We start from the raw sequence: 115,343 nt of genomic DNA, 5'->3' as shown, positions 1-115,343 counted from the left end.
TATCGGCGATGTGTGAACTGGTTTCAGAGGCAGGGGGTATTCCGCTTATAGGGGACGGAGCCGGAGTTACAAGGCCTGATTCCACTACCACTGCGGAAGCATTCAGGGTATCGGGTATTGAAGCTGCCGCCTCGAGTTTCGGTGCGGAACTCATCAATTTTGAGACTTTGGGTTTTGTCGAGGTTGATGTACCTGGGGCCAGGCAGTTTTCACGCCTTTATATATCAAAGGCTGTGCTTGAGGCGGATGTGATAATTTCTCTTCCAAAGCTCAAGACCCATGAGCTCACACTCTATACAGGAGCAGTCAAAAACTTTTTTGGCACTGTGCCCAGGAAAATCCGAAAGCAGGCGCATTTCCTGGAAGACCGTGAACTTTTCGGGGAGGCGGTTGTAGATATCTACTCTATTGTCAAACCTCAGCTTGCAGTTATGGACGGAGTGGTAGGAATGGAAGGGGATGGCCCGGCTGGAGGCACTCCTGCATATGTGGGAGTGGTCATGGCAAGTTATGACTGTGCGGCCCTGGATATGGTGGCATCGGAACTAATCGGTTTTGACCCAATGCAGGTCCCGACAAACAAAGCCGCACTTGAGAGGGGATTTGGTGCCAGGCATCCGGAACTTTTAGGAACTCCGCTGGAGGAGGTAAAGGTCAGTTTCAAAAAGCCAACCGGTGGAATCACCACCCTAATACCGCCGTTTCTCCGAAAGACTCTCAGGAGGTATTTCACAGTAAAGCCCTTCATCAACACTTCAAAATGCACACTTTGCAAAGCATGTATTTTGAACTGTTCGGCAAATGCCATTGAGGAAGTGAGAGATGCACTCAGGATCAACGATGAAAAATGTATCCAGTGTTATTGTTGCCGCGAACTGTGTCCTAACGATGCGGTAGAAATCAAAAAATCACTGCTCGTAAAAATTGTAAACAGGGGGTAAAAACCAGTAGAACGTTTGTCCCAAAATAAATGGTGCTGTCACTTTGATAGACATAATAGAGAAGGGTACAGGAAATATGTATTTATTGGTGGAAGAGTAATTGTAAGTGAGACATGTGATTTTCACCGTAAGATGGGGGGACTACCGTGATATCTGACAGGGATAAAATAACTTATAGTGAAGTAGCTGATTATTATCAGAGTAATAAAATCCTGTTTGGGATGAAATATTTCAAAAATTGGGTTTTGGAAAGACTTGCCTCATGTCTTCCAGTCCCTTCTTGGAGAGCGAAATTTCATAAAATGAGAGGCGTAAATATAGGTAAAAATGTATACATCGGGTATGATGTGATTTTTGATAGGATTCACCCTGAATTAATCACTATAGGAGATTATGCCGAAATTGGGGATCGCTGTATACTGTCTGCCCACACAAGAGGCAGTTTAACCACTAGAGATGCTTATCCAAGAAGCATGGCCCCCATAAAAATCGGGGGCGGTGTTGGTGTAAATCCAGGATGTATAATCACGCAAGGGGTTGAAATCGGGGAAAATTCTATAATCGGAATTGGATCAGTGGTTAGTCGTGATATCTCTCCGAATAGTCTTGCTCTGGGATTCCCGGCTCGAGTTGTAAAAAAGCTGGATGTTGAGTCCTGGGGAGGAATTCATGAAAACCATCAGCAAAATGAAGAGTCCCAAATCCATCAGAATAAATCTAATGAATCTGTTTCTCAAGACACGGACAGTAACTCCCCCTCACGACCGGATGTTACTGGTAGAATTAAGACCCGGCTTTGACAGTTGTCACCCTTTTTATCCGCGAGTGTAGCGACAGATTATCAATTGATTAACAGTAACTTTAGATTAATATCCCTAACTTTTTCATGAATTTGGTTATTCTCTTTTGATGTAATATTCTCCGGCTTTTGCCAGGCAAACCCAGTTTACAGTTTTCAAAAATATTTTTGGAATTTCATACAATTATTCCAATCCGGATTTACAAAAGGAATGAATTATTTAATGACGGAATTCTTCTTTTTCTTTTTCTGCTAAATGATTTTATCCACCAGAGTTATTTGGCCACATTTTGTGCCCGCCTGAAAAAATACAAAGTTTCAAATTCTGCGAAACTCGGGATAGGGATCACTTTTCGGATCTGAATCTGAACTCAAAACCAAAACGATTCAATGCAAACAATGCCATCATAATTATTGTGTAAATAAAGAAAACAGACACAAAAGATGCTATCAAGTAATGGACTAAATTAACTTCTAAAAAACCCACACCCATATACGAGAACACACTGATTGGTTGATTGTATATCGGATAAAAATAAACCACGCCGCCTTCATCAATATCGTCTAGCAACAGGTGTGAAAGGAACGCAGCCTCGGCAAAAAGGCTCATATATACGGCCTTCCCAAAATTCCGATATACTATATATCCGATAAACGCTCCAGATAGGATTGCAGAAAAACTGAATAATAATGAATGTGTCGGGATCGGGCCGATCCAGCAGTGTTCAAGAGTTCCATTTATTAGGAAGTTATAAACGACTATGCTATCCGGGAACAGTGAACATAAACCACCCACAAATAGTAGTAATAGGATCTGTTTGATGCCCCTCGGGGAAAGTTCCTTGCGGAAGAGTTCCCCCACAGTAACATAGACTGCTACTGCGCAGATACAGAACACAAAGAATAGAACATGTGCAACTGGATAAGGCATAATTAGAATATTTTATTAAAGGTATATAGGGATGTCTTGTCCTCTTAAAAATATTACATTAGAATATTGGATGAAATTTGAAAGCCATCGGAATGACGTTTCTGGTCTGATGACATCGAAGAATAAGAGTATCATAGAGGACTAGAACAGTTCTGTAGAGTAGAGCGCCGTCAGATAAGGGGAAATGATGTGTTGAGAGCACATATTATGATGGCAATAAGAGTATTTCTAAGGTTTGAAATGCAAAGAATAAGAACTTGAAGTAATGATTTGAAACAAAGTAGAGATAAGAAATGCTGTAACTCAATTTATTAGATATCGAAAATATGCCCTGGCATACGAATGGCAAAAATTAAAAAGTTGTCTGCTTTGCAGGCAACTGCGGAAGTCATAATAAGTTTCGTGCCACTAGATCTTAAATTAGAGGGTCCATACCTGTAATAAACAATTTTATTCCATCAATCCAGGTTTCATTTACTATCTCCAGCTGTCATCACTTCATCCAAATTTTTTATTTTTTTGCAGGGAATTCCAAATGCTATCGAGTTTGGGGGGATATCTGAAATCACTTCATCTAAATTTTTTATTTTTTTGCAGGGAATTCCAAATGCTATCGAGTTTGGGGGGATATCTGAATTAACAAGCGACTTCGCTCCAATAACTACGTTGTTTCCAATAGTTATATTTGGTAGAATAACGCTATCAACTCCAACAAAAACATTATTTCCAATTTTTACCTTTCCTCTCTCATTTGAACCCCATAATTTTAATGGCCCACCCTGATATGCTTGAGTATGGCAGAGTATTATGCAATCTCGAGTAATATAGCAATTTTCACCAATTTCGATAAGATTCTTCTCAGATTTATCTATATAGACCTTTGGTGAAATATAGGTATATTTTCCAATGTTAATCCCGATTAATCTGTAGTAAAAAAGCCTTAATGAATTAAGAGCATTTGATATTATTTTTCGAATTTTTATTTGCACCACCCTCTCAATTTTGAAAATTATTTCCCCGGCTTTGTAGAAATCCCAACTAATTTTTTAGTGAGAATTTTATAAAAATTGGAACTATACGAGGTCCTCATTTTTTGTCCCCACAAAAAATGAAGGAGTATTCTATATGATCAAATATGTATATTAAATTTGTTAAGATCAGTTTGAAGACAGGTCGGTCTTCCAGACTGAACCTTTATTCCTGCAAATATTCCAAAGGAGTTTATACCCAACATCAGCTTTTACTTCTTGTTTTATTGAAGGGCTATATAAGTACGGACCATCGTAACTTTGTAAAGCTTATTGCCATCATGAATGGCACATATGCAAAGAAGTGATAGAGATGATTTGCGTTAATTGAGGATTTCTACAGAGCCAAAATTCGGAATTTAGATCCTCAAACATTTATATGATATAATTTTAATTTATCATTACTTATCTTTTAGATTTCAAAGGTCAATCCAATGTTCAATCTAAAATTCAGCAAAACGATGAAAGATGTACAGTGGTCGTTCATCAGTCTTGCGACAGCCTCTTTTGCACATCTGCTGCTTAGAATTGTATTAGGGAAGGAACTGGGACCCTCGGGACTCGGCTTATACACCCTGGTCTTTACGATCTACATGTTCGGCATGCAGTATGCAGCATTCGGAATTAGTACAGCTTTGATCAAATACGTTGCTGAATATAATGATGACCTGCCTCAGATCACGAGTTTTGTTTCCTCTGGAATCGTTGGGTCTATTGTAACCGGATCTTTTATGAGTGTACTGATGTACCTGCTATCGGGATTTATTTCGATTCAGTTCTTCCACAACCCTGAAATGGTTGATCTTCTGAAGATCACGGCGTTATGCTTTCCCTTCATAGCCATGCAGAAAGCAGTCATTGGTACTCTAAATGGTCTGCGTAAGATGAAACGGTATGCCGTTGTGAACATCGCTCAGCATGGATCAGTTATGATTGTGTCAATCGTTCTGGTGATGCTTCTGAACATGGGTGTTAAGGGTGCAGTAATCGGTTTGGTTGCACCGACAATTGTGGTAGGGCTGCTATCGTTGACCTTCATCAGAGAGTACTTTACTTCTGAACAGGCAATCCTGCGCACAGTCTTAAATAAAGTCTTATGGTTCGGGCTCTATATCGTCCTCGCAGACTCCATAGCGATGCTTAATGTACAGATCGACAGCCTTATGGTGGGGCATTTTATGAATGAAACTGAGGTAGGGTACTATGCTGTTGCGGTACTTTTTATAGAAGGATTAAGGCTAATTCCCGACTCAGTCCAAAAAGTAATAACCCCTGCTATAGCAAATTTCCATGGGAAAAACGATTATCTCAATATAAACAAACTGATAAAAATTACTGTACTAAGAGTTTTCGTGATTACCTTATTTGCTTCTCTATCAATTTTATTGCTAGGTCAATTTTTGATCGAGATGTTATTTAGAGAAGATTTTCTATCGGCATACGAGCCCCTATTAATTCTATTAGTTGGAAGCTTGATATATGGTCCCATTTCTTCTATTAATGGTACCCTGCCAGGTATAGGAAAAGTGAATGTCATGTTTAAAATATCGTTAATATGTGCACTGATGAACGTGGTGCTTAATATCATCCTGATACCTAAATACGGAATAACAGGAGCGGCAATTGCCACATCCACCTCTTTAATATTCACAGCGTTAGTAAGAGTATACTTCATAAAACTATATATACCAAAACTTCCATACATTGCATAAAGTAATAGTCCAAAATGGAACCTGTTACACCTGACATATCGTGTTTCCTTTATTGGGGGAAGGGAAAAATTATCATAGAGAGGTTGAACGTTCTTGAGATTAATTACACGAAGTGGCGGCTTTCTAATGTGTAAATAATTGAACTTCGAACTCGTTGCAAAACAACCTCTGCATATTTCCGATTGAACATCTTGATTTACAAGATCAAGGCCTCCAATTGAAGTTACAATGAATAATAAGTTGCACAGGTTATTTCGTAGCGGGCACTTAATATCTTAGATTTCCTTTGTGGGGGAGGAAAAATACCATAGAGAGATCAAACATTCTCGAGAGTAATTATGATTGCCTACTAATTTGGAAGCAATTACACTAATATCTCATATTTCCTTTGTGGGGGAGGAAAAACACCATAGAGATTAGACATTCTCAAAAGTCTCAGCTCTTTTATAAAAAATAATGAGTTGGGCTGAAGATGCCTTATTTCATCAAATTCCATTAGTTGGGCGATTCCGGCATTGAAGCTACCTGGAAAGTAAGTGTTACCGAGAAAACCGGTTCTAACACACCGGGTTTTGAAACTGAGTTGGTCAATTAACTAAAATTGAAATTGTGACTATGATTCAGATGTGAACTGTATGGCCAGATTGAATAACTTCACACTAATCAGTAAAACTTTTCTCTACCTGCTCCCTATTTTAGGAGTTGCAGGAGTAACGATTCCGTTAATTCTTGGACAGAGTAATCTTTCTCTTTTGGGAACCTATCTTGCAGTCCCTATGATTCTGGCACCAATAATCCACATAAAACTAAAAGGAAACGAAACCAGCTTTGAGACATTTAATCCTAAATTATTTTCATCTTTTGTCAGTATTTATTTTATTTTCTTTTTTATTTCAATAAGCCTGCTCCAGGTATTTGATGTTAGACCATTTGCCTATTATCTGGTCATTGCAGTCATGTACGGTTTAGTATTACTGGAAATACTAATGTTTGAAGTGTCAGAAAAAAAAGTGCCCATTATCCTGCTTCAAATGGTGATCCTAACTGTAAATATAATTTGGGGAGTGACTCTAAATTATGATTTCTTCATTGGAAGAACAGATCCGATTGGCCATTTGAAACTTATAGAAAGTGTAATAAATGCCGCATTTGTAACTGAAATATTCGATGTATACAAACCGTTTCCTCTGTGGCATATTTTATGCGCATTTATGCAAAATGTCCTTGGAATCTCATTATCTGCTCAAAAAATAATGTTCGTAACAAATGGAGTAATCTATTCTTTTGTACCTGTAGTCTCATACCTTGTTTCAATAAAAATATTTAAAGATAGTAAAATCGCATTGTTATCAGCGCTATTTGTTTCTATTTACCCTGAAGTTATACTTTATGGGATGCAATCGATTCCAAGGAGCGTTGTGTCATTTTTAGAGATTATGCTAATATTAGTCTTACTGGACCCGCAAAATCCGGCAAAAGTATTCGCAGCTATCATCCTTGTCTTTTCGTTGATTGCGTTTCACACGGCTTCAATGCCATTTGTATTATCGATCCTGTTTGCGATTTATTTTCTGGAAAAAATATATAATAAGGAGAATGATGAATCTCTTCTATCATTCAAGTTTATAATTTTAGCAATATGCATGACGTTAGTTTACTGGTTATATTACGGAATAATATTGTTTGAGACTTTAGTGTACAACATCACGAGGTCTGCACCTTCCGGAGTACTAACAGAATCTGTATTTTATACACCATTAAGTGAGTTGTTTAATTATTTACAATATACTCCACTGTTACTTTTTGTAATAATTGGTTTCTTTTCAACGTTGCAATCAAAGAGGGCATCCACTTTTGGAAAAATATTCTGCATGATAGGACTCTTTACAGTGGCTATCACCTTCCCTGGCCCAACTCTGCTTTTCAATAAGCTTGCCAGTAATTTTAATCTTGCAAGGTTTGGAGAATATACTTTTTTGTTTATCGGATTAACCGGTTCAATTGGATTTTATGAAATGTACTCGAAATCCAAAAAATATTTAAAAATTCTTGCAGTAATACTGTTTATATCAATGACATTCCTAACCGTGTCAAATGACTTTACTGCATCAGATAATCCTTTAGTTAAAAGACCATTTTATACGTATTATTTAACCAATGAAGAAGAGACAAGTTTCGAACATATCGCTTCTGTCACTGAAGGATATGTGATGGCTGATTATGTGACTTCTCGTTATTATTCCTTTTCCGAATACAAAGATAAAAGCCATATTATAGAGGTAGGCAGTACAAACAAGAAAATATTAAGGGATGAACCGGATGACATCTTTTTGATTAGAGAATCCGAGTTAGAAAAAAGACCTTTGAAATTATATGCAGCACCTGGTGAAGAATTTGTATCTGGAACTACATGGGAAGGCAATTTAGTTTATTATTACAAGGAAGGCACATTATGGGACGATTTAATAATGTATAACAAAATTTACGATTCAAAAAGTGTTACAGGATTTAACCATGGTCCCTGAGTAATTGGATTTTCCGGAACCTGCAGGACATACCATCATGTCCCTGGATTGTAACTTACGTATCCCATCCTCTGCAGAGCATTGCACCATTAAGGAATCGATAAAATTCAAAAGTGTGCTTATTGGATGCAAGTTTCTGGGATCGATGTGAATTTACCCGGTATTTGCTTCAGCCAAATACCCGAAACTTTCTGCGGGGATGGGTAATAACTCTAAAATCGTTAAATCCCACTTCCCACAGCTGTCTATTTAATTTCCACAATTTTTTAGCTGTCGTTTTTCTGGGAACTTCCCAGGCCATTCAAACATATGTTTTCAAAATGTCCCATATATTTCGACCTCATGCCTTCATTGGCAGCTTCCAACTTCAATTTCCCGAAGATTCAGTTGAGATAATAATTGTGAATTTTTGAGCAATCACCTAAAAAAGATAGCAAGAGAAAGGTTATTTTTAAAAGAACATGTCGGACAAGTCAGTTAAATGATGAATTTGATTATAGATTACATTTTTTTGATTACCTTGACATTGTCAGATTAACCTCTTTTTCCAGATCATACTTTCATATTTCATCCAATTTCCCCTACAATTTAAAAAATTAATATTCTTTATCTATTCTCAAACTCAGCTTTCAAAGAAACGCGATTTTCCCCTTGATTTTCCACAAAAATCAATAGCAAGAGAACGTGTTCAAAAAATGCGTTTGTAGAGCCTAAGTATCTAATTCACTTTAAAAAGTCTATTGATATTGTTTTTTTCAAAAAGTATTTATATATGTAATGCCTAAATAAACTATATGGTTTTTTTAAAACAGAAATTAATCAACGGTAAATCATACTGGTATATTGTTAAAACTGGTAGAGTTAATGGAAAAGTGAAAACTATTTTTCAGGTCTATCTGGGCAACGCAGAAAAGATACTTGAGATGAAAAACCTGTGTGAATCATTGCCCTATATTAAACTTAGATCCTTTGAATACGGCAAAGTTGCCGCACTTCTTCATGTGAATGAAGAATTTGGATTTGTTGATATCGTAAACAGTCACACTGAAAAAAAGTCAATAGATGGTTTGAGTGTAGGGGAATATCTTTTACTTGATATTATAGGAAAAAGTCATGGAGTTCTAAGTGAAAACGGTATCGAAGAATGGTTCAATAAATCCACCTTAGCTTTTATGTGGAACTTTCCACACAGATTAAGTTGTCAGAATTTCTTGAATCAAATGAGCTACATCGATTCTGACACAATGAAAAAAATCGAGGACGATCTGTGCCAAGTTCTTGTAAAAAAGGGGTTGACTCCCTCTGTACTATTTGTGGATGAATCAAACTGGTTTACCTATGCTACCAATCATGATGAAAAAAGTGAACTTCTTCATAAAGGGTATAACAAAAAGCATCGTAAAGACAAAAATCAGGTGTCTGTAGCACTGGCTGCAAATGATTATAACATCCCTTTTATTCACGAAACATATCCTGGAAATGTTCATGATTCAGAGGAATTTTCAGGCCTAATAGACAAAATAATAACTCGTCTGTCTGAGTTGAATATTTGTTCGGAAGACCTTTGTTCTTGTTTTTGATAAAGGAAACAACTCTAAGGACAACATTGAGAAGGTAACTTCAAAGATGAATTTTGTAGGGGCTGTAAAAGCAAATCAGGCCGAAGAGCTGCTTGATATTCCCCTCTCCAAATTTAAACATTTATATGAGACTTCAAAAGACAATAAAATTTATGGATTTCGGACAACGCACCAGTTTTACGGGACCGAGTTTACAACCGTGATAACCTACAACGAAGGAACTTACAAACTTCAAAAAAGAACTTATGAATCAAATAAATCAAAAATAATTGAGAATTTGGAGGATCTACAGAAGAGACTGGAAAGCAACAGAGGAAAAGCAAGAAACAGAAGCAGCGTGGAAAAAGAGGTTGCTGACATAATTATCAAAAAGTACAGGACTGAAGTGAAATATGAAATAACTGATGTTCCGGAAGGTAAGAAAAAGCCCCAGTTAAAGTTCTGGATTGATGAGGAAAATGAAAACAAGTGTGAAAAATCATTTGGAAAAAATCTACTGTTTACAGATAAACATCAGTGGCATACCAAAAAAATTGTGCAGACATACAACAACAAAGGCGCTATAGAGGATGATTTTAAGCTATTGAACGATCACTTGCTTGTCCCTGTAGGACCTGTTTATCACCATAAAGACGAAAATATTAGAGTTCATGTGTTTCTGTCCATAATTGGCTTACTTTTCTACAGATATTTAGCCTGGGAAACCAAAAGATATGGATTATCTATGAGGAAACTCATTGAAAATTTGTCGGAAATAAGGCTGGCGGTTGTCCAGGAAAAAAAATCAAATGAAAGTAAAATAATTATGGAGGAGATGAGCACAAAGCAAGCATCATTATTCTCTTTCTTGAACCTGGGAAAATACCTGCCATCTCAATAAAAACGCTATCATTAGGATCATTCATTTCTTAGGCCTACACAAATATAGTCGCTTGATGACGGAAAATCATGCATCTTTGAAAGTCAAGTCAAATTCTATCTCTCTTAATTGAGAACCTTATCTTCTACAAATTTTCACCCATTTCCACCAAAATTATATACTTACCAGTATCGGGAACAAGAATTCAGCCCATTTCAATCAAATCTCAAATATTATGATCCTTTTAACCTGCTTAACCTTGCCCTAACTCTCATCTCATTATCCTGATTTATTTTCATGGCAAGTTGTGTAGCATTCATCACTTTCAGAGGATTATGAAACTTCATGATTTCAATGACAGCAGGAATTGAAACTTGATTGTGCAACTTTCTGAATTTCATCTGGTATGAGATCAAAATAAGCATTGCAAGCATTACCATCGCCATATGATGATGCCATGCATTCCAGCTTCTAACCATGTATTCATCCATTCCACAATTCTGTTTTGCGTCCTGAAACGCTCTCTCTACCCAGTATCTTGAACTCTGCATTTCTGCAAGCTTTTCAAGTGAAGTATTCTCTGCTGCATTGCAAAGTGAGTGTTTTACTTCCCCTGTTTTTGCATCTTTACTTATGAGAAGCCATAACGGCTTTTCACAAGGAAGCTCATTCTGCCTTCTCCAGACTTGTAAAGCTTTAAAATAGACTTTTTTGTGCCCTCTTTCCGTTTTTCTAACTTTGATCAGTTTCCATTTATCTCGTAAACTGGAAAGTGAACTCACTTTTATAGGTGAAATATTCAACACTTTAGGTATAGTAGGAAGTCTTCCCCTTGATCCTTTTTTCTCAGGGATTCCAACAACTGGTTCTTCAAGATAAACCTGAGTATTAGAAGCTATATCCGCAACAAAGGTTATACTTCTGTTTTCAAGTTCAGTCAGTAACGTTGGATTTTCTCCATAAAACCCATCCATTGTGACATAGGAAAAAGGGATTTCCTCATTTATTGCGTTATCAATCATTTCCAGTCCAAGTTCATACTTGGTCTGGAACCTTATCTTTTCAGGAGGTATTTTCGCCTTCAAACAACGTTCTTTATCCTCTACCCAGTTTTCAGGCAGATATAACCTGAAATCGATCAATGTTCTCTTGCCTCCTTTAAAATAAGCAAGAAAGACACCAACCTGACAATTGTCTACCTTTCCCAGGTTGCCGCAATACTGGCGTGAGACTCCAACAGAACTGTTTCCCGATTTTTTCATACCTGATTCGTCAAGTATAATAACACCATTTGGACCTATAGTTTCAATGGCTTTTGTTCGAACCGATCTGAGAAGGTTTTTATGAGGCCATGGAGAGTTTGAGAGAAAGTGGCTTAAAGCTTGGTTGTCAGACCTTTTGGAGCTATAAATTGCCATCTTTCTCAGATTTCTCCTGCTTGGCAGGAGAATCAAGCCTTTAAGGTAATCAATGCATTTCGAAATGCAAGAACGAGTTTTTGTTTGAAAACAAGAATCGAAATGCATATCAAAAAAGAGTTTTTCTACAGAAATCCGATTTGACAGGATAAAATCAGAAGTTATCTCATTAATGACAACGAATCTATAGTTTCAATGTTATAGATTTCGCTGGAAAATCCAAGGGAATGTGACAAAGTCAAGTTACTTAAGATGAATAAAATCCTATTCATAGGTCATTGGCTAAGAAATTTAAGCTACTGAATTGACCAATATTTAACACGATTTATTCACCCCATAAATGAGGTCGAATTCGAAAAAGAATACATACCATCACTAAAGACCTTCAAAAAACCGTTAAATACTTACTCTAAGTCCTGAAATAAAAGCCATGACAGCACCATAAACGCTGTTATGGCCCACAATCACATAATCTGACAGCCGTCGACTACAATGACTTCTCCACTAACATACTCCCCGAGATCCGAGCTCAAAAATAATACCACCTTTGCAACATCTTCGGGAATACCGACACGTCCGAGAGCGATATTGGAAATCATTTTTTCCCTGAGAGCAGGTTTGAGATCTTTGAGAAGGTCAGTTTCAATGAAACCGGGTGCGATGGCATTGACAGTTATGCCATACCTGCCCAGTTCCTTTGCTGCGGATTTTGTAAATCCGACAACTGCAGCCTTGCTTGCAGAATATACTGTCTGCCCGACATTCCCGTGGAGTCCTATGGTGGAAGATAAATTGATAATCCTGCCGGCACCCTGCTTCTTCATCAGGTTTGATGCGTACCTGGCACACAGGAACGTCCCCTTCAGGTTAGTGGCGATGGTACGGTCGAAGAGTTCCGTATTGCTCAGCATCAGAAGGTTATTTTGCATGATCCCCGCATTGTTTACCAGCACATCGAGACTGGAATGTTTCTCCCGAATAGCCCGAAACATGTCCCTTACCTCGGCTTCGGATGAGACATCGGCCTTGAGCAACGAAGCCTGGAGCCCTTTCCCACGAATCAGGTCCACAAGTTCAACTGCATTTTCCTCACTCCGGTTGTAGTTTATGATCACATGTGCATGGTTCTCTGCTGCCAGCAAGGCTGTAGCTCTTCCAATCCCCCTACTTGCACCTGTTACCAGCACCACTTTGCCTGTAAGCATTTTTCCTCCTGTACCTACCTCGTGTACTTAACCAGCCGGAGAGCGGCCCATGAAGCAACCAGCCGGGGAAAAGCTGCGGCTTAACTATCCAGAGAGTAGATAGGTGCGGCGGCCCGCACATATTCGGTAGTACCTTTTATTCTAGCAATGTGCCTTTGAGCTTTGAGTATGGTCTCTTCGGACAGTCCGGTGTTCTTCTCAATTACTTCTACGGGCATTTGATGTTCCTGACCATACAGTAATTGATCCATTACATGAATGGGCATGCGCCAGTAGAAGTCCTCATCAGAGGTGTAGTGGCTCCAGGTGTCAGCACTTGGCGGCCTCCGTATAATCTCTTCGTTGACATTAAGATATTTTGCCAGAGAGTAGACCTGGGTCTTATAGCAATCCGCCAGAGGTTCAATATCCACACCTCCGTCCCCGTATTTCACGAACTGGCCGAGGACCATCTCGGTCTTGTTGGTCGTGCCGCAAACGAGATAGTTCATCTTCTCAGCGTACATATACTGGACTATCATTCTGGACCTCTGTTTGACGTTCTGAAGTCCGATAAGTTCCAGATAATCACTTGCCTTCAACCTGTATTTTCCAACTGTCTCCCCGTCTTTTATCAACTGTATATACGGGACGTTCAACAATCCCTGGTTCAGGAAATCAGGCAGTACCAGGGATGTTTTGTGGACCTGAGGGTCATATTCCGGGCAGGTCTTCTTTATGATTATGTCCTTCCTCCCATAGATATCAAGGGATTCCAGTATATGGGAGATAGGTACCTCTTCATAAGCCACACCTAGGCTTTCACAGATTTCTGCCCCGAGGGTTTTACTCGAAGGAGCCGATTCCCTTTCAGGAAGAAGCAGACAGTAAACGTTCTCCTTTCCAAGTTCCCGGACGGAAAGCGTAAGAGCTACAGCGGAATCGACTCCTCCCGAAACTCCTATTACCACCCCCTTTTTCTTAAAACCGGCAACCTGGTCTTTGATAAAGCCCCTGAGCTCCATTGCAAGCTTTTCAATGTTCCCGTTAAGTTTGTCCATTATTTGTATGTCCATTAATTGCGAATCTATCATTTGCATGATATTGCCCCCCATAATGGTCAGATGATTGACATTTGATCGTTAACGTTTAATTGACATTATATTACAAACTTTGATATAATATTACAGACTTTGACGCAACATTGTGAATTAAGAAATTTTACATGTGGGGATTGAGGAAATAGCTACCACTGATTTTGAGGAAATAGCATTAATTATGGAATGCTCTTAACTCAACCGGAAGGAGCTGTATTTTAAGCAACCTGTGTCAAGGTTTTGAACAGCAACGAATAGATACCGAGATCAAATATCAGATATCAAATATCAGATATCAAATATCAAATATCAGATATCAAATATCAAGTAACAGGTTTCGAGAGTCATTCACCCGTAATTTAGTTTCTTTGCAGCTTCCTCTATCAGTGGTTGTGATAGCTCCTGGTGAAGTTTTTCCAGGCCTTCTTCCCTTGACATATCCCCACTTCGGACAATTCCTGCTATATCAAAGGCATACGGGTGGATCCCGTATTTTTCCAGATGGTTATAACAGGCAAAAGAATTCAATGTACAGTTGGTTGAATTGCTGTCATTGAGATCCGGAGGGTTCCACCCGATCTTCACCAGGGACTCCAGAATCTTACCTTCGTTATAATCCCACAGACACAGAGGATGAAGCATCCTCGGTCCCTCCTTGCCCATATTTTCAATAACCTCGTTTTTAATCAGGAACCTCTCATCCCTATCATCAATGTCAATTTTTTGAAGTTGTTTTTCAAAAATGTTCCTGGACCACCGTATAAAATTAGCCTTCAGGGGGATTATGGGATTAGGAGACTGCCCCGGTGTGAAGGCAAACATAATGAAAGGTGCATCCTGAACAATAGCCTCTTCTATCAACTTCTGCTTGATGATACTAATACAGGTGTTGCATATGTCGCTGGCCCTGTATTTGGCTAACTTGGGGAATGCATCGCGGGATTCCGCGGCTTTCCGGAAAGTTTCGTACAGGACCTCATCTTCCATTGTTAGTTTAAAATAATCAGATCCTGTGAGCTTACACATCTTTTTCGCATTTTCTACCGCGTTGTCAGATATGAAACCATTATCGAACTGGACAGCCAGGACTTTCAGGAAAGGATATTCTTTTTTGAGTTTGTGAAGTGTGTATGAAGAGTCCTTGCCCCCGGAAAGTGCAAAAACCACATCATACTTACCCCTGCCTCCGTATTCCTTGAAGAGTTCTTCCATTTTTGCCAGATATTCCCTCTTGTCCTGCGCAGAAAGAGGGACATACGTCTCACAAAAATGACAGAGCCCACTTTCCTCATTGATATCTATGCCTGGCATATCCGAGTCCAGAACACACTTTTTACACACTATTCTTGACATTTTGGTACTCCCCTATAATTGACCGATTGGATATCTTCCCATTCTCGCTTAATGGGAGATGGTCGATGAAAAGTATCTCCCTGGGACACAGGTACCCGGGCAAATTCTTCCGGCAGAATGAAAAAAGAGCATCAACTTCTGTCCCTTCCTTCGGGATGATCATGAGGCTGATCGCAGTCCCCATAAGCTCGTGGGAAACCGGTACGACAAAAACCCTGGAAACCTCAGTGTTATTCTCTATGTGTTTTTCAATTTCCCTCGGATTCACGCGGTGATCGCCTATTTTAATGAGGTCGTCCTTGCGGCCAAGCAGCCTGAAATAACCATTGGGTAATTTCTGTGCAAGGTCTCCCGTGTGCATCCACCCATTTATGAGCTTATTCTCAGTGGCGATCTCGTCGTCCAGGTAACCTAATAGAATATTCTCACCCCTGGCAACCAGTTCCCCCCTTATGTTCGGCCCTACCGACCTGTTTTCATCATCGAATACGTCAAGCATAACGCCGGGAATCGGCTTGCCTATCGTATCAACGAACTCGTCCACGTCCTCTGGTGGCAGGTATGCCAGGCGTGCTGTAGCTTCAGTCTGGCCATACATCGGCAGAATCACCGTACAGGGACTCAACTCGTTTATCTCTTTCACGGTTAATGCGTCCATTCCTCCACCTGCGGATGCGGCAGTCCTGACATTTTCAAATGCCTTTTTGAACCTCTCTGGATAGCGGAGGAGGATCCGATAAGTACTTGGCACTCCGTAGAATACGGATACCCCTGATTCAACCAAGCTGAATGTAGATTCCATAAAATTCATGCTTCCGATTCTGACAGCCCCCCCGGCCATCAGGTGGGAATCGATTATGGAATTACCAAAAGCGTGGTGTGGAGATATTACCAGTGCGCCCTTATCACCGGAACTTATGCTGAGAACCTCGATTATCGATTCTGCATTTGCTACCAGATTTCGATCACTTAACATGACCCCTTTTGGAGTGCCTGTCGTGCCAGACGTGTACAGCACCAGCCTCAGTTCCGGATTGTTGGCCTCATTTACTATATTTTTACGCAGGGTCTTTACTGAAGTGTCATTTGAAACAACAACAACCGTTCCAAAACGCCCAAAAAAGTCCTCACCATATCTAGAGTACTGTGCCTCTGTTGCAATTATATTATTGACGTGGGCATTATCAAGAATTTGCTCCAGACTGAATTTCGGGAATTCGATCGGAAGAGGTATTGCAATGTTGGCTGACCGGTATACTGCCATGAGAATCTTTATGTATTGTATGCCTGACTCTGCCAGGATTGCAAACCTGCAATGCCCGAAGTCCCCCATAGACGAAGCAATAGTATCTATATCTTCATCGAGACAGTTGTAGGAGATGGATTTTTTGCCTTCTTCCAGAGCTATTTGCTGAGGAGTTCTTCTGGCATATTCCGCGATATAAGCATCGATCCTCATATCTCTCACTTCACCAGTTTGACAATCAGGTTAGTGATCCCCTGCAGTGAGTCAAAATTTTCCGGCGTCAGCATATCTTCGGGAACTTCTATGGCATATTTTTCACAGATATAGTCCATCAATTCAAGCAGTCCAATCGAATCCATGATGCCGTTCTGGGTGAGAGAATCGTTATCATTCAAGCCAATGCTCGTGTCCATAAAAGAATTGTCTTTCAGATAATCAAGTATATCATTCTTTATATGTTCCATTCGACCTTAGCCCCCCTAATTTCGTATAGTGGATAAAACAACATGAGTAGTATACACTTTAGTGCATCATTGTGTTAATATCCCCGTAAATATTTGAGTAATCCCCATTAGTATTTACGTATTATCAATTATTTATATTGTTTCTCATATAAATTATTTACATTGTCACCCTTATCATTTGTTATATTGTTCCCCATATCAATTATCCCACTTTATCCAGGTGTCTTCTCAATTTTCACCATTGTTCCTAATATCGTTTTCTCTGAAAACTGCCCTGGTTTTCAAACGTGTGTTTTTGAAATCTCCCACACTTTTCGCCCTCGTGCCTTCATTAAAAGCTTCCAACTTTCATTTCCCGAAGGTTCTTGAGATAATAATTGTGGATTTTAGAGCAATAATCCAAAAACGATAGCTAAAAAATGTTATTTTCTAGAGAACATGTCGGGTAAGTCGGAATTATTTATATTATCCCCTATTTCTTAGTCACATCACCCATTATATTGTTCCCCGTATCTTAGCCACGTCACCCATTATATTGTTCCCCGTATCTTAGTCACGTCACCCATTATATTGTTCCCCGTATCTTAGCCACGTCACCCATTATATTGTTCCCCGTATCTTAGTCACGTCACCCATTATATTGTTCCCCGTATCTTAGCCATATCACCCATTATATTGCCCCCATGTCTTAGTCACGTCACCCATTATATTGTTCACCATGTCTTAACAGTGCCACTTATTTTCTTGTCCCCCCATGGCACATAACCATGTTAATTATTATATTGTTCACCTTTTTCATTTAGCAACAGTCTCTATCACAACTTCTTATCAAAAGCTGGAAGGATAAACATCGACCCAGGTGAGACTTCTCCTGATAAACTTATACCCCTATCCCCCAAATATTGAATATGTCATGTTTCAATAATCTCAGACATGAAAAACTGCACTCCAGAACAGTTCGCCATGATAGTAGAATTTTTATCAATTATTTGAGATGCTAAATTCAAACTATTTTTTATAATTTCTGCCTGTGAGGAAAGGTATGTATAGCCAGACATCAGCAAGTGCTATATAACCCCATAAAATAAAAAAATATTGAAATAAAATTTCATAATAAAGATGAGAAACAATGTTTCTTGGAAAGTTTAAAGACCGCCTTTTAGAAAGGATTCTGCATAGAACCCCCACCAAACTCAGGGAATAAGAAAGAAAAAGATTACTCTGGAAATTCAATAAGTATTGTTTTAGTATGTGATTTGAACACACCATTATCAACATGAATAGAGTACGAACATGAATAGGGCATAGGGAGGAGGCTCCAAAAATTGCAGTTCTAAGTTTTAGAACCAGTTCTCATAGAGAAGTTAAGTTCTCATAGAGAGTTAAGTTTCATGGAAAGGCTATTTTCTCGAGGAGGCTTATATTGATAGTATGCCAGCCTTCAGAAGTAATGAGGGAAAGTATGTATTCGTTGTCTATAATATAGCTTGAATAACTGACATTATTAAGATCCAATTCCCTATAAAAAGTAGAAAAAATACTTTTATTCGAAAACTTGCAATACGCTTCTTTCAGGGTCCAGGTCGTTAAGAGATCGAGACAATTTACGGATTTATCGGTTTGAAAAGTTTTTTTATTCAGGTATTTAGAAATGTTCGCAAGAGACCGCTTTTTTTTAACCTCAATATCAACCCCAAGCTCAAACTTTGAGACTGCAAGAACGACAATATTTTCAGTATATGAGATACAGACATGTAATTCTTCATGGTTGCTTACATGGACCTTTCCGCATTTATCCTTATAAGTAGCCATGTCGGAGACGGAATGTCCTTTAAGAATTCTGCACAGAATATATTTCAGGACCATTCTGGAAATAATGTACCTTTTCCTGAAATACCCGGTTTTTAATCTCTCCAGGCCTTCCATTTCCATATCGTCAAGGCATTCCGTACTCAATGTGCCGTAATCTTCCAGGTCAACCAGAAAGATAAGAATATCATTCTGTTCCCATAAGCAGGGCATATTTGCCGGGAGAGTATGGTCCGGAGTGATCGGAGATACTTCCGGAACAACCTGAGATTCTGCCTTTAAGCTTTCAGTTTGCATGCCTGTTCACGAGATATCCGTTACAAAATATCAGTTACAACCCCTATAAAAAAAGTACCTGCAACTCAATGAATTAACCTGCGCCTCAGGTAAATTGCAGATATTATTACCGCTATGATTAAACCTATAAACTCGGTAATGAAACAGGGACAAAGAGACGGAACATAACCGATCGTGGCCATATTCAGAAAGTAATCCAGACCCCCTCCGTAACAGCATACCTTAGGAAATTCCCAGCCAAAAGCCGGCCAGAATAAGGTATGAGGCTTATCCCACATACGGTCTTCAAGCAGGTGGAAAAAACATGCTCCAGATATCAGGAACAAACCTGTGTCCCTGCTCTTCCCATAGCGATAGTAACCCAGTAATGCGATAAAAAGACAAAACACAAGCGTATGCCCGACAATTCGCCCATTTGCGAGAATCTCGGCAAAAATTACCCTGCCGACCATTTTGTCGAGAATGTCTGGCAGCAGGGCTCCGAAAGCTATGTAACGGTAATCAAGCCTGCCTCTGAGTGCCGGAAGAATACGCTCAAGCATGAAGAAAATTCCAATCGTAAAAACGATGTGCCCGAAAATTAACATTGCAGACCCACTGACCCCATATATATAAACAAAGTTTCTCCCACAAAAACTTATACCCAGCCCAACTTTTTTAATTTTTGAGCGGCGCCTGCACCTTAAAAACGGTCAATTACACCTAACCGGGGGAATAATTCAGGAAACTGCTCAGAAAAGTCTGACCCCATGAAGAACTGTATGTGCCAAATTTGTGTTTTCACACTTTAATAAGAAGTAATGGTTAAAAATAAGTAAATAGTTTTGGAAACCAAGTTTCTGAAGAATGTTTCTTAAAAAGTCATGACGACCGGGTATAAGTTTGAAATATTGAATAACATTTTTACCAATCGTGCTGCCGGGTGAGAGAAATAAGAACGGAATTAATGCTTTTTTAGATTTAAAATTACTTTATACCCTTATTTAGTTCTTGAGAGAAACATATCAAAATTAACCTGTGACCCGGATGCCCTATAACTTCCAGAGAACTTGAAGTTTCTTATTTTTAATTTTGACAACAAAGACCGATTTTATACTTTAATGTAACCAATCCTCAAAAAGTAATCCTAAAATATATAAACGATAAAGATATAGGGTATTCGATTCTCACTGCCCTGAAAAGCAGGTCGCATACCTTTATAGCTAAGAATCAAATAGTAACATATAATATAATCCAGTACCAATAATAATTCAAATTATCATTAACTGAGGTGTCAGAAACTGCAGACTACGGAAGAAAGGGTAAGAGCGAGATTGATTAAGTATCTCGGCAGGGACGAGAGCGGGATACGCAAGGTTGTGCTCAATCTCTTCCTGACCGGAGACAAGTTCACCACCGGTGAAGTTTATGAGTTCCTTGACAGCGGGGAATTCGAGGTAAGCTACCGGGGGGTGTCGGCCATGGTCGGGCTAATGAACACGAGATTAGGAATCCTGAGCATTAACGTTACAGGAGACCACAACGTTTACTCCCTGAAAAACACTTACAAAACTATCGTCGGCTCCGTGCTTGAAAACTACTGAGCCGCACTTGATTACTTTCCTTTTACCGGGGTTTATTGCCCCTTATTGTCATTCTTTTTTGTATGAATTTCTTTGAGCTTCTTATTTTATTCTGCCAGAGTTCTGCTCGGATTCAAAAAAGTCATAATTAGTTTGTCTTTCAAAAGAAGGAATTTAAAGGAGAAGTTTAAAGGGAGTTTAAAAGAAATAGAAAAGGAATTAAAAAAGCAGTTCAAATAAAGTGTTTCGAATTTCGATGCAGAATTTGGGAGAATGGCACTGCTTATTTTTGCAGAGAACCCCTGCCAAAAGAAATTATAAATACCTTGAATAAAAGAAAGTATCAGAGTACATAATGAGATAAAATCTATACAGATTTTCCAGCTTTATATATTAGGGGGAAAACGCATAAGAAGCTTAAAAATGAGATCAATAAGTTCCGGCTTCAAGGTGGGGCTCAGATTTTTGAAAAACCGGACCTTCAGTGTATTTTACCGGGAATACGAGCGGAGGCTCGCAAAAGAAATTCATCACTCGGAGATCCCCGCACATATCGCGGTGATCATGGATGGGAACCGCAGGTTTGCGGGAAAGCTCGGGAAGGCAAAAAGTTACGGGCACTTCATAGGGGCAGAGACCACTGAGCAGGTGATTGAGTGGTGCCATGAAATAGGGGTGCGGCAGCTTACACTTTATGCATTTTCCACAGAGAATTTCCACCGTCCCGGGGAGGAGGTGGACGGGCTCTTTAACCTCATAGACCGGAAGTTCTTGAAGCTTTATAAAGACCCCCGGACCCATGAAAAGGAAATGCGGGTCAGGGTTATAGGAGACAGGAGCAAACTGCCTGATTTCCTGAACGAGACAATTGACAGGATCGAAAAGGCGACCGAACACTACGACAGGTTTTACCTTAACGTAGCCATTGCCTACGGCGGGAGACAGGACATTATCCAGGCCGTGAGGGAAATCGCATGCCGGGTTTCAAGGGGAGAGCTCTCCCTTGAGGACGTGAGCGAAAACCTGATTTCAAACCACCTTTATCCGTCTCCCGGGCTGGCAGTCCCAAACGTAGACCTTATCATCAGGACGGGGGGGGACGAGCGGGTTTCCAATTTCCTGCCCTGGCAGGCTAACGGAAGCGAATGTGCGGCATATTTCTGCGCTCCGTACTGGCCCGAGTTCCGGAAAATCGACCTCCTTCGTTCTATTCGGATCTACCAGGTGAGGAGAGCCGAAAAGAAGCGGGAAAACTCGGTACGGGCTTTAAAAATAGTAAAGATGTTCGACGCCGGAAAATACGAAGAAAAATTAGAAGAGTTCGGAAACCTCAGGCCGATTAAAAGGCAGGGATTTTCCTGAAGGGGAGTCTTTGAAAAATTCCATAAGGACTCATAAGATCCCCTGGACATAAAGACACTGTTTGAAACACTGCCGGACCCTGGCTTGAACGACGATCTAAACCGTGGCTTGAACGACGATCTAAACAGTAGCTTGAACAGCTACCGGATCCATTTCCAGAAACTGTAAATACCATTGTCAGAGGCAGCTGAAAGCGAAGGTTCATATTATTCAGGCACATAGTTATATTTATATATCGCAATTTAACGGGGAAAATATTTTATGGGAGAAACGGGAAATTTGAAAAAAATCAAGGGAAAGGAGACACCTCTTCCGGAACATCCCGGACTTCCGGGGAGTTGAAAAGATATGAAATACAGGGATTTTGTCCGCTCCCTGTTAGGTCCTTTTTCAAAAGTCCCTCCGCTTCCCTTTAAAGAACATGCCAGAAAGGGGGTACTTGCAGCCGGGAAATTGAAAGAAGGAGTGGAAGCATACTGTTCAGGGAACATGGAGCTTGTGGAACTTAAAAGTTCCGAGGCTGACCTGATAGAGACAGAAGCCGATGCCATAAAGCATGAGATCCGGAAAAGTCTTCCGTCTTCCATGCTACTGCCGGTAGACGCAAAAGACCTTCTCTTTTTTTTAAACCAGCAGGACGAAATCCTGAACAGTGCCCAGAGTGCCGCTTACTGGCTGACTCTCCGGGCCGATTCCCTCCCTGAAGACATGAAAACGGGTTTCCTTAGGCTTTCAGGAGCTACTCTTGAGACTGTTAGGGTCTACGAAGAGCTTGTTTCCAGTTTCTACGAAATCTTCAAAAATCCGGATAAAAATAAAATCAGGCAAACCCTGGCTCTTGTCCCCCAGGTAGAAAAACTGGAACATGAGGTGGACCTTATAGAGAGTGAACTTTTGAAAAAGATCTTCGCAAACGAAAAGATCTTTGGAGGATCCGGGATCTGCCACCTGACTTTTCTCGTGGAGAAAATCGGCGATGTTGCGGACAGAGCCGCAATAGCCGCTGACAGCCTGAGGACAATGCTTTTCAGGCGGTAAAACTCCAAAAGCCGGGAATAATAAGTCTGAACCCTAAAAATACCTGCGAAACCATTGAAATGTCACTAAACCCCCTGAAATACCGATATATTGATATTCAGGGGATTACTATCTAAAATGGGGATTTTATAATCGAATTTTTTTCAGGCATTAATTGAGATCTTAGGCTTTGGGACAGAGAGTAATCGGGATAGAGGTCAAACATAATTAACAAAATAATTTCATTTAACATGACCTCATTTAACAAAACAATTCCATTTAAAATATGATTTCAGTTGACAACAGAATTTCATTAAAAAAATGAGTTCAGTTGACAATATAATATCATTAGCGGCCAGTATTCATGAGACTATTCGGGGTCAGTACTCATAATCATTCATAACCATTATCCAAAAACCTAATAGTATAAACCTTGGACATCCAGAAATAGAAGACTGGATCGAATCATCTGTGTGAAATTGGGGGGAGTTGGAACGGACATTATCTTTAAACAGTTGAATCCACATTCCTGCAAGATCCACCTGCAGTGGATCAGGGAATCGGGGGATGAAGCGCTTGTGGATCCGGGGCGGGAGTGCTTTCAAAATTATATGAAACTGCCACGAAAAAGGGAGCTGAGAACGGTTCCCCTGATCCTTGCCGGGGAAGGTATTGGGAAGTTAAAAGTCCTGAAAGGCAGGATACTTGCCCGAGGGGGAACAGGAGCCTGATAAAAAGGGGGAATTGCAATGGGAAAAGAAAAGAAAGAACATCCAAACCGCCTTATCCATGAAAAGAGTCCTTATCTCCTTCAACATGCCTATAACCCTGTGGACTGGTATCCCTGGGGAGAAGAGGCTTTTGAAAAGGCGAGGAAGGAAAACAAACCTATCTTCCTTTCTATCGGCTACTCCACCTGCCACTGGTGCCACGTGATGGCGCACGAGTCTTTCGAGGACGAGGAAATTGCAAAACTCATGAACGAGGCCTTTGTCTCCATAAAAGTAGACAGGGAAGAGCGCCCTGACATTGATAACACATATATGACAGTCTGCCAGATTATTCTCGGGAGAGGCGGCTGGCCCCTGAACATAATCATGACCCCGGACAAAAAGCCCTTTTTCGCAGGAACTTATATCCCGAATAAAACCCGCTTCAGCCAGACCGGGATGCTGGAACTGATGCCACGGATCAGGGAAATCTGGGAACGCCAGCACGAAGAAGTGCTTGACTCGGCAGAAAAAATAACCTCAACCATCCAGGAAATGATTACGGACTCGGCAGGAGAAGGCCTGGGGGAAATGATACTGCAGGAAGCCTACGAAGAACTAATGGGATCCTTTGATAGGGATTTCGGAGGATTCGAAAAGGCACCGAAATTCCCCGCCCCCCACAAGATTTTCTTTCTGCTCCGCCACTGGAGACGCAGCGGGGACCCGGAAGCTCTCCACATGGTGGAACACACCCTCCACTACATGCAGAAGGGAGGGATCCACGACCATCTGGGCTCGGGCTTTCACCGCTACTCTACGGATAACATGTGGATGGTGCCACATTTTGAAAAGATGCTCTACGACCAGGCCCTCCTGGCGGCTGCTTATACGGAGACCTATCAGGTTACCGGAAAAGAGCTGTACAGGGAAACGGCCGAAGGAATCCTTGACTACGTACTCAGGGACCTGACCTCTCCCGAAGGCGGCTTTTACTGCGGAGAAGATGCAGACGTGGACGGGGAGGAAGGGAAATGCTACCTCTGGACCCTGGAAGAAATCCGGGAAATCCTTGACCCTGAGGAAGCCGACCTGATCATAAAGATGTTCAACCTGAAAGAGGAAGGCAACTTTGAAGAAGAAATCCGGGGAAGGAAAAACGGGACTAATATCTTTTACCTTGTCCAATCCACTGACACCCTGGCAAGCAGACTCGAGGTTCCGAAGCCGGACATCGAAGCCCGGGTCAAAAAGGCTAAAGAAAAGCTCTATGACGCCCGCAGCAAACGCAAGAGTCCGGGCCTGGACGACAAGATCCTGACCGACTGGAACGGGCTGATGATCGCGGCCCTTGCAAAAGGTTTCCAGACATTCGGAGAAAAAAAGTACCTGGAAGCTGCCGAAAAGGCAGCGGACTTCATCCTGAATACCTTCTACAGCCCCGGCCAGAGGCTGCTCCACCGCTACAGGGACGGAGTTGCCGGGATTGTCGGGACAGCCGACGATTATGCATTCCTTATCCACGGACTCCTCGAACTCTACGAAGCTGGGTTTGAGCTCAAGTACCTGAAAGCCGCAATCTCCCTTAACAGGGAGCTCCTGGAACACTTCTGGGACCCGGCACATGGGGGCCTTTTCTTCACAGCAGACGACAGTGAAGCCCTGATCTTCAGGAAAAAGGAGTTCATGGACGCGGCGATCCCTTCCGGGAATTCCGTGGAGATGCTAAACCTCCTGCGCCTTGCCCGCATTACTGCAGAGCCGGAACTTGAAGACACCGCAGAAAGCCTGAAAAAGGCCTTTTCAAACCAGCTCCGTAAGATCCCTTCGGGCTATACTCAGTTCCTTTCCGCCCTTGAATTCGAAGCTGGCCCCACATACGAGGTAATAATCGCCGGAAAACCGGAAGCATCAGACACAAGAAATATGCTCGAGGAAGTCCGGACCTACTTTATCCCGAACAAAGTGCTGGTCTTCAGGCCCGAAGAAGAAGGAAAAGAACCTGAGATAATAAAACTGGCTGCATATACGAAAGTCCAGGTCCCTATCCGGGGAAAAGCCACGGCATATGTCTGCAAGAACCACGAATGCCAGCTCCCGACAACAGAGATCAATGAGATGCTGAAACTGCTGAATGTATAATAATACAATTAAAACTACGACTAAAACTACGACTAAAACTACGACTAAAACTACGACTAAAACTACGACTAAAACTACAATTAAACCTATAACTAAGAATAGAGCTACAAGCAGTTTTGTAACAACCAGTTCTGTAACAACCAGTTCTGTAACAACAAATTCCGTATGCAAAAATAAATAGGGAGATATGGAAAATGAAAGAATTTACACCCGAAGAGCTTTCCGAATACAATGGAAAAGACGGGAAAATGTACGTTGCCTACGAGGGGAAGGTCTACGACGTTTCGGATAGTTACCTCTGGGAAGACGGAAACCACCAGGGTCTCCACGATGCCGGACAGGACCTCTCGGAGAGCATGAACGACGAAGCACCCCACGGCCCGGAGGTCTTTGAAGACTATCCTGTTGTGGGAACCCTGAAGGAGTAATCGGGATTCAGGAAAGAGGGCGAAAAGACCTTCAATCGGACAGGCATGCGTGAGAAACGGCATTCTGGGAAGAAATGACACAGAAACGAAATTGAAAGACAGTTTGAAGAAAAGGAGTATTGGGTATGAAAGATGAAATTGCATCCCTTCTTCCTCACGAACTGGAAGTGAGGGGTGGGGAAACCCTGGTAGAAAGTAAAGGGCTTGAAAAAACCAGGCTCCTCGAAGAACTGAGAGAACTCTTTGAATCCCAGCCCCTTGCAGTCCTTGCGACCCAGGGAGAAGGAACACCCTATGTCAGCCTTGTAGCCTTTGCTTCGGATGAGAAGCTGAAATACCTGCTTTTTTCAACCACGAAGGCAACCCGTAAATACGCCAACCTCTCGACAAACCCTTCGGTATCTCTGCTTATTGATAACCGGAAAAACATACTTGAGGATTTCCGAGATTCCATGGCTGTGACCGTTCTGGGGAAGATTGAGCCTGTGGAGGACTTCGAACTCAAGATCATGGAAAATATCTACCTCATGAAACACCCGTATCTGGTGGATTTCCTGCACTCACCCACAAATGCATTCCTGAAAATCAATGTCGAAAAATACATAGTGGTAAGCCACTTTCAGCACGTTGTGGAAGTTAAGGTATAAGTTATTCAGGAATGCATCCGGGATACATTTTTTAATCGGTGGCAGGGAATAATTTCGAATTTATCGTTTCGAATTTATCGAAAAGTTCCCGGCGAATCCGAATAAAAGGGGGGCTAAACTATGGGAAAGTGGCTTATTCCTATCGAGGAGATCCGGGAAATCTGGGAAACGACAGGAAAAAATGCCGAAAAAAAACAAGTTGAAAAGACCGGGAACCTTTGCGGGGGTAAAGCTTCAGCCCTCGGTTTTTTGAAGAAAGAGGGAAGAAAAGAAGGTATAAATGTCCCTTGGGGCGCCTGCATAGGCACTGCAGCTTACAACGAGTACGTTGACAGGACAGGCCTTCGGGGCAGGATCCTTCTCGAACTGAACCGCAAGCCCTTTGAGGAAATGCGCTGGGAGGAACTCTGGGACCTCTCGGAAAAAATCAAGCACATGTTTGCCCGGACCCCGTTTCCCCTGGGGATGGAAAAGGAACTTGAAGAAAAGATTGCCGGGTATTTCGGGGAAAAAGCGGTTGCAGTCAGGTCCTCAGCCCCGGGGGAAGATTCCGCAAAAACCTCTTTTGCAGGGATCCACGCCTCATACGTGAACGTACGGGGAGCAGAGGCCGTACTCCGACATCTGCGCCTGGTCTGGGCCTCCCTCTGGTCGGATTCAGCCCTGCTTTACAGGAAAGAGATGGGGCTGGACATTTTTAAAAGCGCAATGGCAGTGTTAATTCAGGAAATCGTGGAAGGCAGGGTTTCCGGCGTGGCCTTCGGGATGAACCCGGAAGACGCATCAGAAGCCCTTGTTGAAGCCGTTTACGGGCTGAACAAAGGTCTTGTGGATGGAACGGTTGAGCCGGACCGCTGGGTCCTCGAAAGGAAATCCGGAAACATAAAAAAACACTACCATGTGGAGAGGGAATGGGGGGTTTTCGGAACCGTAGAGGGCACCGAGCTCCGGGAACTCCCCGAAAACCTGAAAGAAAGCTCACCCCTCACCCAGGAAGAAGTCACGCGAGTCTTCAACCTGACCCTCAAAGTGGAAGCTCTATTCGGAAGCAGAGAAGGTAGAAGAAAACCTCAAGACGTGGAATGGACCATTCGCGACAATACCCTTTATACACTCCAATCCAGGCCTATCACCACCCTCGTAGGGGAAGACCGGGAAGAAAAGAGGCTCTGGTACCTGAGCCTGCGGCGCAGTTTCGGGAACCTGAAAGAACTTCGGGAAACCATCGAAGAAAAGCATATCCCTGCAATGCAGGCCGAAGCCCGGGAACTGGAAAAAGAAAAGCTTTCAGGGCTCACGGAAAGCACCCTTGCAGAGGAAATCAAAAGAAGGGCAGGAATCTACCGGAAATGGCATGACATCTACTGGGATGAGTTTATCCCCTTTGCTCACGGGACCCGGCTCTTCGGGCAGGTCTACAATGAAACCGTGAACCCGAAAGACCCCTATGAGTTTGCAGACCTCCTCTCGGGTACCGGCATGCTGAGCCTTGAGCGCAACCGAAAACTCGAGGAAATGGCCGGGAAGCTGAGGAAAGCCCCGGATCTTCTCCAAAAAGCAAAAAAGCTCACCCCGGACCCCGGGCTCGGGAAAGAACTTGATGCCTTTATTTCAGAGTACGGAGGAAGCTATTCGGAAAGTTCCACCGCAAGAGAAGGCCTTGTCAGGCTGCTGGTCGAAATGGCTTCCAGACCTCCATTGTCTCAAGCTCCTGCATCTCCTGAAAAAACAGAAGAACCGGACCGAATCAGGAAGCTGAAAGATAACTTTTTTTCCCGGTTCGAAGGCGAAAAAAAACAGTTTGCTGCCGAACTCCTGGACCTGGGGCGTGCAAGTTACCGCCTGCGGGACGATGACAATATTTACCTCGGGAAAATCGAAGCCGAACTTAGAAGAGCTCTCCTTGAAGGGGAAAAAAGGCTTAAAAAAAGAGGATTGGAAGAAGCAGAACTTCCTGAAATTGAGAAGATTCCAAATCTGGAACCCATAATAGAAGAAATAACAGAAAAAATGATAAAAACCCTCAAAGATCCCAAATACCCCCTTGAATGGAAAAAAGCCCCGGGAAAACCAGAAAAAACCGAAGAAAAGCTGAAGCCAAGACAGCTCCTTGGAAACCCCTCGGGTCCCGGGACAGCCCAGGGCTCTGCCCGGGTCATCCTGCAGGAGTCCGACCTCTATGACATCAAGGCAGGAGAAGTTCTTGTCTGCGATGCCGTGGATCCCAACATGACCTTTATCGTCCCCCTCTGCTCCGCAATTGTGGAGAGAAGAGGAGGGATGCTGATCCACGGAGCAATAATTGCCCGGGAGTACGGCATCCCCTGCGTAACAGGCGTCCCGGATGCGACAAAACTCATAAAAAACGGGGACTACCTGGCAGTTGACGGGTACCTGGGAATCGTCACGGTGCTGGAGAGGAGAGGCTGGTAAAGGGGAAAATTAACAGAAACTGATGAACAAAAAATGAGCAAAAAACTAACAAATGATAAGATGAATAAAAAGAGGGAGTGGGGAAGAAAAGCCCATCCAGAATCCGGAACAACCTGAATGACGTATTCAGATGGGGTTGTCTTCAGAACCGTTTACTCCCGGGACTGCATCACCTCAGAACAGCCCGAAATTTTCGATATAACATCATCGAAAGCACCCCCACGTCCCGCATGATAAGGCGAGGAAAAACTCGAGAAAAACCTTAAAAGAACCCGGATCGGAGTTCTCAGCTAAATAGAATTCACAGCTAAATAAACTCAGAAATTCGGCGCAGAGTGGATCGAGCTTTATTTATGAAAAAGGGGAGCAGTGGAGGATTGAGGCCCTGTTAGTTTTTCATTTCAATTTTTACGGAAAAAGCCGGTCGTGCGGGCACGACCGGTGAGAGCACGTAGCCCCAAAAAGCCAAAGGATACAAACGCTTGCACAGCAATCCCCGACAACCGGTCCCTCCAGGCCCGGCACTAAGTATAACTGCGATAAGTTCCATTTCCTTCTCCATGCTCATAGGACTTACAGGCACTCCGGGCACGGGAAAAACTTCCGTTGGCAAACTCCTGGAAAAACGCAGGGGATGGAAAGTCATCTACCTCAATGACCTGATTAAAGAAGAAAAACTCTATTCTGAAGTCGATGAAAAAAGGGACGCTGTTATTGCGGATATGGAGCTTGTCAGGGTGCGCCTGGAAGGGATCCTTGGAACTGAAGAAAACGAAAAGGACGAAGGTCACAAAAAGAATAAAGGCCACAATAACGAAGAAATATTCATCCTTGAAAGCCACCTCGCCCACCATATCGCAGATACCGTGATCGTGCTGAGGGCATATCCCCCCGAGCTGAAAAAAAGGCTTGAGAAGCGCGGCTATTCCGAGGAGAAAATAAACGAGAATGCCGAAGCCGAAGCTATTGACCTGATCCTTGTTGAAGCCGACGAATGGTGTGAAAAGGTATATGAAGTGAACACCACCGGCAGGACGGCGGAAGAAACCGCAGGGGATGTGGAAAAAATCATAGATTACCTGGCGGGCGGAAAAGAGGAAGAGCTGGATGAATTCAGGCCCGGGTCCCTGGACTGGATAAACTCTGTTCCCTGAAAAGAGAGTTCCAGCCAAAAACCTGTTTTGGGCAATAAAACTGTTCCAGCCAAAAACCTGTTCCAGCCAAAAACCTGTTCCAGGCAAAAACCTGAAAAGAAGAGTTTTAGGGAAGAAAAACAATTACAAAGAAGAGTTATTGTCGCTTTTTGCCACATTCCGAAGACGGGTTACCCCATCGATTTCCTCGATTACATCGGAAACGGGTTTCGGGACCAGGTGTTTCCACTCATCTCCGGCAATCATCAGTTTCCGGATCTCGGTGCCCGAAAATGTATCCCGGACGTAAAGAGGGGACTCCTTGACGCAAAAACCGGCTTCCCTGAAAAGCTGAATTACAAGAGGGTTGTTCGAGTACACCACGTCAAAGCGAGGGGTCCTGGCCGCAACGTGGTGGACCCAGATTGAATTATACCTTACATCTTCGATGGGGAGAATGTAATGCCGGATGCTGAGGTCTTCCAGGGCATTGTGGAGCATAAGCACCCGTTCCCCTGCTGTGAAAGGGTCGTTGGGATCATGGCTTTTCTGAGCACTTCCGATCCCTATGACCAGTTCGTCCACTTCCTCTGCTATCCGTGTGATCACTTTATGGTGCCCGAAATGATACGGCTGAAATCGTCCGATGTAAAAGGCTCGCATCATCCCGGATCTCCTTTCTGAATTTGTATGGATTTTTTGTTCTGGCCAGCCTGTTTTCCGGTCTGTCTCTACATTCAGTGTAAGAACTTTCGGTGTCAGACCGTTTCGTTGCGGATGCCGGTCTCAAAACTGAATTTTTCGCAGACTTCCAGGAAATGCTCGGCGTTGCCCTTGCGCTTCATGCCAATGAGCTTTTCGACAAGATCCAGGCCAGGCTTCGGGTCTTCGTTGATTTCAAATTCATCGCGAACCATGTTGAAGTACTTCTCACCTGTTTCACTCCGGATGAAGACCGAGTTCCAGCCGTCAGGAGCACCAACCGAACCTACGGAAATGTCGGCAAAGACCGAGGTGTAGTCACAGCAGTTGTGACAGGGGTTCCTGGCAAACTTTGCAATTTCCTTGATGGCCACGGAATGGACTTCTTCGTCTTTTGTGTAGACCCAGAACTTACCTTTGGTGAATTCCATCTTTACGATGTCTTCGGTTTTGACCTGCAGAATCTCGGGGACGATCTTTTCGAGCATCACATCATGGTGGAAACTTTCCATACAGAGCAGCCCGATGATGAGCACGATCTTTTCGTTAACATTTTCCCGGATCAAACTTGCCGCATGGGTCTGGCAGGGCACACCTACTATTGCAATCCGGTTGTATTTCTCAAAAGCTTCCCTGAGAACCGTAAGTACGGGGTCCGAGGTATACTTGGTCCCTCTGGTCTTGTCCACGTCTTCAGCACTTGTAATCAGGACCACTTCAGGTTCCCAGTTCTCATTTCTGGCAATCCCGACAGCACAGTCGATTTCACCTTTCCTGAAGAGAGCCTTCAGCAAGGCAGTGGATACTCCACCGTCCTGGCTTCCTACGGAATCTTTGGCTTTTGCGCCAAAGAAACTACGCACGTTTGCAAGTTCATCGTCGATGAAACCGTCAACTACGGGACAGACCCTGCCGCAGGTAAAGCAGCCTTCACAAACCTGGTATCCAGCCCCTTTTTCATACAGGGACAGGTCGTTCGGATCTCGAATTTCTGCCGCCTTCTTCACGGTAACAGCCCCGATAGGACATACGGCTTCGCATGCCCCACAGGCTGCGCAAACGTCATTTTCAATGACTTCTGCAATTTTTGGTGGCAATTAGTTACCTCCAATGCCTTGATATTCCTGCCCTTACGGGCAGGAGGTTTTTCAAAGTGATATAAAACGTTTTTCAAAATGTTATTAAAAGATGTAATGGAAAAAATTACATCTTTGCAATGATTTCTTTCCCTATAAGCTTTATTGCCTTTTCCTTGTTAGGACCTATCGGGGAACCGGCAACGACCTGGGTTACGCCAATGGCTTCAAGGTCCCGGATCCTCTGCATGCAGTCCTCAGGAGTTCCGCAGATAGCAAAAGCTTCGACCATCTGGTCGGTGACAAGGCCGCCCATGAGGGCTCCGAAGTCTCCCTTGGCAATGGCTTCACCGATCTGGCCCTTGGCTTCGACAGGGATGCCGTGGCGTTCAAGGACAAGGTCAGGGGAACCGGCAACGATGAATGCAACTACTACTTTTGCAGCGCTGACAGCCTTTGCAGGGTCCTTGTCAATGGAGAAACAAGCGTATGCGGTCACATCAACTTCAGCGGGGTCGCGGCCTGTCTTTGCGGCACCCTTCTTGATTTGCTCAACGGCAACTTCAAAGTCCTTGGGGTGGGAAGCATTGATCAGGACACCGTCAGCCACTTCACCGGCGAGCTCGAGCATCTTGGGACCCTGGGCACCCATGTAAATGGGGATGTTTCCGGTCTTGAATGCAAGCTTTGCGCCGCCGAACTTGACTACATCTCCGTCCATGGAGACCTTCTCACCTGCGAAGAAACCCCTGAGGGCCTGAATGGCTTCCCTGGTGGTTGCGAGGGGCTTGACCCACTCGACACCCATTGCGTCGAAGGTTGCCTTGTCCCCAGGACCGAGACCCAGGATAGCCCTGCCGCCGGAAATTTCGTTAACTGCACCGATGCTGGATGCTGTGATTGCAGGGTTCCTGGTGTAGGAGTTGGTAACTCCGGAACCGATCTTGATGCTGTTGGTGTTCAGAGCAAGCACGGCAAGAGTGGTATAAACATCACGGTTGTTGTAGTGGTCAGTGATCCAGACATTGTCGAATCCCTGTTCTTCTGCAAGCTTTGCGTAAGTTGCGATCTTTAAAACTGGATCGCTCGGCACAAATTCGATTCCGAACTTCATCTTTGATTACTCCTTAATTGTTGTTAATTAGCTAAAATGGCTGCGTTTCCATTTAACCGAACATAAAATATCTTTAAAATTATAATTAATATTTAGTATAATAGATATTAATTATAATTCTTTGGGCTAGAATTCACATAACTGTATTTAAGAATCTATATATATTTAACTGTATTAAAGGAATAATATACAAAGTTGGTTATAAAAAATATATAACTTAACAATTTCCCATAACGAAAACTCTTCAACAGACCCTGCTTAAAAAAAGATTGACGGCCTTTAAAAACCTTTGCCAGAGCAGAACTTTTCGATAAAGGGAAAGGTAAATACCCTCAGGATAAAGCCTTAAAAACATCAAAATTCCAAAAAAAAGATAATTTCCGGCGGGAAAAACTTATATCTGAGAATAAAAAGGAAACAAAAAATTCAACTTTAAAATTCCTGAAAAGAAAATAACTGGTAAGGAGACTTTCCCACAACTCCCAAAAAAATCCCTACAATTAAATACGAAGACAGATTAATTGTATATGGTTTATTTACTCGCGAACGGGCACAGGGGACAGGAAATGGGGCAAGGGAAAATACCTGCTGGAATGCCTCCGGGGAAATAAACTCAGGGGAAATAAAAGATGAAGGGGGTGAAAGGACCATGGCTGTTTCGGCTGTAGGGGAAAAATACCGCTGTGAAATCTGCGGTAACGAAGTGGTCGTTACAAAAGCTGGAGGCGGAACTCTCGTCTGCTGCGGGCAGGACATGACCCGTGTGGAAGAAGAGTGAACTTCCCGTAAGCAATTAAATCCGTCCGGAAAATTAGAGGTATGAGCGCCCGCATAGATTAGTGTCTCCATAAGAATCATTCGCTAAAGGAAGTATCTTGAAGTAAAAATTATTTTGAGACACTTTTGACACTATTATGTGGGAATTGTTCTTGAATCGTTCATAACGATAAATTCCCTTTAAAATATGGGTCTAATTGAAAATAGATCCATCTAAAGATTGGTCGGAATGAAAATAGATCCGTCTAAAGATTGGCCGGATTGAAAAACAGATCCATCTAAAGATTGGTTGGATTGAAAAACAGATCCATTAGACAGTTTAAATCCATAAGTATCTGAAATTAGAAAGAACTTTTTAATCAGGGGAAAAGCGATGAGATGCTATGAATGCGCCAAAGCAGGCAAGTACACGGACGCCGTTGCGATCTGTATCGTGTGTGGGAGAGGGGTTTGCAAAGAACACCTGATCCATGAGGAAACCCCGGCGTGGGAAGGGGACTATCCGATCGAGTTGAAACCGGACCTTGAAAATATCAAGCGGATTGTTTGCATTCCCTGCCATGAAGCGCTGAAGGAAAACTGCATGTTTGACGAGGTTTGTTAAGGTACCATCGAGAAGGTACCGGGTAAATGAGGGTGATTCGATGCTGAAGTGCTATGACTGTGCCGAAGAAGGGAAAGATACCGAAGCTGTAAGTGTCTGCATCGTATGCGGGAAAGGCATATGTATGGACCACGTCAAGGAACTGGATGTGCCCATGAAAGGGGGAGGATACCCGCTGGCCCACAAGATGCTTAAAAAAGACCTTCCCAGAATGCTTTGTCAGGAATGTGTAGATACGATTCTCGGGCCCGGGTTCTGCGTATAACCGGAGGGAGACGGATCCCAGAGAGAACCTGAGGAAGAATGAAAAGCCTGGGGGGTATACCACCGGAGAACGTATATATTGATTAAATAAATAGTAATTAATAATTTTAAATTTAATACTTAAAATCGAGTGGAGGTAAGTATAATGCCAGAAGAAGCAGAAAAGTTAATTGAAGAGATGGGGGAAAAGATAGGCTTTACCCCGGGAATTCTGGAAACCTTGAAAGAGATTGATCCCAGGTTCGTGCACAAATACGGAGTTTGTAACAAGAAACTCCTGTCCGACGGTGCCCTCCCGGCAAAGGTGAAGAGCCTGATGGCCCTTGCGGTTGTGGCTTCCAAACAGTGCGAAGCCTGTACCATGGCTCAGATGAGAAATGCCCTCAATAACGGAGCCACCAAAGAAGAGATCATGGAAACCATGGACGTCATCTTCATAACTTCGGGAGCTCCCGCAATCTCAGCATGCAGGGAAGCTCTAAAGCTGTTAAAATAAAGGGAAAAGCTCGATAGAAGTGAACGTGGTGACGAGAGAGATCCCACTCCCTATGAAAGAAAGGCACTATGTCGGGTGAGTCGGACTCTACCGCCAGGGCAAACAGGTAGGAAGAGCAGAACTATCCACGGCCCAGGATGAATGCGGACATTGATTTGGATATAAAGGGGAAAATAATGGGAAGATTGATCCGCAGAAATCAAAAAGTAGCGCTCTTCGCAAGAGTAGCGCTCTTCGCAAGAATCGGCCAGGAAAGCAAGAAGCAAGCAGTTTCCTGTAACTGTAACGCTTATGCTGTTGGTCACGGCAAGTTTTGAAGCGGGGGTCTGCTTCAGGGGACATTTGTTTACAGGGCGCATATAAAAAATCCCTTGAGAAACGGAGGGTATAGAAGACACCAGTGGATAGTGGAAACTGTCCACACACGGACCTTCCGGACTTTGCATCCACCCATAGGTTTCAGGCCACGTTTACGAAACCAGGCTTGCTTAACATCCCGGACTTTCGGGACGTTATATACACCAATGGATTCCCCTATATCCACTCCAAAAAATAATTGAGGGTGGGAGTGGAAACTGAAGGAGGAGAGTGAAAAAATCGAATTCTCAAGATAAAAAAATAGAAAATAAAAAATAAAATGGAGAAAAAAACCATGGCCGAAATTGCAGCTGAAGAGAAAGTAAACAAACCGGTTGACCCTGAAAACCTGACCGAAGGCGAAAAGAAACACTTACCTATTATCGAAGCTCCCGAAACCGTGATTGCAGGAGAGCCCTTCAAGGTCACTGTGACCGTAGGCAGCATCCCGCATGTGATGGAGGAAAAACACTTCATCGAATGGGTTGAGCTTTATCTGCGCAACAAGCTCGTGGGGCGCAAAGAACTGTCGCCTTCCGATGAGAATGCTCGGGCCACTTTCAGGGTAGAAGCTGATGAGGCCCTGATCGCCATCAAAGAAATTGAAACCTGCACTATACACGGAGTGAACATCTGCGGAGAGTGCGGAGAAAAGTCCGTGATAACGAACCTGTACGCCCGGGAACACTGCAACATCCACGGGCTCTGGGAGGCAGCCAGGAAAATAGAGGTCATGTCTGGAGAAGAAGGCAAAGGCAGGAAGTGTTCCTGGAAAGCCTGAAAAACCTGAAAAAACTTAAAGGAAACTATGCAGGGGGAATGACGGTGGAAAAGCCGGGACTTCTAATTACCATTTTATTTACCTTTTTTTTTATTGCAGGACTCGCAGGGACACTCCCCGCGGCTGCAGAGCAGAGCGAACCGGGGGATTTTGTATCGGGCCAGTTTACGAGGTCCGGGCTCTGTTCCAATTGCCACGGCAACTCTTTCGGAGAATGGGATGGGTCCATGCACTCAAACTCCGATGAGGATTTCTTTTACCAGGCAATGCTGCAGGAATACGGCGCTACTGCAGAAGCAGAAGGGCTCCCTGAAGGATTTTGTTCCCGCTGCCACACTCCCATCGGGGTGGTTTCGGAAGAAATCCCGCCCCTTGACGGTTCGGGCCTGAGCGAGGTCGCAAAAGAAGGAGTCCAGTGTGATTTCTGTCACGCTGTCGCTGAAAGCGAAGGGATAGGAAACGCTCCCTACGTGCTCGACCCCGGGGACGTGAAATGGGGCCGCAGGACAGACGCCCAGTCCCCTGCCCATGAAGTCGAAGCCCACGAATTCTACACGCAATCCGAATACTGCGGGATGTGCCACAATATCTACCACCCTGCCAACAACCTGACCCTTGCAGCCACCTACACGGAGTGGAAAGAAAGCCCGTACGCGGAAGAAGGAGTCCAGTGCCAGGACTGCCACATGACACCCGGGATTGTCGAATATGAAGCGAATCCGGGAAAAGCTACCTCGAGCGGCCCGGAAAGGGAGCATGTTTATACCCACTACTTTGTGGGGGGTAACGCCTTCGTAACAGATGCCCTCGGAGAAGGCAGGCATGAAAAACGGGCAATAGAATACCTGCAGCATGCCGCAGCCCTGGACGTAAAAGCCCCGGAAGCAGCTGAAGCCGGGGAAACCGTGGACATTGAAGTGGAGATAAAAAACATCGGGGCAGGGCATAAAATCCCAAGTGGAGTCACTGAAGACAGGGAAATCTGGCTGGAACTTACCGCAACAGACGCAGAAGGGAAGGAGCTTTACCATTCCGGAGCCCTGGACGAAGCAGGAGAAATAGACCCGGAAGCAACAGTCTACCATACGGTCTTTGCGAATTCCGAAGGGCAACCCACCTTAAAAGTCTGGGAAGCAGAAAGCATCCTTTACGATAACAGAATTCCCCCGAAAGCCTCGGTGCTGGAAAACCATTCCTTTGTGATGCCCGAAGGAGTCACACCTCCAATCACCATAAAATCGGTCCTGCACTACCGCTCAGCTTCCCAGGAACATATCGACGAGCTCTTCGGGGAAGGCACCTATACCGTACCGGTAATAGATATGGCAACTTACCCTGAAACCGAGACTTCAAGTCCTGGAATTCCGGAAATAGGGGCAGCAGGAATGCTGGCAATCGTTTTCCTTGCAGTAACTTACAGGAAATTAAAAGGGTGAATGGAAAAGAGAAAACGGATATAATGAAAAAAATAACCCGGATATGTAAGAAAACGGAAGAGAAGAGAGAAAAGAGAAAAAACTCAGAGCATACCCTAATATGTATTACAATGTATATAATTATTAGTAGAAAATGCAGGTGAGGGACATGGCCGAAACTGAATCCGAAAGCATAAAAATTCTGGGGATCTCCGGGAGTCCCAGAAAAATGGCGACTGATTATGTGGTCCAGGAAGCCTTGCGGATTGCAAGGGAGAAATACAACGCGGAAACCGATTATTTTTCTGCGAAAGGAAAAAAGCTGAATTTTTGCATTCACTGTGATTTTTGTGTCAGGAAAAGAGAGGGCTGTGTCCACAAGGACGACATCTCGGCCGAACTGTATGAAAAAATGATGTGGGCTGATGCCTGGATCATCGGGACCCCCGTCTACCAGGGGACCATCAGTGCCCAGACAAAGACAATCATGGACCGGGTAAGGGCCGTGGTTGCAAAAGACCCGAAAGCCTTCCTGAATAAGGTAGGAATGGGGATTGCCGATGGAGGGGACCGGATAGGAGGCCAGGAACCTGCACTCCAGACCATCCACAACTTCTACATAATAAACGAAATGATTCCGGTAGGTGGAGGTTCATTCGGAGCCAATTTAGGAGCTACATTCTGGTCTCAGGACAAAGGGCCAGAGGGAGTTTCCGAAGATTCTGAGGGGATGCGGAGCCTTCGAAAAACCATGAAAAAATTCATCCAAACTGCACAGCTGGTGAAAAAGGCCGGACCCTCAGAAAAACCCAAACAGCCTGAAAAAGAAGGGAAATAAAAGGAATAAAAAAGGGGTAAGGGAAAAAAGGCAAATGGGGTAAAAAGGCAAAAGGGGTAAAAAGGGAAAAAGGGACAAAAAGGGAAAGGGGGCAAAAAGGGAAAGGGGACAAAAAGGGGAGACCGGATTAAAGCCAGAAATCCTGATCCGGACATACCTGAAAACCGGCGCCTCTTTAATAAATACCTGATTTTGAATTTAAATTCAAGCTGATAAAAAATTTAACATACTTAGCCGATCAAAAATACAATCGAAATTAATGAAACTATATTTGAGGAGTGATTTGTATGGTGGAAGTGGTAGCTAAAAAGATCAAGAGAATCGCATGGGCTATAACTGGCTCGGGGGACCAGATGATAGAGACCTACAACACGATGGTAGATCTCAAAAAGCGGACAGGGGTCGAAACAATGGTTTTCCTATCCAGGGAGGGAGAGACCGTAATGAAATGGTATCACCTCTGGGACAAAATCCAGAAGGACTTCCCCAATTTCAAGACGGATGCGGGACCCAACTCACCATTCATTGCAGGCCCGCTCCAGATGGGGTATTACGACTTCCTCCTGGTAGCCCCGGCAACTGCCAACACGGTTGCAAAGATCGTCCACGGGATTGCTGATACCCTGGTAACGAATGCGGTGTCCCAGACTGCAAAAGGCTCGACTCCCATCTATATCCTGCCCGTTGACCAGAAGAGGGGCACTGTAAAGACTTCCGCACCCACAGGCCGGACTTTTGAACTCACAATGAGAGAGGTAGATGTTAGCAACTCGGAAAAACTGGCCCGGATGGAAAACATCACCCTGCTCAAAAGTCCTTATGACATCTATGACCTCCTGGGGATGGAAAAACCGGAAGTTTAAAGGAACTGACAGGGGATCGGAAGCCGGAAGAAAAGTTGAACCAAAAACACCGTATAAAGGGGGTAAAATAACTGTGAAATACGCATTCCAGGAAGTCGTTGATGAAGTGAGCAAGCTCAAAGACCTTGATGAAGCCATAGCCCTTGCAGCAGAAAGGGAAAAAGAAGCCAGAACCTTTTACATGGAGAAAGCAGCCACCACAGATAGTATCCAGTTAAAGGACCTCTATAAGTATCTGGCAGATGAGGAAGCAAAACACCTGCATTACCTGGAAGAATACAGGGATACAAAAAAGCTCCCTGAGATTGAGATCCAAATTCCAAGCGGCCAGTCCTTTACCCCGGAGTTTGAGGAAACTGAAACCGGTTATGGCCACATGGAGCTGGGAGCAATCGGAATCGTTATCGCAGCAATGAGGCATGAGCGGAAAAGCGAGTACTTCTACATGGAACTGGCAAAACTGAGCGAGGACGAGACGCGGAAAAAGTTTTTCGAGATGCTGGCCGGGTACGAGAGCATCCATTATGACCTTCTTGACAGCTATCTCGAATCTATCACTGATTTCAGGATGCAGACCTGAAAAAAAGCCTCAGAAAAAATAAAGCCCAAACAGGAAAAAAGCATTGAAGAAAGAATCATTCAGGAAATCGGGGGTCTTCAGGGGGTTGGCATGGAAAGTGGAGAAAGAGGCGGAGCCGTTGAGCTTGCCAGAGGGGTTTACTGGGTAGGGGCAATTGACTGGAACGGGAGGGACTTTCATGGCTTTACCACACCGGAGGGAACCACCTACAACGCCTATCTGGTAGTGGGGGAGAAAACCGCCCTCATCGACACCGTGAAGGCCGATTTTGCAGGGGAGATGCTGGAGCGTATCCGGGAGATCATTGACCCTGCGAAAATCGATTATATCGTGGTAAACCACATGGAAATGGACCATGCCGGAGCCCTTGCGGAACTGAAGGAGCACACGGATGCAAGCATCTTCATAACGAGGCGGGGCAGGGACATTCTGGACGGCTATTTCAAGCCCTCTGGCTGCGATGACTGGGACTTTCAAATTGTCCGGACCGGGGACCAGCTGATTCTGGGCAGCAAAACCCTGGTATTCCTGGAAGCAACCATGCTCCACTGGCCTGACAGCATGGAGACTTTCCTGATAGAAAACAGTATCCTCTTTTCAAATGATGCCTTCGGGCAGCACATTGCCACTTCCAAACGTTATGATTATGAAGTCGGAGACCTGATCCCCGCCGCTGCTGAGTATTACGCCAACATCCTCATGCCCTTCGGGGTGCCCCTTCTCCGCTACCTGGGAAGGCTTAAAGAGTACGGGATTTCCCCCAAACAGATCGCCCCATCCCACGGCGTGGTCTGGAAACGGGACCTCGACAAAATCCTGAAAGCCTATACCACCTGGGCAAACGGAAAGGTAAGGGAAAAAGTCCTCGTGATCTATGACAGCATGTGGGGCAGCACCGAAATAATGGCGAAGGAAATTGCAGAAGCCGCCCGGAAAGCCGGAGTGGAGGTAAAACTCCTGCACCTCCGGAAAAATACCCGGAACCACATCATGAAAGAGATGCTGGATTCGGCAGCCTTTGCTATCGGCTCCCCCACCCTGAATAACGGGATATTTCCTTCCGTAGGGGACTTTCTTGCCTACCTGAAAGGCCTACGCCCCCCGAAGAAAAAAGCCGCAGCCTTCGGCTCCTACGGCTGGGGAGGAGGTGCCGTAAAAACTATAGAACAAGAACTGAAAAACTCAGGAGTGGAGCTCCTCGAACCGGGCATCCAGGTAAGGTACAGGCCGGAAGGATCGGAACTGGAGATGTGCAGGGACCTCGGAAGGAAACTTGCGGAGATTTCAAAAGAATAAAATAATACAAGTCAAGGACTTTACAATAAAAAATTGCCCACATTCTATTTTTCAGTATCATTAGACTACTCAGTAGACACATCAATGGACTACTTAGTGGACACATCAACAGATGCATCAACAGGCGTCAATACCCTCTTAAATACAGCCTCAAAGATCCCCGGATAATACTTTCACCCAGCTTGGCTGAGCTTAATAAGTACTGAAGTAATTTAGTTATTGAGGTTAAAACAATGGAAGAGTTATTCAACGGATTGGTCGAACGCGCCCTGTACTACGAACAGTTTGAAAGCTTCAGAAACACCCATATTTCCAGGCAGTTTCAGGACATGCCGGTAACAGAGCCGGAACTCAAATATCCTGCCTGAGCTTCTAAAATAAGGACCTAATTGGAAACCAGGGGTAAAGACATCAGAGAGCATTCTGAGGAAAAGAGAGGAAACTGGAAAAATAAAAGAGGGAAAATAAAAAGAAAAAGCTCAGGGGATAAAAAAGCTGAAAAGCTTCAATAAAGCATAAAATTACTTTTCAACCCTTTCTAAATCAGACTGAAGATCCTGACCCAGTTCCACTTCATAAAAGTCGCCGCTGGTAGGAAGTTCCATGAAGAAAGCCCTGGTGATGTCAACTGCGGCATCCCCTTCTTCAAGCTCAAAGTCAAGGACATGCCCTCCTGCGCTCCTATCCGTGGTAATAAAGTGAATATGGTAGCCCGGCACATTGACTCCTTTCACGTAGTCGGGAGCCCTGAACCCTACCAGTGTGCCACTTATATTTTCAAATTCAAAGACTGCCTGAGTTGAGACAACGTCCACAAGCCTGGGGTACGGTTTTTCCTGCTTTGGAACACTTCGCGCCTTCATGAAGGAAAAGTTTCCCTCAACCCGGACTGCATAGAAGAGATTTTCCGAAGGGAGCTTTGAGTCCAGGAAAGCTTCGAGTTCCGTGAGGTTCATTGGCCCCTCCAGCCCGAAACTCTCGTCTGTTTCAAAGAAGGTTACCGTGGCAAAAGGAGTGGTCATTTCCCCGGAAACAGGGTAGGCAAGCCCATCGGTTTTTATCTGGTAATAATCTCCGTCAAGGGCAAGCATTTCCCCTTCGAGTCCGTCGAAAGTCCCGATCCCGAAATCCCCGTGAGTTTCAAGCTCTTCGATAGGAAGAATGCCGTCATAGACACTCTGGAGCAGGGCATCAAGGGTGGAGACCTGATAGAGGACGTCGTTTTCCAAACCAGCTGATTCCGGAGGGACTTCATCAACACCCGAAAGCTCGACCTCCATATCATTCCCGGTATCGCCATTACGTTCAGCACATCCGGAGAGGAGAAGAGATGCGAAAACTATTGCCAGAATTAAAAAACTGTGTTTTTTCATGTACAAGCCTCATGACAAGATAAAGTGTAGATATGATAGAGTAAGAGATATGACAGAGTGAAATATTGGAAGATTGAAAAAGGTTTCTTCTTAAATATTTTAACTCATGATGTATTAAAAACCTGAATACGATTTATACTTACTGATAGTAAATATTTATAAAATATAAGATACTATATTTCTATGGGTATAAAAGGGGGATAAACTTATGGATGAATATTTTAAAGGACTTGTTCAAAGAACTCATTATTACGAACAGTTTGAAAGCTTCAGAGCCAGCCAGGAAGTCTGCTTTGCAGAACTGATTTCAGGAACTGAAGAAAGAGGAAGAAAAAAAGAAGTTTTGCAGACGGGAGAAAATATCTGACTCACCGGAGCAAACGAGCCAATCGGAGAAGAGTTGTTGATCAAAACTTCTTCAGGCTATCAGAAATTATTCAGACCATCAGAACTTCTTAAGATATTCTGCAACCGCATGCCCGATCTCCGCCGTGGTGGAATTGCCACCCAGGTCGGGAGGTACAATTTTCTTTTGAAGCACGTAGCCGACAGCCTCGTCAATGAGTGAAGCTCTTTTTTCCCCCATCCATTCAAGCAGCATCTTTACGCAGAGAATTGCCGCAAGTGGGTTTGCAATGCCCTTTCCTGCAATGTCAGGTGCGCTCCCGTGTACGGGCTCGAAAAAGGCGTACTTTGAGCCGATATTCGCGCTTGGCAGTAGCCCCAGGCTTCCCACCAGAGCCCCGGACATGTCGCTCAGGATGTCCCCGAAGAGGTTGGTTGTGACCACAACATCGTAATTCTCGGGACGCATCATGAGGCTGTAAGCCATGGCATCCACGAGCATGTCATTGGACTCGACGCCGCGGGCACTGGCAGTCTCCCGGCAGACGTCCAGGAAAAGTTTGTCGGATTTAAGGACATTTGACTTGTGGACAATGGTCAACCGGTTCTTCCTCTCTTTTGCAAGTTTGCAGGCATATTCCGCAATCCTTTCGGAACCTTTCCGGGTGACAAGCCTCTGGGTGGTGGAAAAATCCTCATGGAGCTCCTCAATTCCGGAATAGAGCCCTTCCGTGTTTTCCCGGACAATCACAAAATCAAAATCATTCCTGCCGGTCACACCCATAACTCCGGGCAGGGGCTTTATAGGCCGGACATTGGCATAGAGGTCCAGTTCCTTCCGGATGGTCAGCAGGATGCTCTTGTAGTTCGGATCAGGCACCGTAGTGATAGCCCCGAACAGGACCGCATCGCATCCCTTTATAATCTCGAGGTCCTCCTCCGACATCGCAGTCCCGGTCCGCTCCCAACGGGCATATCCAAGTTCCAGGGACACTTTTTCAATATCGAGCCCGAAAGCATCCAGGGCTTCCAGGGCTGCAGGGATCACTTCCCTTCCTATTCCGTCACCTTCTATTACCGCAAGTTTCGTCATCCTCACCTCAAAGATTGAGACTGCGAGAGAGTATATGAACCTGACGAACCCGAACCCGAAGAACTACATTTAGATCCATAGCAGGTGTTCGACAAGGATTTTAACGCCAAGCGCAATCAGGATGAGCCCCCCCAGGATTTCAACCTCACTTTCAAAGAAATGCCCTATCCTGTGCCCCAGGATAGCCCCCCAAAAGGACATGAAAAAGGTCACACAGCCTATAATGATTACGGGCTCAAGAATAGGGGTGTCCAGAAACGCAAAGCTGATCCCGACCGCAAGGGCGTCAATGCTTGTTGCCACGGCAAGCAGGAAAAGCACGGAATAACTGAGGGAACTTACCTTCCCGTCCGGGTCCCCGTAAAGGGCCTCGTATATCATTTTGCCTCCGATAAAAGCCAGAAGCGCAAAAGCGATCCAGGGAGCATACTCCGAGAGAAAGCCACTTACCGCACTTCCCCCGACCCAACCCAGCACCGGCATGAAGGCCTGGAAACCCCCGAAAAAAACCGCCATTTTCAGGGCATCATTTAGCCGAAAAGGCCGTACAGTCGATCCACTGGATACGGATACTGCAAATGCGTCCATGGCAAGCCCGAGAGCTAGAAGGAAGTTTGTAAGAAAAGACATTGAATGTACTCCATATCGTTTTCAAATGAAATTTTGCCCGGATACTGAGCCAGGCATTTCATCAGGAGCCTGGACTCAATCAGGACCCATGCTCCTGAAAAAAGCATTTCCAGAAGAGAATTTGTTTAAAGCTCTTTTTCCCTGTACCTGTTCACAAGTTTTCTGATGGCTTCCGAAACCTGATATTCCGAAGCTCCCCAGTGCACAACCGCCCCTTCAATGCCGTTGATGTTGACAAGTCCTGATTTTTCGGACCTGCAGCAGCGGGTGATGAAGAGCTTTGTGGGCACTACTATTTCGGACTTGAAGGGACAGAGATTCACGAAGGAATACTCAAGTTCCGGAAAGCGCATCTCAAAAAGAGACTTCGAGATCTCACAGCCCACAAGCAGGTGCCCGTTTTCGGTGAGCACGTCCGAGTCAAGGCATTTTCCTTCAAGCCCCGAGGAACTGCAGGGAAAAACCGTATTTTCCCCTTCGAACTGCCTTAAGTCAACCGTGTTTTCCGTGAAACGGATCTGTAGGTCCCCGAAAATCCCGCTTGCTTCAAGCCTCCGTACAACCTGGGAAAGCCAGGAAGGAGTTGGAGGAGCAACATCCAGAATCTCGATTTCAAGGATGACTGAGGGATCAGGATCATGGACAATTGTTACGTGCCTGTCCACACCGGTAAAAATGACGGTATTTACCTTTCCGGTGCAGAGTTTCGCGGCGGTTTCGATCAGGAGGGAACGGTCCTTTATGTTCAGTTCCTTTTCGTACCTGACCACCTCTTCTCCAGAGGCTATCAGCTCAAGGGATTCAACCTTTCTGAGCAGCTCATTTCCGCTTTTCTTCACGTAGTAGACAGAGTATTCAGTACTTCCGGACTCGAGGTCCTCTTTTTCAACTATCAGATACTCTGTCAGGAAATAAATGGGCTCTTCCGTGCCCTCGGGAAGGGCTTTTGATACACCCACGCATTTGTACTCGTCGGGAAAGATCATAGGGATCGCTTCAAATTCAGGTTTTTAACCCGTTTTCCTTCGGTTATCTTCAGTTATCTTCGGTTAGCTTCAGCTTTCCTTTTTCATTTCCTGGCTCTGGAGCTTCTTCCTGTGCGCCACAAGCCCCCCATCGGTCAGGATCTCGAGCAGGAAATCGGGGAGTTTGTTTCCTTCGAATGTGCCCCTGACCGGAACGGAGACCTCGCCTTTGAGCAGGTCAACCTCGATCTCATCCCCTTCCTGGCACACGACATCCGCTTCCATAAGGGGCAGCCCAACATTGATGGCATTCCTGAAAAAGATCCTTGCAAAGGACTTTGCGACAATGCAGGCCACACCGGCATATTTCAGGGCAAGCGGGGCCTGTTCCCGTGACGAGCCGCAGCCGAAGTTGTTCCCGGCAACAATGATGTCTCCAGCCTTCACATTTTTAGCGAATTCAGGGTCTATGCCTTCCATGGCATGGGCTGCAAAGACCTGCATGTCCTTGGTCCGCAGGTATTTCCCGGGGATGATAACATCGGTATCGATGTCGGTCCCGAAAATCCAGACTCGGCCTTTGATAGGGTTTTCCATAGTATTCACCTGGCATGTAGGTTTTTTTACTAGTATATGTAAGTAGCGGAAAATAAGAGCTCAACTGGAAATTTTGGAGGGAAGTTCAAGGAAAAAGCAAAAGGTAAAGTCCGGAAAAAAATACTGAAAAAAGAAAAACGGCAAGAAGAAGAAAAGACTGCTGAAAAAAGAAAAAAAGCAGGAAAAAGAAAGAAAAGTAAACGCACAAGAAAGTGCGTTCAAAAAATTTACATTCAAACTTTAATTTCTTCGCCGTTCAAAACGGCTTCTTCACTAACCCCTACTTCTTTTGTCGTGCTTCCGTAACTTACAAGATAAGGCCTGATGGGAGCCGTGTCAAATTGGGTCTCCCCGGAAATCGGCCCTTCGGTTGAGTAAGGCACTGTGAACTCGTACCTGCCTTCCGCATCCGCAGTTGTAGACTGGGAGTATTCAAAATCCCTGCCCTGCCCTGTCATAATGATTGTGTTTATCATGACCTTCTCATTCGGGGAAGCAGTTCCGCTTATTTTTGCACCTTTTACGTATTCGAAAATCTTCACGTAGCCGGTGTCCTCCTCGGCAAGTTTACCCCGGGGGTCATCCGCAGCAAGCTGAGTGAGATAGAGATAATTGAACACCTGCTTGTACCCCATTTCAGCTGTCTGCCCTGCCCAGGTCTCGTGGACCAGGCGGTACTGCTCAAGCCCGGTCCCATCAAAGAGGTGGAGCCTGGCTTCCATGGAATTGTAGTAGCGCAGAGCAGGCAGGGTCTGGTACCCATTTCCTGTAAAGGTCGATTCGTAGTAGCCCTCGGAGTCCAGAGTCCAGGCAGTCATTGCATAGAACTTGCCTGTTGCCATCTCCACGTCTGAGACGACGTAACGGGCTGCAACTTTATCGGGGTCAGGATGGATAGCTTCCAGAACCGCCGTGGCCTCTTCTTCGGACTGAGCGGTGAAGAAGGTGGAAGCCCCGGGTCTGTTTGGTTCTTCAAGGCTGTTCCTGCGGCCACCGACCCCCTGCTGGAAGGGGTTTGCGTTCGGAATTCTTCGACCGATGACTTCGATCCAGTGGCCGTAGTCCCACCAGGACATGACACCATAAGCGGAGTCAGGATAGGAGTAAAGTTCCCCGTCAGCGGGAATTTCATAATTTTCATAGAAATCCAGGCCCGGGTCAGGAGTGTTGGAGTTTAGCCAGAGGGTTGCTTCGATCCAGGGACCGTTGGGACCTCCCGTGCCTTTAGTGTATTCCATCGCAGCGCCATAGCTCGGGACGATGAGAACAAGCGCAGAAACCAGAAGCACAACTATTGAAAAAGCTTTTTTAGCGTCAAGATTTTTCTTGAGAAAGTCAGGGACTTCTGCAATGGTTTTTACTTTTGCTTTGAAATCCTCCGAAAGGGATTTCAAACCTACAGAGTCCGCAATCCAGATCGCAAAATAGGCAGAAAGGATGGCGACATTCACCGAAAAGTAGTACGCAAAACGGTTCTGCTGAAGCATTGCCCAGAAAATCATCAGGGTCCAGATAAGCAGGAAGCTTTTCTCCTGCCCATTTCTTTTGTAGATTTCATAGACAAGCAGCGCAAGTCCCAGGAACACAACGTATCCTGCATATGCAAACTGCACATAGAGCTGTTCCAACCCGCCTCTGCTGAAGAATGGAGAGGCTTCGGCAATCGTAAGTGCACCGCCGGTCCTCAGGAAATAACTGAAGACAGACATGATCAGTGCAAAAATAGAAGGGGATATAATTTTGGCCAGTCCGATTCCGGCAACAAATAGCACTCCAAGCGTAAAGGGATAATAGTATTTCGGAAGCTTCCTATTATTCATAAAAACGGAGATGCCCGTGAGGATAGGAAAAGCAAAAATTCCAGCAAGTAGTCCTTTCATGTGAAGGGATTTGGTACCCCCAAGATGAGGGGTCAGCATCACTATGAAAAAAGCAACAGCAAAAATAAACATCCCGGAAATCGCCACATAATCCGTAGGTTTACCCTTCATATGGTCAAGGACGTGTTGAACCGTGATGTATGCGCCCAGGATAAAGGCAAAGAAAAGGGCACCTTTCCAGGCAAGAGCATAGGCTCCAAGAAAAATTCCGGTTAGCAAAAGATAGGGGAGAATACCCTTTAAGGAAGCAAAGTCCTTGTTCTTAATTTTTTCAAAAGAGATTTCATATTTGCCTGCTTTATTTAGTGCCATTATGAAAAACATCGCAGTAACCGTACTTAGAAGGGTTTCTGCAATATGATGGTCATTGAAACCTATCATTGAACGGGACAGGAACTGCCCCGGAAGGACCGCAAGAATGAACACGGAAAGAAGACCCACTCTTCTGTCATCGAATACCCATTTTGCCGCATAGTATGTGGGGACCAGCACCAGGGCTCCGAGGAATGCCGGATAGTATGCGGACACATTATAGATCAGGTCCTGATCCGGATTCCCTCCACCGAGGACCCATATAACCGAAGCTAGAAACATATCGAATAAGGGAGCAAAGACCTGGTCCGTCCCGAAAGGATAATGTGTATAAGCATCGAACCAGAGCATATTCGGGAAATGGTGGAGAATGGACTCAACGTTTCGAAGATGGTACCAGGGATCATTTCCCCCAAACCTCACAAATCCGTTCGAAAGAAACACACCAGCCTTCGGGAGAGTTCTGATGTGGAGAGCAACAAGAAATGAAATAATGATCCCCACAAAATACGGAAGGCTTTCAAGCAACTTTTTTGGACTCTTGCTTTCAGCAGTCATGTAATACACTCTTAAGTTCTAATAAATATTTAAGTTCTAATAAACATTTAAGCTTTAATAAAACTTTAAGTTCTAATTAAGATATCAGAAATTTGGACCTTTTAGTGATAACTTATAAAGAGAATTCAATTTCATGAAAGGAATTAATTCTACATAAAGGTAAATTTTTTGTCTGGATTTTAATTCTGTGGATGGTGTCAGTGATTGATAGAATTAAGTGATGAATATAGAATTAAGTGATGGACAGATCGTTATACAGAGTTAAATTCTCAAAGAAAGAATTGATTTATCAATCTAATCCAGAACTGTGTAATGAATACTAATTAGAATTAAATCTATAAAAACATTCATTTTATTGGGTTTTTATGCATGAAAATAATACATTCAGATTCAGAAACAAGGTTATTTATAAACTTTGTGATACAAGGTTAAAAAATATATATTATTGATGCATTGAAGTGGACGATATGAACTCGCTTTTAACGCTCACTCTTTTCACAAGTTTGATACCCATAACAGTTTATTCTATTTACATAGTTGCGGTTTTGATTACAAAAGAACCTGAACCGGTAAAAGTTAAAAATTACCCGCGAATCACTGTTTCAATTCCCACATATAACGAGAGTGAAGTAATTGAAAACAGAATAAAAAACCTGAGAGATATAAATTACCCATCAGAGCTTATCCACGCTATCGTGGTAGACGACCAGTCAACAGATGATACTGTAAAACTGGCTAAAAAAGCATTTAAGGAATACGGGATCTCAGGAGAAGTCATCGTAAAAGAAAAACGTACAGGCACAAACGCATCTGTAAACCTGGGGGTCTCCAGAGCAAAGACCGAGATAGTGGTTACAACCGATGCAGACGTCGTATTTGAAAAGAATGCCCTTGACTATGCTATCGGAAGGCTGTTAAGTGACGAAAAAATCGGAGCGGTTTGCGGCGAGCTTGAACCCGTAATTAAAAAGAGTTCATTCACCACAGGTTCGGAAAAAGCCTATCGTTCGGTTTACGGCAAGATGTGCACCTGGGAAAGTGGGATCGATTCCACTTACTGTTTTAACGGCCCCCTCATAGCTCTTAAGAAAAAAGCCTTTTCTCCAATCCCCGAAACCCATGGGGCGTCGGATGCCGGAATGGCACTTAGGATCATTCGTAACGGATACAGGTGCCTGTATGAGCCAGCCGCGAAGTTTTATGAATATATCACGGAAGACCTCGGGCAGCAGAGAAGGCAGAAACTTAGAAGATCTGCAAGACTGCTTGAGGCTACATTTTACAATCTTGATCTCGCATTTTCGAATTCAAGGAAATTCGGGTTTATCGTATTTCCTTTAAGGATTCTGATGTTTTTCATAGCCCCGGCCGCATTTTTTACGAGTGTTATATTATGGGCGTACCTGGCTGCAAAAATAAGTCTGATATACGGAGTTGGGATCCTGGCTCTGTTTACGCTTGCACTTATATCCGGGATCAGCAGTTCGAATCTCGTATCTTCCTTCATCTGGCACCAGATATACCTTCTGTTTAGTTTGAGGTATATGTTTAAAGGGGTGCATATCTGGAAGGCGATAGATAGGGAGAACGTATAAAAAGAAGTTTAGATAGAAAGGTTGAAAGGCAAAAATGGAAAAAAAACATTTATTCAGTTTGTACCTTTATATTTTTCATAAAAATGCCCAACAGGCTTTACAGCCTTGTTTGCAAGGTCAATTAAAACAAAAGCAATCTTCATTGGAATTGAAGCAGAGTCCCAGATATCATTCCCTTTTCCAAAAGTAAACAGTTTCCAGGAACTGCCTGATTTATTCATAGGATTTGCGTTTCTGTACATATTCCGGTGGAGTTCTGGATAAAATTTTGACAACTGGTAAAAGCCCCTCCCCACTCGGAAAGACTTTTTAATCAATTGCCTGAAAGAAGTTCGAGCAGGATGTTTCATTATTATGGATGGATCATAGTACAATTTTCTACCCGAGGAATATACCCTGTTCCCGAATTCATAATCCCCGCTGGAAATTAATTTAGGATCAAAAAAACCAACTTCGTCAAAAACATTTCTCCGGACCACAAGGCAACAGGTAGGAGCGAAATGGCGTTTGTCAACGTATTCTTCAACAGGAAAACCTGCCATTTTGTTATAAAGCGCACAGATAGATTCACTCTCAGAATAAATTTCCACATTGCAGCCCAGGTAATCGGCCAGGTTTTTGTGCATTGAGGCGTTGATTCTCGATAGCCAGTCCCTCTCTACGGTCATGTCGGCATCTACGAAAGCTATGAGAGATCCTTTAGCGATTTGTATGCCTTTGTTTCGGGCAGCATAGGAACTTTGTATTGTGTTTTCGACTACTAGTTTTACAGTTTCAGGGCATTTTTCCATAAATTCCCTGGCAACATCACAGGTGCTATCGCTGGAACCATTATCAGCAACTATTATTTCAAATTGATTTGAAGGATACTTTTGAGCGATTAAACTCTTCAAAGTGTCTTTTAGCCCTGAAAAATCATTGTATACAGGAATGATCACTGAAATACAATTCAATAGTTCAGAAGTTTCTTTGAAACCACCTTCAAAAGTTATATCATTCATTACAATCACTAAAGTAGGGATATCACATATTTATATTTAACAGGCATATCTTCATTTGAAGAAATACATCAATTGTAAATAAAAAAATTGTGTATAAGATAACCAAACCTTAGAAGAAACAACTTTTGAACCTTGGGAATTGAAAGTTGATGGCAAAAAGAAGACCATTTGTATAAAATTATATAAAGTTAAGTGATTTGTAAATGGCAAAAAAAAAGAAAGTTATATTCGTACATGCTGGGACTCATTCATTTATTCAACAGGACATAGAAATTCTCAAAAACAACTTTGACACCAGATGTATAGATGTGGGGAGAAAAAAAACAAATTTGTATCAAAAAATAAAATTAGTAACCAGTATCGTTAGAGAGATCTTATGGGCTGATGTAGCTTTTGCATGGTTTGCTAATAATCATGCTTATGCAATGGTAAAACTGGCTAAGTTGCTTGGAAAGAAATCTATTGTAGTTATCGGAGGATTTGAAGTCGCCTGTGAACCAGAGATAAGGTATGGAGCCTTGTTAGAGCCAGTACTTGCCAAAAGAGTCAAATATATACTCAATAACGCAGATAAAATCATTTCAGTATCAAAATTCAGTGAAAATGATATTTTGAAGACATCTAAACCTAAAAAACTCAAAGTCATACATAATAGCATAGATACCAATAAATTCAGATCGGATCAAAAAAAAGAAGATATTGTGATCACCATAGGGAATTCCACAAATGCAAGGTGTAAACTTAAAGGAATTGATACTTTTGTAAAAGCTTCTGCAAAATTTCCTAGTACAAAATTTGTGGTTATTGGGGATTATGACATTCCTATTCTTAAAAAATTAAAAGAAATACAACCAAATGTACATTTTACTGGTTTAATACCCCATGAAGAAGTTGCATTGTGGCTAAAAAAAGCTAAAGTATATTGCCAACTTTCATATTATGAATCCTTTGGCGTCGCACTTATTGAAGCCATGTCCTGTGAATGTGTACCTGTTATTACAGAACGTGGGGCAATGTCAGAAGTTGCAGGAGATACCGGATTTGTGGTGCCATACGGAGATCCTGAAGCAACAGCCGAAGCAATTAAAAAAGCACTTTTATCTAAAAATGGGCCTTCTGCAAGGCAAAGAGTTATGGAACTATTTGATACGGAAGAGAGAGAAAGGAAGTTGGTGGAAACTATCAGGTCAATGAGTTAAAGTGATACTTAGAGAATGTAGGGGATAAAATAAAAATCATGTTGTGAAAAAAATGAAAAAAGCTCTTATAATATCCTGTTATTTCCCCCCCCAAGGAGGTGGAGGAGTACAAAGAACTGCAAAATTTGTAAAGTATCTGCCAACTTACGGGTGGAAACCAATTGTTTTAACTTCTAAAAAACAAATAATCCCAGTTTTAGATCAGACATTGCTAGAAGATATTCCATCAGATACACATATAATCAGAACAAGAACACTCCAACCCAGAATCCCGAAAAAAAGAAACATGATTCATCACTTAATTTATGTAATTTCTATCCCAGATTTCAGTATTTGGTGGATTCCATTTGCAGTTTTTGAAGGATTTAAACAAATTAAAAAGGAAAAAATTAATGTCATTTATGTTACTGGGGACCCTTTTTCAAGTTATTTCATAGGATGCATTTTGAAATTTTTTACAGGCAAACCTTTGATAATTGACTTTAGAGATGCCTGGATACTGGATCCCAGGAGGCATGTCCGCACACTCATGAAGTGGAGAGATCAAATCGAAAAGTTGATGTTCAAAATTTGTGTAAAACATTCTGAGAAAGTAGTTCTTGCAACTCCATCAATGAAAAAAGATTTCCAAAAGTACTTTGGAAGCATAAAACATCCGGAGAAATTTATAACTATAACTAACGGATTTGATACAGAAGATATGGAAAAAATAGAGAATGTAAAAAAAGAAAAAAACTACTTTAATCTCGTTTACACAGGATCTTTACAAAGTGTTTCCAGAAATCCAAGCTACCTATTTAAAGCTCTTTGTTTGCTTAAAACCGATAACCCAGAAATATACAACAAAATAAGATTATACCTTGTAGGTAACATTGATGAAAAGTATAAACAATTAGTATATAAATACGGGATTAAAGACTGCGTAAAATTAGAAGGTTATGTCTCACACAATAAAAGTCTAGGTTATCTCAAAATGGCAGACTCACTAGTTTTTATAATGGAATCACAAAATAACGTTCGACAAATAACTAGCGGAAAAATATTTGAATATATCGCCTTCAAGAAACCTATTTTAGCATTAGCTAATCAAGATAGTGACGCTTCAGATATAATAAAGGAAATTGGATCAGGCATATTTGCAAATCCTATCGATGAAAAGGATATACTTGCAAAATTACTATATCTGTACAATTTATGGGAAAAAAATGTGGAAATGACCCAACTTTCACTTGAAAACATATCAAAATATAGGAGAGAGGGACTTACAAAAAAACTAGCAGACCTATTTGAAAAAACTGTATGAGATGAATATAATCTACGAAATATTCAAAATTTAATTTCAGGTAGACCAGTACCAGAATTGCATATTTGATTTTATGACATATAACTCACTTTCCGCAGATATACACAAATGTATCAATAATTTTCCGCTCTGTCCGATATTCTTAATATTATTGCGGGCAGTGTGCCGATTTTTCTGTAACATCACAAAACTCAAGAAGTTGTGGGGTCGAAAAATCTATATCGGAAGATCAATTTTCCCTATAGTACACAAAAACTTGACTTCGAATATATAGCAAATTCGCGACACCGCCGCTGATCAAAATGAAGAGGGAATTGAGTCAAAAATATTGAATATGGAAGATATACATTGGAAAGTATTGAGGCTTAGGGGAGAAAAACATGAAAAAATATATCTCTGATCACAGAGACCTGCCTAAAACAAGTCGATTATTCGGTTTCATATTAAATAATCCGCTCTACAAAGGCGTATTTATCCTCGGCAGCGGCACTGCGGTTGCGCAGTTGATCGGGATCGTAACGATGCCGATCATTACACGCCTCTACACCCCGTCAGATCTGGGGGTCCTTGCGGTATACTCATCTATCCTAGCAATTGTCGGAATCGGTGCCACCCTTCGCTATGAATTTGCATATGGGCTCCCCGAAGAAGACGAAGATGCAGTAAATCTCTTTGGGTTGTGTCTCATACTCTTATTTATCACAACAACTGGGTTTACACTCATTCTCCTATTTGGAAGGGACCTGTTGATCAATACCTTTGATCTGGTTTCTATTAAGCAGTATACCTGGTTTCTTCTCATTGGTTTCTTCGGGATGGGCCTTTATACCATGCTGAATTACTGGGCCATCCGGCAGAGGGATTACAAGAGGATCACCTACACAAAGATCAATCAGGGTGTTGGGGGTTCGGTATGCAAGATCCTCCTTGGCATTCTCTCTTTCGGACCACTGGGATTGATTCTTGGGCATATTGTCTCTCATATAGCCGGGATAACCACCCTTGCCCGTGTAATGTGGAGGAAGGATAGGGAAAACCTCAAAGACATATCCTTGAGCCGCATGAAGAGTGTTGCAAAAACATACAGGAGTTTTCCTGCATTTAATTTTCCTGCCTCTATCGTGAACACCATGTCATTGAAGCTTCCGCCCCTCATGCTGCTTGCGCTCTATGATTCACAGGTTGTGGGGTTTTATGCGCTTGCCCAGATGTTGGTAGTGCTTCCAGGCAGTTTTATTTCCGGTTCAATGGGGCAGGCATACCTCGGGGAAGCATCAAAGATGGTTCGAGAGAGATCGCGGGGACTGCGGTCTCTGTATGTGGGAACGCTTAAGCACATGTCGGTTATTGCTGTTTTCTTAATTGGGATCCCGGCGCTGTGTGCTCCCTTTGTTGTTCCGTTCATTTTTGGAGGGGCATGGATAAAGGCAGGATGGTATTGTTGGCCATTAGCATTGATGGCTATGGTTGGGTTTGTTTGCTCTCCAACATCATTTTTGCATATTTATGGGTATAACAATTGGAAGCTCATTTTCGACATTACTCGCACTTTAGGGGTAATTATCGGATTTTATATGTGTAAATTATTTGGAGTTGATGTTTTAACCACACTTATTGTCTACTCGATGATTACCGCTATAATGTATATTATTATGATAAGGTTGAATTTAAAAGCAATATATAATTTCACTCAGTCAATTAAAAACTAAACTCGTAAATAATTAAATTGGGATTAAAATCAAACTATAAAATGAAAAATATTTGATAATAATTACTTAATAACAGATAATTTCCTGAGAATAACTCCCGCATATGGCATCATTTTCCGTATCGCTTTCTGAATTATATTCCCCTGCAATTTTTTCTTTTTCAAGTTGACTTTTCTGAGATAATCTTCACTATCTATTGTTAGATACAAATCACGTGAATATGTTAATCTCTCCTTTAAATTCTGTCGAACCATTATATTTACAGGTGTAAATGGGATATTTTCAAAATAATTGTCTGGATACGGAAATAACCATTTATTTTCATAGAAAATTTCACGGGAAGTATAGAATTTGGTTTTATGCCTTCCATCAACAGTCTGACCACGAAAAATATCTTCTTTTGATAATTCTTCAAGTATAATTGCTCCATCTCTTGCAGCATTTTCCAGAAGTTTTTTCCCTGTCTCTGTTCTGGCAATAACAACTGTATGCCCTTCAGGTTGTTGTTTATGAGAGATTCCCCATGGATCCCCACAGACAATATCGCTGAAGATGTTCATCTGATCATAACAGGCTATACAGCGATGCAGTTCATAGACCTTTTTTAATCCATAGCGTTTTTCCTTTGGAAGCCAATAATCTTTAGTTGAAGTTGTAACATGAACATCACCAGGCCATCCATAACTTTTGTCCCTGAACCGGAATCCCGATATTTGTTTGGTATCACACTCACTTTGTTCGATCAAATCATCAATCATGTCACCCCCATGTTGTCCTGCACAAATCAAACCAATTTTATATTTTGGCAAGGTGGTGTTTGGGTAATTTTCACGAATTAATTGAAGACTTTCTGCCTGGCACCCCAAAACAACAGCAGCAGTATTTTTATCAGAATGTTCAAGTATTGTTTTAACAACTGACGACTGGGTATAATACGACCCGCATGCATCAATTATTTCAGACTTCGATGAAGCAAATACCGCTTGTGGCCTTCTTGTTTGTGAGTTTAGGTTATTTACTATTGCCCCTTCGATCTTATTTTGCTCTAAAAGATAACACAATAACGCTGTTACAATTCCACCACTCTGTGATTTTTGCCTTATTGAGCTATCACTTGCATATCCTACATATCCTGCAAGACATACGCCATGAAAAATGTCATCCGTCTCAATAGAGGGATTGTTTTCAGGATTGCTTGGGCAGATTTTTGCACATTTCCCGCAATAGATACATAACTCATTGTTGATAACTGCAACAAGATATCCGGAAGTGTTTGTGACTATTTCGATTGCATTTGATGGACAGATACCGGCACATGCCCCGCAGGAAGTACAAAGAGCATTGTTTGCAATATGAGAGATGTTATCTATTTGCATTATTCACCTCTTACTTTGAAAACAGAATTTTTCCAGTCTCAATAACTGCTTTTCGAACTTCGCGATATTTTTCAGCAATTATCTTTTTAGATTCATCTCTGCTCTCCCAGAATGAATCAAAGGTTGAGATCAGTTTTTCTGAAGTACATTCACCAGTTGGTATCCCCCATTCATCCTGACCATACCAGTGGAGGAGCTCCTCATATTTGTAGTGCCATCCTACAACAAGTGTTGGAACTCCTGAGGACAAAGCAGCAACACATGAATGATATCTACTTGCGACAATAACCTCACATGATGCGATGATGTTTTTTAATTCTTTGCTGGACATATGTGCCGAATCAATGATATCTACATGAATACCTTCTTTTTTTAATTTATCCTGGATTTCCCTCGACACGGTAATATCATTCACATCTGATAACGGCTGAACTTCATTGGGAATAAAAATAATCGATATTCCATATGTCTGGGAAATATGTCTACATAAATTTACTATGCATTCAACATACCCTGTTTTTCCTTTCCATTGCCGGATTATCTGGTGACTAGTAGAAATTCCGATCTTTTTCTCATCAAAAATGTTATCTTTTGAGAAAGTCATCATGTTTGCAATATCTGGCGATAAAAAAATCTCTTTTTTTACTTTTGCATCATAAATGAGAGAATCAAGACTTTTCGCTTCTCTTGCAGACACTACATCGAATAGGTGGTTGCAGGTAAATGCTGCAGACTTTTGGTTCAATTTGCTTTTCATTGGTCCAAAACTACAGGTGTTTTTAACTGTTTTTCTGCTGAAAAATTTTGCAGTGGCTAATATCCTGAATGTATAGGCAGTATTAAAAAACATCCTCAAATAACTAAACTTTTGTGAGTTTAAATTATCGGAAAAACAAATTCCATACAAATCTACAATAATATCTGATGATTTTACCTCTCGAATAAATTCTTTCATTTCTTTGTTTCTCAGAAGAGCAAAGCCAAAATTCTTGAATGAAAAGGGTATTGTTCGTATTTTAAAGTTAAAATCGCGTGTCGAGTATTCGTTAAATGGGGTTGTCTGATAATATATTAATTCATAATCATTACCATAAAGTTCAGCTAAAACCTCCTGAAGACCATGCAGTATTGAGGGACCACCAAAATTATCCTCTATTTTTACGCCTGTCGCTAATATTTTTATCATACTGACCACTTTAACCTCCGTCTATGCCCTAGTGTTCTGACAACTTAATTATACCACTGTCCTGGCAACTTAATTATACCATATAATAGTTGGACATTTTCTCATCCACGTTTTTTCTTGTGAACTTCCAGTTTTTAATTTGTAGGTCTGTATCCTTTGGTATTAAAAATAATTTAATCATATGCTCATTCTTATCCCCTCTCCCAACCCCCTTATACACAAACCCTTTCTCAATAAACTCATCCGGATTAACCACATTCTTTCCATCCACAATAACCGGATTTTCTTTCCCACAAACCTCTTTCAGATCATCCGAGATCTCTACATTTGGGTAATTCACAACATAAGGGTCATGAACTGCAACTTCAGCCCCGACTTGCAGGCAAAGATCCCTGTAAGGCTCTGACGGCGTGTTCCTTGCATCATCAGAATCATTAATAAAAGCCCAACCAAGCATTGCAATTTTTGACCCTTCAATTTATTTCCCGATCCTCTCAAGGGCTGCAGCAGTCAGGTTGCACATACGCACAGGCATGAAGTCATTGACCTTCCTTGCAAGCACGTAGATCTAATCAGCACCTTCGGGATAGTCAAGGCTTCCTTTCCCGAATCTTAACCCTCTTTCCAAGTGGTAGGTGTCCTTGATCAGGCAGTGCCCTCCAAATTATTCCTCGTGTCCCACAAATTATTCCTCAATTGATAATCTAAATATTCAATAATTTTGATTTAGGACTCGTAACGAAATAGCATATATATATTCCATGGACCTAACGATTTTCGACATCGACCAAACCAATAAAAACATACGATGAATTATAAATTACACAGGTTATTTCGCTACAGATCCTTACTCGAATTATGCATCAATATCTCCCATACACATCATCAAACCTCACAATATCCCCTTCATCCACAAGCTCTCCCAGCTGCACCTCAATGATCTCCAGCGGAACCTTCCCCGGATTCGAAAGCCTGTGCTTTTCTCCAGCACGAATAAACGTACTCTCCCCTGGCCTTAAAAAGAATTTCTCCCCGTTGACCTCGACGCAGGCCATTCCCTTTACAACAACCCAGTGCTCGCTTCTATGATAATGCATCTGTAGGCTCAACTTATGCTCAGGAAGTACAGCAATATTCTTGATCTTGTGCCCTGCCGAGTTTTCAAGCAGAGAATATGACCCCCAGGGCCTGTATACTTTTTGTCCGATATACGCCCTTTCATCATCCCTGTCTTTGAGCTCGGTAACGATTTCTTTCACTTTCTGGCTGCTCTCTTTGGGGCAGACAAGCAGGGCATCGGGGGTATCAACGACAACGAAGTCACTTACATCGATAAGGGAAACAATCTTCCCGGATTTTGAATGAACTAGGTTCCCGGTAGAATTCAAAAGGAAGGGATCACATCTATGGACCACATTTTCATCCAGGTCCTTTTCAAACTCATCGTAAATTGCAGAGAAATTCCCGAGATCACTCCACTTATGGTCCAGCCTGACAACCGCAACTCGATCGGATTTTTCCATAATGCCGTAGTCAACGGAGATTTTTTCCACGTTTTCGTAGATCCCGGCAATGTCCTCGAACTGCTCAAAACAGGAAAGGACTTCAGGAGCATGTTTCCGGACTTCTTCAAAAAAGAGATCGGTGTCAAACAGAAACATCCCGCTGTTCCAGAGGCAGCCTTCTTCGATGTACTTTTTTGCGGTTTCTTCACCCGGTTTTTCCCGGAACCCGGAAACACGGTAGCCGGGACCCAGAGGTTCGGCAGGTTTAACGTAGCCGTAGCCTGTATTAGGGAAGGTGGGCACGACTCCGAAGGTCACGAGAGAAGCAGATACCAGTTCTTCTGCTGAGGAGATTGTTTGCATGGCGGCTTTATCGAGGACATGGTCGGAGGAGAAAATCCCGACTGTGGATTTCCCGAAAATCCTTTCAATCTCCTTCATCCCGTAAAGGATAGCGGGGAGGGTGTTTCTTCCTTCGGGTTCGATCAGGATATTTTCGGAAGGGATTTCATGCCCAATTTCTTTGATTTGCCCCATCACGAAAAACTTCTGGGCTTCGTTGGTTACCACGAAAAGTTCTTCAATTTTAGAAATTTCAAGGCAGCGGAGCACCGTGTCCTGGAAAAGAGACCTCTCGCCGAATTTGAGGAACTGTTTCGGGTACATTTCCCGGCTCAGGGGCCAGAGCCGTGTTCCCGACCCGCCTGCAAGGATGATTGACTTAATGCTTTTCATCTCCTCTATGATAAGTGATTTACAAATTGATAAATTTCAGCATCGAATCAAGGTAAATAAAGGTAAATTAAGGTAAATAAGGTAATTTCGAGGGATTCAGATTAACTTAAGAAAGTTGTTGAAATCTTGAGTATATAGATATCCCACCAAATATTAGAATTATAGATATGTCCTGACAATATCCTTATTTTTGGGCGATATATGATAGAAAATTATTAAAAACCTTTGGATGGGCATCCACCTTTTCAAAATATCCACTCAAATGGATACATTATAAACAATATAAACTTATTTAGTATTGGACCTGTAATTTACAAACTTAATAAAATAATTAGGCAGAAAAGTCTTAAATAATTTTACACCGACTAGAAATTAATTTGTTCTGTTGGGTGGGGGAAATGGCAGGGAAAATGAGCCAGGGATCTGAAAATGGTGCATCGAAAAAGAGAGTCTCGGACAGGAAAAACCCGTCCATATTACACAATACCGAGGCCTACATCCCATTTGCTGTGATCGGGATCTTCATCGTCCTTGCCGCAACCTTCACTTCCGTCTACCTCGTAAAAATGGACTCTGAAATTGCCGAGACCATCTATACCACCGAAAAAAATGACCCCAGACAGACTTCAGTCAACCTTGCCGCAGCAGACCTTGCCCGCTGCCTGAACTATGCGGGGATAGAAGCCCTGGAATGGCAGGGGGAACACCCGGTGATCCAGCCCGAGGGGACCCAGGTTGAAAGAAAAATGGAAGACGGCTTTATGGTGGTCCCGCAAAACCAGAACCTAGAAAGGGGAGACGTGCTTAAGATTTCCATAACCCTGCCCTCGGACGTCTGGGGAAAAATCGAAGCCCTCTGGAAAAATAAGGACGTCATTTTGATTGTAGAGGACTCGAAAGGAAACGAAATCAAAAATGTGAACTACGGGCAGGCCACGGGTTTTCTTCAAAAAGTATACTTTGACGAATACGTCGAGGTACCCGAAACAGCAGAATCCGGTTATGCCTCCATCGAACTCTATTACGGGAATGAAACAAAAGCTTCGGACTGGTTCCAGATAGAGGTCAGCCCTGTAAAGGATATCGCAATCGACTGCATGAACCGCCTGCTTGCCCAGAACTACCAGGGCAACATGCATACCTTCAGGGAGTATGCGATCAACGTGCAGCCCGACCTGACGCCCGAAAAGCTCGAAATCCACAAAGTAAACGGGACCCTGAAGCGGGAAATCAACCCTACCGACCAGACCTACACGATCTATTACATCTTTGAAATCCCGGACCTTAACTACACTCTTGTGAACCTGGAATCGGGAGAAACTTTCAACAGAAGTATGAATATCTCCACCCTGATTCCTTCCAGAGAACCTCTTCTGGAAGAACTTGTCCGGGAATACGAAAAAGAACTTGAAAACTCAGCGAACCTGGACTCTGCACCTAACATCGTGCTCGGGGCAATGAACCTGAGGACCTTTGCCTATGGTCCCTGGCAGTTTTACGCAAACGGACCCCTGAACATCCTCACCAATCCTGCCCTAGCAAGCGCTGTCAACGCGGGTACGATCTACACCCAGAAAAGGGTTTTTGATTCGGTAGACCCACTAGCTCTGACCTACACCACCTACTACAACGGGAAGGTGCTGTACGAAGACGTGAACTCGGCCAGGGAGATCGGAAAGACGGCTGAGTCTGAATCTGATTCGGATTCAAACTCGGATTCAAGCTCGGACTCAAACTCAGACTCAAACTCGGACTCAAACTCGGACTCAAACTTAGATTTCAATACCTCAACCTCTTTCACAGACATCTATGAGAAAGATAAAGAGGTGAACCTGTCAACAACTTACGATTCCCTTTCAGAAAACAAGTCCTTTAACATTGACATTGAAGAAGGGATCGAAGACTCCTTTACAGACGCTGATACCTCCTACGAGGAAATCGCGGAATATTCGGAAATAAAAGTTGCAGCCTCAGACTACACGGAGGGGGTTATAGACGGCTGGGTCTTCAATGACCGGGAATGGACCCCTGAAAACCCGGACCTTATCCACGACGTTACTGAAAGCGTCTACACAGCTCCTGTTCAGGGGCAGGTGCTAAGGGACGGCTTTGATTCCCCTGACCCCCTGGTTTCCGCTATTAATGCGGATTTTGACCGGAGTTCGGTTTCATACAGCTCGCACACTGTCAGCTGGGACTCGGATTATCTTGCGGCTGGCACTCATATAGGATCACTGGTACCTACCTATGCCTGGAGCGATTCGATCACGAATTCCTATTCTGAATCCGTTAGCCCTTCAATCGACCCCCCGAAAGGGCATGTGGATAGCTGGTGGATCACGAGCGCTTCGGTGAATTTGAAGTCCGTAGAGATTAGTGACGTAAGAGTCGAGCCAAACTACGACTATGCCGGAGAAGACCGGATTATTGCAGAGAACCGGGAAGACGGATACCTGAACAGTGAAGACCACATTTTTGACTGGAACGTCCGCTATAATATATACTACAAAATAAACACCCGCTGGGAGATAGATTACAATTACAAGTACGAGTACGAGTGGAGAACCTTTGAAGGATACAGGGACCCAGTAAATAAAACCGGCAAGATCTACGAACATCACTCTGACACGTCAAGCGGCTCGGACTCGGAAACAACAGGTAAAACAGATTCCGAAACCCCCTACCACAGCGAAACGGAATCTGAGAACCTGACAATCATCTTCCACAAACTTCCCCCAACCGGAGGCTACACCGGCCTTTCCACCTACACGGACCCGACGGAAAGGGAATACAGGGAAACAACCATTGCCATAGGAGGCGCTGAAAGGTTTGACCCCTGCTGTTCGGATGCCGCCGACAAATACCGGGCAGAGCATGTGGACCTCCTGGCAATAGAGCGTGATTTCTGGGTTTACACCAACGAGAAACCCTTGCCGCCTCACGCCGTTTCCTGTGACATCCCACCCTGGCTCCACAAACTGATGGCAGAAGAAGTCCTCAGGATGCTTGACTCAATCGAACAAGACAATCCCACCTTCAGCTACTCCTTGCTTGACAACCCCGGCCAGGACCCAACAGACCTGCAGGTCGAAACTGCCGAAAAGCTCGTTTCTGATCTTGAAGCTAAGCGGGAAAGCTACGTAAATAAGGATCAGCACCTCAATGCCACGGGCTCGATGTACACTTCCAGCGACTCTGCCCGCTACATCGCAAGAAATGAAGCCTACAACAAACTCATCCTGGATATCGAGCAGAAAAACGAAAAACTAGACTCAGAACTAGACTCCTATATAATTGACATGCTTGAGAAAAAAGGCCTGGACACCAGCATGCTGGAAAGTGTTAGTTCCGGCCCCCTGACCCTTTTCGATAACCCTGCAATGGAAAGGGCTGCATCAGCCCTCGGAAAAGAGATGGGCATCATCAGCACCATGACCGTCACCGGCCAGCCCGAAAGCAAATACAACTGGACCGAAAACATGACCCTGATCGTGGACCAGAAACCCAACTACCTCTACCATGACCCGGACTTTGATTTGAAGGGGGAATTCGAATGGGCCGACGAGATGACCGGGAGAACAATCTACCCCCTGGGCGTCCGGAATACCTGCATATTCACCACCGGAATCTCCGAAGAAATAGCCAACGCCATAGGTTCGAGCAATGAATATGTAAAAACCGAAACCGCCCAGCAGATCAGCCAGAGTATCGCCGTCCTGAACGAAGAAGTCCTCCTCCTTGAAGAGAACCTGACCGAACAGGGGGTAGCCCTAGACAGCACAGCCCTTGACATTGAAATTTACAACCTGAAGCGCACCTACACAACGGATCTGAAAAGCAACGTAATCGAAGAAATTGCAGCCGAAGTGAGCGCAAACCCCGTCATCTCGGACCTGATCGAAGAAGATAAAGTCAAGCTTATCACCTCACAATACCTCGAAAGCCTCTCCACAGACGAAATAATAGAAAAGTCCTCAAATGGCAACCTCTCGGCCGAAACCTCCGCCCTCATAAAAACCGAAATCAAAAACTCAAATCCCTCTATTGAAGCCGATGAACTGGATGCAATTCTGAATAGGGTAGACACCGACGTCCGAATCGGGGTAGCCGACGGGATCTGCGAAATAACGGTGAATAAAGGCGTCTTGATCGACGAGTGCTTCGAGCAGATTGATGGCGAGTTGAAAGAAATGGCAAATGAAAGTTTAGATGAACTCAGTGGGGAAACTGCGGAAATGGTCTCAAAAAAGTTCCAGATAGCTATGAAGGCAGTGCCATGCGGGCTGCCGGTGCTGCCGCCGCACTGGGTGTTTACAATTAATGTGTGGACTTATGATGTAATTGGAATGTATAAAGAATTTAAAGTCACAGACAACGATAACGATGTTATTCTTAAACCTTACTTTGGCCACAAAGGCCAAGTATACATTAGAAAAGATGATTCAATTGTACATAATGGGAAATATGTAGGAGATAATACTCCAATAACATTCCAATTTTTGGGATATTCTACAACAATAGTTGGCCCCGGTCCAAAAGGTGTTGGAGACAAGTCAGGGGATTCTACAGAGAAATCAATTGGATACAAAACTCTTGCCGAAAATTTTGGAGAATAATTATGAAATTAAAGATTGTTATTGTTGGAATTATACTTCTTATATTAACAAACGTTGCTTCAGCGAGTTCCCAATATGGTTCCATAGATGTATACTTCAATGACAATTTTTTACCGGGTAAAGAAGTAGCTAAACCTACATTAAAAATCGGAGAGCCCGTTAAGGTAAAAATAGATTTGACATTGAATCAAAAATCAATATTATTTATAAAAGTTTGCAGTCTGAGGGTAGGCACTCCTTATGAAGTAATAGAGGGGCCTTCTGAGTTCGATAAGAAGCTATATTTTGAATCCATGGATCCAGGAACGTACACTTTTGAATGGACGCTAAAGCCTACGGGGGAATGGGAAAGTGGAACTATGCCTGTAAATATTTGGTATCAAATACATAATTTTGGTGAAGATGAACCTCTGGTACAGGGAGAATTCACAGTCGCCTATCCTTACATTTCTAACGAATACTACGAAGGCGAAACCCCATCCCAAACTACAGCAGAAACCGGAACCTCCCCGGAATCAGCTCCGGCCTTCACGACCTTTGGTGCCCTCCTGGCAGTAGCTTTAGCGGCATCCCGCCGCTGAAAATTTGTTACTCCAGGACAGCCGGGATTAAAAGTGTCAATTAATCAGAAAACAGGTACGGGGTTCAATTATAATTTCCAGATATTAATATTTGGGAAAGGCCGTCCGCTTCGCTCCGCTCTGCGGCCGTTGAGAACGTCGGTACCTGAAAATCAAATTAAAAAACGGATTCATGGGGCAGGAAAAAATCCAACGAAAAATTAAAAGCCCGTTTTTACAAAACTCATTCATCGTCGTCATCGAAATCGTGGTCGAGGGTTTCTCCCCAGCCCATTACTTTTTTGGTTACGAATACAACAAGCCAGAGACTGAATATGCCAAATACGAGAAGCGGGAGAGTAAGGATGTAAGGGGAAGCCTGGACCCGGGTACTGCTGAGGATGAGGGGCATATGGTCGATGTTGCCTTCTCCAAGGTCATATGAGACATCGCAGAGACCGTCATCGTTTTTGTCTTCTCCGATGCAGAGAGCCGTGCTTTCGGCATCTGTCCAGTAGTTACCACCTGTGTAGGGACCGCCTGCGATACTGGTCCCCCGTTTCTTTTCTGTGTTCCAGACGTTTTCAAGGTTTATTCCGTCGTAGCCTACGTTTGCAGCGTTCTGGAAGAAATTGTTGTAGATGAGGTTCTTGCTGCTGTCCGTGAGCACGAGGCCAAATTCATCATTTAAAAGCAGAATGTTTCCTGTAAGCCGGTTTTCATCGGATGCCTGCAAAAAGATTCCTTTCCGGACGTTTTCCTTTGCCTTGTTGTTAATGACCCAGTTATCCCGTGAAGCCTGAAGATAGATTCCAACATCGTTTCCCGAAATTTCGTTAACGTTCAGCATGTTGGTGTTCGAGTCACTGAGGAAGATCCCGAGGCGGTTGTCCGAAAGCCTGTTGTTGCTTATCATGGTCCCACGGGTGCTTTCGAGATAAATCCCTGCTTTTTCCGGGCCAGAAGCTCCTTTTATGGAAAAGCCGCTTATCGTTACATTATTGGCCTTAACGTGAAAAACATGGTCACCGGGGTCTTTAGCTTTTACGATGAAATTCTCCGGAGTGCCCGAGATCGAACGGATGGTAATTTCCTTTTCAAGGTCCACGTTTTCCCTGTAAAGTCCGCTGTAAACATATACAATGTCCCCGGCCTTCGCGGCATCCACAGCCTCCTGAATAGAAGAATAGTCCTTGTAATCGTCATCCCCCACAGTGATCCTCCTTGCAGCCGCAGAGCCTGCGCTCAGCATCAAAAATACGGAAGCTACGATAAAACAGATTTTTGCTGTTTGTATACTTATCAGTAGTATCACCCTCAAGAAGATCCGGGTCTTCGGACTCCTATTCCCCAAATTCGAAAAGGTCCGGGAATTCAGAGGATTAACCCTTGAATACGCGGACCACGAAAAAGAATAATTGAATAGTAATATAAACGGCTTCAAATCCTATATAGTTTACTTCAAAGCCTTTAACTTGAGGCTCTCAACCGGAAGCCCACCATACTGCCTGTTACTGATATCGGAATCTTCTGCCAGGATTTCAATGGCAAAACCAGCTTCTTTCAAAAGCCTGAGATACTCCTCTTTAAGGACCGCTCCTGCCACGCAGCCTACCAGAAGGTCTTCATTTTCCTGCATCTCTTTAGGAAGTTCAGCCAGAAGGACCATATCCGAGATGTACATCCTTCCCCCCGGCTTCAGGACGCGGTAAGCTCCCCTGAAAACCTTTTCTTTGTCAGGGGCGAGGTTGATTACGCAGTTGCTGATGATAATGTCCACCGAACCAGAGTCAAGAGGAAGGGCTTCGATGTCCCCCAGGCGGAACTCAACGTTCGGATATCCGTATTTCAGGGCATTTGCCCTGGCCTTTTCCACCATCTCTTCGGTCATGTCAACGCCGATGACCTTTCCGGTGTTCCCGACCTTCTGCACAGCCAGGAAACAGTCAAATCCGGCACCTGAACCCAGGTCCAGGACCAGGTCCCCTTCTTTAAGTTCTGCGAAAGCCGTAGGGTTCCCGCAGCCCAGCCCCAGGTTGGCCTCAGGAACTGAACCGACTTCTTTTCCGGAATAACCGAGGCTTTTCGAGATCTCTTCAGTGCCAGTATTTCCGCAACACTCACTGCTGCAGCAGCAGGAGCCACCTGACATTGCAATTTCACCGTATTTCAGCTTGATAATCTGCTTTTTTTCACTGGAATCCATATTTTAATCCCCATTTTCCGCGGTCTATTTTTAATCTCCATTTCTCGCCAGCTATTTTTAATCCCTGTTTCTCGTCAGTCATTCAGACCCTTACAACATCCCGGAGAACCTTCCTGCCTTTCACAGCAAGGTTCCAGCTCTCCGATTCCGAGGACCAGCAGCAATTCCCTTGTATCCTCATCCCTGATACTGTAAATGATATTGCGCCCCCGCTTTTCATACTTCAAGATCCCGGCTTCAAGCAACACTTTCAGATGTTTTGAAACCGTGGTCTGGGTTTTCCCGGTAAAAGGCGTGAAATCGCAGGCGCAGTAGTTGTGTTTCAGCAGGTAGGAGAGAATAGTGAGCCTTGTTTCGTCCCCAAGTGCTTTGAAAAATTTCACTTTATTTCCAATCATAGATGTATGCATATATGCGCATATAAGAATATATAAGTTTTGAGAAATACCTGCATTGCTCATTATGAAGAAAGTAAATCGAAATTGAAATCGAAATTGAAAACAAAATCAAAAACAAAATCAAAAACGATATGGCTCAAAAAATGAAAAATGAAGATATTTTTTACTTGCAGGTATCGAGGAGACTCCTCTTTTTGCCCCCACGCTCCTTTTCACTAGGGTGAATGGGTTCAACGTGCGCTACCTCTGCTTTCTCTTCCGCCTTTTCTTCTGCTTTCTTTTCCTCTGTCATCTTAAAAACCCCCTTAATCAATAACAAATAAAGTATTAAGCTAACTTATAGCACCAAGCTAACTAATAGCACTAAATTTCCGGAATTTTAAATCTCCAGCTTGCTCATGATTCTGTATTGATGCTGATTTACTCGACCTCTGAACCGCTCTGGCAATTTATTGAGTCTTCTCACAACTCAAAAGGTGCTTCTTTTTGCCCCCACGTTCATCTTCCAAATGTATAGGACTGACTTTTGCAACTTCAGGTTCTGCTTTTTCGGTTTCTTGTTTTTCCTCTTCAACCATTCTATCACCCCCTTAAACAAACTTAGACTGGGATTTATCCCCTAACTAAATATACCAACGAGATTTATTAAATTTTTGTGACTGGCCTGAAAAAAGAGAAACAGTTGGCAAGGATTCATTAAATTTCGTGCGGGAAAAGCAGGCAGCCAAAAATTAAGAAGAAAGTGGGCAAAAAAAGAAGCAAAACATGTAAAATAAATAAAAATTATTTGGGAGAATATATATCCCATTAGCCATTATAAGTTGAAAGTCCGGGCGGGAAAGCTCCCGGGTAAAGATTCCCGCCTGAAAATCCGCCAGAATTAAGTTTATCTATTCACTTTGTTCACCAGATACGTTTTATCAGGAAAATGTGATCACATGGCATATAAAATACTTGAGAAGGAAGAAATCGCCCCGTCGGTGCACCGGACGGTCATCGATGCCCCGGACGTGGCAAAGGCTGCAAAAGCCGGACAGTTTATAATCCTGAAAATAGATGAGGAGGGGGAAAGGATTCCCCTTACGATTGCGGACTTCAACCCTGAGAAAGGAACAATCACCGTAATTTTCCAGGAAATGGGCAAGACTACAAAGCAGCTTGGAAAGCTTTCCGCAGGGGACTCCCTGGAAGACTTTGTCGGACCCCTTGGGACTCCCGCAGACATCAGGAAACTGGGAACGGTCATCCTTGTTGGAGGCGGGGTAGGGGTTGCTCCGATCTATCCCCAGGCAAAGGCATACAAAGAAGCGGGCAACAGGGTACTCACCATTATCGGCGCCCGCAACAAAGACCTCCTCATCCTTGAAGCTGAGATGCAGGAAGCCAGCTCCGAACTGTTCATTGCAACCGATGACGGGTCCAAAGGGCACCACGGTTTCGTGACCGAGATCATGAAGGATATCCTGGACAGCGACGAACCGGTGGCAAGGGTAGTGATTATAGGCCCCCCCATCATGATGAAGGTAGGCGCGGGAATGGCAGCACCTTACGATGTGGAAATCCTGGTCAGCCTTAACTCCATCATGGTGGACGGCACGGGCATGTGCGGCGGCTGCAGGGTGACTGTAGGTGGGGAGACAAAGTTTACCTGCGTGGACGGGCCCGAGTTCGACGCACGGCAGGTGGACTTCGGCGAACTCATGAACCGGCTTTCCATGTACCGGGACGATGAGGCAAAGGCCACAGAAGAATACGAACATAAATGCAGGTGCGGCCTGCACTAAAACTGGGAGTGAAGGAGGACTCAAAATGAGCGAGAAAACAGGTGAGAAACAGAAAACCAGGACTCCGATGCCCGAGCAGCCCCCTGAGGTCAGGGCAGGAAATTTCGATGAGGTGGCTCTTGGCTATTCGAAAGAAGATGCAATTGCAGAAGCCTCCCGCTGCCTTAACTGCAAGGAGCCTAAATGTGTGGAAGGCTGCCCCGTAAATGTGGATATCCCGGGCTTTATCAAGCTGATCTGTGAAGAAGACTTTGAAGGGGCAATTGAAAAGATCAAGGCTACAAATGCTCTCCCCGCGATCTGCGGCAGGGTCTGTCCCCAGGAGTCCCAGTGCGAAGCCCTCTGTGTACTCGGGAAGAAGAGTGAACCCGTTGCCATCGGAAGGCTTGAACGTTTCTGTGCCGATTACGAGCGCGAAAAAGACATTAGTGCCCCCGGTGCCCCCGGTGCCCCCGGTGCCCCCGAAATCCCGCAACCCACGGACAGGACAGTGGCAGTTGTGGGCTCGGGCCCTGCTGGCCTCACCGCCGCAGCCGACCTGGCAAAAATGGGGCACAAAGTAACAGTCTTCGAGTCCCTGCACAAAACCGGAGGAGTCCTGAGTTACGGCATCCCTGAGTTCAGGCTTCCCAAGGAGATCGTAAAGCAGGAAGTCGAGTACATCAAACGACTCGGCGTTGAGATCAAGCCCAACTACATCATCGGCCGGATCAAGACCCTGGACGAGCTCTGCGAGGAATTCGACGCAGTCTTCCTGGGCACGGGTGCAGGTCTTCCCAAGTTCATGGGTATTGAAGGCGAAAACTTAAACGGCGTGTATTCCGCAAACGAATTCCTGACAAGGGTAAACCTCATGAAAGCCTACGACCCGAACTACGATACCGTGGTCAGGCGCGGGAAGCATGTGGTAGTCGTAGGGGGAGGAAACGTTGCAATGGACTCTGCCCGCTCGGCTCTCCGCCTGGGTGCCGAAGAAGTCAGTGTCGTCTACCGCCGCGGGGAGGAAGAAATGCCCGCCCGCAGGGAAGAAATCGAGCACGCAAAAGAAGAAGGTATCACCCTCAGGCTCCTTGCAAACCCGACCCGCATCCTTGGCGATGACAAATTCAACGTCAAAGGCATCGAATGCATCAAAATGGAACTCGGTGAACCCGACGCCTCAGGCAGGAGAAGCCCTGTCCCGGTAGAAGGCTCGGAATTCATCATCGACGCCGACGTGGTAGTCATAGCCATCGGCACCTCCCCGAACCCGATAATTTTCAAAGGTTCCGAAGGACTGGACCAGAACAGGAGAGGCACCGTAGTTGCTGAAGACGAAACCGGAGCGACCTCCAAGTGCGGAGTCTTTGCCGGCGGAGACGTCGTGACAGGAGCCGCAACCGTGATCAGCGCCATGGGTGCAGGGAAAAAGGCTGCAAAGGCTATTGACGAGTATTTGAAGGAAAAATGAAATAAAAACAGGAGAACAGAGAGCTGAAAAACTTTTTCAGCCCCTCATTTCTCAAATATTTTTTGAATTTATGGAATTATTCCGGTTCCTGAACTATTTTTAATCCCTGAATCCTTAATTTTCGTTGCCCTGCATACATCGTCAGATTTTGTACATTAGTTCCCAGTACACCAGTTCATGCTCCATGCTTCGATTCCAAAGTTTGGGTCACAAAACAGATTAAATTTTTCAACCATTTTATAAGCCCTGCACCCGAACGAAGCAAACGTAAACCCGGCATCAACTTATCCCTGAAAACCTTTTTTGAGCTACTTATCAGGTTGCAGAGCTTCCATCGGCTGCGAAGCAGACAGCTTTTTCCAAAAATGACACATGAAAATTGAATTCAAACACTGAAACATTTTGAATATAAAGACTAATAACAGAAAGGGCACCAGAATGGACAAAATTATCATTTGAATGGATAAAAAGGTCATACTGACAACTGTAATATACACCAGGATGACTAAAAGAGATAGACAAATGACTATTAAAGGTAGCGTGGTGACCGAAGGGAATAGACTAATGGCTAAAATGCAGGATTCAGGAAAACAATTTAGGGATTTATTCGGAAAATCGTGTGACAGAAAGATCAAAGCATTTTCAGCACTACCTTAATAAGCACAACCAGGGCAACGATTAAAGCGAGTACCCAGATCAGAGGCAGCAGGAACCTTAGCAAGAAGTACAGGATAATTGATATGAGCAACACCTGAAGGAGTGAAATATCATTTCCTCCGGCTTTCATAACAGGACGCTGCATATTCCGGGAAAAATTATCAAAAGTGCCGGATTTTCTTCTCCTTCCTCTTCCTCTTGCCATAAAAACCAGAACCATAAAAATAAGACAGAAAACTTAAAAAAATCCGGGAATGTAAACCCGGATACTTTTTTAAAGAAATCAGGACAGGCCTGCTGGGAATCGAACCCAGGTTCGGGGCTCCGGAGGCCCCAGTGATATCCACTACACCACAGGCCTTTATCATGTAAACCCCTCGGGGTCTAACTGGCTGTCTATAGTGCTAAGTAGCTTATAAATTTAATCCTCGCCCTGCCAAAATAATTCCTGATTTTTTAGATATTGGATGTTGAGCTTGAAGGCTGAACTTGACTTTTGAATTCTGATAAACCCATTTTTGAAAATCCTGCTCCTTCTAAAGAATTCAAACCATTGTGAATACTAATTTTAATAAATATAATAATTAATGGCATAAATAATCCATATAATATGAGTAAAACATAATATTTTGATAAAATTTAATAACAATTAGCAAATAAGAATTCAAAAAGGATATTTATGGAGTAGAAGGAGTTACATTATGAAAGATAATATACTGAACCACAGCCACCGGAAAAATAGAAGAAACGATGGAAACTTTAGAGGTCAGATTCTAAAAACCCAGGCAATAAAAGTAGTGACATTAGTTTTGATGATACTGTTTCTTGCATCTGCGGCAAGCGCAGGAGCTGAGACCTTCACGGAAGCAGGGGAAAGTACTTTATCTGCCCCTCCGAGCGGAGAGACGACCTTTGCTTACCTGACGGATGCAGAGACTCCCCATACCCTGATAAACAACTCAACATACTCGATAAACGTCAGCACCTACCACTTCCCTCTCGATGGAAATCCCATCAGTGCGGACATTATACTAATCGACGTCAGCGGGAATGAAAACCTGACATATCTTGAGTATGCGATTGCCCGCGACGACATTGCAGGGCAGCGCATTGCCCTCACCGAAAACGCCTCAGCGCTCTCAGGCGTCCCGGCGACCGTGCAGGAAAACGTAACCCTCTACTGGACCTGGACGGCTGAAAACCTCGAAAGACTCCTGGTTTACACGGCAGTGGAGCTTGATGGGAGGACAGACCTTGCCGAAAACGTATTGGACCCCCGGAGAACGTCCATCCTGCTGGTGGTGCTCCCGAACTGGGGGACGATCGAAAGTGTAAGGGGCGAGCTTTCCGAATACGGGATAGACTGCCAGTTTGCAAACCTATCGGCAATGCAAAAAGTCGCAAGAGACCCTTCCCAGGCTGCATTCGTAAATGCGGAAATTGAGGCATGGGAAGGAGATGTCCTTTTTGAGTACGTCGCAGATGCGCAGTACGGACTGTACAAAGAACAGATTGAAGCTGCCGGGGAAAGAGAAGTAAAGGTCCTAGGGATAGGAGGCTTTTCGGCTCAGAACCCTTACTTCCTGAATGTCGAAGATGGCAAGAATGTAACTGAGAAACTCTTCAGCAAATATTCGGACCCACCCGGGTACTGGAGGACAGTGCTTCCGGAAAACCTGGTCAGGATGTTTATCTACATCGCAAATGAAACGGATTCCAGGACAGACCTGGCGCCTTTCGTTAAACCCACCATGACAGTTCCTCCGGCTGCGATCTATCATCCTGATTATCCGGGTTGCGAATATAAAGGCGACTTTTACAAACATCTGTGCCAGAATCGGGAAGAGTATAACAAGTGGTACAGGTCAAGTGGGCACTACAACCCTTCAGATAAGTGGATAGGAATTGCCATGTACTACCGGGACTACCAGGAAGAAGCGCTCCATACCGAAGACGCTATGATTCGGCAGCTCGAAGCAGACGGGTATAACGTGGTGGCAAGTTACGTACCCTGGGAAGAGCCAATAAACAAGTTTTACGACAACTCCAACGAGACCATGAAAGTTGATTCAATTATCAGCTTCCTCTTTTTCGGAGCCACGGACAAACATAAGGTGCTGGATCAAAGCGACGTTCCAGTTCTCAAAGCGGTGAAACTCACCTACCAGACCCAGGAGGGATGGGAGAAAAACCCTTACGGAATGAATGGAGCTTCAATAACCTGGAAACTTGACCAGCCCGAGATTGATGGGGTGATCTGCCCGATCCCCGTGGAAGCAAAGCTTACCGAAGACGATTGTTTCTGTTACCCCATCCCGGACAGGGTTGACCGCATGCTGGGGCAGGCAGAAGCCTTTGCAGACCTCCGGCACAGTCCGGAAGAGGAAAAAAGAATAGCCATTATCTACTTCAACCACCCTCCAGGGAAACAGAATGTTGGGGCAAGTTACCTGAACCTTTTTGAATCCCTTTCCCTTATGCTTGACTCCCTCAGAGCCGAAGGGTATGGGGTGCAGAATATGACCCCTGAAGAACTGCATACCGAAATCCTTGAGAAAGGAAGGAACGTCGGGACCTGGGCTCCGGAAGAACTGAATGCCCTGGTGGAAGCAGGAATCGAGGACGATTCGATAGTCCTGCTTGATGCCAGTGTATACGAAAGCTGGTTCAACGAACTGCCCGAAAGCATCAGGAATGATGTAATCAACAGCTGGGGAGAGCCTCCAGGGGAAATGATGGTAGTAAACAGGGACGGAAAGGATTACATTGTCATCCCGGTAATCAAAAACGGAAACATAATCCTTACCCCGGAACCGGCAAGGGGCTGGGAAGAAGATACTGACAGGCTTTACCATGACCTGAACATTGCACCCCCCCACCAGTACATGGCCTTCTACCTCTGGCTCCAGCACTCACCTGAAGAAGGAGGTTTTGGGGCTGACGCCGTTGTGCATGTGGGCAGGCACGGGACCCAGGAATGGCTGCCCGGGAAAATGGTCTGCCTGAACGCCACGAGTTACCCGGACCTGCTCCTCGGGGACATCCCAAACATCTACCCCTACATCGTGGACGGCGCAGGGGAAGGCATCCAGGCAAAACGCCGGGGTTATGCTACCCTGATCAGCCACCTGACCCCCCCGATTGCAAAAAGCGGAGTCTATGGAGACCTCACCGAACTGAAAAACTACCTGATGGACTATCAGGAGTACAGGCAAAGCGGGTACGAGAACGGGATGAACGAAACGAAAAATACGGTCATCGAACTACTCAATAACAGTACCGTTGATGAAGATCTGGAACTTACGGTAACGGACGAGAACTTCGAAGATGCCCTTGACGAGATTGTAGAATACCTGGAAGAGATAAGCGCCGAGACGATTCCTTACGGGACCCATACCTTCGGACAGAGCCCGGAGGGAGAAAAAGCCGCGATGTTCCTTGAAACCATGCATGCGGACCTGCTTCTGAACACTTCCTGCACCCTGCTCGGATATGACGCGGACGCTGTAAGTGCCGGAGGAATCGAGGTCCTGGAGGAGAGTTCAAACGCTGAAAACCTTAGCAACTGGCTTTCATTATCCATAGAGAACTGCAGCCCTGAAAACCGCTTGTTTGCAGAAGCGGTGGAAACGCACCTGAACCGGAGCATGAGCCCGGAAGAACTCGACACCCTCAACGAGACATTCGAAACGGCAAACAAGACCCTGTTCCTGCTGAACACCTCGGGAGAACTTACGTCCTTTACGCATGCACTGGACGGCGGGTATATCCTCCCGAGCGAACAGGGGGACCCGGTAAACAACCCGAACGTGCTTCCCACGGGCAGAAACTACTACGGCTTTGAGTCAAAGAAGATTCCAAACCCAGAGACCTGGAAAACAGGAAAAGAACTCGCAGACGAGCTGCTGCTTGAATATTATGTCGAGCACGGGGAATTCCCGGAAAAAGTAGGCGTCTGCCTCTGGTCCGTGGAAACCCTGCGCCACAACGGGGTAATGGAAGCAATGACCCTGAGGCTTATGGGGGCAGAGCCCGTATTTTACTACTCCTCCGGAGCTTTCAGCAAAGTTTACAACGACAAGGTGGGAGTCACACCCCTCGAAGACCTGAAAATCACTCTCCCCGACGGGACAACCGTAAACCGCCCCCGTGTGGACGTGGTGATCACGATCTCCGGGCTTTACAGGGACACCCTCCAGTACCAGATAAGGCTGCTTGATACGGCAACGCACACAATCTCAGGGCTTGATGAAGCCTCTGAAGACAACTACGTTAGAAAACATACCCTGGAAATCGAAGAAGCCCTCCTTGCAATGGACCCTGGGGAACAGAAAAAGATCCTTGACACCTACATGGCAGAAATCCCGGAATTTACCGGAACTTTTGAAGAACTGGCCGGAGAACTTGCCGCCGTCAGGATCTTTGCCCCGCCTCCCGGTGGCTACGGTGTAGGCATAGAAAAGGAAATAGGAGCAGGAGGCACCGACTGGAACTCTGAAAACGGAACCGAAACTATCGGCAACCTCTACATCTTCCGGATGGCAAACCTGTACACGGTCGACAGTGAAGGCTTCATGCACTACCTTGGGAACTACGAGTCTATCTTCAGGGAGAACCTGAACGGCACTGACGTCGTAATCAACAGCCGTTCCTCAAACCTCTACGGAGTGCTTGACAACGACGACTTTTTCCAGTACGTCGGAGGGCTTTCGGCAGCAGTCCAGGCAGTTTCCGGAGAGGCTCCGGAAGTAATGGTTGCAAACCTCAGAGGAGAACCGAAAATTGAAGGGCTCGGTACCTTCATTGCCAAAGAACTCCGCAGCAGGATAGAAAACCCCTTCTACCTGGAAGGAATGATAGGGTCCGATTACTCCGGACTGAAAGAAATAGCCGAAATGGTGGATAACCTGTACGGTTTCCAGGTAACAACTCCCGACGTTGTCAAGGAGTACATGTGGAACGATATTTACGAAACCATTATCCTTGACAAATATGAAATGGGACTAAAAGATGTATTTGATGCAAAAAACCCGTTTGCCTACCAGAACATGGTTGCCACCATGCTCGAAGCAATTGGCAAAGAGTACTGGAATCCTTCGAATGAGGTAGTAGACAGTTTAACAAGGGAATACCTGGAATCAGTTGAAAATTATGGGAAAGCCTGCAGCCAGAACATCTGCGAAAACCCGAACCTTCCGGGAAGCTCGAGCAGCAAAAAGGACAGCGGTTCTTCACAAAAAGCCGGGGAAAGCCTTGGTGGAAGCGGTATGGGTAGCGCCACAGTCATATCTGCCGAAGAGGCACGGAGCTCTGAGAGCGGCGCAGCCAACCAGAGCATGATGGCAGAGGGGGGATACGGCGCTGACCTTGAAAAGAACCCTCAGCCGGATATGCAAGCGAGATCCACTTCCGATGCAAACTACGTGGAAGGGTATGAAATGAAAAAGGAATCACCGGAAAAATCCGGGGATTCTGGCAACATGCCCATCTCACCATCGGACATCATAGCGGTTGCATCCGTAATGCTGCTGTCAGGGGCAATTTTTGTAGGATACCAGAAGAAAAAACTATGAGTTGGCAGATTTAATAAAAAAGTGTGAAAAAAAGAGATTCAGCGACGTATGTGAGTCCTCGTATGTGTGTCCTAATGCATGGATTAAACATACGTCAGCTTTTTTTATGAAGGTAATTTTCCCGGGCTTTAACCTTTCCAGACTTTCCCGAGCTTTAACCTTCCCAGACCTTCCCGTACTTTTCCTCAAAAACAAGCTCATTCAGCTCTTTCCTCGGGGAAGTCCTATCCTTTGGGGCCGGTTCCCCGATTGCGAGCACTGCCATGAGCTCAAAGCTTGCCGGGCATTCCAGAACCGAGTTGACCTTCTCACTCTGCTTCAGGATTTCTCCCAGCCACACGGCTCCCATGCCCAGTTCGCAGACGGCAAGGAGCATGTTCTGGATGGCGGCACCGACTGCCTGGACGTCTTTCGTGTGGGAATAGGAATTTTCCGTGTCCAGGTAGACAGCAATAAGGAGCGGTGCGCCTGCAACTACTTTCGTATAGTGCGTGCATTCCGAGACCTGCACGATAGTGTCTTTTTCCCGGATTACGATAAAACGCCAGGGCTGGTTGTTCAAGCCGGAAGGAGCCCAGCGCCCGGCGTTGAGGATGCTGTTGATATCTTCCGTGCTGACAGGGCTTTCCGTAAACTCCCGGACGCTCCGCCTCTTAAGAATGGTGTCAATTACCTTGCGATCTCCTATTACTGGCATTATTTCCCTCCGGATTGAATTTTGAAGTTCAGGCTTATGAACTTTCTGTTCAATGGCTGAAATTAAGCGGCAAAAAAATCAACTGTCTGGCCAGGTAAACCTGCCAAAAAATCCCGGTGGGATCGGAAACCCGACCCCGCCCAGGAAAATTAAAAAAGTAAATTAAGGTATATATTTTCCTTCAGGATCAGTCGTCGTCGATCTTCTTGTTGAGCCAGGGGATGTTTGCCCTGATTTCCTTGCCGACGATTTCGAGCGGGTGCTCCTGGTCCTGGCGTTCCATGGCTTTGAGCACGGGGTGGTTGGTCATGCCTTCAAGGATAAATTCCTTGGCGAATTCTCCGTTCTGGATCCTCTCAAGGGCCAGGTACATGGCTTCCCGGGACTCGGCATTGATGACCTGGGGACCAACAGTCATGCCGCCGTATTCTGCGGTGTTGGAGACAGAGTGCCACATCCTCTCGAGGCCACCTTCATAGATAAGGTCAACGATGAGCTTAACTTCGTGGCAGGTCTCGAAGTAGGCCATCTCGGGCTGGTACCCGGCTTCCACCAGGACTTCAAAAGCTGTCTTGATAAGGGATGAGACTCCTCCGCAGAGGTCCACCTGTTCCCCGAAGAGGTCGGTCTCGGTTTCTTCCCTGAAGGTTGTCTCGTAGACGCCTGCCCGGGTAGCCCCGATTCCCTTGGCGTAGGCCAGGGCAATGTCCCTTGCATTTCCGCTTGCGTCCTGGTAGACGGCGATAAGGCCGGGGACTCCGATGCCTTCGGTGTAGGTTCTCCTGACAATGTGTCCGGGACCCTTGGGAGCTGCCATAAAGACGTCCACGTCCTTAGGGGGCACGATCTGGCTGTAGTGGATGTTAAAGCCGTGGGCAAAAGCGAGAGCGTTTCCGGCTTCGAGGTTGGGCTCGATTTCCGAGTAGTAGACCCCGGACTGCTTCTCATCGGGCAGGAGGATCATGATAACGTCTGCGGCTTTTGCGGCTTCTTCCACGGTCATGACCTTAAGGCCGTCAGCTTCGGCTTTTGCGCGGCTGGAACTGTTTTCCCTGAGCCCTACGACCACATTGAGCCCGGACTCGTGGAGGTTGAGGGCATGGGCGTGTCCCTGGCTGCCGTAGCCCATTATTGCAATAGTCTTGTCCTTAAGCGCATCAAAGGTGGTGTCATCGTCATAAATTATATTTGCCATTGCTTGCATCTCCTCACAAATATCTTATGTTTGATAGAAGTTCTTTATGTTTGTTAGAATTGATTTACACTTGATCGAATTTCTATGTGAATTATTTAATTCTTCGATGAAAAAATCACCTGCATTTTTTAAAAATTTTCCTCGCTTTTCAGGAAAATTCCTGCTTATGGGGGGTTTTGTCCCTTGCCCGGCACCACTAAAATATCCGGACCATGAGAGCCCTTTTCTGGAAAAAATAATTGAGCAGTTACCTCTTTTTAACTGCCCTTTAATATTTAAACCTTCTTTGAACCGCGGGATATGGCGATCTTTCCGGTCCGGACCATCTCCTTAATCCCGAACTTCTGGAGCAGGTTTTCGATTGCCAGGATCTTATCTTCATCCCCCGTAACTTCAACAACAACGGATTTCGGGCTCACGTCCACTATACGAGCCCTGAAGATATCGGTGATCTGCATGATTTCCGCCCTGGAGTTCTCATCGGCTGCAACCTTGAAAAGAGCCAGTTCCCGTCCCACGGTGTCTTCGCTTGCAAGGTCCGAAACCTTGATAACTTCTACCAGCTTGTTCAGCTGCTTCTTGACCTGTTCGAGTACGCTGTCGTCCCCGTGGACAACGATGGTCATCCGGGAAACGTCCGGGTCTTCCGTGACACCGACAGCCAGGCTATCGATGTTGTACCCACGCCTCGAAAAGAGCCCTGACACCCTGGATAGGACCCCTGACCTGTTCTCAACCAGAACCGCAAGTGTGTGTTTCATATTCAGTCCTCCAGGTCAAGGATTTCATTAATTGCAGCCCCTGCCGGGACCATAGGTGAAACATTTGCCTCGCACTCGATTATCACGTCAACAACTGCAGGCCTGCCGGATTTGACAGCTTCCTCGATTGCCGGCCTGACTTCGGACGGCTTTTCAGCCCTGATCCCGAGAGCCCCGTATGCTTCGGCAAGTTTCACGAAGTCAACGCTGCCGGCGATGTCGGTGCAGGAATATCTCCGGTCAAAGAAGAGTTCCTGCCACTGCCGGACCATTCCCAGGTAGCCGTTGTTCAGGATCACGGCAATGACCGGGATGTCGTTTTGCACTGCTGTGGCAAGTTCCTGGGAGTTCATCTGGAAAGAGCCGTCTCCTGAAATATCGACGACCACCTTGTCAGGCCTCCCGACCTTAGCTCCGATGGCTGCCGGGTAGCCGTAGCCCATGGTCCCCAGGCCTCCTGATGTAAGGAAAGTCCTGGGCTCACTGAACTTGAAGTACTGAGCTGCCCACATCTGGTGCTGCCCGACTTCGGTGACAACGATCGCGTCCTTACAGACTTCCGAAATCTGTTCCACGACGAACTGAGGCTTGATAACGTCCGATTCCTTCCTGTAGCTGAGTGGAAATTCCGTTTTCCATTCGATAATCTTTGCAAGCCATAATTCGGAGTTGCAGCATTTGACGTATTTGGTAAGGGCCTTGAGGATATGTTTTGCATCCCCCACAATCGGGATGTTGACGGGCACGTTCTTGGATATCTCCGCGGGGTCGATGTCAATGTGAATGACCCTGGCATTCGGGGCAAAGGCTTCCAGCTTTCCGGTCACCCGGTCGTCAAACCTTGCACCGACCGCAATTAACAGGTCGGATTCCTGGATTGCATAGTTTGCATATTTGGTCCCGTGCATCCCCAGCATCCCCAGGTTCAGGGGGTGCTCGGTCGGAATGGCCCCGATCCCCGTAAGGGTCGTGGTCACGGGAGCCATGATTGTTTCGGCAAATCTCACCAGTTCTGCGGCTGCATTCGAAGTGATCACTCCGCCCCCGGCGTAAATGATAGGACGGGAGGCTTTTGCAATTTCCTCGGCAGCCCTTTTCACCTGCTGGAGGTTGCCTTTGTAGGTGGGTTTGTACCCCCTGAGTTCCACTTTCTCGGGGTAGGAGAAGTCAATTTCGGAGATCTGGATGTCTTTTGGAAGGTCTACTAATACCGGGCCGGGCCTTCCGGTGGAAGCGATGTGAAAGGCTTCTTTCATGACTCTGGGAAGCTCGTTCGCGTCCTGTACAAGGTAGTTGTGCTTGGTAATAGGCTGGGTAATTCCCCTGATGTCAGCTTCCTGAAAGGCGTCATTTCCGATCATGGAACTGGGGACCTGACCGGTTAAGGCTACCATGGGCACTGAGTCCATGTATGCGGTAGCAATGCCTGTTACCAGGTTGGTTGCTCCGGGACCTGAGGTGGAAACACAGACCCCGGTCTTTCCCGTTGCGCGGGCATATCCGTCTGCAGCATGGGCTGCTGCCTGTTCGTGGCGTACGAGTATGTGGCGCAGATCTGAATCATAGAGTTCATCGTAGAAAGGTATGACCTGCCCTCCGGGGTACCCGAAGATAGTGTCAACGCCTTCCAATTCAAGGCACTTTATAATAGCCCTGGCGCCATTAATTTTTTCTGTTGACCCGGTTGTCATTGTATTTAATCTCCTTCTTGTCTCTTGGAGACTGATTCAACATATATATTAAATTTGTCCAGTCGAATACAGTCCTGAAAGTGCATATTTATCAGAAATACTTTTTGCCAATCACGCTCGCAATTTTCATTCTGAATTTTTTCCGATTTCGTTTTGAACTCAACTGAATTTCATTACGAACTCAACTGAATTTCATTACGAACTCAACTGAATTTTATTGAATTCGTTTCATTATAAATTCTGTGTTTGAATTCAATCGATACATCATAATCAATCATGTTATATATGGGTGCAGGTTATCTCAGGCTCCTGAGCCCAAAAAAGTATTTCATTTCCAATTCTTCAATTTTCAACTAAATCCCCGTTCAAAATGAAAAAATTAGAAGGGGACAAAAAGGTCCCCTGAGATACCCCTGTAAGGAAAACGTCCTTCTTTCGAGCTCACTCTGCCGTGATCAGGCGGTTCATTCCATTCATCACAGCCTCTACTGAAGCCATGATGATATCCGTCCGAGCTCCGCTAGCGGTGACCGTCTTTCCTTCCTTGGAAAGCTTTACCCTTACTTCTACAAGGGCATTGGTTCCGCCGCTGATGGCATCTACGTGGTACTCTTCAAGGACAATGTCCTCCGCACAGGAGCGTGCCGCCCGCCTAATGGCATTGATAACTGCGTCCACAGGCCCGTTCCCGATCGCGGCCTGTATGATCTCCTTATCCTTTACGTTGAGTTTAATGGAAGCAGTAGGAGTCACACGGTTTCCGGATACTATGGTAAACTCTTCCAACTTTACCAGGGATTCCTTGTAAATATCAAGCACGTTCTCTGCAATTGTTTGCAGGTCAGCATCGGTTACGTGCTTACCCTGGTCGCCCATCTGCTTGACCCTGTTGAAGATTTCCCCGGCCTGGGTCTCGTCGGCTTCAAGTCCCATTTCCTGTAAGGCCAGGGCAATGGAACTCCGACCGGCATGTTTTCCGAGTACGATCTGCCGTTTCCTTCCGATTTGTTCGGGGCCCATGGGCTCGTAGGTAGCCTTGTCAGCAAGAAGCCCGTGCACGTGAATCCCGGCCTCATGGGTAAAGGCATTGCCTCCCACCAGGGCCTTGTTCGGGCTTACGGGAATCCCGGTCAGACGGCTTACCAGCCTGGAAATCCGGTAGATCTGCTCATGGTTGATCCCGGTATCATATTTGTAGAGCCATTCCAGGCTCATGACCACTTCTTCCAGGGCAGCGTTCCCGGCTCTTTCCCCTAAACCGTTTACAGTTACATGGGCCTGCTTTGCACCCCCTGCAAGGGCGGCTACGGTGTTTGCCGTTGCAAAGCCGAAATCGTTGTGGCAGTGGATGCTGATCGGAGCCTTCAGGGAAGAAGATAAATCCCTGAAAATCTCGGTGGCTTTCTCAGGCACTAAAAGCCCAACAGTATCACAGTAACATAAGCGGTCAGCTCCGGCATCAATTCCGTCAGCATACAGGGCTTTTAAGAATTCCAGGTCTGCCCTTGAGGAGTCCTCCCCGCTTAATTCCACGATTAAGCCGTGGTCCTTGGCATACTCCGTAACCTCGACTGCGATCTGCCGCACAGCATCCCGATCTTTTTTGATCTTGGTCTTGATGTGCAGGTCGGAAACCGGAGCTACCAGGTGGATGGAGTCCACGTCGCATTCCAGGGCATGATCAACATCTGCCTTTACAATCCTGCAGTAACTGCAGATTTCGGCATCCAGCCCGTCGTTTGCGACAGCTTTGATAGATTCCCTCTCCCCGCTGGAAGTGATCGCTGAGCCTGCTTCGATTACGGAGACCCCCATTTCGTCCAGAGCCCGGGCAATCAAGAGCTTTTTCTCTCTTGTAAGGGCTACACCAGGTGTTTGTTCACCATCTCTTAACGTTGTGTCCAGAAAGCGGATATTTTCGAATAATATAATCCCTCAGTTTTGGTTTTGTATCCATAGACTTGTTCTGCAAACATAGGAGGTGTAAATATATAAATTGTCTTATAATTTTACACCCTATAATGCGGAACATCACTTTATTATACATATTACATATATTTTTGCTCAGAACCCCGGCAAAACCTGTAAAAAAATTAAGTATTGCCCCTCAGCAGTCTGAAATTGCAGTTCAATAAGTGTACCATAGTATTTTTACTTTCCAGTTAACAATAGGCAAAAGATAATAAAAAAAGAATAAAAGTCAACCCCTGAAACGGGGGAAAAGGAACTGGAAGAAAAATTCAAAAATTGAAAAAAGTAAGGAATGGAAAAAGCGAAAAAAAGAACGAGAAGGGGAAAAACAAAAAAAGTAATGAACCGGGACATTTCCCCCGGCTCAGAGGCAGCTCTCAATCAGAAGTACCTGTCCACGTTCTCTATAGCCTTCACAATGAGGTTTACGCAGGTTTCCACATCAGCCACATCCAGTACCTCCACCGGCGAGTGGATGTAGCGGGTGGCAATACTGACGGTACCCGTGGGAATGCCTTCCCGAGTCAGATGGATAGCAGTGGCGTCGGTGGTGCCTCCTGACCCTACACCCAACTGGCAGGAGATCTCGTTTTCCCCGGCGATTTCCCTCAGCCACCTGAGGACCTGTGGGTGGGCGATAAGGCCTCTCCCCGAGGCATCGGCAACCGTAAGCACCGGCCCTTTCCCGATTTCAAGGTGGGAATCGTTCTTACTGATGCCGGGATGGTCACCGGGGATCGTGGTATCGACGGCAAGGGCGACATCCGGGATCAGCCCGTAAGCCGAAGTTCTGGCCCCCTTGAGCCCCACTTCTTCCTGGACAGTGCCGACGGCGTATACATTTGCATCGATATTAAGTTCGGCAAGCCGTTTCATCACTTCTACAAGGATCACAACACCTGCCCGGTTGTCAAAGGCTTTGGACGTTACTTTCCCATTTGCCAGGGGCACGAACTCCCGGTCTATGGAGACAGGAGTCCCGATCTCAACCCCGAGCATTTCGGCGTCTTCGGCGTCCTTTGCCCCTATATCGATAAACATGTCTTCAGCCTTTACAGGCTTTTTCCTATCTTCCTCCTTCATCACATGAGGAGGCTTGGACCCCATGACCCCGGGAATGGTACCCTTCTTACCGTGGACCCGGACACGCTGGTTCAGAAGGGTCTGGTCGAACCAGCCGCCGATCTTGACAAAACGCAGGAACCCGTTCTCGTCAATATACTTGACCATGAGCCCGATTTCATCCATGTGCGCAGCCAGCATTACGGAAGGTCCTTTTCCCTTTTTAGTTGCTATAAGGTTCCCCATAGTATCGGTCCGGATGCCGTCAACGTAAGGCTCGAGCTCCTTTTCCAGAAGCTTCCGGACCTCCCCCTCGGAACCGGAAATCCCGTGAGCATTTGTATACTTTTCAAGAAGATCCTGAATTTCATCAAATTTCTTGCCTTCTTCCATTATAAGTATCTCCCAAATTTTCAGTTACTTATTATTTCCAGTACTTATTATAATCAGTAATTATTATTTTTCAGTTACTTATTATTTCCAGTACTTATTATTTCCAGTTACTTATTATTTTTAGCAATTATTATAGTCAGTCACTTATCATACTCTATGTATTCTATAATACGGAAGTTTAATTTGCCCGTTATTGTCACATCACTTCGAGTACTATCTTTTCATTAGGTTCAATAGTTGTTTAAGCTTTTGACCGCAGGACGCTGAATACTATTTTAAGGCAGGCAAGGCATTTTCGGGAGCTGGAAGGACAGAAACATTAAAATCCCTTCAGGTGTATTCTGGAGACAGGTGAAAATCATATGACAGCAGAATTACCTCCGCAAATCCAGAATCAGATTGCACAGCTCCAGCAGGTGCAGCAGCAGATCCAGGCACTTGCAATGCAGAAATCCCAGATCGAAGCTATGCAGAAAGAGTCGAAGATGGCTCTTGAGGAACTCGAAAAACTTGAAGACGACGCGGTGGTCTACCGGACAGTCGGGGAACTGGTCATAAAAACGGAAAAAGGGGAATCTATCGCCAAACTGAAAGACCGGGAAGAGACCGTCTCACTCAGGCTCCAGTCCATTACAAGGCAGGAGGAACGGCTCACAACCCGCTTCAAACAGCTCCAGGAGCAGATCCAGCAGGCATTGGGCCCCAGGGCACAATAACTTTTTATTTTTCCTTTTACATACTATTGTACAGACACCTGAAATGTACATTAGTAAACGCCGGGTATGCACAGAAACCCGGCATCCAGTCCCTGGATGTATCGATACCTGAAAGAAAAGCGACAGCCAGAGTGAACAATGCAAGTAGACGAAGCGGAGTTTTTCAACCGGCTCCTTGACTATCAAAATATTTTATATTTGTGCCACCGGAACGCAGATCCGGATGCCGTAAGCAGTGCTTTTGCTCTTTCCGAAGCCGTAGGGGGGACCGTAGGGCTTGTAGACAGTTGCAACCGGGTAGCTTCCGTCCTGGTCGATAAGCTAGGGATAGAGGTCGTAGAAAAACCCAACCTGAGTGACTACGGCTTTGTCGTGGTAGTGGACACTTCTACAAAAGCACAGCTAAATGACCTTGAACTAAGCAATTACTGCGTAATAGACCACCATACCACCACTGCCCTTACAGAAAATGCCGAGTTTTACCTGCACCGCAATGCCACCTCCACCGTTGAGATTGTCTACGACATCTTAAAGTCCATTGGTGCCCCCATCACCCGCAGGGTGGGAATAGGGATGATCACCGGGATTATCACGGACACCGGCCATTTTAAGCACGCGGGGATGGAAACCTTCCGGACCGTAGCAAACATCATAGAAGCCAGCGGTGTGGAATACGGAGAGGTGCTGGACATAATGGCAGCCACCCCCCAGGATATTTCCATGCGTATTGCGATCCTGAAAGCCGCAAGCCGAGCAGAAATATATCGGGTGGGAGACATGCTTATTGCAACTTCCCACGTGAGCTCTTACGGGGGTTCGGCCTCGTCCATGCTAATTAACATCGGGGCTGATGTAGCCTTTGTCGGCACTGCCAAAGACGGAAGCGTAAGGATAAGCGCCCGGGCAAAGAGAGATGCCGTAAATGCAGGGGTCAATCTTGGACAGCTCATGGAAGATGTCAGTAAAGAATACAACGGTACCGGAGGCGGACATTCCGGAGCCGCGGGGATCGAAGTGATCGCAGACATGGACGAAGTACTCAGGAAATGCAGGGACGGGACCCGGAAGATATTTGAAAATTCCCTGGGAAAAACGCCCGGAGACATCTCCTTAGAGGACGAAGAGGAAGAAAATTAAACTTTGGAAAAAAACAGGAAGAAGGAAAATACATTTTCCAGGGATCCTGAGAAAGTTCTTATTCAAAAGGTCCATCGAGGCCTTATTTAAACAATATAAAAGTAAAAAGTCAAAATAAAAAGTCCGGACTGATTTTACGGGATTCCGGCTTTGAAAATAATCAGAACTCTTTTCTCTTTTGATGTGATGAGCAATTTTGGTACGCTGAGCAATTTAAAACCCTTAGCAATTTAAAACCCTGAACAATTTTGGGCCCCTGAACAATTATTTTTTATATCAGAATCCAGCTTAATTCTCACAATGCCAGATCTACCGGAAATTAGTATCCGCCTGAAGGAAACCTGCCGCAGGGCACCAGAATATACTTAGGACGGCAGGCAAGGTATGAAGCTAGGGGAGAACTGGCATGAAAAAGCATGACCTGAAAGGGACATGAAATGAAAAACATGACACGAAAAAAGCAGATTAAAAATAAAGGCCTGAAAAGTACAGCCTCAAACAACGTTTAAAGAATACCGAGCGTGAAAAAAATGCCAGAATACTGGGATCCTGAAATCGAGACAATGCCTGTAGAGGAACTTCGAAAACTGCAGGAAGAGAAGCTGAAAACCCTTGTACACTACGTGTATGAGCACTCTCCTTTTTACCGGAAGAAATTTGACGAGCACGGCGTCCACCCGGACGACATCCGGACCCTTGAAGATGTCAGGAAATTACCATTTACATTTAAGCAGGATCTCAGAGACACCTATCCCACCGGAATGTTTTGCGTCCCCAACTCAAAACTCGTCCGTTTCCACGCATCATCCGGAACCACCGGAAAACCTACTGTTGTAGGATACACCCGCAACGATATCAACGAATGGGCTGAGTCCCTTGCCAGGGCTTTCACTTCCATAGGGGTTGGAAAGGAAGACGTCATCCAGATCAGCTACGGATACGGGCTCTTTACAGGAGGACTCGGGGTCCATTACGCCACCGAGAAGGTGGGTGCCACCGTCCTTCCCACAAGTTCCGGGAACACAGAGCGCCAGCTTGAACTGATGAGAGACCTGGGCTCGACGGTTATCGCCTGTACTCCCTCTTATTTCTCATACATGATCGAAGCCGCCAGGAAAGAAGGCTTCAGCATCAGGGACGATACCGGGATGAAAATAGGGATCTTCGGAGCAGAACCATGGTCAGAAGAACTCCGGGTCCGGATAGAGAAGGAATCCGGGATAAAAGCCTACGACATCTACGGGACTTCGGAACTAAGCGGCCCCCTTTTTACCGAATGCAAGGACCAGTGCGGGATCCACATCTGGGCGGACAAGTTCCTGGTGGAAATCCTTGACCCCGAAACAGGGGAACCAGTACCCGACGGGGAGACCGGGGAACTGGTAATCACCACTCTTACAAAAGAAGCCCTTCCCCTTATCCGCTATAAGGTACTGGACCTGACCAGAAAACTTTCCGAACCCTGTAAATGCGGAAGGACGCACCCGAGGATTACCCGCATCACCGGCCGCGTGGACGACATGCTTATCATCCGCGGAATTAACGTCTTCCCGGGACAGGTTGAATCTGTCCTGATGAAAATCCCCGAAGTCGGGAACCACTTCATGATCATAGTGGACAGGGCCGGAGAACTCGATGTCATGAAAGTCCAGATCGAGATGCATGAGTCTGCTTTCAGTGACCGGATGTCGGACATGATGGCCCTGGAGAAAAAGATCGCTTACGCTCTGAAAGCGGTGCTGAATCTTGCAGTCCAGGTAGAACTTGTGGAACACGGTTTCCTCCCGCGCTCCGAGGGCAAATCGAAGAAGGTCATCGACAACCGGAAACTCTGAAATCCGAAAGGATAGAAGGGACCGGAAAGTTTCTTAAAAAGATTTGAAAAGGGATTCGGAGAGAAAATCCAGTAAAAAATCAAAGGAGACTCGAGCAAAAAGACTCGGGTAGAAAGATGTCTCTGCAGAAAAGAAATCCTGCAGGACTTATATTTCCCTTCTTTTCGGTTCCTTTTTAGCCCCTCTTTCCTGATTCCCGCACACATAAGTTTCCAAAATGTCAATATGTAAGTTTAAAATATACACAGCAACTTATATTATATTCTGGGAGAAGAAATTCCGAATAAAACTCCTGAACAGGTATGAGAGGGTCAGGATTATAAAAGACAGGGGCTTAAACAGGATTAAAGTAATATAATAAGGATAATAAGGGATTCGTAGGGATAATAAGGAATTCATAGGGATAATAAGGAATTCATAGGGATAATAAGGAATTCATAGGGATAATAAGGATTCATGAGGATAATACGAATCCATAAGATCAAGAAGAATTCATAAAGTTAATGAAAATCCAAAAAGAAGAATGTCCATAAAGTTAATAAAAATTTAAAAAGAAAAATATTCAGGGATGTGAAGGATATGGGTGCTGAAATGGAAGACAAAGTCATAAAGCAGATTTCCCTTTTTGCGGAAAACAAACCTGGCAGACTTGCAAACGTAGCCAACAAGCTGAAAAGCACCGGAATAAATATCAGGGCCTTTACTATCGCGGAATCGGGTGACTTCGGGATTATCCGCATGGTGGTTGACAGGTCCGACTATGCCCACACCGTCCTCCACGACGCCGGGTTTACGGTTTCGGAGACTAACGTACTGGGGATCGAAATGGACGACGTTCCAGGCAGCATGTCCCGGATTGCAGAAGTTTTCGGAGAGGCAGAAATCAACCTGGACTATGCCTATGCCTTTGTCACCCGGCAACAAAAAGCCCTCCTCATCGTCAGGGTTAACGAAATAGAGCGGGCAATCAAGCTTCTGGAAGAACAAAATATCAAACTCGTCGGCATGAAAGAGCTTGAAAAAATCTGAAATTTAATGAAAACTGATTCCCGGGAAGGAAGTTGGTATTCCAGAAAAAAACTTTTTTAAACGAAAAAAGGAAAGAATCCAGAAGCCTGAGACTGTATAATTGCTCCCGGCTTTCTGGAAAGCTCTCTATTTTTAGATCACCCGGATCTTACCCCTGCAACTTATCACTCTTAATTCAGGATAAACATTTCATAGAGTAAACATATTATAAACGACCTTTTTTATGGGTTATCGACCCTTCAATTGTAATACTTCAATTGAATATACCCGCTAAATATAAAAAAGGATAAATAAGATAAGAAAGCCTGCAGTGGAACAAAAAACCCAAAAAGATGAACAACAAGGAAGAAGGCGTAAAAAGCCGGGTACTCCAATTACAATGACTGAAAGTGTTGAAATTTCACAAGAAATTGGAAAAAACTCCTTAAAAAGCAAACTTGGAGGAGCACACACCACCATTATCGGGGGGAGGACAGGAAAAAAGCTCGTGAGGCTTGTAAGCCAGCACCCCGAAATAAAAAAAATCATTCCCTCAGTGATTTCCGTCAAAGGGACTGCAGGCGGAAAACTCTCCGGAAAAGTGCTGCGCGCCGATGCCAGGGGAAACCTGAGGATGCTTCTTTCGGAAGGGAGAAGTTTCCAGGAACTCAGGCTCGTAACAACAGTTGGGACAGCTGAAGAAGGGGATAGGATCATGAAAGAATTAAACGAAATTTTAAAAGAGGCCCTCTGAGGCATTCAAGGAGAGATGGCTACTTGGCATTTATAGGGATTGACCACGGAACCACAGCAATGCGTTTTGCCCTGATAGAAGGAGAAGAAGTACGGACTTTTGAACTTGCCAGGGCTGAAGCGGCTGCCATGTCGGAAGAGGATGTACTTGCATCCGTAGAAAAGAATTTCGGCATTCGCCGCGGAGACATAGAGTTAATTGCCGCTACATATTCCATGGGAGACGGGTTTTCTACAATAAAAGATATCCGTGCCCTGGAAGGAAGAGGGCTCCGGAGTCTGGAGGGGGCAGGGAAGAAAACAGGCGGAGGCACAAGGGTCTTTGATGCGGTCCGAAACTCCGGGATTCCGGCAGTGGCAATCCCCGGCATCCATACGGAAAGCCGGGTAGACCCCCGGATGAAAGTTTTTTCCCACCTCACAAGCCCGGAAAAGCTGGGAATAGCTTACCACATCAGATGCCTGGGCTGTGAGAATTTTGTGGTCTCCGACATCAGTTCCAATACCGTAACCCTCGCCGTCGCAGGAGGGAAACTCCTTGGGGCAATCGACGCCTGTATCTTTGCCCCGGGAGTGCACCACGGCCCCCTTGACCTGCAGGCAATCCGGGACGTGGACGCAGGAATTATAAGCGCAAACCAGGCATTCATAGAAGCCGGCACCCTGAAGATGACCCCCTATGAAGACCGGGAAGAAATGCTCGCAGCAGCCGAAAGAGGAGAGGCTCCCGCCCTGCTCGCCCTTGACACCATAGCCCTCTTTGCAGCTATGGAGATAGTCTCCATGCAGCTCCTCCTAAGGGACTATGGGGTTTCTGGAGAAGCCATCTTCCTTGCAGGTTCTGTAGGGGAAGTGGAGTATGTCCAAAAGAAGATAAGCAGGCACCTTGGCCACGAGTGCCGCTGCCTCGGGAAATGGCATGCTGCGATCGGCTGTGCAGAGATTGCCAGGGACATTGCCGGAGGAGCGAAGCAGATCCTCGGCGTGGATGTGGAATATCCGTAAAAAGAATGTCATGTGCCAGGGCACCCTTAATAGAAGATCCTGAAAACGAACAAACTTAAAGGAACCCTTTAAAAGAGGATGAAGGAAAAGGAAGAAACCGAAAGCGGACAAACTTAAAGGAAGATCCTGAAACCGGAGAAAAGAGAGAAAGGAAAAGAAAAAAGATCGTATCAGACTTATTCCGTGCTTTTCTCCTGTCCGTCGTCCGGGTACTTTTCGAGTTCCGAGGGATCCATATCCTCCGGGCCTTCGATTATGTCATAACCGCTCATACTGTCCTTGCTCATCAGGATGACGTAGTCTGCGGAATTCTTAAGCGCTGTGGAAAATCCGGGTTCTACCCCGAAAATAATCGTTTCTTTCCCGTGTTCATTCGCCTTGTTAAGGAGAGGTTTGAAATCCGCGTCCCGGGTTACAATCGCCAGGGTGTCAATGTTGGGGTTGTAGACAAGCTCCATGCCTTCCACTGCAAGACGGACGTCCACATCACTTGAACAGATGATGGGTTCAAGGCCATGGTTTTCGATTGCTTCCACCAGTTTGTCAGAGGCATACTGGTTAAGGAAAACCCTTCCGATCTTGATATTCCCATAATCTTTCAAAACATCCCTTATTTCTTCCAGGTTCACGTCGAACTCTTTCCTGAGAATGTTCGGACCGTCCACCAGAAGGCCGATCTTCCTCCTACCGACCTCTTTTTTAGTGCGAAGGTACCTTGAAATCGAATCAAGTCCGCTTTTTACAGGTTTCATTATCGGTATCCTCTATAAATGTTACAAACTCCGGGACCGGCAAACATCTTGCCTTCACATCAGGCGGATATTTCAGGGCAGCTCCATAGGAAGAAAGCAAAACCGCTACATCCTCCTCAGGCCGCCCTGAATAATCACCTTCACACTTCAGCCCTGCCTTACACAGCTTCTAAAGCATTCAGTACGATTATTTTTAGTTTGCAGTCCCGATACCCGAATATTCGAATAACTATCCTTATAATATCTAATATTTTCTTTTATGTAGTAAAGATTTGCATCATCAGGCAATTCCGAACCTGAACCCCGGCCATACCGTTCGAAATGGGTCAGGACCAAGAGGTTCTTCATATAGGGATCGGAAATCCCGGAAACGTAAATCAACCCGCTAATGATGTAACGTAATATACAATTTTATGTGGTGTAATATATAATTAATAGAATTATAATTTATCGGAAAAAAGACCATTTCTCACTTCCCGGAGAATATAAGGAGCCTCCTTTAATTCAAAGACATTTTCTGTTTTCCGTCCTTTTTTCTGCCGGAAGTACCTGATTTCCCCGAAGTTCCGGAGAAAAGTCTCATACACTTCCGTAAATTGATCGAATTCCTCTGCTGTGAGCTCAATTATTCCTTCCCGGCCTGCCAGCCAGTCATAGACCTTGAGAAGGACGACTTCTCTCACCCGCTTCAAACCCTCTGCTTCAGGCAGATTTTCAAAATAGAGGCTTTTTTTCAAGTCAGGAGACCAGGCTGCAAAGAGCCTGTGAAAATCAACAACCTGAACAGGTATTTTCTCCCCCGACTCGGGCCTGGGATAATAATGATTCTTTCCGGGGAGGAGCCCTGCCTCTTCCAGGCTCACCACCTTCCGGCATACCGGGGCCCCTTCCAGTACCTTTCCTGAATTTTCTTGATTCTGTAGCCCATGTAAAGCCCGACAAAAAGCCCACTCAGGTGAGCGATATGGGCCACCATGTCCGTTGAATGTATCATGAGGAAGTCGAGTCCGGCAAAGAGCACGAGGGCATTTTTCAATTTCATGGGAATAAAGTAGACATAGACACGTGAATCCGGCTCAAGCACCGCCAGGGCTGCAAAGACCCCGTAGATTGCTCCGCTGGCTCCGACAATTGGGCTTGGGTAGATCCCGAAGATAGGCATGCTCATCAGGGCATGCCCCACTGCCGAGAGGATTCCTGCCGTAAAAAAGATCCCCAGAAGCTGCTTATTTCCGACCCTCTGTTCAAGAGCCCTTCCGATAAAGAACATGACAAGCATGTTAACAAATAGATGACTAATACCATTGTGCAGGAAGATGTAGGTCACAAGAGTCCAGGGCCTGCTAAGGACATGGGAAGGGTCAAACCAGAAAGTCTGGTAATATAGGGACCCTATCCCCGGCATCAGCTCCACCATGAAAGAAAGTACACAGATGGCTATAATTGCCATGGAAGGGCTGGTTGACACCGAACGTTTTATCCTGTCCACCGTTCCGCCGGACCCATAAGGTGTGCTGTTTTGATACATGTTTCCTAATTCTCATTTATTTTTATATAGTATAAATCTACCTGAATGTGACAACTGAATAACAGAAATTCTTTCAGGAAATTCCATATAAAAGAACCCATACAGGGAGCCAGCATTTCAATACATTGAAAGGGCTGTCATAAAAAGGTTTGTAACAAACCCCTCAAAAGCCGTGAAATATCCCTCGAAGTCCGGACCCCGAATTTCTCTCAGGCAGGATAAAAAATGTCCGGGGTCAAAAAGCCCAATGCTTTGCCTGTAAAGCAGGAGAGCTTAAAACAGGAAAATTCCCGGCTTCAACTCTGAAGAATGGAAATGCTTCCCGCCTAACCCCTGACCTCTGATGCCCGAACAAATTTTGACCCAAACAACACCTGATACATATAATATATGTAAAATGCATAAGTGCCAGATACATAGAATAAACTGTACTTCAGAGTCTTACTACATAAACGTTGACACATATAATAGATACATCAAGTAAGATGTCTGTAACCATGCTGCAACTATTGATACATATTTTTGCCGGACTATTCAAAAGGATAATCTATATGGGGCTGTTTTGCCGGACTATTCAAAAGGATAATTTATATGGGACTGTTTTGCTGGAATATTCTACGATAATCAATGAGACTGTTTTGCCGGACTATTCAAAAGGATAATCTATATGGGACTACTCTGGATTATACATGTAGACATACCATCAAAGCATTTCAAACGTACAGGTTGTTTTCTGATGCATAAGTCGGGCCACTGGATGCCCTTCAAGGCAACTAGATGTCAGGTGAACACCAAACCCTTGCTATATCGTATCATACATTAATAGGACGGATATATATACAAAACAGATAAATTTATAAAAATATATAAAGGTTAAAAAAATTAAGCTCGGATCTGATCAGGATCGGAGGTAAAACCGATTCACGGCGTTTACTAAGGGAAAAATGCCAGTTCCTTACTCATATATATAAATTTTGGTAATTTCATTAGAGCAAATTTTATAGAAAACATGTAAATTAAGTGAAATGTATATATACGGAATGATAATTCGATTGAATATCATTCTAATTTAAAATATATTTCCGAATAAGAAATATTAGGAGAATTATTTACATCAAATGATAAATAAGTAAAAGATATACAGGAAAAAATAATATTATAATAAAGATTATTCATACTCAAACATAGCTTTTTTGAAAATCATCATCATGCGGACTTGCTCCCTATGATCCATATTTACAAAACATTAATTTCCATACAGACAGAGAACGGACTTTTTGCACTTTGCCAATCCCGAAATAGGGTGTAACAAATTAGAAAATATTATATAGATTTGGCACATTTACACCGTTAATTAGTGTTTATTATCCATCGGTAGTGATCTCTTTCTAAAAATTCAGGTCACAATCGCTGGTAAAAACGGTTTTTAAGAGAAAAGGGCATAAAAACAGAAAATTTAGAAAAATAAAGCCCTAAAAACGAGTTTTGACCAAATATACTTCCAAAAAAACGTTTTAGTTGGGAAAAACGTTCAGTTAAGGAACGAATATTTGAAAAAGCGATAAAAACGTTTTGCAATTAAGTTCGGACCAGACGATTGGAAATGTAAAGTTTAAAGCAAAATTTGTAATTTATAATCGTTAAGGATAGGCCGGACTATGCAAAAATTTGCAATCATTTCAGCGAAGTAGACTCAAAACAAATTTAGGAGGTAAAGCTCAGATGAGCAAACTAACTACCGGGAGTTTTTCTATAGAAGATCTGGAATCCGTTCAGATCACAATTAACAACATTGTGGGGGCAGCAAAGGAAGCTGCCGAAGCAGAAGAGATCGGTCCGATGGGCCCGACCCCATTCCCGGGTCTGGCATCCTACAGGGACGACTGGAACCTTGTGCTCCTTGACCGTTATGAGCCTGTAATCACCCCTATGTGTGACCAGTGCTGCTACTGCACATACGGCCCCTGTGATCTCTCCAACAACAAGAGAGGTGCCTGTGGTATTGACATGGCCGGACACAACGGCAGGGAATTCTTCCTCCGTGTGATTACCGGTACTGCCTGCCACGCAGCCCACGGCCGCCACCTGCTTGACCACCTGATCGAAACCTTTGGCGAAGATGTCCCCCTCGACCTTGGACAGTCCAACGTGCTCACCCCGAACATCACAATCACAACCGGGTTAAGCCCCAAGACCCTCGGGGAACTCAAGCCTGCAATGGAACACACAGAAGAGCAGTTAACCCAGCTCCTTGCAACCGTCCACGCAGGGCAGGAATCCTCAGAGATCGACTACGACTCAAAGGCTCTCTTCAGCGGCAGCCTGGACCACGTAGGAATGGAAATTTCCGATATTGTGCAGATCGCAGCCCTCGACTTCCCGAAGGCAGACCCCGAAGCCCCCCTCGTTGAAATCGGCATGGGAACCATTGACAAGGAAAAGCCCTTCCTCTGTGTGATCGGACACAATGTGGCCGGTGTCACTTACATGATGGACTACATGGAAGAAAACGACCTGACCGACAAGATGGAAATCGCCGGGCTCTGCTGTACCGCAATCGACCTGACCAGGTACAAGGAAGCTGACAGGAGACCCCCATACGCCAAGGTCATCGGTTCCATGTCCAAGGAACTCAAGATTATCCGCTCCGGAATGCCTGACGTCATTGTTGTTGACGAACAGTGTGTCCGTGGAGACATCGTACCCGAAGCCCAGAAGCTTAAGATCCCTGTGATTGCATCCAATGCCAAGATCATGTACGGCCTGCCCAACAGGGACAACCAGGACGTCGATGCAACCATTGAGGAACTCAAGTCCGGAGCGATCCCGGGTTGTGTGATCCTGGACAACGAGAAGCTCGGAGAGCTCACCATAAGGCTGACCCAGGAAATGCACCCGATCCGCAAGGCAGAGGGCTTCAGGGAAATCCCGAGTGACGAGCAGTTAAAGGAATGGGTCGACAAGTGTGCCGACTGCGGTGCCTGTTACCTGGCATGTCCGATTGAGCTGGACATCCCCGAGGCCATGAAGTTCGCCAAGGAAGGAGACTACTCGTACCTTGAGGACCTCCACGACGCATGTGTCGGCTGCCGCCGCTGCGAACAGGTATGTAAGAAGGAAATCCCCATCCTCAGTGTTATCGAGAAAGCTTCCCAGAAGCTGATTGCCGAGGAGAAGGGCTGGATGAGAGCCGGCAGAGGTCAGGTATCCGACGCAGAAATCCGTGCTGAAGGTCTGAACCTTGTCATGGGTACAACCCCGGGTATCATCGCGATCATCGGATGTCCGAACTACATTGGCGGTTCCAAGGACGTCTACTACATCGCAGAAGAATTCCTGAAAAGGAACTACATCGTGGCCGTTACCGGCTGTGGTGCGATGGACATCGGTATGTACAAGGACGAAGACGGCAAGACCCTCTACGAGAAGTACCCCGGTGGATTCGAATGTGGTGGACTTCTCAACAACGGGTCATGTGTCTCGAACGCCCACATCACCGGAGCAGCCGAGAAGGTCGCCGGTATCTTCGCCAGCAGGACAATGGAAGGCAACCTTGCAGAAATCGCCGACTACACCCTATCCCGTGTCGGAGCCTGTGGCCTTGCATGGGGTGCATTCTCCCAGAAAGCATCTTCCATCGGCACCGGATGTAACATCCTTGGTATCCCCGCAGTGCTCGGAGCCCACAGTTCCAAGTACAGGAGAGCCCTGATAGCTAAGACCTATGACGAATCCAAGTGGAAAGTCTACGACGCCAGGAACGGCGAAGAAATGCCAATCCCACCAGCACCGGAATTCCTCCTGACAACCGCAGAGACCTGGCAGGAAGCAATCCCGATGATGGCAAAGGCCTGCATTCGCCCGTCCGACAACAGCATGGGAAGGTCAATCAAACTGACCCACTGGATGGAACTCCACGAGAAGTACCTCGGGGAAAGGCCGAAAGACTGGTGGAAGTTCATCAGGAACGAAGCCGACCTCCCGCTTGCCAAGCGTGCAGACCTCCTCAAGGTCCTTGAAGCAGACCATGGATGGGAAATCGATTGGAAGAAGAAGAAGATCATTTCCGGTCCGAAGATCAAGTTCGACGTCTCGGCACAGCCCACTAACCTCAAGAGACTCTGCAAGGAGGCCTGAAAATGGTTGACACTACAAAGAACACCAAGCTCTTTACCAGCTACGGGGTGACCACCTCCAAGGCAATCAACCCGGACATGGCAGCCAAGATGATCTCCAAGGCAAAGAGGCCTCTGTTTGTGGTCGGGACCGGTGTCCTTCAGCCCGAACTCCTGGACCGCGCAGTCAAGATTGCAAAGAAGGCAAACCTTCCGATTGCAGCTACCGGAAGTTCACTCCCCGGATTCCTGGACAAGGACGTGGATGCCAGTTACATCAACCTCCACCAGCTCGGGTTCTACTTAACCGACCCGAAATGGCCCGGACTTGACGAAAAAGGCAACTACGACATGGTTATCGTCCTTGGTTTCAAGAAGTACTACATCAACCAGGTACTGTCCGGAACTAAGAACTTCTCCAGCGTAAAAGCAATTTCAATCGGTAGAGACTACATCCAGAACGCAACAATGTCCTTCGGGAACATCAGCAAGGAAGACAACTATGCTGCCCTGGATGAATTAATCGAGAACTTATAAATCTGATTTAGGAGGCGAAACATAAATGGCAGATGAATTCCCATTTGAAATTTCCCCAATGTATGAAGGTGAAAGAGTAAGAAAAGACGGTATGTTTGTTGAGCTCGGTGGTCCCAAGTCCATGGGTCTGGAACTCGTCCGGGCAGCAGACATGGACGCAATTGTAGACGACCAGGTCACAATCGTCGGTCCTGACATCAAGGACATGGAAGAGGGCAAGACCTACCCCTGGGCAATGGTCTTCAACATCGCCGGAGAACTGGTCGAACCTGACCTTGAGTCCGTTGTTGAAAGGCGTGTCCACGACTTCGTGAACTACTGCCAGGGTATCATGCACCTGAACCAGAGGTATGATGTCTGGATGAGGGTTTCCAAGGACACAGCTGGAAAGATCGACTCCCTTGAGGCCTTCGGTCAGGCAGTCATGATGCTCTTCAAGACCGAACTTCCCTTCATCGAGAAGATGCAGGCAACCTTCTACACCGAAGAGGCAGCAGTCAAGGAGCAGCTTGATGCCGCAACGGAAATCTTCAAAGCCAGAGACGCAAGGACCAAGGACCTCCACGATGAAGACGTTGATGTCTTCTACGGCTGCACCCTCTGCCAGGCATTTGCTCCAACAAGCGTCTGTGTGGTTTCCCCTGACAGGATTGCCCTCTGTGGTGCAATCAACTGGTTTGACGGCCGCGCTGCCGCAAAGGTAGATCCGGAAGGCCCACAGTTCGAGCTGGTAAAGGGAGATGTAATCGACGAACTCAGCGGTGAATACACCGGAGTTAACGAGATTGCCAAGAAACTCTCCGGCGGCGAGTTTGACAGGATAAAGCTCCACTCCTTCTTCGAATTCCCGCACACATCATGCGGCTGCTTCGAAGTTGTAGGGTTCTACATCCCTGAAGTCGACGGTATCGGCTGGATTAACAGGGAATTCCAGGGAATGTCCCCCAACGGACTCGGGTTCTCCACAATGGCCGGTCAGACCGGTGGTGGGAAGCAGGTAGTCGGTTTCCTCGGTGTTGGTGTGAACTACTTCTACTCCCCCAAGTTCATCCAGGCTGACGGCGGATGGAACAGGGTTGTCTGGCTCCCCTCCACATTCAAGGAGAAGATTGCAGAAACCATCCCTGCTGACATCATCGACAAGATCGCAACCGAAGCAGATGCTCCGGATGTCGACGCCCTGAAAGCCTTCCTGCAGGAGAAGGACCACCCCGTAGTTGCAAACTGGGTAGCAGAAGAAGAGGAAGAAGAAGAGGAAGAAGAAGAGGAAGAAGCTGTTGCAGCAGCCCCAATGATGATGCCTGCAGCAGGCTTCCAGATGCCCGCAATGCCGATGGTCTCCGGTGGATCCGGCGGTGGAATCAAGCTGACATTCAAGAACGCAAAGATTTCCATCGACAAGATGATCATCAGCGAGAAGAAAGCAAAGAAGTGAGTGACACGCAGGTGCTCTAAAACAGAAAAACAATTCAAAAGAGGTATTCTGTGACAAAAGTTATTGCAATAACGGGAAAAGGCGGGACAGGTAAAACAGCGGTAGCGGCTCTTTTGATCCGCTACCTTTCTAAAAATGACAACTTTTTACTTGCAGTTGACGCAGATGCGGATACGAACCTGCCAGAAACCCTGGGATGTGAGGCAGTAAAGACTATCGGGGACGCAAAGGAGGCACTCCAGGAGGAGATTACAAAGCCGAAACCTGACCACCCCGACATGAATAAGGAATCGATACTCCAGAGTAAGATCTACGAGATTATTGAAGAAATGTCGGGTTACGACCTCCTGGTAATGGGCAGGCCCGAAGGTGCAGGCTGCTACTGTTACGTAAACAACCTGCTTCGGGGCATCATGGACAAACTTGTTGTCAACTATGATGTGGTGGTCATTGACACGGAAGCCGGACTCGAGCACTTCAGCCGGAAGATCATCCGGAACGTCGATAACCTGATAGTGGTGACAGACGCCTCAAGAAGGGGTTTCAGGACTGCTGAAAGGATTCATGAACTTGTGGATGAACTGGAATCAAATATTAGCAATATACATGTTATTGCAAACAAGGTCACAGATGCCAACCGCGATAAGATCGAAAAACTTGCCGGGGATCTAAAACTTGACCTTATAGGCATGGTCCCCCTTGACCCGAAAGTCGAGGAGCTGGACATAGGGGGCATCCCTCTCTCCGAACTCCCTGAGGATTCGGCTGCAGTGATTGAAATCGAAAAAATTGCAAAGAAACTGGGGTTCTAACCCTGGTTTCAAACAATTTTACGAACCTGTGGAACGCTGCAGGATGAAATGGGGTTCAGGGAATACAGGACCCTCAGGCATGTAACTGAGATTTAAGCGGATCTTTATAGTCCATAAAAAACGCATCACATTAACTCAGTCACTCATAAAAACGGATAATCAACTGAAATGGTGAGGTTTACATGGCAAAGAAGATGAAATTAACTGACATTACAGACATGTTCGCGGGCATGGACGTAGAAGCCCTCGAAGGTGTTACTATTGAAGGGGACATTGAACTTGACCTGGGAGGTCTTGGCGGTGGCTTTGACCCGATGCTCGCTGCAGCCCTGGGACAGGAGAGTGCAGTACTTGCCCAGCACTTCGCAAGAATTGCAGGTATGTTCGGCTACCCCGTAGGCATCGGAGGCCCTGCAGCCGCTGCACCAGCAGCAGCCCTTGCTGCCCCGAAGTTTAAGGATCTCATCCCTGCCAAATTCGATGTTGCAAACATGGCAGATTGGGCAACCCCAATACAGGAAGTCAGGATAGGTAACACATCAGCAGACGGTGGAAGCCGTGGAAAGGCAGTGCACGTTGGTGGCGAGAAGGCCCTTCCGTTCTACTTCGACGCTGAGATGCCGAACAGGAACCAGGTTACAATCGACGTATTCGATATGCGCATTGGCCTTGCAAAGGCTGTAAAGCAGAACTACGACGAAGTCATGGACAGCCCAGGAGAATGGGCAAAGAAGAACGTTGAGCAGTTCAACGCCGACATGATCACAATCCACCTGATTTCAACCGACCCGCTCATCAAGGACACACCCGCCAAGGAAGCAGCCAAGGTTGTAGAAGAAGTCCTGCAGGCAGTTGACGTGCCAATCGCGATCGGTGGATCCGGGAACCCGCAGAAGGACCCAGAAGTCCTCGCAAAAGCAGCAGAAGTTGCAGAAGGCGAGCGCTGCCTCCTTGCATCTGCAAGCCTGAACCTGGACTATGCAGCAATCGCAGAGGCCGCATTAAAGTACGACCACGATGTGCTTTCATGGACACAGCTGGACATGAACTCCCAGAAGGAACTCAACAGGAAGCTCATGAAGCAGTGCAACGTGCCCAGGGAAAGGATAATCATGGACCCGACCACTGCAGCCCTCGGATATGGTCTCGACTACGCTTACACCAACATGGAGCGTATCAGGCTTGCAGCCCTTATGGGTGATGACGAACTGACCTTCCCGATGTCCTCAGGTACCACCAACGCATGGGGTGCCCGTGAGTCCTGGATGGTTGGATCACCACTCAAGGAAGACTCCGACTGGGGCCCGAGAGAATACAGAGGCCCGATATGGGAGATTGTCACTGGTCTGTCCCTTGCCCTTGCAGGAAACGATCTCTTCATGATGATGCACCCGACATCGGTTGCTTTCCTGAAGAAGGCCACGCAGACCCTATTCGGTTCGATAGATGCAGAGCCTGTTGACATTTCCAACTGGATCGCAGCGGAGGTGTAAACAATGAAAATAAACAGCCCATTACAAGCCTACAAGTACCTGCCCCAGACCAACTGTGGAGAATGTGGGGAACCCACCTGTATGGCCTTTGCATCCAAGCTGATCGACAGGTCCGGTAAGACTGCAGATTGCCCACCCCTGGTTAAGGAAAAGAAGTTCGCAAAGAAGCTTGCAGAACTAGAAGGGCTCCTTGCTCCTGAAATCCGTGAAGTGATCATCGGTGTAGGCGAGAAAGCAGCAAAGATCGGTGGGGACGATGTCCTGTACCGCCACAAGCTCACTTTCTTCAACAAGACAAAGATGTTCTTCGATGTGGCAGACAACATGGAAGAAGCTGCCCTTGTGGAGAGAGTAAAGCAGATTGCTGACTTCAGGAAGTTCTATGTAGGAAACTACCTCCTCCTCGACGGTGTGGCAGTAAGGGCAGCCTCCGGAGACCCCGCAAAGTTCGCAGCAGCCGTCAAGAAGGTAGCAGAGACAACAGATCTCCCCTTAATCCTATGTTCCTTCGATCCTGCAGTCCTCAAAGCAGGCCTTGAAGTAGTAAAGGACAAGAACCCGCTGCTCTACGCCGCAAACAAGGACAACTGGAAGGAAGTAGGAGAACTTGCCCTTGAGTACAAGGTGCCTGTGGTAGTTTCTGCCCTCAATGACCTTGATGCCCTCAAGACCCTCGCAAAGACCTTAGCCGAGGCAGGCATTCAGGACATTGTCCTTGACCCCGGAACCGTTCCGGTAGGCAAGGGACTGAAGGACACATTCACCAACTTCCTGAAGATCAGGAGAGCAGGAATCGATGGGGACGTCGAGATTGCCTACCCGATACTGGCCCTTCCGTTCACAGCCTGGATGGCAGGAATCGAGGACCCTGTAAGTGCATCATACTGGGAAACCGTGATGGCTTCAATGTTCACCATCAGATACGGCGACATAATGATCCTGCACAGCATGGAGCCATATGCCGTCCTGCCTGAGATGCACCTGGTAGACACCATCTACACTGACCCGAGGACCCCTGTAGCCGTTGACGGTGCTATGTACAAGGTAGGAAGCCCGACAGCAGACTCTCCGGTGTTCTTCACCACGAACTTCGCCCTTACCTACTACACGGTAGAGAGCGACATTGCATCCAACGGAATAGACTGCTGGCTGCTTGCAGTTGACACCGACGGTATCGGCGTGGAAGCTGCCGTTGCCGGTGGCCAGCTGACCGCCGACAAGGTAAAGGACGCCTTTGATAAGTCAGACTTCGACCTTAAGAAGGACGTCAAACACAACACCGTGATCATTCCGGGTCTGTCAGCTCGCCTGCAGGGAGACCTTGAGGACTCACTCAGTGCAAGCATCAAGGTAGGCCCAATGGACTCCGGCCGTATCCCCGGCTGGATGGAAAAGAACTGGCCACCGCAGTAAATACAAAAACAAATTTGAATATTAATATTCCGTGTCACTCTGACACGGAATAAAGTTTATTGAAACTTTTACAAAACGCAGTTGTCGACTTTCCTGACAGGCTCTGAATTGAAGAGAAAAGTTACATAAAAATCGACTTTTTTGCCTTAATACCATACAGATTTGCTTTGTTTTTTCCATCCAAATAAACATCCAAATAATTGGCTCTGTAGAAATCCTCAATTAATGCAAATTATTTCTTCAACTTTTTTGTATATATGTTTGAAAACTGAAATCGAACCCGGTCACAAACAGGAACCTTTTCATCAATACAACAAGGTTTCTACTGGACCGAAAAAACTTCTTTGACATGAAAAAGTTACTTTGCTTGCACGAATGCGCCAGCTAAACTTTGATTGACCGTTTAAGCCTCAACTAAGAAGTTACTCAACGTCTGCACGTGCAGAATTGATATTCGGAACCTTAATAGATACCAGACAATTATCCCCTATAAAAAGAAGAAAGACTCTTGCCAGATCAATTTTTCTAATTAAGTCCAATCTTGGGTAAACGATTGATTTTTTTTCCAAACAATTAGTTCCTTATACGCAAGTAAGCATGCTATCTTAATTATAGAATTAGTTGATCGAAAAAATAGAGGTATTAAGTATAGGACTTACGCATTTGAATTGAAAAACGGAGTAACAAGCTTTTAATGTCCAAAACGAAAATTTAAACAATAATATTTATTGTGCTTGATATTATACATCAATCACATACATCTACAATGGTAAAATGTTCGCATGAGCCAAAATGGGCACATACATCAGACTCAAGTCCAGTATCACTCATCAATGATATAGCTATTATTGTCACTTTTTTTGCTTCCTTCACCTGTATTCCTTCTGCTTTCCTTTTTTTTAGGGCAACAGTAATCATTCTCAATAAACCTCTTTCCTCTTCCATCACCGCCTATTCGGAAAATTAGACTGGAACCACAATTCGGACAGCTTGTGGGACGAAGCTGGTCGGACTTTAATTCCCACACATGATCGCATTCTTTGCAGAGAAAATCGACCTCGCATTCACCACTATTAACGTATTCCCCTCCAGATATCTCGATCGCTTTTCCGTTGACAAGAGCCTCAGCCACCTTCTGTCTTGCCTTTTGGAGGTCGCCCCAGAAAGTTTTCCGGGATACTCCCATTCTGTTAGCAGCCTCACTCTGCTCCATCTGGAGAAAATCGCAAAGACGAATAGCCTCAAGCTCTTCTATAGATAGGTTGGTAATTTCCAGACAGCAAAGAGGGATTTCTCTAGGCTTGTAATAGGTGGCCTTTGGAAAGCAAGATACCCTGCGCTTAACTCTATTGACCATCAAACTACACTTATACAACACGTAATAAGTATCTATCTATTTTACGCAACGCGTTTAAAGTATTGACCTTAACATCGGCATTAAGGAGTGAGAGTAAACACAAAATACCATAATAACGCTAAAAGTATATACTCAGCTGGAATGCCATCAAACCAGGAATCTCAGAATAATTTGGAAAAAAATTTATAGTGAAACGTGTAGTATAGACATTTGAGAAATATCGTAGTGCCTACATAGTTTCTGGAATACCAGAAATTGAAGTCTATAACTCTCTACTGAACCGCAGTTTGGGCAGAGATCTTGCCTGAGCCTAATATTTAAAAGAGGCCCATTATAGTTACATATCGGACAAGAAAAAAGACCCTCTATTTTTTTCAAAATTATATTAAATTTGATAAATAAGTCCATCCAGTACTTTAATAGCTTCCTTTTAGTGTATAAAGACGCTGAATAAGTTTTACATCTAGATTTTTCAAATCTGCAACTAAATTCTTGATTTCGATAAATACTGGCATGAATTTTCCTCTGAAATCTTGAGCTGCAGTTACATTCGGCAGATTTTTATTTCCGGACTGCGCATTGAGGCATGAAATCCTCTAAGTTTCAATATTCTCTATCCCAGTCTGCTTCCTGCATCTTTTTTATGCTTCCTTCATTAGTGTTCCTGCTGCTTTCCCTTTTTTTAGACATCAGTAATCATTCTCAATAAACCTCTTTCATCTTCCATCGCTGCCAATTCGGAAAATTCGACCGGAATCACAATTAGGACAGCTTGCGGGACGACGCTAGTTAGACTTTAATTCCCACATATGATCGCATTCTTTGCAGAGAAAATCGATCTTGCATTCACCACTATTAACGTATTCTCCTCCAGAGATCTCAATAGTTTTTCCGTTGACAAAAGCGTCAGCTGCCTTCTGTCGTGCATTTTGGAGGTATTTCCAGAAAGTTTTCCGGGATACCCCCATTACGTCAGCAGCCTTATTCTGCTCCACCTGGAGAAGGTCGCAAAGACGAATGCCTCAAGCTCTTCCAGGGACAAGTTAATAATTACGAAAACACTTCCCGGAATTTCACTGAGTTTGCAATAAGTAGCTTTTGGGATTCTTGATACTCCGCTTAACTCAATAAACAGTCAAAATACGCAAATGAGATGTTGTATAAATAATTAACTCTGAAACAATTAAACTATTGACAAAATTAATAAGCTCTGAACCCATATTTCGGATTCTGTATTTTAAGTACAAAACCAATAGCATTAAACTCATAACTACATAAAATGCGATTATAACTATGACGTTTACTTAATAGCTTTGTATCATATGTCCGTTAGTCCTGTGGTTATTTTCTGCCTTTTACACCTGATTTAACGTAAAAGTTCTGCTAATCACTGGTACTTTCGTTTTGCATCTTATTCGAATAATTTCATGTTATTTTCTTATGAAAAATGAGTATATGATGCCGTTTTTCATGCTTCATCACGAGTCAACGACCCTTAAGAGTTTAGATAGGATTTATACGGCGGAATTTTTTGTATTTTTATATTTATACCAAACAAAAGTGAAAACTATTTATAACACGTCGCTTAAGTGTAATTTAAGAGTCTATCCAAAAAGTGCTGTGACCTACTGTAAATTCTACAATAAGCGAATCATAAATGAACGGATTCCGGATAATAAACACTAATTGTCTAATTGTGATTTTACAACATGCATAGAACTTTTCGGGTAGTCTCTAAGATCTCTTATTTCTGTGAGATCGCAACTTACTATTATATGACTTACCCACTTGAGGTCTAAAACAAAAGCAGTGAACTCCCAACTTTCTAAAAACTCAAGTTTTAACTGCTTAATTTACTGTACTTGATTTTGTATTGTAAGTGTGCAAGTTCTATAAAAAGTTAATAAAGCTAAAATGAGCAAATTAACTACCTGATTTTTTATATAAAGATCTTGAATCCTTTCAGATAACTATCAATAATTTTGTAGGGGCAGCAAAGGAGGCTGCTGAAGAAAAAGCAAAGGAGCTCGTAAAGCAGGCCCCAAACTTTTCCCAGGACTTTTGGAGACCGTTCCAGAAAGTTTTCCGGGATACCTCCATTCTGTCAGCAGCCTCAGTCTGCTCTACCTGAAGAAGGCCTCAAAGACGAATACCTCAGCTCTTTCAGGGACACGTTAATAATTACGAGAACACTAGCGGAATTTCACTGAGTTTGTAATAAGTAGCTTTTGGGATTCTTGATACTTCACTTAACTCAATAAACCGTCAAAATACGCAAATGAGAGGTAGTATAAATAATTAATGCTACAACAATTAAATTATTGAGAAAATAAATAAGCTCTGAATCCATTTTAGGATTATGTATTTTAAGTACAAAACCAATAGCATTAAACTCATAACTGCATAAAATGCGATTATAACTATGACGTTTACTTAATAGTTTTGTATCATATGTCCGTTAGTCCTGTGGTTATTTTCTGCCTTTTACACCTGATTTAACGTAAAAGTTCTGCTAATCACTGGTACTTTCGTTTTACATCTTATTCGAATAATTTCATGTTCATTTCTTATGAAAAATGAGTATATAGTGCCGTAGTTCATGCTTCATCACGAGTCAGTGACTTGTTCACGAGTCAATGACTTGTTCACGAGTCAATGACTTGTAAGAGTTTAGATAAGATTTATACAAAGGAATTTTTTATTATTTTTATATTTATACAGAACAAAAGTGTAAATTATTTATAATACGTCGCTCATGTGTAATTTAGGAGTATGTTCGAAAAGTGCTGTAACCTACTGTAAATTCTACAATTGGCGATCATAAATGAACGGATTCCGGATAATACGCACCGATTGCCTAATTGTGATTTTACAACATGCATAGAACTTTTCGGATAGTCTCTAAGATCTCTTTTATTTATTCTGAGATCGCAACGGCTATTATAGGACTTACCCACTTGAGATCTAAAACAAAAGCAGTGAACTCTAAAATCTCTAAAAATTCAAGTTTTAACTGCTTAATTTACAGTACTTGATTTTGTATTGAAAGTGTGTAAATTCTATGAAAAGTTAAAAACGATCTACTAAAAATGTCATTTAAATAGTTGGAACTGTAAGTATGCAAGTTCTATAAAAATTTAAAAACGATTTACTAAAAATGTCATTTGAATAGTTGGAACTGTAAGTGTGCAAGTTCTATAAAAATTTAAAAACGATTTACTAAAAATGTCATTTGAATAGTTGGAACTTTCAAGCAGACATCAATATAAATTGCACAGTCAGTATCGGTATGCCGAATATCGTAAATACAATCCTCTGACAAATCGGCTTTAAGCGTATTTAGGAGGCAAAGCTAAAATGAGTAAATTAACTACCGGGAGTTTTTCTATAGAAGATCTGAAAGATGTTCAGATCACAATTAACAACATTGTGGGGGCAGCAAAGGAAGCTGCCGAAGCAGAAGAGCTCGGTCCAATGGGCCCATCCCCGTTCCCGGGTCTTGCAACCTACAGGGACGATTGGAACCTCAAATTACTCGACCGTTATGAGCCCGTAATCACCCCAATGTGTGACCAGTGCTGCTACTGCACATACGGCCCCTGTGACCTCTCCAACAACAAGAGAGGTGCCTGTGGTATTGACATGGCCGGACACAACGGCAGGGAATTCTTCCTCCGTGTGATCACCGGTACTGCCTGCCACGCAGCCCACGGTCGTCACCTGCTTGACCACCTGCTCGAGACCTTTGGCGAAGACGTCCCACTTGACCTTGGACAATCCGACGTCCTGACCCCCAACATCACGATCACAACCGGGCAGAGCCCCAAGACCCTCGGGGAAATCAAGCCTGCAATGGAACACGCAGAGGAACAGCTCACCCAGCTCCTTGCAACCATCCACGCAGGGCAGGAATCCGCAGAGATCGACTACGACTCAAAGGCTCTTTTCAGCGGCAGTCTGGACCACGTCGGAATGGAAATTTCCGATATCGTACAGATCGCAGCCCTCGACTTCCCCAAGGCAGACCCCGAAGCCCCACTTATTGAAATGGGTATCGGGACTATTGACAAGGAGAAGCCATTCCTCTGTGTGATCGGACACAACGTGGCCGGTGTCACCTACATGATGGACTACATGGAAGAAAATGAGCTGACCGACAAGGTGGAACTCGGTGGACTCTGCTGTACCGCAATCGACCTGACCAGGTACAAGGAAGCCGACAGGAGGCCCCCATACACCAAGGTCGTCGGTTCCATGTCCAAGGAGCTCAAGATCATCCGCTCCGGAATGCCTGACGTCATTGTTGTTGACGAACAGTGTGTCCGTGGAGACATTGTACCCGAAGCCCAGAAGCTCAATATCCCTGTGATTGCATCCAACGCCAAGATCATGTACGGTCTGCCCAACAGGGACAACCAGGACGTCGATGCGACCATCGAGGAACTCAAGTCCGGAGCAATTCCGGGTTGTGTGATCCTTGACTACGAGAAGCTCGGAGAAATCTCCGTAAGGCTCGCCCAGGAAATGCACCCGATCCGCGAAGCAGCAGGAGTCAGGGAAATCCCATCCGATGAACAGATGAAGGAATGGGTTGACAAGTGTGCCGACTGTGGAGCCTGCTACCTGGCCTGCCCGATCGAGCTGGACATTCCGGAAGCCATGAAGTTCGCCAAGGAAGGAGACTACAGCTACCTTGAAGAACTCCACGACGCATGTATCGGCTGCCGCCGCTGCGAACAGGTCTGTAAGAAGGAAATCCCAATCCTCAGTGTTATCGAGAAGGCATCCCAGAAGATCATCGCCGAGGAGAAAGGCTGGATGAGAGCCGGCAGAGGACAGGTATCCGACGCAGAAATCCGTTCCGAAGGCCTGAATCTGGTCATGGGTACAACCCCGGGTATCATCGCAATCATCGGATGTCCGAACTACTCTGACTGCGCCAAGGGTGTTTACTACATCGCAGAAGAGTTCCTGAAGAGGAACTACATCGTTGTCGGTACCGGCTGTGGATCAATGGATATGGGTATGTACAAGGACGAGAATGGCGAGACCCTTTATGAGAGGTTCCCCGGCGGATTCGTATCCGGTGGACTTGTTAACATCGGGTCCTGTGTCTCGAACGCCCACATCACCGGAGCCGCCCAGAAAGTCGCCGGTATTTTCGGTGGCAGGACCATGGAAGGCAACCTCGCAGAAATCGCTGACTATGTCCTGAACCGTGTTGGTGCCTGCGGTCTTGCATGGGGTGCATTCTCCCAGAAAGCATCTTCCATCGGTACCGGATGTAACATCTACGGTATCCCCGCAGTGCTCGGTGCCCACAGTTCCAAGTACAGGAGAGCCCTGATCGCAAAGGACTATGACGAATCCAAGTGGAAAGTCTACGATGCCAGGAACGGCGAAGAAATGCCAATCCCACCAGCACCGGAATTCCTCCTGACCACCGCAGAGACCTGGCAGGAAGCAACCCCGATGATGGCAAAAGCCTGCATCCGCCCGTCTGACAACAACCTGGGAAGGTCTATCAAACTGACCCACTGGATGGAACTCCACGATAAGTACATCGGCGGACTGCCCGAGGACTGGTGGAAATTCATCAGGAGTGAGGCTGATATCCCACTTGCCAAGCGTGCTGCCCTCATGAAGAAACTTGAAGAGGAACAGGGCTGGGAAATCGACTGGAAGAGGAAGAAGATCATCTCCGGTCCGAAGATCAAGTTCGACGTCTCGGCACAGCCCACTAACCTCAAGAGACTCTGCAAGGAGGCCTGAAAATGGTTGACACTACAAAGAACACCAAGCTCTTTACCAGCTACGGAGTAACCACCTCCAAGGCAATCAACCCGGACATGGCAGCCAAGATGATCAAAAAGGCAAAGAGGCCACTTCTTGTGGTCGGATCCGGAATCCTTAAGCCCGAACTTCTGGACCGTGCAGTTAAGATTGCACAGAAGGCGAACCTTCCGATCGCTGCCACAGGTCACTCTCACGTAGGATTCCTGGACAAGGACGTAGATGCCAAGTACATCAATGTGCACCAGCTCGGGTTCTACTTAACAGACCCCAACTGGCCCGGAATTGATGGGAACGGAAACTACGACATGGTTATCGTCCTGGAATTCAAGAAGTACTACATCAACCAGGTACTGTCCGGAACTAAGAACTTCTCCAACTTGAAAGCAATTTCAATCGGTAGAGACTACATCCAGAACGCAACAATGTCCTTCGGGAACATAAGCAGGGAAGACCACTACGTTGCCCTGGATGAACTAATCGAGAACTTATAAATTTGATTTAGGAGGCGAAGCATAAATGGCAGATGAATTCCCATTTGAAATTTCCCCAATGTATGAAGGTGAAAGAGTAAGAAAAGACGGTATGTTTGTTGAACTCGGCGGTCCCAAGTCCATGGGTCTGGAACTTGTCCGGTCAGCAGAGATGGACGCGATTGTAGACGACCAGGTCACAATCGTCGGTCCCGACATCAAGGACATGGAAGAGGGCAAGACCTACCCCTGGGCAATGGTCTTTAACATCGGCGGAGAACTGGTTGAACCTGACCTTGAATCCGTTGTTGAAAGGCGTGTCCACGACTTCGTGAACTACTGCCAGGGTATCATGCACCTGAACCAGAGGTATGATGTCTGGATGAGGGTTTCAAAGGACACAGCCGGAAAGATCGACTCCCTTGAGGCCTTCGGTCAGGCAGTCATGATGCTCTTCAAGACCGAACTTCCCTTCATCGAGAAGATGCAGGCAACCTTCTACACCGACGAGGCAGCAGTCAAGGAGCAGCTTGATGGCGCAATGGACATCTTCAAAGCCAGAGATGCAAGGACCAAGGACCTCCACGATGAAGACGTTGATGTCTTCTACGGCTGCACCCTCTGCCAGGCGTTTGCTCCAACCAGCGTCTGTGTGGTTTCCCCTGACAGGATTGCCCTCTGTGGTGCAATCAACTGGTTTGACGGCCGCGCTGCCGCAAAGGTAGATCCGGAAGGCCCACAGTTCGAGCTGGCAAAGGGAGATGTAATCGACGAACTCAGCGGTGAATACACCGGAGTTAACGAGATTGCCAAGAAACTCTCCGGCGGAGAATTTGACAGGATCAAACTCCACTCCTTCTTCGAATTCCCGCACACATCATGCGGCTGCTTCGAAGTTGTAGGGTTCTACATCCCTGAAGTCGACGGTATCGGCTGGATTAACAGGGAATTCCAGGGAATGTCCCCCAACGGACTCGGGTTCTCCACAATGGCCGGTCAGACCGGTGGTGGGAAGCAGGTCGTCGGTTTCCTCGGTGTTGGTGTGAACTACTTCTACTCCCCCAAGTTCATCCAGGCTGACGGCGGATGGAACAGGGTTGTCTGGCTCCCCTCCACATTCAAGGAGAAGATTGCAGAAGCCATCCCTGCTGACATCATCGACAAGATCGCAACCGAAGCAGATGCTCCGGATGTCGACGCCCTGAAAGCCTTCCTGCAGGAGAAGGACCACCCCGTAGTTGCAAACTGGGTAGCAGAAGAAGAGGAAGAAGAAGAGGAAGAAGAAGAGGAAGAAGCTGTTGCAGCAGCCCCAATGATGATGCCTGCAGCAGGCTTCCAGATGCCCGCAATGCCGATGGTCTCCGGTGGATCCGGCGGTGGAATCAAGCTGACATTCAAGAACGCAAAGATTTCCATCGACAAGATGATCATCAGCGAGAAGAAAGCAAAGAAGTGAGTGACACGCAGGTGCTCTAAAACAGAAAAACAATTCAAAAGAGGTATTCTGTGACAAAAGTTATTGCAATAACGGGAAAAGGCGGGACAGGTAAAACAGCGGTAGCGGCTCTTTTGATCCGCTACCTTTCTAAAAATGACAACTTTTTACTTGCAGTTGACGCAGATGCGGATACGAACCTGCCAGAAACCCTGGGATGTGAGGTAATAAAGACCATCGGGGACGCAAAGGAGGCACTCCAGGAGGAGATTACAAAGCCGAAACCTGACCACCCCGACATGAATAAGGAATCGATACTCCAGAGTAAGATCTACGAGATTATTGAAGAGATGCCGGGTTACGACCTCCTGGTCATGGGCAGGCCCGAAGGTGCAGGCTGCTACTGTTATGTGAACAACCTGCTTCGGGGCATCATGGACAAACTTGTTGTCAACTATGATGTGGTGGTCATTGACACGGAAGCCGGACTCGAGCACTTCAGCCGGAAGATCATCCGGAACGTCGATAACCTGATAGTGGTGACAGACGCCTCAAGAAGGGGTTTCAGGACTGCTGAAAGGATTCATGAACTTGTGGATGAACTGGAATCAAATATTAGCAATATACATGTTATTGCAAACAAGGTCACAGATGCCAACCGCGATAAGATCGAAAAACTTGCCGGGGATCTAAAACTTGACCTTATAGGCATGGTCCCCCTTGACCCGAAAGTCGAGGAGCTGGACATAGGGGGCATCCCCCTCTCCGAACTCCCAGAGGATTCGGTTGCAGTGATTGAAATCGAAAAAATTGCAAAGAAACTGGGGTTCTAACCCTGGTTTCAAACAATTTTACGAACCTGTGGAACGCTGCAGGATGAAATGGGGGTTCCGAGAATACAGGACCCTATGGCATGTAACTGAGATTTAAGCGGATCTTTATAGTCCATAAAAAACGCATCACATTAATTCAGTCACTCATAAAAACGGATAATCAACTGAAACGGTGAGGTTTACATGGCAAAGAAGATGAAATTAACTGACATTACAGACATGTTCGCGGGCATGGACGTAGAAGCCCTCGAAGGTGTTACTATTGAAGGGGACATTGAACTTGACCTGGGAGGTCTTGGCGGTGGCTTTGACCCGATGCTCGCTGCAGCCCTGGGACAGGAGAGTGCAGTACTTGCCCAGCACTTCGCAAGAATTGCAGGTATGTTCGGCTACCCCGTAGGTATCGGAGCAGGAGCTCCTGCCCCGGCCGCTGCCCTTGCTGCCCCGAAGTTTAAGGATCTTATCCCTGCCAAATTCGACGTTGCAAACATGGCAGATTGGGCAACCCCAATACAGGAAGTCAGGATAGGTAACACATCAGCAGACGGTGGAAGCCGTGGAAAGGCAGTGCACGTTGGTGGCGAGAAGGCCCTTCCGTTCTACTTCGACGCTGAGATGCCTAACAGGAACCAGGTTACAATCGACGTATTCGACATGCGAATCGGCCTTGCAAAGGCTGTCAAGCAGAACTACGACG

The 115,343-nt window shown here is 45.2% G+C and carries 92 protein-coding genes, 1 tRNA gene and 2 pseudogenes (2 of these 95 only partly in view); 53 read left to right on the top strand and 42 right to left on the bottom strand.

Annotation, left to right across the window (positions count from 1 at the left end):
• Both MSMTP_RS04150 and MSMTP_RS04145 read left to right on the top strand, forming a co-directional pair.
• Positions 1-941: the 3' portion of a DUF362 domain-containing protein gene (locus MSMTP_RS04150; RefSeq protein WP_048177954.1), read on the top strand. 187 nt of this gene lie to the left of the window's left edge; the window shows 941 of its 1,128 coding nt (coding positions 188-1,128); its start codon lies off the left edge, out of view; its stop codon occupies positions 939-941.
• Between the two features lie 146 nt (positions 942-1,087).
• Positions 1,088-1,741 carry an acyltransferase gene (locus MSMTP_RS04145; RefSeq protein ID WP_231582911.1) on the top strand — a complete coding sequence of 218 codons (654 nt, stop codon included), beginning with the start codon at positions 1,088-1,090 and terminating at the stop codon, positions 1,739-1,741.
• A 345-nt stretch (positions 1,742-2,086) separates the two neighbouring features.
• On the opposite strand, the gene MSMTP_RS04140 is transcribed toward MSMTP_RS04145, so the two are convergent.
• The gene (locus MSMTP_RS04140) at positions 2,087-2,602 is read right to left on the bottom strand and encodes a metal-dependent hydrolase (RefSeq protein WP_231582910.1); all 516 of its coding nucleotides are present in this window, start codon (positions 2,600-2,602) and stop codon (positions 2,087-2,089) included.
• Positions 2,603-3,141: 539 nt separating this feature from the next.
• Positions 3,142-3,660, bottom strand: a complete 519-nt coding sequence (locus MSMTP_RS04135) for an acyltransferase (RefSeq protein ID WP_197076135.1) — start codon at positions 3,658-3,660, stop codon at positions 3,142-3,144.
• 473 nt (positions 3,661-4,133) lie between these two features.
• Here MSMTP_RS04135 and MSMTP_RS04125 point away from each other — a divergent pair, with 473 nt between their 5' ends.
• The 3 genes and pseudogenes from MSMTP_RS04125 (at position 4,134) to MSMTP_RS18335 (ending at position 10,396) form a co-directional block, all read left to right on the top strand.
• Positions 4,134-5,411: a flippase gene (locus MSMTP_RS04125; RefSeq protein ID WP_048177951.1), complete on the top strand. Its 1,278-nt coding sequence runs from the start codon at positions 4,134-4,136 to the stop codon at positions 5,409-5,411.
• A 635-nt stretch (positions 5,412-6,046) separates the two neighbouring features.
• A complete protein-coding gene (locus tag MSMTP_RS04120) occupies positions 6,047-7,936 on the top strand; it encodes a hypothetical protein (protein ID WP_048177950.1) in 1,890 nt (629 codons plus the stop codon).
• 794 nt (positions 7,937-8,730) lie between these two features.
• Positions 8,731-10,396, top strand: a pseudogene (locus MSMTP_RS18335) (IS1634 family transposase).
• 212 nt (positions 10,397-10,608) lie between these two features.
• Here the strand turns inward: MSMTP_RS18335 and MSMTP_RS04105 are convergent.
• From MSMTP_RS04105 to MSMTP_RS04070, 8 genes are all read right to left on the bottom strand, one after another.
• On the bottom strand, positions 10,609-11,901 hold the full coding sequence (locus MSMTP_RS04105; protein WP_082090487.1) for an IS701 family transposase: 1,293 nt from the start codon (positions 11,899-11,901) through the stop codon (positions 10,609-10,611).
• 356 nt (positions 11,902-12,257) lie between these two features.
• Positions 12,258-12,998, bottom strand: a complete 741-nt coding sequence (locus MSMTP_RS04100; RefSeq protein ID WP_048177946.1) for a 3-oxoacyl-ACP reductase family protein — start codon at positions 12,996-12,998, stop codon at positions 12,258-12,260.
• Positions 12,999-13,078: 80 nt separating this feature from the next.
• Positions 13,079-14,077, bottom strand: coding sequence for an NAD(+) synthase (nadE, locus tag MSMTP_RS04095; RefSeq protein ID WP_082090486.1), 999 nt, complete (start codon positions 14,075-14,077; stop codon positions 13,079-13,081).
• A 345-nt stretch (positions 14,078-14,422) separates the two neighbouring features.
• Positions 14,423-15,427: a hypothetical protein gene (locus MSMTP_RS04090; protein ID WP_048182648.1), complete on the bottom strand. Its 1,005-nt coding sequence runs from the start codon at positions 15,425-15,427 to the stop codon at positions 14,423-14,425.
• Positions 15,408-16,886 carry a class I adenylate-forming enzyme family protein gene (locus MSMTP_RS04085; protein WP_048182644.1) on the bottom strand — a complete coding sequence of 493 codons (1,479 nt, stop codon included), beginning with the start codon at positions 16,884-16,886 and terminating at the stop codon, positions 15,408-15,410. Before MSMTP_RS04085 ends, MSMTP_RS04090 begins: the two co-directional genes overlap by 20 nt.
• 5 nt (positions 16,887-16,891) lie before the next feature.
• Positions 16,892-17,137 (bottom strand): acyl carrier protein, encoded by a 246-nt coding sequence (locus MSMTP_RS04080; RefSeq protein WP_048177944.1) that lies wholly within the window; start codon positions 17,135-17,137, stop codon positions 16,892-16,894.
• Positions 17,138-18,526: 1,389 nt separating this feature from the next.
• The gene (locus tag MSMTP_RS04075; RefSeq protein ID WP_231582909.1) at positions 18,527-19,093 is read right to left on the bottom strand and encodes a 4'-phosphopantetheinyl transferase superfamily protein; all 567 of its coding nucleotides are present in this window, start codon (positions 19,091-19,093) and stop codon (positions 18,527-18,529) included.
• Positions 19,094-19,308: 215 nt separating this feature from the next.
• Complete coding sequence (locus MSMTP_RS04070; RefSeq protein ID WP_048177943.1) at positions 19,309-19,830, bottom strand: metal-dependent hydrolase; 522 nt, start codon at positions 19,828-19,830, stop codon at positions 19,309-19,311.
• A gap of 726 nt (positions 19,831-20,556) precedes the next feature.
• Here MSMTP_RS04070 and MSMTP_RS04065 point away from each other — a divergent pair.
• The 8 genes from MSMTP_RS04065 (at position 20,557) to MSMTP_RS04025 (ending at position 30,698) form a co-directional block, all read left to right on the top strand.
• Positions 20,557-20,826 (top strand): DUF2551 domain-containing protein, encoded by a 270-nt coding sequence (locus tag MSMTP_RS04065; RefSeq protein ID WP_048177942.1) that lies wholly within the window; start codon positions 20,557-20,559, stop codon positions 20,824-20,826.
• Between the two features lie 402 nt (positions 20,827-21,228).
• Positions 21,229-22,167: a polyprenyl diphosphate synthase gene (uppS, locus tag MSMTP_RS04060; RefSeq protein ID WP_231582908.1), complete on the top strand. Its 939-nt coding sequence runs from the start codon at positions 21,229-21,231 to the stop codon at positions 22,165-22,167.
• 348 nt (positions 22,168-22,515) lie between these two features.
• Positions 22,516-23,205, top strand: a complete 690-nt coding sequence (locus MSMTP_RS04055) for a TIGR00153 family protein (RefSeq protein WP_048177940.1) — start codon at positions 22,516-22,518, stop codon at positions 23,203-23,205.
• Between the two features lie 728 nt (positions 23,206-23,933).
• Complete coding sequence (locus MSMTP_RS04045) at positions 23,934-26,036, top strand: thioredoxin domain-containing protein (protein ID WP_048177938.1); 2,103 nt, start codon at positions 23,934-23,936, stop codon at positions 26,034-26,036.
• A 194-nt stretch (positions 26,037-26,230) separates the two neighbouring features.
• Positions 26,231-26,464, top strand: a complete 234-nt coding sequence (locus MSMTP_RS04040; protein ID WP_048177937.1) for a cytochrome b5 domain-containing protein — start codon at positions 26,231-26,233, stop codon at positions 26,462-26,464.
• 125 nt (positions 26,465-26,589) lie between these two features.
• Positions 26,590-27,111 carry a pyridoxamine 5'-phosphate oxidase family protein gene (locus MSMTP_RS04035; protein WP_052718264.1) on the top strand — a complete coding sequence of 174 codons (522 nt, stop codon included), beginning with the start codon at positions 26,590-26,592 and terminating at the stop codon, positions 27,109-27,111.
• A gap of 120 nt (positions 27,112-27,231) precedes the next feature.
• On the top strand, positions 27,232-29,544 hold the full coding sequence (locus MSMTP_RS04030; protein WP_052718263.1) for a PEP/pyruvate-binding domain-containing protein: 2,313 nt from the start codon (positions 27,232-27,234) through the stop codon (positions 29,542-29,544).
• Positions 29,545-30,104: 560 nt separating this feature from the next.
• Positions 30,105-30,698 carry an adenylate kinase family protein gene (locus tag MSMTP_RS04025; RefSeq protein WP_048177936.1) on the top strand — a complete coding sequence of 198 codons (594 nt, stop codon included), beginning with the start codon at positions 30,105-30,107 and terminating at the stop codon, positions 30,696-30,698.
• Between the two features lie 123 nt (positions 30,699-30,821).
• Here the strand turns inward: MSMTP_RS04025 and MSMTP_RS04020 are convergent, their stop codons facing one another.
• The 3 genes from MSMTP_RS04020 to mer form a co-directional block, all read right to left on the bottom strand.
• Positions 30,822-31,343, bottom strand: a complete 522-nt coding sequence (locus MSMTP_RS04020) for a nicotinamide-nucleotide adenylyltransferase (protein WP_048177935.1) — start codon at positions 31,341-31,343, stop codon at positions 30,822-30,824.
• 92 nt (positions 31,344-31,435) lie between these two features.
• Positions 31,436-32,476 carry a F420H2 dehydrogenase subunit FpoF gene (gene fpoF, locus MSMTP_RS04015; RefSeq protein WP_048177934.1) on the bottom strand — a complete coding sequence of 347 codons (1,041 nt, stop codon included), beginning with the start codon at positions 32,474-32,476 and terminating at the stop codon, positions 31,436-31,438.
• Positions 32,477-32,582: 106 nt separating this feature from the next.
• Positions 32,583-33,569: a 5,10-methylenetetrahydromethanopterin reductase gene (mer, locus tag MSMTP_RS04010; RefSeq protein WP_048177933.1), complete on the bottom strand. Its 987-nt coding sequence runs from the start codon at positions 33,567-33,569 to the stop codon at positions 32,583-32,585.
• A gap of 649 nt (positions 33,570-34,218) precedes the next feature.
• Here mer and MSMTP_RS04005 point away from each other — a divergent pair.
• From MSMTP_RS04005 to MSMTP_RS20140, 12 genes are all read left to right on the top strand, one after another.
• On the top strand, positions 34,219-34,347 hold the full coding sequence (locus tag MSMTP_RS04005) for a desulfoferrodoxin FeS4 iron-binding domain-containing protein (RefSeq protein WP_048177932.1): 129 nt from the start codon (positions 34,219-34,221) through the stop codon (positions 34,345-34,347).
• 372 nt (positions 34,348-34,719) lie between these two features.
• Complete coding sequence (locus MSMTP_RS04000) at positions 34,720-34,950, top strand: DUF2180 family protein (RefSeq protein WP_048177931.1); 231 nt, start codon at positions 34,720-34,722, stop codon at positions 34,948-34,950.
• A 40-nt stretch (positions 34,951-34,990) separates the two neighbouring features.
• A complete protein-coding gene (locus MSMTP_RS03995; protein ID WP_048177930.1) occupies positions 34,991-35,215 on the top strand; it encodes a DUF2180 family protein in 225 nt (74 codons plus the stop codon).
• Positions 35,216-35,359: 144 nt separating this feature from the next.
• Positions 35,360-35,710 (top strand): carboxymuconolactone decarboxylase family protein, encoded by a 351-nt coding sequence (locus tag MSMTP_RS03990; RefSeq protein WP_048177929.1) that lies wholly within the window; start codon positions 35,360-35,362, stop codon positions 35,708-35,710.
• A gap of 652 nt (positions 35,711-36,362) precedes the next feature.
• Positions 36,363-36,848, top strand: coding sequence for a class II SORL domain-containing protein (locus MSMTP_RS03980; protein WP_048177927.1), 486 nt, complete (start codon positions 36,363-36,365; stop codon positions 36,846-36,848).
• The gene (locus MSMTP_RS03975; protein WP_231582907.1) at positions 36,830-38,284 is read left to right on the top strand and encodes a cytochrome c family protein; all 1,455 of its coding nucleotides are present in this window, start codon (positions 36,830-36,832) and stop codon (positions 38,282-38,284) included. The genes MSMTP_RS03980 and MSMTP_RS03975 overlap by 19 nt, the downstream gene beginning before the upstream one ends.
• Before the next feature lie 148 nt (positions 38,285-38,432).
• Positions 38,433-39,101: a flavodoxin family protein gene (locus MSMTP_RS03970; protein ID WP_048177926.1), complete on the top strand. Its 669-nt coding sequence runs from the start codon at positions 38,433-38,435 to the stop codon at positions 39,099-39,101.
• A 287-nt stretch (positions 39,102-39,388) separates the two neighbouring features.
• On the top strand, positions 39,389-39,964 hold the full coding sequence (gene afpA, locus MSMTP_RS03965) for an archaeoflavoprotein AfpA (protein ID WP_048177925.1): 576 nt from the start codon (positions 39,389-39,391) through the stop codon (positions 39,962-39,964).
• A 73-nt stretch (positions 39,965-40,037) separates the two neighbouring features.
• The gene (locus MSMTP_RS03960; protein ID WP_048182630.1) at positions 40,038-40,544 is read left to right on the top strand and encodes a ferritin family protein; all 507 of its coding nucleotides are present in this window, start codon (positions 40,038-40,040) and stop codon (positions 40,542-40,544) included.
• Between the two features lie 90 nt (positions 40,545-40,634).
• Positions 40,635-41,840, top strand: a complete 1,206-nt coding sequence (locus MSMTP_RS03955; RefSeq protein ID WP_048177924.1) for an FprA family A-type flavoprotein — start codon at positions 40,635-40,637, stop codon at positions 41,838-41,840.
• 233 nt (positions 41,841-42,073) lie between these two features.
• Positions 42,074-42,208, top strand: coding sequence for a hypothetical protein (locus MSMTP_RS20145; RefSeq protein WP_255351012.1), 135 nt, complete (start codon positions 42,074-42,076; stop codon positions 42,206-42,208).
• Positions 42,209-42,229: 21 nt separating this feature from the next.
• On the top strand, positions 42,230-42,352 hold the full coding sequence (locus MSMTP_RS20140; protein ID WP_255351011.1) for a hypothetical protein: 123 nt from the start codon (positions 42,230-42,232) through the stop codon (positions 42,350-42,352).
• A 9-nt stretch (positions 42,353-42,361) separates the two neighbouring features.
• Here the strand turns inward: MSMTP_RS20140 and budA are convergent, their stop codons facing one another.
• Complete coding sequence (budA, locus tag MSMTP_RS03950; protein WP_052718262.1) at positions 42,362-43,213, bottom strand: acetolactate decarboxylase; 852 nt, start codon at positions 43,211-43,213, stop codon at positions 42,362-42,364.
• Positions 43,214-43,421: 208 nt separating this feature from the next.
• Between budA and MSMTP_RS18925 the strand changes: the two genes are divergently transcribed.
• Positions 43,422-43,580 carry a hypothetical protein gene (locus tag MSMTP_RS18925; RefSeq protein WP_156153665.1) on the top strand — a complete coding sequence of 53 codons (159 nt, stop codon included), beginning with the start codon at positions 43,422-43,424 and terminating at the stop codon, positions 43,578-43,580.
• A 78-nt stretch (positions 43,581-43,658) separates the two neighbouring features.
• Here MSMTP_RS18925 and MSMTP_RS03945 read toward each other — a convergent pair whose 3' ends face one another.
• The 5 genes from MSMTP_RS03945 to MSMTP_RS03925 form a co-directional block, all read right to left on the bottom strand.
• A complete protein-coding gene (locus tag MSMTP_RS03945; protein WP_048177923.1) occupies positions 43,659-44,651 on the bottom strand; it encodes an isocitrate/isopropylmalate family dehydrogenase in 993 nt (330 codons plus the stop codon).
• Between the two features lie 69 nt (positions 44,652-44,720).
• On the bottom strand, positions 44,721-45,281 hold the full coding sequence (locus MSMTP_RS03940; protein WP_048177922.1) for a manganese efflux pump MntP family protein: 561 nt from the start codon (positions 45,279-45,281) through the stop codon (positions 44,721-44,723).
• A gap of 125 nt (positions 45,282-45,406) precedes the next feature.
• A complete protein-coding gene (locus MSMTP_RS03935; RefSeq protein WP_048177921.1) occupies positions 45,407-46,267 on the bottom strand; it encodes a hypothetical protein in 861 nt (286 codons plus the stop codon).
• Positions 46,268-46,336: 69 nt separating this feature from the next.
• Positions 46,337-46,843: a homoaconitase small subunit gene (hacB, locus tag MSMTP_RS03930; protein ID WP_048177920.1), complete on the bottom strand. Its 507-nt coding sequence runs from the start codon at positions 46,841-46,843 to the stop codon at positions 46,337-46,339.
• A 233-nt stretch (positions 46,844-47,076) separates the two neighbouring features.
• Entirely contained in the window at positions 47,077-49,593 is a 2,517-nt protein-coding gene (locus tag MSMTP_RS03925; protein ID WP_048177919.1) for an oligosaccharyl transferase, archaeosortase A system-associated, read from the bottom strand.
• A 467-nt stretch (positions 49,594-50,060) separates the two neighbouring features.
• Here MSMTP_RS03925 and MSMTP_RS03920 point away from each other — a divergent pair, with 467 nt between their 5' ends.
• Entirely contained in the window at positions 50,061-51,188 is a 1,128-nt protein-coding gene (locus MSMTP_RS03920) for a glycosyltransferase (RefSeq protein ID WP_048177918.1), read from the top strand.
• Positions 51,189-51,241: 53 nt separating this feature from the next.
• Here MSMTP_RS03920 and MSMTP_RS03915 read toward each other — a convergent pair whose 3' ends face one another.
• Positions 51,242-52,189, bottom strand: a complete 948-nt coding sequence (locus MSMTP_RS03915; protein ID WP_048177917.1) for a glycosyltransferase family 2 protein — start codon at positions 52,187-52,189, stop codon at positions 51,242-51,244.
• A gap of 203 nt (positions 52,190-52,392) precedes the next feature.
• Here MSMTP_RS03915 and MSMTP_RS03910 point away from each other — a divergent pair, with 203 nt between their 5' ends.
• The 3 genes from MSMTP_RS03910 (at position 52,393) to MSMTP_RS03900 (ending at position 56,400) form a co-directional block, all read left to right on the top strand.
• Positions 52,393-53,388, top strand: a complete 996-nt coding sequence (locus MSMTP_RS03910; RefSeq protein WP_048177916.1) for a glycosyltransferase family 4 protein — start codon at positions 52,393-52,395, stop codon at positions 53,386-53,388.
• A 52-nt stretch (positions 53,389-53,440) separates the two neighbouring features.
• On the top strand, positions 53,441-54,691 hold the full coding sequence (locus MSMTP_RS03905; RefSeq protein WP_048177915.1) for a glycosyltransferase: 1,251 nt from the start codon (positions 53,441-53,443) through the stop codon (positions 54,689-54,691).
• A gap of 380 nt (positions 54,692-55,071) precedes the next feature.
• The gene (locus MSMTP_RS03900; protein ID WP_048177914.1) at positions 55,072-56,400 is read left to right on the top strand and encodes a lipopolysaccharide biosynthesis protein; all 1,329 of its coding nucleotides are present in this window, start codon (positions 55,072-55,074) and stop codon (positions 56,398-56,400) included.
• Positions 56,401-56,462: 62 nt separating this feature from the next.
• Here MSMTP_RS03900 and MSMTP_RS03895 read toward each other — a convergent pair whose 3' ends face one another.
• From MSMTP_RS03895 to MSMTP_RS03880, 4 genes and pseudogenes are all read right to left on the bottom strand, one after another.
• Entirely contained in the window at positions 56,463-57,776 is a 1,314-nt protein-coding gene (locus MSMTP_RS03895) for a Coenzyme F420 hydrogenase/dehydrogenase, beta subunit C-terminal domain (RefSeq protein ID WP_048177913.1), read from the bottom strand.
• 10 nt (positions 57,777-57,786) lie between these two features.
• The gene (locus MSMTP_RS03890; protein WP_048177912.1) at positions 57,787-58,962 is read right to left on the bottom strand and encodes a polysaccharide pyruvyl transferase family protein; all 1,176 of its coding nucleotides are present in this window, start codon (positions 58,960-58,962) and stop codon (positions 57,787-57,789) included.
• A gap of 73 nt (positions 58,963-59,035) precedes the next feature.
• A pseudogene (locus tag MSMTP_RS03885) lies at positions 59,036-59,623 on the bottom strand (UDP binding domain-containing protein); the annotation flags it as partial.
• A gap of 202 nt (positions 59,624-59,825) precedes the next feature.
• On the bottom strand, positions 59,826-61,202 hold the full coding sequence (locus tag MSMTP_RS03880; protein WP_048177910.1) for a mannose-1-phosphate guanylyltransferase/mannose-6-phosphate isomerase: 1,377 nt from the start codon (positions 61,200-61,202) through the stop codon (positions 59,826-59,828).
• A gap of 398 nt (positions 61,203-61,600) precedes the next feature.
• On the opposite strand from MSMTP_RS03880, the gene MSMTP_RS03875 reads away from it, so the two are divergent.
• Both MSMTP_RS03875 and MSMTP_RS03870 read left to right on the top strand, forming a co-directional pair.
• Positions 61,601-65,818: a hypothetical protein gene (locus tag MSMTP_RS03875; protein WP_231582906.1), complete on the top strand. Its 4,218-nt coding sequence runs from the start codon at positions 61,601-61,603 to the stop codon at positions 65,816-65,818.
• Positions 65,819-65,820: 2 nt separating this feature from the next.
• The gene (locus MSMTP_RS03870) at positions 65,821-66,399 is read left to right on the top strand and encodes a sarcinarray family MAST domain-containing protein (protein WP_048177909.1); all 579 of its coding nucleotides are present in this window, start codon (positions 65,821-65,823) and stop codon (positions 66,397-66,399) included.
• 223 nt (positions 66,400-66,622) lie between these two features.
• Here the strand turns inward: MSMTP_RS03870 and MSMTP_RS03865 are convergent, their stop codons facing one another.
• On the bottom strand, positions 66,623-67,591 hold the full coding sequence (locus tag MSMTP_RS03865; RefSeq protein WP_048177908.1) for a NosD domain-containing protein: 969 nt from the start codon (positions 67,589-67,591) through the stop codon (positions 66,623-66,625).
• A 1-nt stretch (position 67,592) separates the two neighbouring features.
• On the opposite strand from MSMTP_RS03865, the gene MSMTP_RS19620 reads away from it, so the two are divergent.
• On the top strand, positions 67,593-67,796 hold the full coding sequence (locus MSMTP_RS19620) for a hypothetical protein (RefSeq protein ID WP_048177907.1): 204 nt from the start codon (positions 67,593-67,595) through the stop codon (positions 67,794-67,796).
• Positions 67,797-67,834: 38 nt separating this feature from the next.
• Here the strand turns inward: MSMTP_RS19620 and arsM are convergent, their stop codons facing one another.
• The 4 genes from arsM to MSMTP_RS20130 all read right to left on the bottom strand — a co-directional run bounded on the left by arsM (position 67,835) and on the right by MSMTP_RS20130 (position 69,560).
• Positions 67,835-68,584 carry an arsenite methyltransferase gene (gene arsM, locus MSMTP_RS03855; protein ID WP_048177906.1) on the bottom strand — a complete coding sequence of 250 codons (750 nt, stop codon included), beginning with the start codon at positions 68,582-68,584 and terminating at the stop codon, positions 67,835-67,837.
• Between the two features lie 74 nt (positions 68,585-68,658).
• Positions 68,659-68,967, bottom strand: coding sequence for a helix-turn-helix transcriptional regulator (locus MSMTP_RS03850; protein WP_231582905.1), 309 nt, complete (start codon positions 68,965-68,967; stop codon positions 68,659-68,661).
• Between the two features lie 178 nt (positions 68,968-69,145).
• Positions 69,146-69,274 carry a hypothetical protein gene (locus tag MSMTP_RS20135; protein WP_255351010.1) on the bottom strand — a complete coding sequence of 43 codons (129 nt, stop codon included), beginning with the start codon at positions 69,272-69,274 and terminating at the stop codon, positions 69,146-69,148.
• Between the two features lie 157 nt (positions 69,275-69,431).
• Positions 69,432-69,560: a hypothetical protein gene (locus MSMTP_RS20130; protein ID WP_255351009.1), complete on the bottom strand. Its 129-nt coding sequence runs from the start codon at positions 69,558-69,560 to the stop codon at positions 69,432-69,434.
• A gap of 360 nt (positions 69,561-69,920) precedes the next feature.
• Here MSMTP_RS20130 and MSMTP_RS03845 point away from each other — a divergent pair, with 360 nt between their 5' ends.
• Both MSMTP_RS03845 and gltA read left to right on the top strand, forming a co-directional pair.
• On the top strand, positions 69,921-70,766 hold the full coding sequence (locus MSMTP_RS03845) for a sulfide/dihydroorotate dehydrogenase-like FAD/NAD-binding protein (protein ID WP_048177904.1): 846 nt from the start codon (positions 69,921-69,923) through the stop codon (positions 70,764-70,766).
• Positions 70,767-70,791: 25 nt separating this feature from the next.
• Entirely contained in the window at positions 70,792-72,216 is a 1,425-nt protein-coding gene (gltA, locus tag MSMTP_RS03840) for an NADPH-dependent glutamate synthase (protein WP_048177903.1), read from the top strand.
• A gap of 631 nt (positions 72,217-72,847) precedes the next feature.
• On the opposite strand, the gene MSMTP_RS03835 is transcribed toward gltA, so the two are convergent.
• Both MSMTP_RS03835 and MSMTP_RS03830 read right to left on the bottom strand, forming a co-directional pair.
• Positions 72,848-73,078: a hypothetical protein gene (locus MSMTP_RS03835; RefSeq protein ID WP_197076134.1), complete on the bottom strand. Its 231-nt coding sequence runs from the start codon at positions 73,076-73,078 to the stop codon at positions 72,848-72,850.
• An 84-nt stretch (positions 73,079-73,162) separates the two neighbouring features.
• Positions 73,163-73,234, bottom strand: a tRNA-Arg gene (locus MSMTP_RS03830).
• Between the two features lie 340 nt (positions 73,235-73,574).
• On the opposite strand from MSMTP_RS03830, the gene MSMTP_RS03825 reads away from it, so the two are divergent.
• Positions 73,575-78,446, top strand: a complete 4,872-nt coding sequence (locus MSMTP_RS03825; RefSeq protein ID WP_048177901.1) for a cobaltochelatase subunit CobN — start codon at positions 73,575-73,577, stop codon at positions 78,444-78,446.
• Between the two features lie 154 nt (positions 78,447-78,600).
• Here the strand turns inward: MSMTP_RS03825 and MSMTP_RS03820 are convergent, their stop codons facing one another.
• The 6 genes from MSMTP_RS03820 to MSMTP_RS03790 all read right to left on the bottom strand — a co-directional run bounded on the left by MSMTP_RS03820 (position 78,601) and on the right by MSMTP_RS03790 (position 86,216).
• Positions 78,601-79,143, bottom strand: a complete 543-nt coding sequence (locus MSMTP_RS03820) for a nitroreductase family protein (protein ID WP_048177900.1) — start codon at positions 79,141-79,143, stop codon at positions 78,601-78,603.
• A 187-nt stretch (positions 79,144-79,330) separates the two neighbouring features.
• Positions 79,331-80,338 carry a ketol-acid reductoisomerase gene (gene ilvC, locus MSMTP_RS03815; protein WP_048177899.1) on the bottom strand — a complete coding sequence of 336 codons (1,008 nt, stop codon included), beginning with the start codon at positions 80,336-80,338 and terminating at the stop codon, positions 79,331-79,333.
• 275 nt (positions 80,339-80,613) lie between these two features.
• Positions 80,614-81,099: an acetolactate synthase small subunit gene (gene ilvN, locus MSMTP_RS03810; RefSeq protein WP_048177898.1), complete on the bottom strand. Its 486-nt coding sequence runs from the start codon at positions 81,097-81,099 to the stop codon at positions 80,614-80,616.
• A gap of 2 nt (positions 81,100-81,101) precedes the next feature.
• Positions 81,102-82,790 (bottom strand): acetolactate synthase large subunit, encoded by a 1,689-nt coding sequence (locus tag MSMTP_RS03805; RefSeq protein ID WP_048177897.1) that lies wholly within the window; start codon positions 82,788-82,790, stop codon positions 81,102-81,104.
• A 441-nt stretch (positions 82,791-83,231) separates the two neighbouring features.
• The gene (locus MSMTP_RS03800) at positions 83,232-84,719 is read right to left on the bottom strand and encodes a (R)-citramalate synthase (protein WP_197076177.1); all 1,488 of its coding nucleotides are present in this window, start codon (positions 84,717-84,719) and stop codon (positions 83,232-83,234) included.
• Between the two features lie 423 nt (positions 84,720-85,142).
• On the bottom strand, positions 85,143-86,216 hold the full coding sequence (locus MSMTP_RS03790) for a M42 family metallopeptidase (protein WP_048177894.1): 1,074 nt from the start codon (positions 86,214-86,216) through the stop codon (positions 85,143-85,145).
• 362 nt (positions 86,217-86,578) lie between these two features.
• Here MSMTP_RS03790 and MSMTP_RS03785 point away from each other — a divergent pair, with 362 nt between their 5' ends.
• From MSMTP_RS03785 to MSMTP_RS03760, 6 genes are all read left to right on the top strand, one after another.
• Positions 86,579-86,932: a prefoldin subunit beta gene (locus MSMTP_RS03785; protein ID WP_048177893.1), complete on the top strand. Its 354-nt coding sequence runs from the start codon at positions 86,579-86,581 to the stop codon at positions 86,930-86,932.
• 138 nt (positions 86,933-87,070) lie between these two features.
• Positions 87,071-88,069 carry a bifunctional oligoribonuclease/PAP phosphatase NrnA gene (locus tag MSMTP_RS03780; protein WP_048177892.1) on the top strand — a complete coding sequence of 333 codons (999 nt, stop codon included), beginning with the start codon at positions 87,071-87,073 and terminating at the stop codon, positions 88,067-88,069.
• Positions 88,070-88,599: 530 nt separating this feature from the next.
• Positions 88,600-89,904 (top strand): phenylacetate--CoA ligase family protein, encoded by a 1,305-nt coding sequence (locus MSMTP_RS03775; protein WP_048182621.1) that lies wholly within the window; start codon positions 88,600-88,602, stop codon positions 89,902-89,904.
• Between the two features lie 591 nt (positions 89,905-90,495).
• Positions 90,496-90,933 carry an ACT domain-containing protein gene (locus MSMTP_RS03770; protein WP_048182617.1) on the top strand — a complete coding sequence of 146 codons (438 nt, stop codon included), beginning with the start codon at positions 90,496-90,498 and terminating at the stop codon, positions 90,931-90,933.
• A gap of 379 nt (positions 90,934-91,312) precedes the next feature.
• Positions 91,313-91,666, top strand: coding sequence for a DUF2103 domain-containing protein (locus MSMTP_RS03765; RefSeq protein WP_048177891.1), 354 nt, complete (start codon positions 91,313-91,315; stop codon positions 91,664-91,666).
• Between the two features lie 23 nt (positions 91,667-91,689).
• Positions 91,690-92,670 carry a methanogenesis marker 12 protein gene (locus MSMTP_RS03760; RefSeq protein WP_048177890.1) on the top strand — a complete coding sequence of 327 codons (981 nt, stop codon included), beginning with the start codon at positions 91,690-91,692 and terminating at the stop codon, positions 92,668-92,670.
• Positions 92,671-92,846: 176 nt separating this feature from the next.
• Here MSMTP_RS03760 and MSMTP_RS03755 read toward each other — a convergent pair whose 3' ends face one another.
• The 3 genes from MSMTP_RS03755 to MSMTP_RS03745 form a co-directional block, all read right to left on the bottom strand.
• Positions 92,847-93,422 carry a TIGR00288 family NYN domain-containing protein gene (locus MSMTP_RS03755; protein WP_048177889.1) on the bottom strand — a complete coding sequence of 192 codons (576 nt, stop codon included), beginning with the start codon at positions 93,420-93,422 and terminating at the stop codon, positions 92,847-92,849.
• A gap of 440 nt (positions 93,423-93,862) precedes the next feature.
• Positions 93,863-94,285 carry a hypothetical protein gene (locus tag MSMTP_RS03750; RefSeq protein ID WP_231582904.1) on the bottom strand — a complete coding sequence of 141 codons (423 nt, stop codon included), beginning with the start codon at positions 94,283-94,285 and terminating at the stop codon, positions 93,863-93,865.
• The gene (locus MSMTP_RS03745) at positions 94,282-94,950 is read right to left on the bottom strand and encodes a rhomboid family intramembrane serine protease (protein ID WP_048177887.1); all 669 of its coding nucleotides are present in this window, start codon (positions 94,948-94,950) and stop codon (positions 94,282-94,284) included. Before MSMTP_RS03745 ends, MSMTP_RS03750 begins: the two co-directional genes overlap by 4 nt.
• Before the next feature lie 1,722 nt (positions 94,951-96,672).
• On the opposite strand from MSMTP_RS03745, the gene cdhA (MSMTP_RS03740) reads away from it, so the two are divergent.
• From cdhA (MSMTP_RS03740) to acsC, 6 genes are all read left to right on the top strand, one after another.
• A complete protein-coding gene (gene cdhA / locus MSMTP_RS03740; RefSeq protein WP_048177886.1) occupies positions 96,673-99,087 on the top strand; it encodes a CO dehydrogenase/acetyl-CoA synthase complex subunit alpha in 2,415 nt (804 codons plus the stop codon).
• Positions 99,088-99,089: 2 nt separating this feature from the next.
• A complete protein-coding gene (gene cdhB / locus MSMTP_RS03735; RefSeq protein ID WP_048177885.1) occupies positions 99,090-99,602 on the top strand; it encodes a CO dehydrogenase/acetyl-CoA synthase complex subunit epsilon in 513 nt (170 codons plus the stop codon).
• A gap of 25 nt (positions 99,603-99,627) precedes the next feature.
• Positions 99,628-101,037, top strand: a complete 1,410-nt coding sequence (cdhC, locus tag MSMTP_RS03730) for a CO dehydrogenase/CO-methylating acetyl-CoA synthase complex subunit beta (protein WP_048177884.1) — start codon at positions 99,628-99,630, stop codon at positions 101,035-101,037.
• A gap of 50 nt (positions 101,038-101,087) precedes the next feature.
• Entirely contained in the window at positions 101,088-101,849 is a 762-nt protein-coding gene (locus tag MSMTP_RS03725; RefSeq protein WP_048177883.1) for an AAA family ATPase, read from the top strand.
• A 182-nt stretch (positions 101,850-102,031) separates the two neighbouring features.
• Positions 102,032-103,342: a CO dehydrogenase/acetyl-CoA synthase subunit delta gene (gene cdhD, locus MSMTP_RS03720; protein WP_048177882.1), complete on the top strand. Its 1,311-nt coding sequence runs from the start codon at positions 102,032-102,034 to the stop codon at positions 103,340-103,342.
• Between the two features lie 3 nt (positions 103,343-103,345).
• Positions 103,346-104,755, top strand: coding sequence for an acetyl-CoA decarbonylase/synthase complex subunit gamma (gene acsC, locus MSMTP_RS03715; protein WP_048177881.1), 1,410 nt, complete (start codon positions 103,346-103,348; stop codon positions 104,753-104,755).
• Between the two features lie 823 nt (positions 104,756-105,578).
• On the opposite strand, the gene MSMTP_RS20320 is transcribed toward acsC, so the two are convergent.
• Positions 105,579-106,112, bottom strand: coding sequence for a DUF134 domain-containing protein (locus tag MSMTP_RS20320; protein WP_048177880.1), 534 nt, complete (start codon positions 106,110-106,112; stop codon positions 105,579-105,581).
• A gap of 785 nt (positions 106,113-106,897) precedes the next feature.
• Complete coding sequence (locus MSMTP_RS19880; RefSeq protein ID WP_231582986.1) at positions 106,898-107,080, bottom strand: DUF134 domain-containing protein; 183 nt, start codon at positions 107,078-107,080, stop codon at positions 106,898-106,900.
• Positions 107,081-109,469: 2,389 nt separating this feature from the next.
• Here MSMTP_RS19880 and cdhA (MSMTP_RS03700) point away from each other — a divergent pair.
• From cdhA (MSMTP_RS03700) to cdhD (MSMTP_RS03680), 5 genes are all read left to right on the top strand, one after another.
• Positions 109,470-111,884, top strand: coding sequence for a CO dehydrogenase/acetyl-CoA synthase complex subunit alpha (cdhA, locus tag MSMTP_RS03700; RefSeq protein WP_048177878.1), 2,415 nt, complete (start codon positions 109,470-109,472; stop codon positions 111,882-111,884).
• A gap of 2 nt (positions 111,885-111,886) precedes the next feature.
• The gene (gene cdhB, locus MSMTP_RS03695; RefSeq protein WP_048177877.1) at positions 111,887-112,399 is read left to right on the top strand and encodes a CO dehydrogenase/acetyl-CoA synthase complex subunit epsilon; all 513 of its coding nucleotides are present in this window, start codon (positions 111,887-111,889) and stop codon (positions 112,397-112,399) included.
• 25 nt (positions 112,400-112,424) lie between these two features.
• Entirely contained in the window at positions 112,425-113,834 is a 1,410-nt protein-coding gene (gene cdhC, locus MSMTP_RS03690; protein ID WP_048177876.1) for a CO dehydrogenase/CO-methylating acetyl-CoA synthase complex subunit beta, read from the top strand.
• Positions 113,835-113,884: 50 nt separating this feature from the next.
• The gene (locus tag MSMTP_RS03685; protein ID WP_048177875.1) at positions 113,885-114,646 is read left to right on the top strand and encodes an AAA family ATPase; all 762 of its coding nucleotides are present in this window, start codon (positions 113,885-113,887) and stop codon (positions 114,644-114,646) included.
• A gap of 183 nt (positions 114,647-114,829) precedes the next feature.
• Positions 114,830-115,343 carry the beginning of a CO dehydrogenase/acetyl-CoA synthase subunit delta gene (cdhD, locus tag MSMTP_RS03680; RefSeq protein ID WP_048177874.1) on the top strand. The gene runs 794 nt beyond the window's last position, so only the first 514 of its 1,308 coding nucleotides appear in the window; the start codon lies at positions 114,830-114,832; its stop codon lies beyond the right edge, outside the window.

Origin of the sequence: Methanosarcina sp. MTP4, assembly GCF_000970045.1 — an archaeon.
Lineage (GTDB): Archaea > Halobacteriota > Methanosarcinia > Methanosarcinales > Methanosarcinaceae > MTP4.
The sequence above is the reverse complement of the archived record's forward strand: the minus strand, read 5'-3'. Positions and strand labels throughout refer to the sequence as shown.

Coding starts and splice junctions, on each gene's coding strand:
- MSMTP_RS03880 (WP_048177910.1), bottom strand. CDS start 61,202: ATGAAAAGCATTAAGTCAATCATCCTTGCAGGCGGGTCGGGAACACGG.
- cdhC (WP_048177876.1), top strand. CDS start 112,425: ATGGCAGATGAATTCCCATTTGAAATTTCCCCAATGTATGAAGGTGAA.
- MSMTP_RS03990 (WP_048177929.1), top strand. CDS start 35,360: ATGCCAGAAGAAGCAGAAAAGTTAATTGAAGAGATGGGGGAAAAGATA.
- MSMTP_RS04090 (WP_048182648.1), bottom strand. CDS start 15,427: ATGTCAAGAATAGTGTGTAAAAAGTGTGTTCTGGACTCGGATATGCCA.
- MSMTP_RS18925 (WP_156153665.1), top strand. CDS start 43,422: ATGGATGAATATTTTAAAGGACTTGTTCAAAGAACTCATTATTACGAA.
- MSMTP_RS04030 (WP_052718263.1), top strand. CDS start 27,232: ATGGGAAAGTGGCTTATTCCTATCGAGGAGATCCGGGAAATCTGGGAA.
- MSMTP_RS20135 (WP_255351010.1), bottom strand. CDS start 69,274: ATGACAGAGGAAAAGAAAGCAGAAGAAAAGGCGGAAGAGAAAGCAGAG.
- MSMTP_RS04120 (WP_048177950.1), top strand. CDS start 6,047: ATGGCCAGATTGAATAACTTCACACTAATCAGTAAAACTTTTCTCTAC.
- MSMTP_RS03900 (WP_048177914.1), top strand. CDS start 55,072: ATGAAAAAATATATCTCTGATCACAGAGACCTGCCTAAAACAAGTCGA.
- MSMTP_RS03895 (WP_048177913.1), bottom strand. CDS start 57,776: ATGCAAATAGATAACATCTCTCATATTGCAAACAATGCTCTTTGTACT.
- MSMTP_RS20130 (WP_255351009.1), bottom strand. CDS start 69,560: ATGGTTGAAGAGGAAAAACAAGAAACCGAAAAAGCAGAACCTGAAGTT.
- MSMTP_RS04040 (WP_048177937.1), top strand. CDS start 26,231: ATGAAAGAATTTACACCCGAAGAGCTTTCCGAATACAATGGAAAAGAC.
- acsC (WP_048177881.1), top strand. CDS start 103,346: ATGAAAATAAACAGCCCATTACAAGCCTACAAGTACCTGCCCCAGACC.
- arsM (WP_048177906.1), bottom strand. CDS start 68,584: ATGGATTCCAGTGAAAAAAAGCAGATTATCAAGCTGAAATACGGTGAA.
- MSMTP_RS19880 (WP_231582986.1), bottom strand. CDS start 107,080: ATGGGGGTATCCCGGAAAACTTTCTGGAAATACCTCCAAAATGCACGA.
- MSMTP_RS03845 (WP_048177904.1), top strand. CDS start 69,921: ATGGCATATAAAATACTTGAGAAGGAAGAAATCGCCCCGTCGGTGCAC.
- hacB (WP_048177920.1), bottom strand. CDS start 46,843: ATGGAAAACCCTATCAAAGGCCGAGTCTGGATTTTCGGGACCGACATC.
- MSMTP_RS04000 (WP_048177931.1), top strand. CDS start 34,720: ATGAGATGCTATGAATGCGCCAAAGCAGGCAAGTACACGGACGCCGTT.
- MSMTP_RS04025 (WP_048177936.1), top strand. CDS start 30,105: ATGCTCATAGGACTTACAGGCACTCCGGGCACGGGAAAAACTTCCGTT.
- budA (WP_052718262.1), bottom strand. CDS start 43,213: ATGAAAAAACACAGTTTTTTAATTCTGGCAATAGTTTTCGCATCTCTT.
- uppS (WP_231582908.1), top strand. CDS start 21,229: ATGAGATCAATAAGTTCCGGCTTCAAGGTGGGGCTCAGATTTTTGAAA.
- MSMTP_RS04085 (WP_048182644.1), bottom strand. CDS start 16,886: ATGAGGATCGATGCTTATATCGCGGAATATGCCAGAAGAACTCCTCAG.
- MSMTP_RS03870 (WP_048177909.1), top strand. CDS start 65,821: ATGAAATTAAAGATTGTTATTGTTGGAATTATACTTCTTATATTAACA.
- nadE (WP_082090486.1), bottom strand. CDS start 14,077: ATGCAAATGATAGATTCGCAATTAATGGACATACAAATAATGGACAAA.
- MSMTP_RS04005 (WP_048177932.1), top strand. CDS start 34,219: ATGGCTGTTTCGGCTGTAGGGGAAAAATACCGCTGTGAAATCTGCGGT.
- MSMTP_RS20320 (WP_048177880.1), bottom strand. CDS start 106,112: ATGGTCAATAGAGTTAAGCGCAGGGTATCTTGCTTTCCAAAGGCCACC.
- cdhC (WP_048177884.1), top strand. CDS start 99,628: ATGGCAGATGAATTCCCATTTGAAATTTCCCCAATGTATGAAGGTGAA.
- MSMTP_RS03935 (WP_048177921.1), bottom strand. CDS start 46,267: ATGATCTTTCCCGACGAGTACAAATGCGTGGGTGTATCAAAAGCCCTT.
- cdhB (WP_048177877.1), top strand. CDS start 111,887: ATGGTTGACACTACAAAGAACACCAAGCTCTTTACCAGCTACGGAGTA.
- MSMTP_RS03910 (WP_048177916.1), top strand. CDS start 52,393: ATGGCAAAAAAAAAGAAAGTTATATTCGTACATGCTGGGACTCATTCA.
- MSMTP_RS03875 (WP_231582906.1), top strand. CDS start 61,601: ATGGCAGGGAAAATGAGCCAGGGATCTGAAAATGGTGCATCGAAAAAG.
- MSMTP_RS04045 (WP_048177938.1), top strand. CDS start 23,934: ATGGGAAAAGAAAAGAAAGAACATCCAAACCGCCTTATCCATGAAAAG.
- gltA (WP_048177903.1), top strand. CDS start 70,792: ATGAGCGAGAAAACAGGTGAGAAACAGAAAACCAGGACTCCGATGCCC.
- MSMTP_RS04035 (WP_052718264.1), top strand. CDS start 26,590: ATGAAAGATGAAATTGCATCCCTTCTTCCTCACGAACTGGAAGTGAGG.
- MSMTP_RS04125 (WP_048177951.1), top strand. CDS start 4,134: ATGTTCAATCTAAAATTCAGCAAAACGATGAAAGATGTACAGTGGTCG.
- MSMTP_RS03790 (WP_048177894.1), bottom strand. CDS start 86,216: ATGGAAGAAGGCAAGAAATTTGATGAAATTCAGGATCTTCTTGAAAAG.
- mer (WP_048177933.1), bottom strand. CDS start 33,569: ATGAAGTTCGGAATCGAATTTGTGCCGAGCGATCCAGTTTTAAAGATC.
- MSMTP_RS04055 (WP_048177940.1), top strand. CDS start 22,516: ATGAAATACAGGGATTTTGTCCGCTCCCTGTTAGGTCCTTTTTCAAAA.
- MSMTP_RS04020 (WP_048177935.1), bottom strand. CDS start 31,343: ATGATGCGAGCCTTTTACATCGGACGATTTCAGCCGTATCATTTCGGG.
- MSMTP_RS03915 (WP_048177917.1), bottom strand. CDS start 52,189: ATGAATGATATAACTTTTGAAGGTGGTTTCAAAGAAACTTCTGAACTA.
- cdhA (WP_048177886.1), top strand. CDS start 96,673: ATGAGCAAACTAACTACCGGGAGTTTTTCTATAGAAGATCTGGAATCC.
- MSMTP_RS03770 (WP_048182617.1), top strand. CDS start 90,496: ATGGAAGACAAAGTCATAAAGCAGATTTCCCTTTTTGCGGAAAACAAA.
- MSMTP_RS03825 (WP_048177901.1), top strand. CDS start 73,575: ATGAAAGATAATATACTGAACCACAGCCACCGGAAAAATAGAAGAAAC.
- MSMTP_RS03785 (WP_048177893.1), top strand. CDS start 86,579: ATGACAGCAGAATTACCTCCGCAAATCCAGAATCAGATTGCACAGCTC.
- ilvN (WP_048177898.1), bottom strand. CDS start 81,099: ATGAAACACACACTTGCGGTTCTGGTTGAGAACAGGTCAGGGGTCCTA.
- MSMTP_RS03925 (WP_048177919.1), bottom strand. CDS start 49,593: ATGACTGCTGAAAGCAAGAGTCCAAAAAAGTTGCTTGAAAGCCTTCCG.
- MSMTP_RS03775 (WP_048182621.1), top strand. CDS start 88,600: ATGCCAGAATACTGGGATCCTGAAATCGAGACAATGCCTGTAGAGGAA.
- MSMTP_RS04080 (WP_048177944.1), bottom strand. CDS start 17,137: ATGGAACATATAAAGAATGATATACTTGATTATCTGAAAGACAATTCT.
- MSMTP_RS03940 (WP_048177922.1), bottom strand. CDS start 45,281: ATGTCTTTTCTTACAAACTTCCTTCTAGCTCTCGGGCTTGCCATGGAC.
- afpA (WP_048177925.1), top strand. CDS start 39,389: ATGGTGGAAGTGGTAGCTAAAAAGATCAAGAGAATCGCATGGGCTATA.
- MSMTP_RS03995 (WP_048177930.1), top strand. CDS start 34,991: ATGCTGAAGTGCTATGACTGTGCCGAAGAAGGGAAAGATACCGAAGCT.
- MSMTP_RS03955 (WP_048177924.1), top strand. CDS start 40,635: ATGGAAAGTGGAGAAAGAGGCGGAGCCGTTGAGCTTGCCAGAGGGGTT.
- MSMTP_RS03745 (WP_048177887.1), bottom strand. CDS start 94,950: ATGTATCAAAACAGCACACCTTATGGGTCCGGCGGAACGGTGGACAGG.
- MSMTP_RS03945 (WP_048177923.1), bottom strand. CDS start 44,651: ATGACGAAACTTGCGGTAATAGAAGGTGACGGAATAGGAAGGGAAGTG.
- MSMTP_RS03780 (WP_048177892.1), top strand. CDS start 87,071: ATGCAAGTAGACGAAGCGGAGTTTTTCAACCGGCTCCTTGACTATCAA.
- MSMTP_RS03980 (WP_048177927.1), top strand. CDS start 36,363: ATGGCCGAAATTGCAGCTGAAGAGAAAGTAAACAAACCGGTTGACCCT.
- MSMTP_RS03755 (WP_048177889.1), bottom strand. CDS start 93,422: ATGAAACCTGTAAAAAGCGGACTTGATTCGATTTCAAGGTACCTTCGC.
- MSMTP_RS20145 (WP_255351012.1), top strand. CDS start 42,074: ATGGAAGAGTTATTCAACGGATTGGTCGAACGCGCCCTGTACTACGAA.
- MSMTP_RS03835 (WP_197076134.1), bottom strand. CDS start 73,078: ATGGCAAGAGGAAGAGGAAGGAGAAGAAAATCCGGCACTTTTGATAAT.
- MSMTP_RS04070 (WP_048177943.1), bottom strand. CDS start 19,830: ATGTTAATTTTCGGGCACATCGTTTTTACGATTGGAATTTTCTTCATG.
- MSMTP_RS03820 (WP_048177900.1), bottom strand. CDS start 79,143: ATGCCAGTAATAGGAGATCGCAAGGTAATTGACACCATTCTTAAGAGG.
- MSMTP_RS03970 (WP_048177926.1), top strand. CDS start 38,433: ATGGCCGAAACTGAATCCGAAAGCATAAAAATTCTGGGGATCTCCGGG.
- ilvC (WP_048177899.1), bottom strand. CDS start 80,338: ATGGCAAATATAATTTATGACGATGACACCACCTTTGATGCGCTTAAG.
- cdhB (WP_048177885.1), top strand. CDS start 99,090: ATGGTTGACACTACAAAGAACACCAAGCTCTTTACCAGCTACGGGGTG.
- MSMTP_RS03905 (WP_048177915.1), top strand. CDS start 53,441: ATGAAAAAAGCTCTTATAATATCCTGTTATTTCCCCCCCCAAGGAGGT.
- MSMTP_RS03805 (WP_048177897.1), bottom strand. CDS start 82,790: ATGACAACCGGGTCAACAGAAAAAATTAATGGCGCCAGGGCTATTATA.
- MSMTP_RS03765 (WP_048177891.1), top strand. CDS start 91,313: ATGACTGAAAGTGTTGAAATTTCACAAGAAATTGGAAAAAACTCCTTA.
- MSMTP_RS03920 (WP_048177918.1), top strand. CDS start 50,061: ATGAACTCGCTTTTAACGCTCACTCTTTTCACAAGTTTGATACCCATA.
- cdhD (WP_048177882.1), top strand. CDS start 102,032: ATGGCAAAGAAGATGAAATTAACTGACATTACAGACATGTTCGCGGGC.
- cdhA (WP_048177878.1), top strand. CDS start 109,470: ATGAGTAAATTAACTACCGGGAGTTTTTCTATAGAAGATCTGAAAGAT.
- MSMTP_RS03890 (WP_048177912.1), bottom strand. CDS start 58,962: ATGATAAAAATATTAGCGACAGGCGTAAAAATAGAGGATAATTTTGGT.
- MSMTP_RS04100 (WP_048177946.1), bottom strand. CDS start 12,998: ATGCTTACAGGCAAAGTGGTGCTGGTAACAGGTGCAAGTAGGGGGATT.
- MSMTP_RS04105 (WP_082090487.1), bottom strand. CDS start 11,901: ATGCATTTCGATTCTTGTTTTCAAACAAAAACTCGTTCTTGCATTTCG.